The following is a 113,387-nucleotide window of genomic DNA, read 5'->3' as shown; positions in this document are numbered from 1 at the left end:
CTCTACGTCACCACCCGCTTCAACCGGGACCGCTGAGCCGCGACGATCCCCGCCGGGGCGGCCAGGGGAGCGTCCGGCGGGAGCGCCGGCCGCTCCCTCACGCGTCCTCCGGGCGGCCGCCACCCGGGCGTTCCCGCACCGTAACGGGCGTCGCGTAAGGTGTGGCGGCATGGGAGAGCAGGCCGGGAATCCCGGCGGACCGGTACCGGTGAAGAAGCGGCTCGGCGTGATGGGCGGCACCTTCGACCCGGTCCACCACGGGCACCTGGTCGCCGCCAGCGAGGTGGCGAGCGCGTTCCACCTCGATGAGGTGATCTTCGTTCCGACCGGGCAGCCGTGGCAGAAGACCGACCGCCAGGTGACCCCGGCCGAGGACCGCTACCTGATGACGGTCATCGCCACCGCGGAGAACCCGCAGTTCTCGGTCAGCCGGATCGACATCGACCGCGAGGGCCCGACGTACACCGTCGACACCCTGCGCGACCTGCGCGCGCTCCACCCGGACGCCGACCTCTTCTTCATCACCGGCGCCGACGCGCTCGCGCAGATCCTCTCCTGGCGGGATTCCGAGGAGCTTTTCTCGCTCGCCCACTTCATCGGCTGCACCCGGCCGGGGCACACTCTTTCGGACGCCGGGCTTCCGGTGGGCGGGGTCTCCCTGGTGGAGGTCCCGGCGCTGGCCATCTCCTCCACGGACTGCCGCAACCGGGTCGCCAAGGGCGAACCGGTCTGGTACCTCGTCCCGGACGGCGTGGTCCGCTACATCGACAAGCGGGCGCTCTACGCGCCGCACCGGACCTGATCCCCGGAGGGGCCGACGGATGACCGATCGCAGGGGACAGCAGGACGACTGGTCCACCGGGCAGTACCAGCAGCAGTACCCGCCCCAGCAGCAGGGCGGCTACGAGCAGCAGTACGACCAGTACGGGCAGCCGGTACCGCCGGCGCAGCCCTACGGCCAGGACCAGTACACCGCCTACCAGGGGCAGGGCCAGGACCAGTACCAGCAGGCGTACCAGCCGTACGAGCAGCCGCAGCAGGGCGGCGGCTACGACCAGCAGGGCGGCTACGGGCAGCAGCAGTACGACCAGTACGACCCGTACGGGCAGCCGGCGGCGCCCGGCGGGCAGGCGTACCAGCAGCCCGGCGGCTACCCCGACGCCTACCAGGGGCAGGGCCAGGACCAGTACCAGCAGGCGTACCAGCCGTACGAGCAGCCGCAGCAGGGCGGCTACGGGCAGCAGCAGTACGGGACCGCGCCGCAGCCGGTGGTCACCGAGCCGGAGCCCGAGCGGGCCGCCCCGGTGCCGCCGCGCCCCCGCACGCCCCGGCCGGCCCCCGCCGAGGCGGCGCCGGCCCGGCCCGCGGCGCCGTCCGAGCAGGTCGGCGGGAGCCGCGCGGCCAAGGCCGCCGGCGCCGGCAAGGCGTCCAGGGACGACTACCCCACCGGTGAGTTCACCTTCGTCGACGAGGAGGCGGAGGAGACCGAGGACGTCATCGACTGGCTGAAGTTCGCCGAGTCGCGCAGCGAGGTGCGCGCCGAGCGCCGCCGCAAGCTGCGCACCCGGCTGATCGGCGCCGCCGTGGTGCTGGCCCTCGCGGCGGCCGGCGCCGGCGGCTACCTCTGGCTCACCGGCGACAAGCAGACCGCGGCGACCGCCGCCGGCCCGCGCCAGGTCAACGTGGTGCACCTGCGCGACCTGCAGGGCAAGGTCTCCAGCGCGCTGCTGGTCAACGACGCCGCAGGGCACAAGGGCACCGTGCTGCTGCTGCCGGACACGCTGCGCCTGCCGGGCCCGGGCGACCCGCCGGTCACCTCCGTCGGCCAGGCGATGGACAGCATCGGCCCGTCCGCCACCCGCGACGCCCTGACCACCGTGCTGGGTGCCCCGGTGGCCGGCACCTGGCGGCTCGACACGCCCTACCTGGAGCTGCTGGTCGCCCAGCTCGGCGGCGTCCGGGTGGACACCAACGCGGAGACCCACGAGGGCGGCAAGCCGGACGGCAAGCTGCTCTCCGCGGCGGGCAAGAACACCCTGCTGAGCGGAAAGGCGGCCGTCGCCTACGCCACCCTGCAGGCGTCCGGCGAGGGCCGGGACGCCCAACTGGCCCGGTTCGGCCAGGTGATGGACGCGGTGATGCGGACCATGCCGACCGAGTTCAAGGACGCCAAGGACGACGTGCACCGGATGAACGCGGTGCTCGACCCCTCGCTGCCGGAGGACGCCCTGGCCGGAGTGCTGGTCCAGCTCGCCCAGCAGGCGAAGGACGGCCACCTCGGGACCACCGCGCTGACCGTGAAGCCGGACGGCACCCTGGACGAGGCCGGCGCCGGCCAGCAGGTCAAGGACGTGCTGGGCGGCACGCTGAAGTCCGCGACCTCGGCCGACGCGCCGTCCCGGGTCTCGATCCAGGACGCCACCGGCAACGACCAGGCGGCCGCCGCCGCACAGGTCCAGGTCGTGAACGCGGGCCTCACCTTCATCCCCGGCGGGGCGAAGGTGGCGCCGCAGGCGACCAGTGAGATCCGCTACACCGACGACGCCCGGCAGGCCGCGGCGAAGTCGCTGGCGATCAGCCTGAACCTGCCGGAGACGGCCGCGAAGAAGGTCGCCGACGCGCAGAACGCCGACCTGCTGGTCGTCCTCGGCAAGGACTACCAGCCGCCGAAGGCGCCGTAGACCCGCGCGGGACCGCCGGGGAACGGGCGGCGGAGCGTGCGGCGGAGCGGTCCGGATCGTGGCACGGCGGCGGGTGGGCGCGGGAAACGGTTCCTGGGCCACCGGGGCGGCGTGAGATCCTGGAAGGCGATGCCCGGCCGAGTGCCGGGCATCGCCCCCAAGCCGCCGAGCCGGAAGAACATCGTGACCGCCACCGAGCACAGCCAGGAAATCATCAACGTCGCCGCCCAGGCGGCGGCCGACAAGCTGGCGCACAACATCATCGCGTTCGACGTCAGCGACGTGCTGTCGATCACCGACGCGTTCCTGATCGCCTCCGCGAACAACGACCGCCAGGTCAAGTCGATCGCCGAGGAGATCGAGGACAAGCTGCGCGAGCAGCTGGACATCAAGCCGGTGCGCCGCGAGGGCGAGCGCGACGGTCGCTGGATCCTGCTCGACTACCTGGACATCGTGGTGCACGTCCAGCACTCCGAGGAGCGCTCCTTCTACTCCCTGGACCGGCTCTGGAAGGACTGCCCCGAGCTGCCGCTGCCGGCCGACGCGCTGGCCTCCCGCAACCGCCCCGACGCGCACACCGACGAGGCCGGCAACGCCCTCGCCCCGGCCGAGGTCGCCCCGGCCGACAACTTCGGCGCCGAGGACTACAGCTGAGCCGGGAGGCGCGGGGCCCGCGCATCGTCTTCTGGCGGCACGGCCAGACCTCCTGGAACCTCGAATCGCGGTTCCAGGGCACCACGGACATCGAGCTGACCGGCCAGGGCGTCCTGCAGGCCCAGCGGGCGGCCCGGCTGCTCTCCGGCCTGCGCCCCGACCTGCTGATCTCCTCGGACCTCCAGCGCGCCCGGCGCACCGCCGAGGAGCTGGCCAGGATCACCGGACTGGACGTGCAGCACCACGAGGGGCTGCGCGAGACCTACGCCGGCTCCTGGCAGGGGCTGACCAACGCCGAGATCCGGGCCCGCTTCCCGGAGGAGTACGCGGCCTGGGCGCAGGGCGAACCGGTCCGGCGCGGCGGCGGCGAGCTGTCCACCGAGGTCGCCGACCGTTCGGTGCCGGTGGTGCTGGACGCGGTCGGCAAGCTCCCGGAGGACGGCACCCTGGTGGTCGTCAGCCACGGCGGCACCATCCGCACCATGCTGGGGCAGCTGCTCGGCCTGGATCCGGCCCTCTGGGAGTGCTTCGGCGGCCTGTCCAACTGCTGCTGGTCCGTGCTGGGCCGGGGAGCGCGCGGCTGGCGTCTGCTGGAGCACAACGCGGGCACCCTGCCGCAGCCGGTGATCGGCGACGACACCTGATCGGGGCGACCTGATCGAGGGCGATGCCCGACCGGCGACGGCCGAGCGGTCTACGGGGGTGGATTTCGCAGTTCCGGGCCTGACCAGTTAGAGTCTTCCTCGTTCGCACGGAAGAAACGCGGCCCGGAAGGGAAGCGGGAAATCCGGTGAGTGCGGGGCTGTAGCTCAGTTGGTAGAGCGCTTGCATGGCATGCAAGAGGTCCGGGGTTCAATTCCCCGTAGCTCCACTCCGCACCTGCGGTCCGCGAGGGCCGTGCGTGTCGCGGGGCTGTAGCTCAGTTGGTAGAGCGCTTGCATGGCATGCAAGAGGTCCGGGGTTCAATTCCCCGTAGCTCCACAGACCGGCGAAAAGGCCGCCACCCATCGGGTGGCGGCCTTCGCGTTTCCCGGCCGCTCGGCTGGGCTTCCGGCCGCACGGTGCCGGAGCCGGGCCGGCCGCTCAGGAGTGGCAGCTGTTCAGCCAGCCGCCGGGCGGCAGGGCGGCGAGCTCCTCGATCCGCGTGCGGTCCGCCGGCCCCTCCGGGAGGTAGACCACCACATAGGTCTCCGGCACCCCGGGCAGCGTCAGGTACGAGGCGTTGAGCCGCAGCACCCCGACCTCCGGGTGCCGGAACACCCGCAGCGAGGTCTGCGGCGGCGCCACCTCCTGCCGGGCCCAGAGGTCCCGGAACAGCTCGCTCTTCGCCGACAGCCCCTGCACGTGCTCCTCCCAGGCCGGCTCGCCGACGTGCTTGCCGTACGCGGCCCGCAGCACCGCCACCATCCGCGGCAGCGCCTCCGAACGGTTCAGGAACGGATTGCAGCAGGGCGGCATCAGGAGCGTGCACCAGATGCTGTTGAACCGCCCGCTGGGCGTGGCGGTCCGGTTCGTCCCGAACAGCGACTCGTACGACCGGTTGAACATCAGCACGTCGAACCGGGTGTTGGAGACCGCGGCCGGCAGCGGCGCGAGCGCGTCCAGGATCGCCTGGGTGGACGGGTCGAGGACCGGCGGATCGGGCTGGGCGCTCGGGCTCGCGGCCACCCCGGCCAGCCGGAACAGGTGCTCGCGCTCGGTCTCGTCCAGCCGCAGCGTCCGGGCCACCGCCGCCAGCACCTGCGCGCTGGCGTTGATCGGCCGCCCCTGCTCCAGCCAGGTGTACCAGGTGACGCCGACCCCGGAGAGCTGCGCCACCTCCTCCCGGCGCAGCCCCGGCGTCCGGCGGCGCAGCCCCGGCGGCAGGCCGACCTCCTCCGGGGTGACCCGGGCCCGGCAGGCCTTGAGGTAGCCGGCCAGCTCGGTGCGGCGGCGGTCCTGCCGGCGCGGTCCGACGGCGAGGGCGGTGCGGTCGTCCAGGACGGTCATACCCGCCATCGTGCCGCACACCGGGCGGGCTATACAGGTGCTGCCAGTACCAGGATCGGCAGGCTCTAACCACCAGTACCGGCCGCGCAGCACGCTGGGAACATGACGGACCTTCAGATCCGGCCCGGCGTGGCCGGCGGCACCACCACCAGCCCGGCCACCAGGCCCCGGCTGCTCCTCGCCCTCCTGCTCTGCGGCCAGTTCATGGCCGTCCTGGACGTATCCATCGTCAACGTCGCGGTACCGACCATCCGCACCGACCTGCACGCCTCCGGCGCGGCCCTCCAGCTCGTCATCGCCGGCTACACCATCGCCTACGCGGTGCTGCTCATCACCGGCGCCCGGCTGGGCGCCCGCTACGGCTACAGCCGGCTGTTCCAGCTGGGCCTGGCCGCCTTCACCGCCGCCTCGCTGGCCTGCGGCCTCGCACCGGCCACCGGCTGGCTGATCGCCTTCCGGCTGCTCCAGGGCGCGGGCTCGGCCCTGATGGTGCCGCAGGTGATGAGCCTGCTGCAGCAGACCTTCACCGGCGCCGCCCGGACCAGGGCGCTCGGCCTCTACTCGGCGGTGCTGGCCGGGGGCCTGGCGATCGGCCAGGTGCTCGGCGGCGTCCTGGTCAGCGCCGACCTGTTCGGGACGGGCTGGCGCCCGGTCTTCCTGGTCAACGTGCCGATCGGGCTGGCGCTGCTGGCCGCCGGCGCCCGGCTGCTGCCGAGCCTGCCGGGCGACCGCGGGCGCGGCTTCGACCTCCCCGGCCTGGTGGTGCTCGGCGCGGCCCTCGGGCTGCTGGTGGTGCCGCTGGTGCTCGGCCACGAACTGGGCTGGCCCGCCTGGGGCTGGGCGATGCTCGCCGGCAGCGCGGCCCTGTTCGCCCTGTTCGCGGCGGTCGAGCGGCGGATCGCCCGGCGCGGCGGGCAGCCGCTGATCACCGGCCGGGTGCTGCGGGCGGCCGGACTGCGCCCGGCGGCCGGGGCGATCTTCATGATCATGGCGGCCTTCGCGGGCTTCCTGTTCGCCTTCGCCCTGCACCAGCAGTCCGGCCTCGGGCACAGCGCGCTGCGCGCCGGGCTCTGCTCGGCCCCGGTGGCGCTCGGCTTCGGGTTCTCCAGCCTGCACTGGCAGCGGCTGCCCGGCCGGCTGCACGGCATCCTGCCGCTGCTCGGCGCCGTCCTGCTGGCCCCCGGCTACCTGCTGCTCGGGGTGCTGCTCGGCGGCGGCGCGGAGATCGGCCCGACGGCGCTGCTGCTGATGACCGGTCTCGGTCTCGTCGCCGGCTGCTCGTACTCGCCGCTGTTCGCCCGGGCGCTGGGCGGCGTCGCCCCGGCGGACGCGGCGGACGCCAGCGGCGTGATGGTGACGGTCGTCCAACTGGGCCAGGTGGTCGGGGTCGCGGTGCTCGGCTCGGTCTTCCTCGGCGGGGTCGATCTGCCGGCGGCGGCCCCCGACTCCGGGCACGCCCTGCTGGTGACCACCGCCGCGATCGCGGGCATCGTCGGCGTCGGCGCGGCCTTCGCGGCCCGCACCCGTCCGACGGCCGGGTAGTACCTCCGGTAACGGATTCGTGGAGCACCCCTTCGACCGTGTAAAGTAGTCGATGTCGCCGAGGGAAACCGAAGGAAACCTTCGGTGACACCGCAGGTCAAGGGGCTGTAGCTCAGTTGGTAGAGCGCTTGCATGGCATGCAAGAGGTCCGGGGTTCAATTCCCCGTAGCTCCACAGTGGTCGAAGGCCGCCTCCCGGAACGGGAGGCGGCCTTCGGCGTTCTCCGGGGCCGCCGTGGCGACCCCGCGCCGGGCGGCCCCGGAGTTTCCGAACGGCTCGGCGGCCGGCCCCGCGGGACCGCTACCGTCGTGCCATGGCCGATCTGGAGCGCAGACGCAACGAGGAGCTGGCCCGGATACTGCACCAGCTCGGCTGGAACCCGGAGCGCCTGGCCCGCGAGGTGAACCTCACCCTGCCGCCCGGCCTGGCGATCAGCTCCACCGCCCCGTACAAGTGGCGCGACCGGGGCATGGTCCCGCGCAGCCCGCACGACCAGACGGTCTGCGAGGTGCTCAGCCGCACGCTCGGCATCGCCGTCACCTACGAGCAGCTCTGGGGCCGGATGGGCGGCAACCGGGGGGCCAAGATCCTCTCGCCGCACCTGCTCACCGACCCGTGGACGGCCGACACCGCGCAGACCGCGCTGCGCGAGGCGGCCACCGACGCCGGGCCGGTCCGGCTCACCGACCTGTTCCGCGGCGCCGACCTCGACCGGGCCGCCGCCCGGCTGGCCACCCCGCCGCCACCCGTCGGCGGCGGCGAGGGCGCGCTGCGGATCGACCCCGCGCTGGTCGGGGAACTGCGGCTCTCCTACCGGAGCAAGCTGCGGCTGGAGCGGGCCTGCGGCGGCGGTCTGGTGCTCGGACCGGCCCGGGCCGAACTGGCCATGGTCGCCAAACTGCTCGAACTCGGCGGCTACGACGAGGAACTCGGCCGCGCGCTGTACGGCACGGCGAGCCGGCTGGCCCGGCTGGCCGGCTGGGCCGCGTACGACCTCGGGCACGAGGCGGCGGCCCAGCGGGCCTTCGTGGCCGCACTGCGCGCCGCGCACCTCAGCGGGGACCCCAGGCTCGGCGTGGGGGTGGTCGGCTGCCTGGTGGTGCTGGCCACCCAGGGCGGGGGCGGGCGGGGGCTGGACGCGGTCACCGCGCTCGCCGGGGTGGTGGAGGCGGCGGGGGAGGCGCTCGGGCCGGCCGACCGGGCCCTGCAGCTCGGCCGGATGGCCCGCGGGTACGGGCGGCGCGGCGAGCCCGAGGAGCTCGCGGCGGCGGCCGGGCGGGCGTTCGCGGAGCTGGGCGGGGCGCCGGGGGCGGGTGCGGGGCCGGATCCGGACGCCGACGTGGGTGCGGGCGGGGGTGCGGGTACGGGTACGGGTGCGGGCGTGGGCGCGGACGCGGACGGGGACGCCGGGCGGGCGGCGGAGGTGGCGCAGGCCCGGGCGGACCTGGCCGGCATGGTGGGGGAGGGCTACCTGTTCCTCGGCGACCACCGGCGCGCCCAGGCCCTGCTCACCGAGGCGGTGGCCGGGCTCGGCCCCGGCCGGGCCCGGGCCAGGGCGCTGCTGATGGTCCGGCTGGCCGACTCCCAGCGCCGCACCGGCCGCCTCCGGGAGGCCGCCGACACGGCCGACCGGGCGCGCGCCCTGGCCGCCGGCATGCAGTCCGAGCGGGTCGCCCGCGCGCTGCGCGACTTCGACGCGGCCTCCCGGTCGGTATCTCCGGAGGAGGCCTGATCCCCTTGCGGTACCCTGAGCCCATGCGAACCGTGCGCCTGCTCCTTAGCCGGCCGCGCTGACCAGGACCGGCCGCGCCCCCGGGGCGGGTGCCGGAGTCGGCGTGGCATCCCCTCCTGCGAGGGGCTTTTTTGTTTTCCGCCGCCTTTCGTGTCGCGCCCGGCCCCGTGCCCGGTTCGCCCACTGACATCGATGGAGCCTGAAGGACCATGAGCGAGACGACCCCTGCTTCCGGCGCGGCCGAGGCCGCAACCGAGCCGTTCCGGTACGGCGCCGCCCTGGCGGCCGAGATCGAGTCCCGCTGGCAGGACATCTGGGAGAAGGAGGGGACGTTCAGCGCCCCCAACCCGGCCGGTGACCTGGCCGACCCGACCGCCGGCGACGTCGCCGCGAAGCCGCACAGCTTCATCATGGACATGTTCCCGTACCCGTCGGGCGCGGGCCTGCACGTCGGCCACCCGCTGGGCTACATCGCCACCGACGTCTTCGCCCGCTACCAGCGGATGACCGGCCACAACGTGCTGCACACGCTGGGCTACGACGCGTTCGGCCTGCCCGCCGAGCAGTACGCGGTGCAGACCGGTACCCACCCGCGGGTCTCCACCGAGGCCAACATCGCCAACATGCGCCAGCAGCTGCGCCGGCTGGGCCTGGGCCACGACCCGCGCCGCTCGATCTCCACGATCGACCCGGAGTACTACCGCTGGACCCAGTGGATCTTCCTGCAGATCTTCAACTCCTGGTACGACGAGGAGGCCGGCCGGGCCCGCCCGATCGCCGAGCTGATCGCCGGCTTCGCGGACGGCTCGCGCGAGGTGCCGGGCGGCAAGGCGTGGTCGGAGCTGTCCGCCGCCGAGCGCGACGAGCTGCTGGGCGAGTACCGGCTGGCCTACTCCAAGGAGGTGCCGGTCAACTGGTGCCCCGGTCTGGGCACCGTGCTGGCCAACGAGGAGGTCACCGCGGACGGCCGCTCCGAGCGCGGCAACTTCCCGGTGTTCAAGTCGAACCTGCGCCAGTGGATGATGCGGATCACCGCCTACTCGGACCGGCTGATCTCCGACCTGGACCTGCTGGACTGGCCCGAGGCCATCAAGCTGCAGCAGCGCAACTGGATCGGCCGCTCCGAGGGCGCCCGGGTCGACTTCGCGGCCCCCGGCGACCAGAAGATCACCGTCTTCACCACCCGCCCCGACACCCTGTTCGGCGCCACCTACATGGTGCTGGCCCCCGAGCACGGCCTGGTCGACTCGATCGTGCCGGCCGCCTGGCCCGCCGGTACCCGTGAGGAGTGGACCGGCGGCGCCGCCACCCCGGCCGAGGCCGTCGCCGCCTACCGCGCGAGCGCCGCCGCGAAGTCCGACGTGGAGCGCCAGGTCGAGGCCAAGGTCAAGACCGGCGTCTTCACCGGCGCCCACGCCGTCAACCCGGTCAGCGGCGAGCCCGTCCCGGTCTTCATCGCCGACTACGTGCTGATGGGCTACGGCACCGGCGCCATCATGGCCGTCCCGGCCCACGACCACCGCGACTTCGCGTTCGCCCGCGCCTTCGCGCTGCCGATGCGCTGCGTCGTCAAGCCGACCGACGGCCGCGGCGAGGACCCGCACGCCTGGGACGACGCCTTCGACACCTACGACTCGGTGATCGTCAACTCGGCGCACTCCGCCGACGACGTGGCCGCCGAGAACGGCATCTCCCTGGACGGCCTGAGCGTCGTCGACGCCAAGGCCGCCGTCACCGCCTGGCTGGCCGAGCGCGGCATCGGCGAGGGAACCGTCAACTACCGCCTGCGCGACTGGCTGTTCAGCCGCCAGCGGTACTGGGGCGAGCCCTTCCCGATCGTCTACGACGAGGACGGCGTGATGCACGCGCTGCCCGAGTCGATGCTGCCGGTCGAGGTCCCCGAGGTGGACGACTACTCGCCGCACACCTACGACCCGTTCGACTCGACCTCCTCGCCGAAGACCCCGCTGTCGCGCAACGAGGCCTGGGTCAACGTCGAGCTGGACCTGGGCGACGGCCCGAAGGCCTACCGCCGCGAGACCAACACCATGCCCAACTGGGCCGGTTCGTGCTGGTACGAGCTGCGCTACATCGACCCGTCGAACGGCGCGCGGGTCGTCGACCCGGCCAACGAGCAGTACTGGCTGGGCCCGACGGCCGAGAAGCCCGGCGGCGGCGCCGACCTGTACGTCGGCGGCGCCGAGCACGCCGTGCTGCACCTGCTGTACGCGCGCTTCTGGCACAAGGTGCTGCACGACCTGGGCCACGTCTCCTCGGTCGAGCCGTTCCACAAGCTGTTCAACCAGGGCATGATCACCGCGGACGTCTACCGCGACGAGCGCGGCTTCCCGGTGCCCGCCACCGAGGTCGAGGAGCGCGACGGCGGCTACTTCTGGGAGGGCGAGCCGGTCAAGCGCGAGGCCGGCAAGATGGGCAAGTCCCTGAAGAACGCCGTCGCCCCGGACGAGATCGCCGACGAGTACGGCGCCGACACGCTGCGCCTGTACGAGATGTCGATGGGCCCGCTGGACGTCTCCCGCCCGTGGGACACCCGTGCGGTGGTCGGCTCGTACCGCTTCCTGCAGCGGCTGTGGCGCAACATCGTCTCGGAGGCGACCGGCGAGCTGGTCGTCACGGACGAGGTGCCGGACGAGGCGACCCTGCGGGCACTGCACAAGGCCATCGACGGCATCCGCGGGGACATGGCCGCGCTGCGGTTCAACACGGCCGTGGCCAAGGCGATCGAGCTGAACAACTTCCTGGTGAAGCGCGGCTCCACGCCGCGACCGGTCGCCGAGCAGCTGGTCCTGCTGGTCGCCCCGCTGGCGCCGCACATCGCCGAGGAGCTGTGGCGCCGGCTGGGCCACGGCGACTCGCTGGCCCACACCGACTACCCCGTGGCCGACCCGGCGTACGTGGTGGACGAGGCGGTCACCTGCGTCGTGCAGATCAAGGGCAAGGTCAAGGCCCGGCTGGAGGTCGCGCCGTCGATCTCCGACGCCGAGCTGGAGGCGCTGGCGCTGGCTGATCCGGCCGTCGTCGCGGCGATCGGGGACGCGCCGGTGCGCAAGGTGATCGCGCGGGCGCCGAAGCTGGTGAACATCGTCACCGGCTGACGGCCGGGTGGTGTCGGTCGGCTGTTGTCAGCCGGGTGCTTTCGGCCGGGTGTTGTCGGCCGGGTGTTCGCCGGCTCGGGCGGGTGTCCTTCGGGGCGCCCGCCCTTCGGCGTTCCCGGGGCGGGTGTGGCCGGTGTGCCTGGGTGTGCCGGGTGCGTTGCGGGGGCCGGGTCCTTCTCGGGGGGATCCCCCATCTGTCCCTGATCTCCGCCGACCGGACTCGTTCGGCCTGCCCCCGGCGTCGGTCGGGGGGCTACCGTGGAACCCTCGGTGGGCCGGCCCGCGTTGGGCCCGGTGGGGGCCGGTTCGGCGGACGGAAGGTGGCTCGTGATGGAAGCGCTCGGCGTGATGGTCGGCCTGGCCCTGCTCTTCGGGCTCGCGGTGGTGGTACTGGCGGTGGTCGGGACGGTCAAGGCGGCGAAGGCGGTCGCCACGAAGGTCGAGCGGCACGAGGCCAACGCCCGGCGCGCCGTCGAGAACGTGACGCTCAAGGCGAAGACCTACACCAAGCCCGGCCCGCAGGGTCAGATCTCGGCCGTCCGGCTGGGGCTGCGGACCTCCCTGGACGGCACGCGCCAGGTCCTGGAGAGCGGTCTGGCCCAGGACGGCCAGCTCGGCGAGTCGCTCGCCCTGCTGCGGCGGCTGGACACCCACGCCGCGGAGCTGGACGGCGAGCTGCGGATCCTGGAGCGCGAGCCGGACCCGGGCCGGATCGCGGCCAAGCTGCCCGAGCTGCGGGAGCGGGCCGAGCGGATCACCCACTCCGCCGAGACCATGCGCTGGGCCGCCCAGGACCGGATGCACCGCTTCGCCGACGACGAGCTGAGCCGGCTCAGCCAGGAGTGCGAGAGCGAGGCGGGCGCGCTGCGGCACTGGGACACCTCCGGCGCCGCGGCCTCGGGGGTCTCCGGGGCCGGTGGAACCGGTGGGCTGTCGGGTGCGGGTGCGGGTGCGGGTGCGGGTGCGGCCGGCGGCGAGGCGACGCGGCGGGCCGGGCTGACGGACGGGAAGGGCGCGCGGCCGAGTGCCGAGGAAATGCTGGGGCTGACCGACCCGCTGGCGCGGCTGGCGGACCGGTTGCGCAAGCCGTCGGCCGGGCCGACGGCGGGCTGACCGGGGCAGTCGGCCCGTTCACCGTTTGCTCCGCCTGCTCCTCCCTCTCTCTTCTCTCTCCTCCGGCTCCTCCCGCTCCTGCTGCTCGGCTGCTCGCTGCCCTGCCGCGTGTCACGCTGCGCCGGGCGGCTTCTCGGCACGTGGCGTACGGCCCCGGTCCGGGTGTCGAACAGCCGGTGGCCGGGGCCGGGTCCGACCCGGTTCGGGCGCTGTCATCCTGGCCGGGCGCGGAGTAACCTCCGCCTCATGCCCGCCGACCTCGCACTTGTCACCGATTCCACCGCTTATCTGCCCCAGCAGGCCGTCGACCGCCACGAGATCGCCGTGGTGCCGTTGAGCGTCGCGGTCGGTGACACGGTCCTCGCCGAGGGCGTGGAGATCTCACCCAAGGACGTCGCCGAGGCGTTGCGCGGCAAGCAGCGGGTGACCACCTCCCGGCCGAGCCCCGAGGCCTTCGCCGCCGCCTACCGGGCCGCCGCCGAGGCCGGCGCGAAGGGGATCGTCTCGGTGCACATCTCCGGCGAGCTGTCCGGCACCGCGGAGGCGGCCCGGCTGGCGGCCGCCGAGGCGCCCGTCCCGGTGCGCGTGGTGGACAGCCGGCTGGTCGGCATGGCCCTCGGGTACGGCGTGCTGGCGGCGGCCGAGGCGATCGCGGCCGGGCGGGGGCTGGACGAGGTGGCCGCGGCCGTCACCGGGCGGACGGCCGTGACCAGCGGATTCTTCTACGTGGACACCCTTGAGTACCTCCGCCGGGGCGGCCGGATCGGGGCTGCCCGGGCGCTGCTCGGGTCGGCGCTGGCGGTGAAGCCGCTGCTGCACCTGGACGGCGGGCGCATCGAGCCGCTGGAGAAGGTCCGGACGGCGTCCCGGGCGATCGCGCGGCTGGAGGAGATCGCGGTCGAGCAGGCGGGGGAGCGGGAGGTCGACATCGCCGTTCACCACCTTGCGGCGGAGGAGCGGGCCGAGCCGCTCGCGGAGCGCCTGCGGGGGCGGATCCCCGGGCTGCGGGACCTGTACGTGGGCGAGGTGGGCGCGGTGATCGGTGCGCATGTCGGACCGGGGCTGCTCGCGGTGGTGGTCTCGCCGCGCTGAGGCGGGATGCTCCCCGGGGTGAGTCGGACGGGAGCGCCGAGAAGGCCCCCGCCGGACGGATAGTCAACTACGACGATCGCCACTCACTCGTGCGAGCGATCCGAGTTATCCACAACCCCGGGGTTTTCCACAGGGCTTCGCACATTTCCCCGCAGGGGCTCGACGGCTCCTAGCGTGCTCCGCATGACGAGCATGAACATCGGCGCGGTGAAGCGCCAGAGGGTCGGTGAGACCGCGCGATTGCGGTTGGCGGCGCTGTTGCCGGCGGCCGAGGGGGCGACCGGCGCAGCGGAGCCGTCGGCCACCGGGCCGCCGCCGCAGGGGGGTTCACCCTTCGGTGACGGGTCGCCCGACGGGGCGCCCGACGTGTCGCCTGACGGGTCGCCCGTCGTGCCGAGCGTCGTGGCGGGTGATGTCGTGGGTGACGTCCCGGGCGGTGTGGTCGGTGGCGTGGCACCCGAGGGCGTGCCGCCCGACGGTGCCGGGTCCGCCGGACCGGACCGATCGGGACGTCGTGCCGGCCCCTCGGTGATGCTCGACCGGCGGGCCGTGACGGGGCTCGCCGTCCTGCTGCTGCTCACCGTGGGCTACGGCGTGCAGCACTTCTGGCTGGCGCGGCCGCAATCGGTCGCGGTGCCGGCGGTAGCGGTCGCCTCGGCGGAGCCGGGGGAGGCGGTCACGGGCGCCCCGGAGACCGCCTCCGGCTCCGCCCCGCCCGCTCCCGCGGGCGCCGACGCGCACACCGTCGTGGTGGTCGACATCGGCGGTCGGGTGCACGCGCCCGGTGTCCACACCCTGCCCGGGGGCTCCCGGGTGGCGGACGCGCTGCGCGTGGCCGGCGGCCCGCTGCCCGAGACGGAGACCAAAGGCCTCAACCTGGCCCGGGTGCTGACGGACGGCGAGCAGATCCTCGTCGGCGAACCGGGCGCGGAGCCGGCTGCCGGGGCGGGGAGCGGTCCGGCCGGGGCCGCCGGGCCGAAGCAGCCGGTCAGCCTGAACCACGCGACCCTCGAACAGCTCGACACCCTTCCGGGCGTCGGTCCGACGCTGGCGCAGCGCATCATCGCCTTCCGCGCGTCGCACGGGTCGTTCCGCTCACTCGACCAGCTCCGGCAGGTCAGTGGTATCGGCGACCGCACCTACGCGGAGATCCGGCCGATGCTCACCCTCTGACCCGCTCGCCACCCGTGCCTGCCCGCCCGCCACCCGTGCCTGGCCCGGCCGGCCCACCTGCCGCCTGCTTACCCGCCCGCTGCCTCTCGTGCCTACCGCTTTCTCGTGCCCGTCCGGTGCACGTACCTGTCCGACCCGCCTGCCGCTCCCCGGAAGGGAGGTGCCGTCATCGCTGCCACCGCCGCCATCGCCGCGACGTCCGTCTCCACGGACGCCGTGCCGGACCGACCGCCGGGCGACCTTCGCCTCCTCCTTCCCGCCGTCGCGGCGTGGGTGGTCACGTGGTCCGTCCTCCGCCTGGGCCCCGGCCACGGACTCCTGCTGTCCTCGGCCGCGGGCGTGGCCGTCCTGGCCGCCCTCCTCCTGCCGGCCGGCCCGGGACTGCGGAGCCGTCGCGGTGCTGCCGTGACGCTCTCCGCCGTGTTGCTCACCGGCGCGGCGGCCACCGCCGCGACCCTCCTCCACACCGCCGACCTGCACCGGGGGCCGCTGCCCGGGTTGGCCCGGGCCACCGACCCCGCACCGGAGGTGGGCGTCGAGCTCACCGTCACCGGCGACCCGAGAACCCACACCTCCCGCACCAGGGGGACGGCAGCCGGGCAGGCCGTCCTCACCGTCGACGCGGTGGTGGACCAGGTCACCGTCCCAGCGGGTGCGGCGCCGGAGGGCGCCGGCCCGGGCGGCGACACCTCGGGCGAGGAGGCCGTCGGCACCGGGGTGACCAGGACGCGGACACCGGTGACGCTGATGGTGCGAGGGCCCGACATCGGCGGGTGGCAACGGCTGCTCCCGTCGGCCCGTGTCGCCGTCGAAGTCGAGGTCCGCCCGGCGGGGGAGGGGTACGCCGAGGAGTCGGCCGCGCTGCTGATCGCGCACGGGCCGCCGCGCGAGCTCGCGCCGCCCAGCCTGCCGCAGCGGGTCGCCGGCCGGTTGCGGTCGGGCCTGCGGGCGGCGGGCGACGATCTCCCGCCGGACGCGCGAGGACTGCTGCCGGCCCTGGTGGTCGGGGACACCTCACGCCTGCCCGGGGACCTCCTGGACGCCTTCCGGGCCACCGACATGGCGCACCTGGTCGCGGTCAGCGGCGCCAACCTCGCGATCGTCCTGGGCGTCCTGATCGGCGCCCCCGGCCGGGCCGGCACCCCCGAACGGCAAGGCCTGGCAGCCTGGTTCGGGATCCCGCTGCGCACCACCGCGCTGATCGGCACGTTCGTCACACTGGCCTTCGTCACCGTCTGCCGACCCGAGCCCAGCGTGTTGCGGGCCGCCGGTACGGGCCTGATCGGACTGCTCGCGCTTGCCACCGGCCGGCCTCGACAGGCGGTGCCCGCCCTGGCCGGCACCGTGTTGCTCCTGGTCCTCCTCGATCCCTACCTCGCAGGGTCGTTCGGGTTCCTCCTCTCGGTGCTCGCCACCACCGGCCTGCTGGTGCTCGGCCCGCGCTGGGCGCGGAGTCTGCGGGCCCGGGGCTGGCCGCACCACCTGGCGGGCGCCGTTGCGGCGACGGCCGCGGCCCAGGCGCTCTGCGCGCCCGTGACGGTGGTGCTGTCCGGGCACCTGAGCCTGGTCGCCGTTCCGTGCAATCTGCTGGCCGAGCTGGCGGTGGCCCCGGCGACGCTGCTCGGCTTCGCGGTGCTCGTCCTGGAGCCGCTCTCGCCGGCCCTGGCCCGGTTGCTCGCGGAGCCGGCCGGGCTCCCGGTGGGCTGGCTGGCGGCGGTGGCCCGGCACGGGGCGCAGCTGCCCGGTGCCCGGATCTCCTGGCCGGGAGGGCTGCTCGGCACGGTGACGCTCGCCGTGGCCACTGTGGCGATGTGCTGGACGGTCCCGCTGCTGCTGCCCCGGCGCTCCGGGGCGAACGGTCGCCGCGTCCCGGGCGGTTGGATCCGACCGGTGGTCGCGGGCCTCCTCTTCCTCGTCCTGCTGGCCGTGCTCCTGCGCCCGCCCGTGCTCACCCGGCTCGCGACCGGCTGGCCGCCGCCAGGGTGGCGGCTGGTCATGTGCGACGTGGGGCAGGGCGACATGCTGGTGCTGCCGGTGGCTCCGGACGGTGCTGCGGTCGCGGACAGTGCGGTGGTGGTCGATGCCGGGCCGGATCCGCAGGCGGCCGATCGCTGTCTGCGCGATCTCGGGATCACCCGGATCCCGCTCCTGCTGGTGACCCACTTCCATGCCGATCACGTGGAGGGGGTGCCGGGGGTGCTGCGAGGTCGTGCCGTCGGGGCCGTCGAGGGGACGAGTGTGAACGATCCTCCGGGCGAGGCGGCCCGGGTGTCCGGGTGGGCGGCGGCCGCCGGCGTCCCGTTGTTGCGGGCCAGGAGGGGTGAACGGCGCTCTGCCGGGCCCGGGTTGTCCTGGCAGGTGCTCTGGCCGGTGGCGGACCTGCCGGCGGAGGCGCCCGGTGCCAACAACGCCAGCGTCGCGCTGCTGGTGACGCTGGCGGGCGGGTTGCGGCTGGCCCTGCTGGGTGATCTCGAACCGCCGGCGCAGTCGGCATTGCTGGGGAGATGGGGAGGTGGAGTCACGGTGGACGTTCTGAAGGTGGCCCATCATGGTTCGGCGCACCAGGACTGGGACTTGGCCACGGCGCTGCGCCCTCGGCTGGCGTTGATCTCCTGTGGCGAGGGCAATCCGTACGGCCACCCGTCGGCGAGGACGGTCGATCGTCTGCGGTCGCTCGGTGCCACGGTGTTGCGTACGGACCGGTCCGGGGACATCGCGGTCATCGGCGACGCCCCGCCCCGGCTCGGCGCCGTCGTCCACCAGCAGCCAGGGGACGGTCCCCGGGCGGTCGGTGCCCTCCACGGTGCGGGCCCGGCCGGCGGGCCGCGCGGCCCGCCGGCCTGAGCGCGTCCCCCGCTGCCTTGCTCTCGCCCTCCCCACCCGGGGAGGAGGGGAAGGGTGGGGAGGGCGAGGGGGAGGGAGGGGGCGGGGGGCGGGGCGGGGCCCAAGAGGATGCGCCGGCCCGGGCACCGCCCGGGCCGGCGCCGCGAGACACCGGGGCTCCTCAAGAGTCCGGGCACTCCTTCACCCCGGGCGCCAGGCTCCCGGAGCCCGGTGCGGAAGGCTGACCGCCCGGAGTGGGAAGTCGGCCCGTCCGACTTCCCACTCAAGCGCCGCGGAAGCCGGCCTCGCCGGGAGGGCGACCCGAGCGGGGCCAGGACGGCCGGGGAAGGGCCGGAAGATCAGCCCTCCTCGCGCCAGCCCTCGTGCTCGGTGGCGACGGCGTCCAGTGCGCGCAGCAGGCCCGGCGTCCAGCCGTCCTCGGGAGGTTCCACGACCACCAGCCATTGGGCGTCCTCGGCGTCGTCCTCGCCGGCGAGGGCGTCCCGGACGATTTCGAGTTCGCCCAGGTCGGGGTGGTTGGCGCTGAGCTCCTCCGTGGCCTCTTCGGCAGCGTCACGGTCGGGGAGGACGAGGAGCTGCCGGGCGCTCGGGTTGAAGTCGTCCGGCTGGTCGATGGCGAGGTCTTCGGTCACCGGACCATTCTCGCGGGAGCGGCCCGGTGGTCGGCGCCTGCCCCCCTCCTGTCCCGGCCCGTCCCGTTCGGGCGGGAGTGTCCGCACCCCGTGGGATGCTGGTACGCGATGGCCAGGAAGAGTGCACCCGACGACCTGCTCGCCCCGCTGACCCTCGCGGTCGGCCAGGAGGAGCTGCTGCTCGACCGCGCGGTCGCCCAGGTGGTGGCGGCGGCGAAGGCGGCGGACCCGGACACCGATGTGCGGGATCTGCCTCCCGGGGCCCTGCAGCCGGGCAGCCTCGCCGAGCTGACCACGCCCTCGCTGTTCGCCGAGCGCAAGGTCATCGTGGTCAGGGCCGCCCAGGACCTCTCCGCCGACTCCGTCAAGGAGCTCAAGGCGTACATCGAGGCCCCGGCCGACGAAGTGATCGTGGTGTTGGCGCACGCGGGCGGTGCCAAGGGCAAGGGCCTGCTGGACGCCGGGCGGAAGGCCGGCGGCCGGGAGGTCGCGTGCGCCAAGCTGGCGAAGGCGTCGGAGCGGCTGGCGTTCGTGAAGGGCGAGTTCCGCACGCTCGGGCGCTCGGCCACCCCGGAGGCCTGCCAGGCCCTGCTGGACGCGCTCGGCAGCGACCTCCGCGAGCTGGCGGCCGCGTGCAGCCAGCTCACCTCGGACGTCGAGGGCACCATCGACGAGACGGTGGTGGCCCGCTACTACAGCGGCCGGGCCGAGGCCACCGGCTTCGAGGTGGCGGACCTCGCGGTCACCGGCCGGGCCGCCGAGGCGCTGGAGCGGCTGCGCTGGGCGCTGGCCGTGGGGCAGCCGCCGACCGGCATCACGTACGCGCTGGCGTCCGGGGTCCGCAGCATCGGCCGGCTGGCGACCACCGGGCGGAACATGCGCCCGGCCGACCTCGCGCGCGAGCTGGGCATGCCGCCGTGGAAGGTCGACAGGGTCCGCCAGCAGATGCGCGGTTGGACGGGCGACGGCGTGGCCACCGCCCTGACGGCGATCGCGCAGGCGGACGCCGCCGTCAAGGGCGGCTCCGACGACCCCGCCTTCGCCCTGGAGCGGGCCGTGGTGGCCGTCGCCCGGGCCTCCCGCGCCGGCTCCGGGTCGCGCTCCTACTGAAACGGCGGACCTCCACGGCCCGGCGTCACCCTCCAGCCTCCACCCTCCACCCGCCCACCCCCGACCGCGCGTCCCCGGCTGCGGCCTACGGCCCGCCGATCGCCTTGAGGATGTCCCGGGTGTCGTCGAGCATCGCCCGGCGGACGGTCTCGCGGTCCAGCGTGGTGTTCTTGCCGACCTGGTAGTTGTCGGTCCAGAAGAGGGAGTACGTCATGCCTCCGTCCCGGACCTGCAGGTAGTGGTTGATGTCGTGGAAGGTCTTGTCCGAGCTGGTCGGCTCGTCGCCGTAGGCGAAGTAGGCCTCCTGGCCGAGGTTCGGCACATCGGTGATCTCGTACTTTTGCTGCTCGAAGTAGCTCCGGGTGGCGGCGAATTCGGGCGCGGAGTCGACGGTCCTGTGCAGTTCGGCGCGGATGTCGAGGGTGGCGTAGTCCGCGACGTCGCTCCCGCTGACCGCCCGCTTGACCAGTGCGTAGCACCGCATGATGTCCATGGAGTCGGACCGACCGGTGTGCTGCAGCGGGTAGTTGTCGACCATGCGGTACTTCTGGTTGAACGCGGTGAGCTTGCCCGCCTCGCAGAGCTTGTCGACGGCGTGGTACCCGTGGAGGCTCTGCGCCGAGGAGCCGCCGTCGACGATGCGCGGCACGAGGGCCACGGCGCCGGACCAGGCGGCCGAGGCGAGGACGGCGCCGACGAACGCCCAGACGGCGTTGCGGCGCAGGTTTCCGCCCTTGCGACCCCTCCCGCTCGGCCGCTCCGGCTCCCCGCCCCCGGCGGGCGGCATCCCGGGCGCGCTGGGCAGCCCGGGCGGAGGTCCGAAGCCCGGTGACGCCCCGGGCGGTGGTTGCTGCTGCGGAAAGCCGCCGAACCCCGACCTGCCCTGGGCCGGTGGTGGTGGCGGTGGTGGTGGCGTCGCCATAGGTGCCCCCCCCTGAGCTTCGACGAACGTGCCTGCCACGAGCGAGCGGGCCGCCCCGGAGCCGCGGCCACAAAGCCCCACGAGGCCCCACGAGGCCCCACGAAGCCCTACGAAGGGGGACGTGGCCGCCGCGAGGCCGGTTGCCGTGCGCGTGCTCCCCGAACTGCCGTGACCGACCATAGCGGCCGGACCACAGAGCGCGACAGGAGTCGCAGCCGCCCGGGCAACCCTGCTGCGAGGGCAGCCCCGCCACCAGGGCGGCCCCGCCACGAGGGCGGGCGTCCCGGCCGGCACCCGGCACGAACGCCGACTGCCCGCCCGGTGGGGACCGGGCGGGCAGTGGGGGAAGCGCCTACGATCGGGCACTTCGGCAAATCTCTGTGCACCGCACCCGCGTGGCGAACGCAGGCCGCGTGCGGTGCGAGTCTTGTCACTCGCGCCTCAGGAGTCCGGGTAGAGGGCCGGTTCGCCCTGGGGCGCTCGGGGCCGTGGGCCCCGGCGGAGTCAGGCCTGGACGGCGTTGACGCGCTTGGTGATGGCCGACTTCTTGTTGGCGGCCTGGTTGGCGTGGATGACGCCCTTGCTCACGGCCTTGTCCAGCGCCTTGGAGGCGGCGCGGGCCAGCACGATGGCCTTCTCGGTCTCGCCGGCCGCAGCGGCCTCGCGGGCCTTGCGCACGGCGGTCTTCAGCGAGGACTTGACGGCCTTGTTGCGCAGGCGCGCCTTCTCGTTGGTCTTGTTGCGCTTGATCTGGGACTTGATGTTCGCCACGAAGGAGCCTCAGTCTTGTCAGTAAACGGTTCTGGGGTCCCCCCGGCCGAAGGCTCGGGGAGGTCTGCACCGCGCGGCCGCCGGTCTGCTGAGAGGGCATGCCGAGGCCAGGTGCAGCGCCCCACGCTACCAGGGGGCACCGCCCGACCCAAACCGACCGGGTCCGGCTCAGGCCCGGAGTACCGGCTCGCCGTAGTGCTCCACCTCGGGGAAGGGCTGGTAGAAGCGGTGCAGCAGCTCGCGCCACCGCTGGTACTCGGCGGAGCGGCGGAACCCCTCGGTGTGATCCTCCAGCGTCTCCCACTCCACCTGGAGCAGGAACCTGGCGCGGCGGCCCTCGTCGAGGCAGCGGCGCAGTGCGAGGGAGCGGAAGCCGGACTGGACCGCGATCAGCGGCTTCGCCTCCGCGAAGGCGGCGAGGAACGCGTCCTCTTGGCCGGGGAGGACGTCGAGGAGGGCGCTTTCCAGGATCATGGGAGATCATCCTGCCCGGCCGGGGCCCCGGCCGGAACCAGCCCCGGAACCAACCCCGGAACCAGCCCCGGAAGCAGCGACGGAGCATCCCCGGGGAGCAGCCCCGGGAGCGCCCCGGACCGACCCCCACGGAACCGAACGGCGGCGGACGTCGCGCTCGTGGGAGGATGGGAAGAACTATTTCGATCGGACGACTGTCCGGTCCCCGGGAAACCGGTCAGCGATGACCCGGACACCCCCGGCCCCCGGACCAACGGAGAATCGGACCAAGGTGCCCGCGACCCCCAGCAATGTGCCAGAGCCCAGCCGTACCGACCCGGCGCTGATTCGCAACTTCTGCATCATCGCCCACATCGACCACGGCAAGTCGACGCTCGCCGACCGGATGCTGCAGATCACCGGGGTCGTCGACCCCCGGCAGATGCGCGCCCAGTACCTCGACCGGATGGACATCGAGCGCGAGCGCGGCATCACGATCAAGTCGCAGGCGGTCCGCCTCCCGTGGGCGCCGAAGACCGGACCGGACGTCGGCACGACGCACATCCTCAACATGATCGACACCCCGGGCCACGTGGACTTCACCTACGAGGTGTCCCGTTCGCTCGCCGCCTGCGAGGGCACCATCCTCGTGGTGGACGCCGCCCAGGGCATCGAGGCGCAGACCCTCGCCAACCTGTACCTGGCGCTGGAGAACGACCTCACGATCATCCCGGTGCTCAACAAGATCGACCTGCCGGCCGCCCAGCCGGAGAAGTACGCCGCCGAGCTCGCGCACATCATCGGGTGCGACCCGGAGGACGTCCTCAAGGTCAGCGCCAAGAGCGGTCTCGGCGTGCCGGAGCTGCTCGACCACGTGGTCGAGAGGATCCCGGCGCCGGTCGGCGTCAAGGACGCCCCGGCCCGCGCGATGATCTTCGACTCGGTGTACGACTCCTACCGCGGCGTGGTCACCTACGTCCGTGTCGTCGACGGCCAGCTCACCAAGCGTGAGCGGATCGCGATGATGTCCACCGGCGCGACGCACGAGCTGCTGGAGATCGGCGTCATCTCGCCCGAGCCCAAGGTCGCCGACGGCCTGGGCGTCGGCGAGGTGGGCTACATCATCACCGGTGTGAAGGACGTCCGGCAGTCCAAGGTCGGTGACACGATCACCTCGATGCACAAGGGTGCGACCGAGCCGCTGGGCGGCTACAAGGACCCGCGCCCGATGGTGTTCTCCGGCCTCTACCCGCTGGACGGGTCGGACTATCCGCTGCTGCGCGACGCCCTCGACAAGCTGCGGCTGAACGACGCCGCGCTGGTCTACGAGCCGGAGACCTCGGTCGCGCTCGGCTTCGGCTACCGCTGCGGCTTCCTCGGCCTGCTGCACCTGGAGATCATCCGGGAGCGCCTGGAGCGCGAGTTCAACCTCGACCTGATCTCCACCGCCCCGAACGTGGTCTACCGCGTGGTGATGGAGGACGGCACCGAGCACACCGTCACCAACCCGAGCGAGTTCCCGACCGGCAAGATCGCCGAGGTGCACGAGCCGGTCGTACGCGGCACCATCCTGGCGCCGAACGAGTTCGTCGGCGCGATCATGGAGCTGTGCCAGGGCCGCCGCGGCAACCTCCAGGGCATGGACTACCTCTCCGAGGACCGCGTCGAGCTGCGCTACACGCTCCCGCTCGCGGAGATCGTCTTCGACTTCTTCGACCACCTGAAGTCCAAGACCCGCGGGTACGGCTCCTTCGACTACGAGCCGATCGGCGAGCAGACCGCCGACCTGGTGAAGGTCGACATCCTGCTGCACGGCGACGCGGTGGACGCGTTCTCCGCGATCGTGCACAAGGACAAGGCCTACAACTACGGCGTGATGATGGCCGGCAAGCTGCAGAAGCTGATCCCGCGCCAGCAGTTCGAGGTGCCGATCCAGGCCGCCATCGGCTCCCGGGTGATCGCCCGTGAGACGGTCCGCGCGATCCGCAAGGACGTTCTCGCCAAGTGCTACGGCGGTGACATCTCGCGTAAGCGCAAGCTGCTGGAGAAGCAGAAGGAAGGCAAGAAGCGGATGAAGATGGTCGGCCGCGTGGAGGTCCCGCAGGAGGCCTTCATCGCCGCGCTGTCCACCGACGCCGAGGCGCCGAAGGAAAAGAAGTAACCGCCGGCACCGGCGGAGCACGACCAGCAGGACCAGCAGGCCGACGGGCCCGGGGCGAGCCGCCCCGGGCCCGTCGGCTTCTCAACGCAGCGCCCAGATCACGCCGTTGACGATGGCGGCCTTGATCAGCCGCCCGGTCCGGCCGGTCAGCACCGAGGGCCGCATCGAGTCGTCGCCGTGGATCAGCTGGACGAGGGCCTCCCGGCGGCCGAGGCTCAGGCACTGCACGCCGTACCGGAACGCGAAGGGCTTGTCGGTGCGCCCGGCGAGCACCTTGCCGAGGTAGCGGCCCATCGGCTGGGCGGTGGCGCAGCCCATCCGCAGGGTGCCGGTGCCGGGGACGGTCGCCGCGGCGGCGTCGCCGATGACGTACACCTCCGGGTGCGACACCGAGCGCAGGTGGCCGTCGACGACCGCCCGGCCGGCCGGATCGACGGTCAGGCCGGCCTCGGCCGCCAGCGGGTGCGGCTCCATGGCGGCGGCCCAGACCACCAGGTCGGCCGGGATCCGGCCGCCGGTGGTGCTCAGGCCCTCGGCGTCGACCCCGGTGACGGTGTGCTGCTCGTGGACCTCGATCCCGAGCCGGGCCATCACGCTGCGGACGTGGCCCCGGCCCCGGGGCGAGAACCAGCCGCCGACCCGGCCGGCGGCGACGATCCGCACCCGCCACCCGGGGTGGGCCTCGGCGATCTCGGTGGCCAGCTCGATGCCGGTGGCGCCGCCGCCGACCACGGCGACGGTGCCGGGGCGCTCGGCGGTGCGCAGCCGCTCGCCCAGCTCGGCGGCCCGCTCGGCGGGGTAGGCGTGTTCCGCCGCGCCGGGGACGGCGTGCCAGGCGGTGCGGCTGCCGAGGGCGTAGACCAGGGTGTCGTAGGCGAGGGCCTCGCCGGTGTCCAGGAACACCTTGCGGGCGGCGAGGTCCAGGCCGGTGGCGCGGGCCCGGACGTGCCGCACGCCGCGGCCGCGGACCACCTCGGCCAGGGTGGGCCGGTGCTCGGGGTGGCCGGCGGCGGTCTCGTGCTGGCGGACGCGGTGCAGGAAGCGGGTCTCCGGGGCGATCAGGGTCACCCGGTGGTGCTTGCCCGCCAGGTTCGCCGCGGTCAGCCCCGCGTAACCGGCACCCAGTACGACGATCTGCTTCTCGGTCATGTCGTCCGCCTTCTCCGAAGCCTGAGCGCCCTCTGGAGGCGCTCTGCCGACACGCTCTCGGTGCGTGTTCGGGAAGGGGACGACGCGGCCGGTCAGGTTGTGACGGTGAGCCGCGTCACAGGCCCGGACGCGGCGGGGTGGCCCTGGTCACCCGGGTCAGCTTCTCGGGGTTGACCACCACGTAGGCCTCGGTGATCCGGCCCTCGGCGACGGCGAACGCCAGCACGCCGAGGACCGGGCCGTCGGCGTCGTGGATGACCAGGCCCGGCTCGTCGTTGACCAGGACGGGTTCGATGCCCATGCCCGGGGTGAACCACTTCGCGACCAGGCCGGCCACCAGGCGGGAGACCTTGTCCGCGCCGAACACCGGGCGGGCGCCGGCACTGACGACGCCGCCGCCGTCGGAGTGCCAGACGACGTCCGGGTCGAGTACGGCCAGCAGGCCCTCGATGTCGCCGCGCGCGGTCGCCGCGGCGAACGCCGCCACGGCCTGCCGGTGCTCGGTGGGGTCGGCGCTGGCGCGGCGCCCGCCGTCCTTCACCCGGCGCCGGGCCCGGGAGGCGAGCTGGCGTGCGGCGTCGGGGGAGCGGTCGAGCGAGGCGGCGATCTCGTCGAAGCCGACCGCGAACACGTCGTGCAGCACGAAGGCGGCGCGCTCGGCCGGGGTGAGCTGTTCCAGGACGGCGAGCAGCGCCATCGAGACGGACTCGCCGAGTTCGGCGAGTTCGGCCGGGGAGGCGGGGGAGTCCTGGTAGGAGACGGCCGGTTCGGGCAGCCACTCGCCGAAGTAGGCCTCCCGGCGGGCCCGGGCGGAGCCCAGCTGGTCGTAGCAGAGGCGGGTGACGACGGTGGTCAGGAAGGCGCGCGGGTCGGCGACGGTGGACCGGTCGGCGGAGCGCCAGCGCAGCCAGGCCTCCTGCAGCACGTCCTCGGCGTCGCTGAACGAGCCGAGCAGCCGGTAGGCGACCGAGCCCAGGTAGCGGCGGTTCGCCTCGAAGGCGTCGGGGTGTGCCGCGGCGGCGGCCGACAGATCGTCACTCACGGGCCCACCGTAGCGTCCGGGGCCGGTGGGCGGAGCGCCGGAGGGGAAGGCCGGGTGAACCGGCCTCCCCCTCCGGGCACGGCTGCGGGTCAGTCCACCTCGGCCACGGCCTCGGCGAACTGCGCCTGGTACAGCCGGGCGTACGCGCCGTCGGCGGCGATCAGCTCGTCGTGGGTGCCCTGCTCGACGATGGAGCCGCTCTCCATCACCAGGATCACGTCGGCGTCCCGGATGGTGGAGAGCCGGTGGGCGATCACGAAGCTGGTGCGGCCGGTGCGCAGCCGGGCCATGGCGCGCTGGATCAGCACCTCGGTCCGGGTGTCGACCGAGCTGGTGGCCTCGTCCAGGACCAGGATCGACGGCTGGGCCAGGAACGCCCGGGCGATGGTGATCAGCTGCTTCTCGCCCGCGCTGACGTTGGCGCCCTCGTCGTCGATGACGGTGTCGTAGCCGTTCGGCAGGGTCCGGACGAAGCGGTCCACGTGGGCGGCCCTGGCCGCTTCGACGACCTGTTCGTGGGTGGCCCCCTGGGCGCCGTACGCGATGTTGTCGGCGATGGTGCCGCCGAACAGCCAGGTGTCCTGGAGGACCATGCCGATGCCGGAGCGCAGCTCCTCGCGGGACATCGCCGCGATGTCGACCCCGTCCAGGGTGATCCGACCGCCGCTGACCTCGTAGAAGCGCATCAGCAGGTTGACCATGGTGGTCTTGCCGGCGCCGGTCGGGCCGACGATGGCGACGGTCTGGCCGGGCTCGACCTTCAGCGAGAGGTCCTCGATGAGCGGCTTGTCGGGGTCGTAGCGGAAGGAGACGTCCTGGAAGGCGACCCGGCCGCGCACCGCGTCGGGGCGCTCGGGCATGGCCGGCTCCGGGGTCTGCTCGGGCGCGTCCAGCAGCTCGAAGACGCGCTCGGCGGAGGCGACGCCGGACTGCACCAGGTTGGCCATGCTGGCGACCTGGGTGAGCGGCTGGCTGAACTGCCGCGAGTACTGGATGAACGCCTGCACGTCGCCGATCGACAGCGCGCCGCTGGCGACCCGCAGGCCGCCGACGACGGCGACCAGCACGTACTGCAGGTTGCCGATCAGCATCATCGCGGGCTGGATGATCCCGGAGATGAACTGGGCCCGGAAGCTGGCCTCGAACAGCGCCTCGTTGTGCTCCCGGAAGGTCTCGGCGGACTCCTTCTGCCGGCCGAAGACCTTCACCAGGGCGTGGCCGGTGTACATCTCCTCGATGTGCGCGTTCAGCTGCCCGGTGGACTTCCACTGCTGGACGAACTGCGGCTGCGCCCGCTTGCCGACCCTGGTCGCCACCATCACCGACAGCGGGACGGAGATCAGCGCGATCAGGGCGAGCAGCGGCGAGATCCAGAACATCATCGCCAGCACGCCGACCACGGTGAGCAGCGAGTTCACCACCTGGCCCATGGTCTGCTGCATGGACTGGCCGACGTTGTCGATGTCGTTGGTGACCCGGCTGAGCACCTCGCCGCGCGGCTGCTTGTCGAAGTAGCTGAGCGGCAGCCGGGCGAGCTTGGCCTCGACCTCCTGGCGCAGCCGGTAGCTGGCCCGCTGGATCGCCCTGGTGGCGAGCCGCCCCTGGGCGATGCCGAAGACGGCGGAGGCGAGGTAGATCACCAGCACCCAGAGCAGCACGGTGCCGATCGCGCCGAAGTCCATGTGCTGGCCGGGGGTGAAGTCGACCGAGGAGAGCAGGTCGGCGGCGCCGCCGTCACCGTGCGCCCGTACGCCCGCGACGGCGTCCGCCTTGGAGGTGCCGGCCGGGAACTGCTGGCCGACCACGCCCGCGAAGATCAGGTCGGTGGCCTGGCCGAGCACCTTGGGCCCGGTCACGGCGCAGCCGATGCTGAGCACGCCGAGTGCCAGGACGCCGCCGAGCAGGGCGCGTTCGGGGCGCAGCAGGGTGAGCAGCCGCTTGCCCGAGCCCTTGAAGTCCATCGACTTCTCGGAGCCCTGGCCGCCCATGAACCGGCCGGGGCCGGCCGGGCCGCGGCGGGCGGCGGCGGCCTGCGAGTCGCTGGGCAGCTCGCCGGCGCCGGGGCCCTTCCTGGCGGGCGCCTTGTTCTGCGGGGTGGTCACGCCGCCTCCTGCTCGGTGAGCTGGGAGAGCACGATCTCCCGGTACGTCGGATTGCCGGCCATCAGCTCGCCGTGGGTGCCGCTGCCGACGACGGCGCCCTCGTCGAGGACGACGATCCGGTCGGCGTCGCGGATGGTGGAGACGCGCTGGGCGACGATCAGCACGGTGGCGTCGGCGGTCTCCCGGGCGAGCGCCTTGCGGAGCCTGGCGTCGGTGGCGTAGTCGAGCGCGGAGAAGGAGTCGTCGAACAGGTAGACGCCGGGCTTGCGGACGAGGGCGCGGGCGATCGCCAGGCGCTGGCGCTGGCCGCCGGAGACGTTGCTGCCGCCCTGGGCGATCGGGGCGTCGAGCCCCTCGGGGAGGCGTTCGACGAACTCCTTGGCCTGGGCGACCTCCAGGGCGTGCCAGAGCTCCTCGTCGGTGGCGTCGGGCCGGCCGTAGCGCAGGTTGCTGGCGACGGTGCCGGTGAACAGGTAGGGCTTCTGCGGGACGAGGCCGACCGTCTCGGCGATCGTCTCGGGGGCGAGCTCGCGGACGTCCACGCCGTCCAGCAGGACCTGTCCGGAGGTGGCGTCGATGAGCCGGGGGACGAGGCCCAGCAGGGTGGACTTGCCGCTGCCGGTGGAGCCGATCACGGCGGTGGTCTCGCCGGGGCGGGCGGTGATGTCGATGCCGCGCAGGACGGAGGCCTCGGCGCCGGGGTAGCGGAACTCGACGGCGCGCAGCTCCAGGTTGCCCCGGGCCAGGAGCTCGGTGACGGGCGTGGCCGGCGGGACGACGCTGGAGCTGGTGTCCAGGACCTCCTGGATGCGCTCGGCGCAGACCTCGGCGCGCGGCACCATCATGAACATGAAGGTGGCCATCATGACGCTCATCAGGATCTGCATCAGGTAGGAGAGGAAGGCGGTCAGCGCGCCGATCTCCATGCCGCCGCTGTCGATCCGCTGTGCGCCGAACCAGAGCACGGCGACGCTGGAGACGTTCACCACCAGCATCACGGCCGGGAACATGAACGACATCAGCTGGCCGACCTGGAGGGCGACGCCGGTCAGGTCCTTGTTGGCGTCGGCGAACCGGGCCTGCTCGTGGTCGTCCTTGACGAAGGCGCGGATCACCCGGATGCCGGTGATCTGCTCGCGCAGGACCCGGTTCACCGTGTCGATCTTCTTCTGCATGCTGCGGAACTTCGGGCGCAGCGAGCGGACGAGCAGGACCACCACGACGCCCAGCAGGGGCACGACGGCCAGCAGCAGCGCGGAGAGCGGCACGTCCTGGTTGAGCGCCATGATGATGCCGCCGACGCACATGATCGGCGCGGCGACCATCAGGGTGAAGCTCATCAGGGCCAGCATCTGGACCTGCTGGACGTCGTTGGTGGTCCGGGTGATCAGGGAGGGGGCGCCGAAGGTGCCGACCTCGCGGGCGGAGAAGGTCTGGACGCGGTCGAAGACGGCGGCCCGGACGTCCCGGCCGAACGCCATGGCGGTGCGCGCGCCGTAGTGGACGGCGCCGATCGAGCAGATCGCCTGGACGACGGTGACGGCGATCATCACACCGCCGATGCGCAGGATGTAGCCGGTGTCGCCCTTGACCACGCCCTGGTCGATGATGTCGGCGTTCAGCGTCGGCAGGTAGAGCAGGGCGAGCGTGGACACCAGCTGGAGCAGCACCAGCAGGGTGATCGGTCGGGAGTAGGGGCGCAGGTACGCCCTGAGCAGTCTGATCAGCACTGGCACACTCTTGTCGTCGGCAGTGGGATTCGCATCCCAATTCTCATGCTTCGGTGGACTCGTACAGTTGATTCGGGCTCCGTCGCCCCGAGGTTTGTCCTGTCCTTTGCCGAAGGTACCGGCGGGCCCGGTTGCGCGCTGCACCGGCGGCCCGCGGGGGTGCCAGCTGTCCTCACCCTCTTACGGAATGACCGGTTTCCCCCTAGGCTGCTGATTGCCCCCTTGTTACTCGCCGGTACCCGTCCGGTTAACCGGGGGCCCGGCGACCGCCCCCACGGGCGCCGCGACATCCCTCAGACGGCCACCCGCCCCCGGAGGTCCTCGTTGAGTTCCGCGCAGTCCCTGATCGACTCCGGCCGCGCCGACATCGTCGCCGGGCGTCCCGCCTCCGTCGCCCACCTGTTCCTGGACCGGGTCGCCGCCACACCGGCGGCTGAGGCCTACCGCTTCCCCGTCCCGGTGGACGAGCACGCGGCGGACGGCGCCCCCGGCGCCGAGCAGTGGCGCTCGCTGACCTGGGCGCAGACCGCCACCCGGGTGTACGCGGTGGCCGCCGGCCTGCTCTCCCTGGGGATCCACCCGGAGGACCGGGTCGGGCTGATGTCCTCCACCCGGCTGGAATGGGTCATCGCCGACCTCGGCAACATGTGCGCGGGCGCGGCCACCACGGCCGTCTACCCCAGCACCAACGCCGACGAGACGGCCTACATCCTCTCCGACTCGGGCTCCAGGGCGCTCTTCGTCGAGAACGAGAAGCAGCTCGCCAAGGTCATCGCCGAGCTCGGGCAGCTGCCCGAGCTGCGCACCGCCGTGCTCTTCGACGGCACCGTGCCGGCCGAGGCGCCGGCCGGGCTGAACGTGCTCACCCTGGCGGAGCTGGAGCAGCTCGGCGCCGAGTACCTGGAGCAGCACCCGGACGCGGTGCGGGAGGTCGTCGCCGGGCTCGACAAGGAGCAGCTGGCCACCCTCATCTACACCTCCGGCACCACCGGCCGCCCCAAGGGCGTGCGCCTGGTGCACGACTGCTGGGCCTACCAGGGCCGCGCCCAGGAGCAGAGCGGGCTGCTGCGCTCGGATGATGTGCAGTTCATGTGGCTCCCGCTGTCGCACGTGTTCGGCAAGAGCCTGATCTGCGGCCAGATCGCCACCGGCCACGTGATGGCGCTGGACGGCCGGGTCGACCGGATCATCCACAACCTGCCGGTGATCCGCCCGACCATGATGGCCTCGGCGCCGCGCATCTTCGAGAAGGTCTACAACGGCATCGCCGGCAAGGCCCGGGCCGAGGGCGGCGCCAAGTACAAGATCTTCATGTGGGCGGCGAAGACCGCCCGCGACTACGCCCGGGTCACCCAGGCGAGCCGGATCGCCACCGGGCGCGACAGCGCCCCGCTGGGGCTGCGGCTGCAGCACGCGCTGGCCGACAAGCTGGTGTACACCAAGATCCGGGCCGCCTTCGGCGGGCGGATGCGCGGCTCGGTCTCCGGCAGCGCCGCGCTGGCGCCCGAGATCGGCTACTTCTTCGCCGGCGTCGGCGTGCCCGTCCTGGAGGGCTACGGCCTGACCGAGACCTCGGCCGGGGTCTGCGTCAACCCCGCCGAGGACGTCCGGGTCGGCACCATCGGCACCGTGCTGCCCGGCACCGAGGTCCGGATCGCCGAGGACGGCGAGATCCTGCTCCGCGGCCCCGGCATCATGCGCGGCTACCACAACCTGCCGGAGAAGACCGCGGAGGTGCTGGAGCCGGACGGCTGGTTCCACACCGAGGACATCGGCGAGATCGGCCGGGACGACTTCCTGCGGATCACCGACCGCAAGAAGGACATGTTCAAGACCTCCGGCGGCAAGTACGTCGCGCCGAGCGAGGTGGAGGGCAAGTTCAAGGCGGTCTGCCCGTTCGTCAGCAACATCCTGGTGATCGGCAACGGCCGCAACTTCTGCACCGCGCTGATCGGCCTGGACGAGTCGGTGATCATGCCGTGGGCCGCCGAGCACGGCATGGCCGGCAAGTCCTACGCCGAGGTGGTCGGGGACGCGAGGACGCACCAGCTGATCGACGGCTTCGTGCAGCGCCTCAACACCGACCTCCAGCGCTGGCAGACGATCAAGAAGTTCACCCTGCTCCCGCGCGACCTGGACATCGAGCACGGCGAGCTCACGCCGAGCCTGAAGATCAAGCGCCCGGTGGTCGAGCGGACGTACGCGGACGCCGTCACCGAGATGTACGCGGGCGCCAACGAGGCCTGATCCGGCCGGCCGTCCCGCACGGCCCGGGCCGCCCGTTTCGGGCGGGCCCGGGCGGTACGGGACAATGGGGCAATGCCCTCCGCACTCCCCGACGGCGAACCCGTGCCGTCCGACGGTTCCCTGCCCGCACACGCCCTCGCCGGGCTCGGGTCGCGGCCGTTCGGCTTCTACCTGCACGTGCCGTACTGCGCGAGCCGCTGCGGCTACTGCGACTTCAACACCTACACCGCCACCGAGCTGCGCTCCTCGGGCGCCGTCGCCTCCCAGGAGACGTACGCCGACAACGTGGTCGCCGAGATCAGGCTGGCGCGCGAGGTCCTCGGCTCCGCCGACCTGCCCGTGCGGACCGTCTTCCTCGGCGGCGGCACGCCCACCCTGCTGCCCGCCCGGGACCTGGTGAAGATGCTGGCGGCCGTCCGCGAGGAGTTCGGGCTCGCCGACGACGCCGAGGTCACCACCGAGGCCAACCCCGAGTCGGTCGACCCGGCCTACCTCGCCGAGCTGCGCGCGGGCGGCTACAACCGGATCTCCTTCGGCATGCAGAGCGCCCGGCCGCACGTGCTCCGGCTGCTCGACCGCCACCACACCCCGGGCCGCCCGGAGGCCTGCGTGGCCGAGGCCCGCGCGGCCGGCTTCGAGCACGTCAACCTCGACCTCATCTACGGCACCCCCGGCGAGTCCGACGACGACTGGCGGGCCTCCCTGGACGCCGCGATCGGCGCCGGACCGGACCACGTCTCGGCCTACTCGCTGATCGTCGAGGACGGCACCAAGCTGGCCGCCCGGGTCAAGCGCGGCGAGCTGCCGATGATCGACGACGACGTGCACGCCGACCGCTACCTGATCGCCGAGGAGGCGCTCGCCGCCGCCGGCTACTCCTGGTACGAGGTCTCCAACTGGGCCACCACCCCCGAGGGCCGCTGCCGCCACAACGAGCTCTACTGGACCGGCGGCGACTGGTGGGGCGCCGGCCCCGGCGCGCACAGCCACGTCGGCGGCGTCCGCTGGTGGAACGCCAAGCACCCGGCCGGCTACGCCCGCGCCCTCGCCGAGCGGCGCACCCCGGCCCAGGGCCGCGAGCTGCTCACCGACGAGGACCGCCGGGTCGAGCGCATCCTGCTCGAACTGCGCCTCGCCGAGGGCATCCCGCTCTCCCTCCTCGCCGGGGCCGGCCTGAAGGCCGCCGAGCGGGCCCTGGGCGAGGGCCTGCTCGACCCGGCCGGCTACGCCGGGGGCCGCGCCACCCTCACCCTCCAGGGCCGCCTGCTGGCCGACGCGGTCGTGCGCGACCTGGTGGACTGACGTTCGCGGCGCGGCCGTCGGCCGCCGTCGCCGGACCCGGGCGGGTCCGGCGCGCTCCGGGCGGGGTTCAGTCCTCCGAGGTGACGAAGTCGATCAGCTCCTCCACCTTGGCCAGCAGCGCGGGCTCCAGGTCCTTGTAGGAGTCGACCGAGGCCAGGATCCGCTTCCACGCGGCGGGGGTGTCCGCCGGCCAGCCGAGGCGGCGGCAGACGCCCTCCTTCCAGACCTCGCCGTACGGGACGTCCGGCCAGCCGGGGATGCCGACGGAGGAGGGCTTCACGGCCTGCCAGACGTCGATGTACGGGTGGCCGACGACCAGCACCGCGGTGCCGGTGACCCGGGCGGCGATCCGGTGCTCCTTGGTGCCGGGGAGCAGGTGGTCGACCAGGACGCCGAGCCGGCGGCCCGGGCCGGGCGCGAAGTCGGCGACGATCGCGGGCAGGTCGTCGATGCCCTCCAGGTACTCGACGACCACGCCCTCGATCCGCAGGTCGTCGCCCCAGACCCGCTCGACCAGCTCGGCGTCGTGCCGCCCCTCGACGTAGATCCGCGACTCCCGGGCCACCCGGGCCCGGGCGCCGGGCACGGCGACCGAGCCGGAGGCCGTGCGGCCGGGGGCGCGGGAGGGCGTCGGCGCGGCGGCGGCGGGCCGGACCAGGGTGACCGCCCTCCCGTCGAGCAGGAAGCCGCGCGGGACCAGCGGGAAGACCCGGTGCTTGCCGAAACGGTCCTCCAGGGTGACGGTGAACCCCTCGGCGGTCTTCTCGCACCGCACCACCGCCCCGCAGAAGCCGGTCGCGGCCTCCTCGACCACGAGGTCCCGCTCGGCGGGCACGTCGGGGGCGGGCGGTTGCTTCTTCCACGGCGGAGTGAGGTCCGGTCCGTACTGGCGGCTGCGCATGCAGCCGACTATAGGCAGTGCCACCGGCCGGGCCCGGGGGCCGTCACAGGCCCGGCGCGCCCCAGACCGGGAACCAGCGGGTGAGGTCCTTCTCCAGCCGCAGGTCGTTCCCCAGCATCGCGTTGACCTGAAGCTCCAGCGGGCTGTTGCGCTTCTCCCCGCCGCCCGGCACCGGCGCGAACGGGTAGAACGTCCCGCGCTTGTACAGGTAGACCAGCGCCAGCGGCTGCCCCTCGGCGCTGCGGAAGCCCACCAGCGAGCAGAGCAGCTGCGGGCCGAAGCCGTTCGCCTCCAGCTCGCTGTTGACCGCGTGCAGGTCGTTGACCAGCTCCGGCAGCTCCTCGGGCGTGTGCCGGGCGAGCAGCCAGGAGTACCCGTAGGCGTCCTTGGAGGCCTCCACCGGGACGCCGCCGCGCTCGGTGTCGGCGTCCAGCAGGGCCCGGACCTGCCGCTCGACCTCGACGAACGCCCCGCCCTCGACGGAGGCGAAGCAGACCGACCCGACCCCGGTCGGCCGGAAGCCGGCCGCCGCCTCCAGGGTCAGCGCGGCCGACGGCACGCCGAACAGCTGGTCGAGATCGGGCCTGACCGGCTTGGTGCGGCCGAACAGCGCGTCCAGGATTCCCACGGCGGTCCCCTCCGGGATTCGTACGGCGGCTCAGCGGCCGAGCTCGGTGGAGATCCTCGCCAGCTGCTCCAGCCGCTTCTCCAGCGACGGGTGGGTGGAGAACAGCTGCGAGGCGGTCTCCCGGGCGCTCAGCGCCGGGGCGAAGTAGAAGGCGTTGTACGCCTGCGCCTGGCGCAGGTCCTTGGTCGGGATCGCGGCGATCTGGCCGGTCACCTTGGTCAGTGCCGAGGCCAGCGCGCTGGGCCGGCCGGTGAGCTGGGCGGCCGCCCGGTCGGCGGCCAGCTCCCGGTAGCGGGAGAGCAGCCGGGTCAGCAGGAAGCTGATCGCGTACACCACGACCGACACCAGCGGGATGACCAGCGCGGCGATCGCGGCGTTGGAGTCGTTGCTGTTGCGGGCGCCGCCCATGAAGCCGCCGTACATCGCGATCCGGGTCATCGCCCCGGCCAGCACCCCGAGGAACCCGGCGATGGTCATCACCGCGACGTCCCGGTGGGCGACGTGCGACAGCTCGTGCGCCAGGACGCCCTCCAGTTCCTCGGGCTCCAGCCGCCGCAGCAGCCCGGTGGTGACGCAGACCACCGCGTTCTGCGGGTTGCGGCCGGTCGCGAAGGCGTTCGGCATGTCGTTGTCGGCGACCGCCACCCGCGGTTTGGGCATGTCGGCGAGCGCGCAGAGCCGGTCGACGGTGCCGTGCAGCTGGGGGTACTGCTCCGGGGTCACCCGGTGGGCGCCCATCGCCCGTTCGGTGATCTTGTCGCTGAACCAGAACTGGGCCACGAACAGCCCGCCGGAGATCAGCACGATCAGTGGCCAGGCGCCGCGCAGCAGCGCGATCAGCAGGCCGGTGAAACCGACGTACAGCAGTCCGATCACGAACACCGTCCCGACCATCCGGCCGGTCAGGCCGCGGTCCGGTGCGAAGCGGGTGTGCTGACCCGAGGTCGACATCGCTGGTCCTCCGTTCGCCGTTCGCTATCGATGCTGCCACCCGGCCGGGCCCTCGGCATCACCCGCGTGCCGCGGAGTGCGGGCAGGATCACCCCGGCGGGGCCGTTCCTGCCGTCGGACCCGGGCCTTACACTGGCAGGTACGGTTCTGGCACTCGTCTGTTCAGAGTGCCAAAGCCGCGGTCCGCCCAGAGCGGCCCGGAACATGCCAGAACGGACACATGTCACCACGGACAACGTGCGAAGAGGGAGGTGCGTGCCCCATGGCCGGTGAGGTCCGCCAGCTCGACGAACGCAAGCTCGCCGTGCTCCGCGCCATCGTCCAGGACTATGTGGGCACCGAGGAGCCGGTCGGCTCCAAGGCCCTCGTCGAACGACACAACCTCGGGGTCTCCCCGGCCACCGTGCGCAACGACATGGCCGCGCTGGAGGAGGACGGTTTCATCCACCAGCCGCACACCAGCGCCGGGCGGATCCCCACCGACAAGGGGTACCGCCTGTTCGTCGACCGGCTGGCCGAGGTCAAGCCGATGAGCGCGCCCGAGCGGCGGGCCATCCGGCACTTCCTGGACGGCGCGGTGGACCTGGACGACGTGGTCGCCCGCACGGTCCGGCTGCTCGCCCAGCTCACCCGGCAGGTCGCGGTGGTCCAGTACCCCTCGCTCTCCCGGTCCACGGTGCGCCACATCGAGCTGGTCGCGCTGGCTCCGGCCAAGGTGATGCTGGTCCTGATCACCAACACCGGCCGGGTCGAGCAGCGGATGGTCGACTGCCCGGGCACGGTCGGCGAGGTGGTCCTCGCGGACCTCCGGGCCAGGATCAACGCGCGGGCCGTCGGCGTGCGGCTGCCCGAGGTGCCGGGGCTGCTGGACGAGCTCCCGGCGATGTTCGAGGCGGCGGACCGACCGGCCGTCACCGTCGTCCTGGCGACGCTCTTCGAGGCGCTCGCCGAGCAGAACGAGGAGCGGATCATGCTGGCCGGCACGGCCAACCTGACCCGCTTCGGCCACGACTTCCCGCTCACCATCCAGCCGGTGCTGGAGGCCCTGGAGGAGCAGGTCATCCTGCTCCGCCTCCTGGGTGAGACCGCCGACGCCGGGATGACGGTCCGGATCGGCCGGGAGAACGCGTACGAAGGGCTCAATTCCACCTCGGTCGTCTCCGTCGGTTACGGTTCGGGCGACGAGAGCGTGGCCAAACTGGGTGTGATCGGTCCGACCCGGATGGACTATCCGGGCACAATGGGGGCGGTGCGAGCGGTGGCACGGTACGTGGGCCAGATCCTGGCCGAGTCGTAGGGAACGACCGGCGTCACACCTGTGACACCGGTACCAGTCGCAAGCACTTCTACAGGCGGAACAAGCGGAGCATTTGGTGGCCACGGACTACTACGCGGTACTCGGCGTCCGACGGGATGCGGGGCAGGACGAGATCAAGAAGGCGTTCCGGCGCCTGGCGCGCGAACTGCACCCGGACGTCAACCCGGACCCGAAGACGCAGGAGCGGTTCAAGGAGATCAACGCCGCCTACGAGGTCCTCTCCGACCCGCAGAAGCGGCAGGTCTACGACCTCGGCGGGGATCCCCTCTCGCCCAACGGCGGAGGCGCGGGCGGCTTCGGCGCCGGCGCGGCCGGATTCGGCTTCTCCGACATCATGGACGCGTTCTTCGGCGCGGCCTCCGGTCAGCGCGGCCCGCGCTCGCGCACCCGGCGCGGCCAGGACGCCATGATCCGGCTGGAGATCACCCTGGAGGAGGCCGCGTTCGGCACCACCAAGGAACTCCAGGTCGACACCGCCGTCACCTGCACCACGTGCAGCGGCGAGGGGGCGGCCCCCGGCACCTCCGCGCAGACCTGTGACATGTGTCGCGGCAAGGGCGAGGTCTCCCAGGTCACCCGGTCCTTCCTGGGCCAGGTCATGACCTCCCGGCCGTGCCCGCAGTGCCAGGGCTTCGGCACCGTCGTGCCGACCCCGTGCCCGGAGTGCGCCGGCGACGGCCGCGTGCGGGCCCGCCGCACCCTGACCGTCAAGATCCCGGCCGGTGTCGACAACGGCACCCGGATCCAGCTGGCCGGCGAGGGCGAGGTCGGCCCCGGCGGCGGCCCCGCCGGCGACCTCTACGTCGAGATCGCCGAGACCACCCACCCGACCTTCCAGCGCCGCGGCGACGACCTGCACTGCACGGTCACCATCCCGATGACGGCCGCCTCGCTCGGCACCCAGGTGCCGCTGCAGACCCTGGACGGGCTGGAGGAGGTCGACATCCGGCCCGGCACCCAGTCCGGCCAGTCGATCCCGCTGCACGGCCGCGGCATCACCCATCTGCGCGGCGGCGGCCGTGGCGACTTGATAGTGCATGTCGAGGTGCAGACGCCCACCAAGCTCGACCCCGAGCAGGAGGACCTGCTGCGCCGGCTCGCGGTGCTGCGCGGCGAGGAGCGGCCCTCCGGCCAGTTCGCGCCGGGCCAGCAGGGGCTGTTCTCCCGGCTGAAGGACGCCTTCAACGGCCGCTGACCGTACCGGCGCCCGGTGGTCCCGCTCCCCGCGGGTCACCGGGCGCCGTCGTTCCCCCGCCCGTACCCCCGACTCCCAGGAACCGCCATGACCGCGCCCGTGTTCGTCGTCGAGACCGCGCAGCTCGCCTCCGCCGCCCCCGGCGCGGTGGTCCGGCTGGACGGCCCGGAGGGGCGGCACGCCGCCGCCGTGAAGCGGCTGGAGCCGGGCGAGGCGGTGACCCTGGCCGACGGGCTCGGCCTCGGGGTGGACGGCACGGTCACGGCCGTCCACGGCAAGGACGCCGTCGAGGTGACGGTGGCCGCGGTCCGCCGGGAGGCCGACCCGGCGCCGCGGATCGTCGTCGTCCAGGCGCTGCCCAAGGGCGACCGCGGCGAACTGGCCGTGGAGACCATGACCGAGGTCGGCGTGGACGTGGTGATCCCCTGGGCCGCCTCCCGCTGCATCACCCAGTGGAAGGGCGAGCGCGGCGCCAAGGCGCTCGCCAAGTGGCGGGCCACCGCCCGCGAGGCGGGCAAGCAGTCCCGCCGGCTGCGCTTCCCCGAGGTCCGCGAGCTCGCGACCACCCGGCAGCTGGCGCCCGTCCTGGCCGGTGCCGCGCTCGCCGCGGTGCTGCACGAGGAGGGCGCCGAGCCGCTGGCCGGCGCCGTGCTGCCCGGCGGCGGGGACATCGTGCTGGTGGTGGGACCCGAGGGCGGGGTCTCCCCGGAGGAGCTGGCCGCCTTCGCCGAGGCCGGTGCCGGGCCGTACCGGCTCGGGCCCTCGGTGCTGCGCACCTCGACCGCCGGGGTGGCCGCCGGCGCCCTGCTGCTGGGCCGCACCGGCCGGTGGGGCTGAGCACCCGGGCCGGGTGACCGGGCGGTCGGGCGGTCGGGCGGTCGGGCCGGCTGCCCGTTCGTCCCTCGTAGGGGGCGGCCTGGGCGAAACCCGGGGCACGCCACCCGGGCCGGTGCATAGGGTGCGGCTGTGAGCGAATCCCCGAGCACCCCTGCCGGCGCGTACCTGCGCCATCCGCACCTGCACGGTGACCTGATCACCTTCGTTGCGGAGAACGACGTCTGGCTCGCCCCGTTGGACGGTGGCCGGCCCTGGCGGCTGACCGCCGATCACGTCCCGGTCCGCCGACCGCGCTTCTCGCCGGACGGGCGGCACATCGCCTTCGTCTCGACCCGGGACGGCGCACCCGAGGTGCACGTCGCGCCGGTGGACGGCGGGCCCTCCCGCCGGCTGACGTACTGGGGCAGCGACCAGACCCAGTTGCAGGGCTGGACGGCCGACGGCCGCCCGATCGCCACCACCTCCGCCGGGCAGGCCACCCTGCGCCGCACCTGGGCGCACGCCGTGCCGCTGGACGGCGGTGAGCCGCAGCGGCTGCCGTACGGGCCGATCGGCGGCCTGGCCCACGAGCCGGGCGGCGACCGCGTGCTGCTGCTCTCGGCGGCCGGCGCGGAGCCCGCCCGGTGGAAGCGCTACCGGGGCGGCCGGGTCGGCAAGCTCTGGATCGGCGCCGAGGAGTTCACCCGCGTCCACGAGGGGCTGGACGGCCACATCGAGTCGCCGCTGTGGGTCGACGCGCCCGGCGGCGCCCGGATCGCCTTCCTCGCCGACCACGAGGGCGTCGGCGAGCTCTACTCCAGCCTCCCCGACGGCAGCGGCCTGCGCCGCCACACCACCTCCGCGGAGGGCTTCTACGCCCGCGGCGCCACCAGCGACGGCACCCGGGTGATCTGGCACCGGGCCGGCGACCTCTGGCTGCTGGACGACCTCGACGGCGCCGAGCCGCGCCGGCTGGACGTCCGGCCCTCCGGTCCCCGCTCCGGCCGCCGGCCCCGCCCGGTGCCGGCCGCGCACTGGCTGGAGACCGCCGTCCCCGACCGCACCGGCCGGGCCGGCGCCGTCGTGGTGCGCGGCAGCGTGCACTGGCTGCCGCACCGGGAGGGCCCGGCCCGGGTGCTGGACGAGACGCCCGGCGTACGGGCCCGGCGGGCCCGGGTGGTGCCCGGCGAGGACGGCGCGCAGGGCGTGCTCTGGGTGACCGACGCCGAGGGCGAGGACGCCATCGAGTACGCCCCCGCCGTCCTGGGCGACGAGCGCCGCCGACTGGCCACCGGGCAACTGGGCCGGGTCCGCGCGCTGGCGGTCTCGCCGGACGGCAAGCAGGCGGCGGTCGGCTCGCACGACGGCCGGGTGCTGCTGGTCACGCTCGCCGACGGGACGGTGCACGAGCTGGACCGCAGCACCGACGGCGAGGTCAGCGGGCTGGCGTTCAGCCCGGACTCCGCCTGGCTGGCCTGGTCGCGGCCGTGCCCCGGCTTCGGGGCCTGGTCGCTGCGCCAGATCGTGCTGGCCAACCTGGCCACCCGCACGGTCGGCGAGGTCACCCCGGCGCGCTTCATCGACACCTCGCCGGCCTTCACCGCCGACGGCCGCCACCTGGCCTTCCTCTCGGTGCGCAACTTCGACCCGGTCTACGACTCGCACGTCTTCGACCTGTCGTTCCCCAACGGCTGCCGCCCCTACCTGGTCACCCTGGCCGCCGACACGCCCTCCCCGTTCGGGCCGCGGCGGGCCGGTCGGCCGGCCGGCGGGGAGGACGACGAGCCCAAGGGCAAGAAGGCGGACGGCGAGGAGGGCGCGGCCGACGCCCCGCCCGCCACCCGGGTCGACCTGGACGGGATCGCCGACCGGATCATCCCCTTCCCGGTCGAGGGCGGCCGGTTCGGCGAGCTGGCGGCCGCCAAGGACGGCGTGCTCTGGACCAGGATCCCGCTCACCGGTGAACTCGGTGACGACGCGGCCTCGTTGGAGGACGACGAGGCGCGCCCCGCGCTGGAGCGGTTCGACCTGCGCAAGCGCCGCGCCGAGCAACTGGTCGACGGCCTGGACGCGTTCGAGGTCAGCGGCGACGGCACCCGGGTCGCCGTGGTGGACGAGGGCGAGCTGCGGATCGTCCCGGCCGACCACAAGGCGGTCGGCGACGACGACGAGATCGACGTCGACCTCGACCGGCTGCGGGTGACCGTCGACCCGGCGGCCGAGTGGCGGCAGATGTACGACGAGAACGGCCGCCTGATGCGCGACAACTTCTGGCGCCCGGACCTCGGCGGCCTGCCCTGGGCCGCCGTCCTGGACCGCTACCGGCCGCTGGTCGAGCGGCTCGGCTCGCACGACGACCTGGTCGACCTGCTCTGGGAGGTGCACGGCGAGCTGGGCACCTCGCACGCCTACGTGGCGCCCTACGGCATCCACGTCGAGGCCGCCCGCCGGCAGGGCAAGCTCGGCGCCGACCTGGTGAAGGACGGCGACACCTGGCGGATCGCCCGGATCCTGCCCGGCGAGTCCTCCGACCCGCGGGCCCGCTCGCCGCTGGCCGCGCCGGGCGCCGCCGTCCGCCCGGGCGACGCGATCCTGGCCGTCAACGGCCGCCCGGTGGACGGGGTGACCGGCCCGGCCCCGCTGCTGGCCGGCACCGCCGGGCAGCCGGTCGAGCTGACGGTGGCCGGCAAGGACGGCACCGACCGGCGCCACCCGGTGGTCGTCCCGCTCGCGGACGACGAGCCGCTGCGCTACCACGACTGGGTGGCCGGCCGGCGGGCCGCCGTCCGGGAGCTGTCCGGCGGGCGGCTCGGCTATCTGCACATCCCCGACATGCAGAGCAGCGGCTGGGCCCAGATCCACCGCGACCTGCGCTCGGAGATGGCCCGGGAGGGCGTGATCGTCGACATCCGGGAGAACCGCGGCGGCCACACCTCGCAGCTGGTGATCGAGAAGCTGGCCCGGCGGATCGTCGGCTGGAACGTCGCCCGGGACCTCGCCAACCCGGTGCCCTACCCCGGTGACGCGCCGCGCGGGCCGATCGTCGCGCTGGCCGACGAGTTCTCCGGCTCGGACGGCGACATCGTCAACGCCGCCATCCAGGCGCTGAAGCTCGGCCCGGTGGTCGGCACCCGGACGTGGGGCGGCGTGATCGGCATCGACAGCAAGTACAGCCTGGTGGACGGCACCCTGGTGACCCAGCCCAAGTACGCGTTCTGGCTGGAGGGGTACGGCTGGGGCGTGGAGAACCACGGCGTCGACCCGGACGTCGAGGTGCCGGTCGCGCCGCACCAGTGGGCCGCGGGGGAGGACCCGCAGCTCGCCGAGGGCGTCCGGATCGCCCTGGCCACGCTGGCCGAGACCCCGGCCAGCACGCCGCCGCCGCTGCCCTGGGAGCAGGGCCCGGCCTCCTAGCGGCCGGCGGGGGTGCCCGGAGCGGGCGACCGGGCGCCCCGGCGGCCCGCTCCGGGACTGGGTAGGATGCGGGGCTGTTCTTGATCAAGACCGGTCGTCGGCCGGTCGGCAGCTCACGGGGGAGCACGCATGGCACAGGGCTATCCGCAGGCGCCGCACGGACAGCCGGCGTACGGGCAGCCGCCGTACGGGCAGCCGGCGCACGGGCAGGCGCCGTACGGTCAGGCGCCGTACGGTCAGCCGGCGCACGGACAGCCGGCGCACGGACAGCCGGCGCACGGACGGCCGCCGTACGGGCAGAGCCCCCACGGCGCGCAGCCGTACCCGCCCCAGCCGCCGTACGGCCAGTACCCGCCGCAGCAGCCGCACCCCCGGCCGTACCCGCCCCAGCCGTACGGCCGGTCCCCGCAGCAGCCGCACCCCCCGCAGGCGTACGCCCCCGGGGTGCGGCGGCCGGCGGAGGCCGGCAGCATCCGCCGGTTCCTCGCCGCCACCCTCGACGCCGCGCTGGCCCTCGCGGCCGGCTTCGCCGCCGCCAAGTCGGCGAGCGGCCCGGACGGCCCGGTCGGCGTCTACTTCGGCACGCTGTTCGGCGTCTTCCTCGGCGCCTCCTTCGCCAACCAGGTGCTGCTCGCCCGGCTGACCGGCTTCAGCCTGGGCAAGGGCGTCCTGGCCACCCGGGTGGTCCGCCACAAGGACGGCAGCCGCCCGCACACCTGGCGGCTCACCAAGAGGTGGCTGCTCGGCTACGTCATCGTGGTGGTCGGCCTGCTGACCGAGGATCCGGAGTCCGAGGGGACGGCCGTCGGGGTCCGCGTGGTCCGCCGCAAGCACCTGCGCGAGTACCAGCAGGCGACCGGGCGGCTCGGCTAGCATGCGGCCGTACGCCCCGACCGACACCGTGCGACACCGCGAGGAGACCCCGATGGCCGGCGAGCCGCAGTCCGACTGCCTGTTCTGCAAGATCGTGGCGGGCGAGATCCCGGCCACCGTGGTGCGCAAGACCGAGCACACCCTCGCCTTCCGGGACATCGCCCCGAAGGCCCCGACGCACGTCCTGGTCATCCCGCACGTGCACTACCCGAACGCCGCCGCGCTGGCCGCCGCCGAGCCGCGGATCGCCGGCGAGCTCCTCGCCGAGGCCGGCGAGGTGGCCAAGGACGAGGGCATCGAGGACTACCGGCTGATCTTCAACACCGGCGCCGGCGCGGGCCAGACGATCTTCCATGCCCACGTCCACGTCCTCGGCGGTATCCCGATGAACGAGCGCATGGTCTGAACGACGTGTCACAGCGCGAACTCGTCGTCCTCGGCACGGCCAGCCAGGTACCGACCCGGCACCGCAACCACAACGGCTACCTGCTGCGCTGGGACGGCGAGGGCCTGCTGTTCGACCCCGGCGAGGGCACCCAGCGCCAGATGCTGCACGCCGGGGTCTCCGCCACCCAGATCACCCGGATCGCGGTCACGCACTTCCACGGCGACCACAGCCTGGGCCTCGCCGGGGTGATCCAGCGGATCAACCTGGACCGCGTCCCGCACCCGGTGGACGTCTACTTCCCGGCCTCCGGGGAGGTCTACTTCGAGCGGCTGCGGCACGCCACCGCCTTCCACGAGACGGCCGTGCTGCGCCCCCGCCCGATCGAGGAGCCCGGCCCGCTGCCCGCGCCCGGCGCCCGCTTCGCGCTGGACGCCGTCCGGCTCTCGCACCCCGTCGAGTCCTTCGGCTACCGGCTCACCGAGCCCGACGGCCGCCGGCTGGTGCCCGAGCGGCTGGCCGCGCTCGGCATCGCCGGCCCGGACGTCGGCCGGCTCCAGCACCTGGGCGCCATCGAGTCGGACGGCCGGTCGGTGACCCTCGACCAGGTCAGCGAGTTCCGGCGCGGCCAGCGGTTCGCCTTCGTGATGGACACCCGGCTCTGCGAGGGCGTCCACGAACTCGCCGAGGGCGCCGACCTGCTGGTCATCGAGTCCACCTTCACCGACGCCGACACCCGGCTCGCCGAGGAGCACGGCCACCTCACCGCCGGCCAGGCCGGCAAGGTCGCCGCCGAGGCCGGCGCGGGCACCCTCGTGCTGACCCACTTCTCGCAGCGCTACCCGGACCTCGGGCAGCACCTCGCCGACGCCCGCAAGCACTTCGACGGCACCGTCGTGCTGGCCGAGGACCTGGCCCGGGTGCCCGTGCCGCCCCGACGGCGGCCGTGACCGCACGGCCCGGCCGGGGCCGCGCGGAAAACCGCTCGCGCCGCCCTGCGATCTGCTCCAGCATCGTCGGGTGCGGCCCCGCCGCCCGCCGCAGCGATCACGCTCGCGGCGTACCCTGGTGCCCCGGAAGGATCGAGCGGCACCACGAGACCACGGATGGGATGAGGCAGGCCCCAGCGCCGACCTATGAGTGACACATCGCAGACCCGTACGAACGGACAGTCGCGCCCCGAACCGGCCGACGAGGGCCGCACCAGCGCCCGGATCGTCATCCCCGAGAAGCACCCGATGGTCACCCTGCTCGGCACCGCGGACTCGCTGCTGCGGGTGATCGAGCGGGGCTTCCCCGCCGCGGACATCCACGTCCGCGGCAACGAGGTGACCGCCACCGGAGAGCGCGCCGAGGTCGCCCTGGTGCAGCAGCTCTTCAACGAGATGATGCTGGTGCTGCGCACCGGCCAACCCCTGACGGAGGACGCCGTGGAGCGCTCCATCGCCATGCTCCGGAGCGCCGTCGACGACCCGGACAGCCCGGCGCCGTCGCAGGTGTTCACCGCGAACATCCTGTCCAACCGCGGCCGCACCATCCGCCCCAAGACCCTCAACCAGCAGCGCTACGTCGACGCGATCGACAAGCACACCGTCGTCTTCGGCCTCGGCCCGGCCGGTACCGGCAAGACCTACCTCGCGATGGCCAAGGCCGTCCAGGCCCTCCAGGCCAAGGAGGTCAACCGGATCATCCTGACCCGTCCGGCCGTCGAGGCGGGGGAGCGGCTGGGCTTCCTGCCCGGCACGCTCTACGAGAAGATCGACCCGTACCTGCGCCCGCTCTACGACGCGCTGCACGACATGATGGACCCGGACTCCATCCCGCGCCTGATGGCGGCCGGCACCATCGAGGTCGCCCCGCTCGCCTACATGCGCGGCCGGACCCTCAACGACGCCTTCATCATCCTCGACGAGGCCCAGAACACCTCGCCCGAGCAGATGAAGATGTTCCTCACCCGTCTCGGGTTCAACTCCCGGATGGTCGTCACCGGCGACACCAGCCAGGTCGACCTCCCGGGCGGCACCCGCAGCGGCCTCAAGGTCGTCCAGGAGATCCTGGTCGACGTGCCCGACGTCCACTTCTCCGTCCTCACCAGCACCGACGTGGTCCGCCACAAGCTGGTCGGCCGGATCGTGGACGCGTACGAGCGCTGGGACGCCCGGCAGGAGGCCGAGGAGAACGCTCCGTCGGCCCGCAAGCCCGGCCAGCGGCGCCCCGGCAAGACCACCGCACCGCGCGCACCCCGACAGTCCCATCGCACCGAAAGCTGAGTAACCAGCCCGTCATGTCGATCGACATCGCCAATGAGTCCGGTTGGGACGCCGACGAGGAGTCCATCCTCGACGTCGCCCGCTACGCGCTGGACAAGATGCGGATCCACCCGCAGTCAGAACTGTCCGTGATCCTGGTGGACGGTGCGGCGATGGAGGAGCTGCACATCCAGTGGATGGACCTCCCCGGCCCGACCGACGTGATGTCCTTCCCGATGGACGAGCTGCGTCCCGGCAAGGAGGGCGAGGAGCTGCCGCAGGGCCTCCTCGGCGACATCGTGCTCTGCCCCGAGGTGGCCGAGCAGCAGGGCAAGGCGGCCCCGTCCAAGCACTCGATGGACGAGGAGCTGCAGCTGCTCACCGTCCACGGGGTGCTGCACGTGCTCGGCTACGACCACGAGGAGCCGGACGAGGAGGAGGAGATGTTCGGCCTCCAGAAGGCCATCCTGGACGGCTGGCGGGCCGGCCGCGGCCTGGGCGGCATCTCCCCGGCCCCCACCACCCACTGAGCGCGGAGCCCGAACCCCTGTGAGTGGTGAGAGTACGAGCTTCATCCTCGGTGCCGTGCTGCTGGTCGTCCTCGGCTGGCTGGCCGCATGCGCCGAGGCGGGCATCTCCCGGGTCTCCCGGTTCCGCGCGGAGGAGGCCGTCCGGGCAGGCCGGCGGGGCTCGGCCCGGCTGCTGGCGCTGGCCTCCGACCCGATCCGCTACCTCAACCTGGCCACCCTGATCCGGGTGGCCAGCGAGATGGCGGCGGCCGTCCTGGTCACCGTGGTCTGCGTGCGGAGCCTGGACGCCACCTGGCAGGCCGTGCTGCTGGCGTTCGGCGTGATGGTGCTGGTGTCCTTCGTGGCGGTCGGCGTCTCGCCGCGCACGATCGGGCGCCAGCACCCGCTGACCACCGCCACCGCGGCCTCCTTCGTGCTGCTGCCGCTGGCCGGCGTGCTCGGCCCGATCCCGCGGCTGCTGATCCTGCTCGGCAACGCGCTGACCCCGGGCAAGGGCTACCGCGAGGGGCCGTTCGCCTCCGAGGCGGAGCTGCGGGCCCTGGTGGACCTCGCCGAGAAGGACGACCTGATCGAGGACGAGGAGCGCCGGATGGTGCACTCCGTCTTCGAGCTGGGTGACACCATCGTCCGCGAGGTGATGGTGCCGCGCACCGACCTGGTGATGATCGAGCGGCACAAGACCGTCCGTCAGGCGCTCACCCTGGCGCTGCGTTCCGGCTTCTCGCGCATCCCGGTGGTCGGCGACAACGAGGACGACGTGGTCGGCATCGTCTACCTCAAGGACCTGGTGCGGCGCACCCACATCAACCGGGAGGCCGAGTCCGAGGAGGTCGGCGCGGTGATGCGGCCGGCCGTCTTCGTCCCGGACTCCAAGCCGGCCGGCGACCTGCTGCGCGAGATGCAGCAGCGCCGCTCGCACGTGGCGATCGTGATCGACGAGTACGGCGGCACGGCCGGGCTGGTCACCATCGAGGACATCCTGGAGGAGATCGTCGGCGAGATCACCGACGAGTACGACCGGGAGATCGCGCCGGTCGAGGACCTCGGCGACGGCTCGTACCGGATCACCGCCCGGCTGCTGGTCGAGGACCTGGGCGAGCTGTTCGGCATCGAGCTGGAGGACGAGGACGTCGAGACCGTCGGCGGCCTGCTCGCCAAGCTCCTCGGCCGGGTGCCGATCCCGGGCTCGTCCTGCGAGATCCCGCTGCCCGAGGACGCGGCCACCGACCTGACCTCGATCCGGCTGACCGCCGAGAGCTCGGCGGGCCGCCGCAACCGGATCGGCTCGATGGTCGCCACCCCCGTCAGGGCCTCGGCCGAGGCCGTCCAGGAGCCCGGCGAGTAGCGGTCGGACGGCCGCGGGGCGACGATGGCGTCATGACTCATCTACTGCGTGCGGAGTACGGCCCGCAGGGTCGGTCGGCCGGGGCGAAGTCCTGGCACGTCGTCCGGGCCGCGGATCCGACGACGGCCCTGTGCGGCCGGACGATGGACACCGATGCCGAGACCCGGCCGGACGAGGAGTGGGGCACCGGGCTGCGCTGCTGCCAGCAGTGCGGCTCGCTGTACATGCACGAGGTGCCGCACATGCAGGGGAGCCACCCCTACAGCTAGGTACCGGCAGGGGTGCGCCACCCCGACAGCCGGGCCGTGCGCCGCTCCGCGAGCGGAGTAGCGTGAATGAAGGCCGTTCGACGTCCCATGGTGGAGGTCACCATGAAGCTGCAAGACGAACTGCCCGTCGACCACCGCCTGCTCATGGTCTGGCGGATCGGGGCGGGGCTGGGCGGGGTGTTCCTGATCGTGTTCGGGATCCTCGGGCTGGCGGACCATCCGGGCTTCCTGTCCACCCGGGGCAGTGACATCGTCGGGCTGTCGACCAACGGGGCGCTCGCGATCCTCTCCATCGTGGTGGGCGTGATCCTCGTCGGCGGCGCCGTCATCGGCGGGAACTTCGCCGCCAACCTCAACATGGTGGTGGGCATCCTCTTCGTGCTCTCCGGCTTCTACGGCCTGACGGTGCTCGGCCGGCCGGACGCCAACATCCTCAACTTCCGGATGTCCAACGTGCTGTTCGCGTTCGTCTTCGGCGTGGTCGTGACGACCTTCGGGATGTACGGCCGGGTCAGCAGCCACCTGCCGCACGACAACCCGTACTGGCGCAAGCGGGCCGAGGACGAGCAGCCGCTGCCGAACGGTCCGAAGACCTTCGTCAAGGTCATGCGGCCGGGGCCGCCCAACCCGATCGGCCACTGAGTGCGGCCGCGACGACCGGTGACGGTGGTCGCGGCGGAGGGTGCGGGCGGCCGGTGAGCGGGGCGTCCTATGCTCGGCGCCATGAGTGACATCGTCGAGCTCGACCCCGAAGACAAGAAGATCATCACCCTGGCCCGCTCCGCGCGTGCCCGCAACGGCGTCGCGGAGGGGGCCGCGGTGCGCGACGAGACCGGGCGCACCTACGTGGCCGGCACGGTCGCGCTGGAGTCGCTGCGGCTCAGCGCGCTGCAGACGGCGGTGGCGATGGCGGTGGCCAGCGGTGCGAAGTCGCTGGAGGCGGCGGCCGTGGTGAGCGAGGCCGGGGAGCCCGCCGAGGCCGATCTGGCCGCCGTGCGGGACCTCGGCGGGGCCGGGACGCCGGTGCTGCTGGCCGGTCCGGACGGGACGCTGAAGGTGGCGGCGCAGGCCCGCTGAGGCCCGCTGGAGCTCCTTCCCGGGGTGGCGCGGGCCGCGCGCGGCCCGCGCGGGCGCCCGGCGGGAACCCGGGCGCCCGGTCCACCAGGATCCGCAGATAATCTCACCGGTACAGGGTGGCGGTGAGGGGGCTGGGGACATGGGGCCGTTCGCGTTCTTCGCGGGCCTGCTGCTGGGCGTCATGGGGATGGGCAAGTGGCAGGAGACCGGATCGCCGTTCTGGCTCTGGGGCTCGGTCGTCTTCCTCCTGGTCGTTCTGATCAGCGGGATCTCCGCCGTCCTGGGCGGCAAAAAGGGCTGACGGGGGCCGCCTGTCCGTCGAGCTCCCGGTGATCAGGGAGAATGGGGCCCATGAGTGCCCCTTCCTCCTCGTACCGCTCCGGCTTCGCGTGCTTCGTCGGCCGGCCCAACGCGGGCAAGTCGACCCTGACCAACGCCCTGGTGGGGACGAAGGTCGCGATCACCTCCGACCGTCCGCAGACCACCCGGCACACCGTGCGCGGCATCGTGCACCGCCCGGACGCCCAGCTCGTGCTGGTCGACACCCCCGGTCTGCACAAGCCGCGCACCCTGCTCGGCGAGCGTCTGAACGACCTGGTCCGCTCCACCTGGGCCGAGGTCGACGTGATCGGCTTCTGCCTGCCCGCCGACCAGAAGCTCGGCCCCGGCGACAAGTTCATCGCCAAGGAACTCGCCGACATCAAGAAGACCCCCAAGGTGGCCATCGTCACCAAGACCGACCTGGTCGACTCCAAGCGGCTGGCCGAGCAGCTGATCGCCGTCCACCAGCTCGGCGCCGAGCTGGGCATCGAGTGGGCCGAGATCATCCCGGTCTCGGCGGTCGGCGACAAGCAGGTCGAGCTGGTCGCCGAGCTGATCACCAAGCTGCTCCCGGAGGGCATGCCGCTCTACCCGGACGGCGACCTCACCGACGAGCCCGAGGTGATCATGGTCGCCGAGCTGATCCGGGAGGCCGCCCTGGAGGGCGTCCGGGACGAGCTGCCGCACTCGCTGGCCGTGGTGGTCGAGGAGATGATCCCGCGCGAGGACCGCCCGGCGGACCGCCCGCTGCTGGACATCCACGCGAACGTCTACATCGAGCGGCAGAGCCAGAAGGCCATCGTGATCGGGGCCAAGGGCGCGCGGCTGAAGCACGTCGGCACCACCGCCCGCAAGCACATCGAGGCGCTGCTGGGCACGCCGGTCTACCTGGACCTGCACGTCAAGGTGGCCAAGGACTGGCAGCGCGACCCGAAGCAGCTGCGCAAGCTGGGCTTCTGAGCCCGCCCGCACCGAGCGGGGCCCGTCCGGACGACCGCGTCCGGGCGGGCCCCGCGTCGTGTTCCGCGGCGGTGCGCGGGCGGGTGCCCTGGCCGTGCGCCCGGTCCGCGGTGTTCGCTGGGGCGGTACCCGGACGGCCGCGCGGCGCAGTGCCGCCGGCCGGGGGCCCGGACGGTCGAGCAGAGAGGTTTCCGCGATGCAGCTGAACACCCACGAGTGGGGCTCCGGCGACAGGACCGCCCTGTTGGTGCACGGGATCATGTCCGACCACCGCACCTGGCGCAGGGTCGGCCCGGCCCTCGCCGAGCGCGGCTACCGGGTGATCGCCGTCGATCTGCGCGGCCACGGCGCGAGCCCGCGCGGCGAGGGCGCCACCGTGACGGAGCGCTACGGCCCCGAGCAGTACGCCCAGGACCTGGTCGACACCCTGCCGGTCGGCGCCGACCTCGCCATCGGCCACTCGCTCGGCGGGCTGACGCTGCTGGGCGCGGTCGAACGGCTGAAGCCCGCCCGGGTGGTCTACTCGGACCCGGCCTGGCGGTTCGCCCAGCCGGACACCTTCGACCCGGCCGTCTTCACCCGCTTCAAGCGGGCCACCCGGGAGCAGATCACCGCGATCAGCCCGCGCTGGGAGGAGGCCGACGTGGAGATCGAGCTGGCCACCCTCGCGCTCTGGGACGCCGACAGCGCGCTCGCCCTCTCCGGGTACCGGACGACGGCCGGTCTGCCCGGCGCGCCGGCCGTCCCCTCGCTCGTCCAGCTCGCCGACCGGAGCACCCTGATCGGCCCGCAGGACGCCGAGCGGCTGCGCGCCACCGGCTACGAGGTGCGGACCGTGGCCGGCGCCGGCCACACCATCCACCGGGACGACCTCCCGGGCTTCCTGGCCTCGCTGGACGGCTGGATCTGAGCGGCCGGATCCGGACAGCGGGACCCGAACGGCTCGATCCGGGCGGCCTGATCCGGCCACCGGCGGCGCGCTGCCGGGTGGAAGCCGGGTGGAAGCCGCGTGGGGGCCGCGTGCGGGTCGCGTGCCGCTGCCGCGCGGGGGCTACGCGCCCTCGCGCAGCACCAGCGAGACCAGCTCCCGCTGCGACTCGGTGAGTTTCGGGTCGGCGCAGTGCACCGTCCGGCCGTCGACGGTGATCTCGTAGTGGAAGCCGTCCGGGACCCCGTACGAGGGCGCCCGCAGCCCGCCCGCGACGGCCTCGCGGGCGAGCGCGTGCACGTGCGGGGCGTCCGTCCGCGCGGTGGTGTCGAGCTCCGCGCGGCGGACGTTCCCCGCGAGGCCGCCGGTCCGGGTCACCTGGATACGCATGGTGTCCATGGTGCTACGCAGGGATGGCGTTTGCCGGGCTTTTCCAGGACCTTGACCTTATGGGTTCTTAAACCGTATGCGTGCTCAAGTCGGGCTCGGCCGCGGCCGGTCGGTTCAGGCCGTGCTGACACCCACCGTCGCCCAGGCCGCCGTCACGGTGTCGGCCACCGCGGGCTCCGGGTAGCGGGCCGCGGCGGCCGCGACGGTGGCCCGGGCGAAGGCGGTGAAGTCGGCGGTGGCGGGCAGCCGCCGGCCGGTCAGCGCGTCGTACCAGATCTGCCCGGCCCGCTCCCAGGCCGGGCCGCCCAGTGCGGTGGCGAGCAGGTAGAAGGCGTGGTTGGGGATGCCGGAGTTGATGTGCACGCCGCCGTTGTCCTGGGCGGTGCGCACGTAGTCGCGCAGGTGCGCCGGTTGCGGGTCCTTGCCGAGCTGCGGGTCGTCGTACGCGGTGCCGGGCGCCTTCATCGAGCGCAGCGCCACCCCCTGCACGCCCGGGGCGAGCAGACCGGCGCCGATCAGCCAGTCCGCGTCGCCGGCGTCCTGGCGCAGCGCGTACTGCTTGACGAGCGAGCCGAACACGTCGGAGACGGACTCGTTGAGCGCGCCCGACTGGTTGCGGTACTCCAGGCCGGCGGTGAACTGGGTGACGCCGTGGGTGAGTTCGTGACCGATCACGTCGATGCAGGCGGTGAAGTCGCCGAACACCTCGCCGTCGCCGTCTCCGAAGACCATCCGGTGGCCGTCCCAGAAGGCGTTGTCGTAGCTGCGGCCGTAGTGCACGGTGGCGTCCAGGCGCAGGCCCTGGTCGTCGATCGAGCGGCGGCCGTAGGCGTCGGCGAACAGCGCGAAGGTGGCGCCGAGGCCGTCGTAGGCGTGGTTGACGGACTGGTCGGGGACGGGCCCCTGGTCCTCCCGGCGCACGGTGCGGCCGGGCAGCCGCTCGGTGTGTCCGGCGTCGCAGACCACCCGCTCCAGGCGGGTGGCACCGGGCTGCGCCGGGACGGCGGTGAGGCGGGCCGTGCGGTGCACGGCGTCCAGGGCGAGGGAGCGGGCGGCGGGCTCGTGACCGTCCTCGGCGAGGCGGTCCAGGACGTACGGCGGAACGATCGCGCAGCGCGGCAGTTCGGCGGTCATGTGGCCAAGAGTGAGGCATTCGTGACGTGTTGTCACCGGCGCGGACGGAATCGGGCGCCGTCTCAAGGGGTGGAATGTCCGCCCGGCTCACTTCGGGGGCGCCCGACCCTGGGTTACGCTGGTGAACATCATGCGCAATTGGCTGCTCCTTCTTAGCTGCCGCGTCGAGGGCCTGTAGTCCACCAGGGCCGGCTCCCTCGCCGCGGGGACTGTGCTGTGCGCGTAGGAATTCGGGCGACCCGACGACGGGTCGCGAGCGGCAGCAGGCCGGCCAGTCGGGTGTCCTCCTCACCCCGACACGCCCCGCATACAGGAAGCCGAGAGTCACCTCCATGACCGAGCAGAGCTCCGCCGCGTCCATCCCCGCCGGTCGCGCGTTCGTCGACCGCCCCACCCCGATCACCGCCGCGAGCGTGCGCCAGCAGGGTGCGGGCATGCGCCACGGCCGCTACCTGCCCTTCGGCACCGTCGACCTGCCGGACCGCAGCTGGCCGTCGAAGGTGATCACCAAGGCGCCGCGCTGGCTGTCCACCGACCTGCGGGACGGCAACCAGGCACTGATCGACCCGATGTCCCCGGCTCGCAAGCGCAAGATGTTCGACCTGCTGGTCGGGATGGGCTACAAGGAGATCGAGGTCGGGTTCCCCTCCTCCGGCGCCACCGACCACGCCTTCGTGCGGTCGCTGATCGAGGAGGGGGCGATCCCGGAGGACGTCACCATCTCGGTGCTGACCCAGGCCCGCGAGGAGCTGATCGAGAAGACCGTCGAGTCGCTGGTCGGCGCACCGCGGGCGACCGTCCACCTGTACAACGCGACCGCGCCGCTGTTCCGCCGGGTGGTGTTCCGCAACGACCGGGCGGCCACCAAGGCGATCGCCACCGACGGCACCCGGCTGGTGATGGAGTACGCGGAGAAGCTGCTGGGCGACGACACCGTCTTCGGCTACCAGTACTCGCCGGAGATCTTCGTCGACACCGAGCTGGACTTCGCGCTGGAGGTCTGCGAGGCGGTGATGGACGTCTGGCAGCCGGGCGAGGGCCGCGAGATCATCCTGAACCTGCCGGCCACCATCGAGCGGGCCACCCCGAACGTCCAGGCCGACCAGTTCGAGTGGATGTCGCGCAACCTGTCCCGCCGCGAGTACGTCTGCCTGTCGGTGCACCCGCACAACGACCGCGGCACCGCCGTCGCCTCCGCCGAGCTGGCCTACATGGCCGGCGCCGACCGCATCGAGGGCTGCCTGTTCGGCCAGGGCGAGCGGACCGGCAACGTCGACCTGGTGACCCTGGGCATGAACCTGTTCTCGCAGGGGATCGACCCGCAGATCGACTTCTCCGACATCGACGAGGTGCGCCGCACCGCCGAGTACTGCAACCAGATGGAGGTGCACCCGCGCCACCCGTACGCCGGCGACCTGGTGTACACCTCCTTCTCGGGCTCGCACCAGGACGCGATCAAGAAGGGCTTCGACGCCCTGGAGGCCGACGCCAAGGCGGCCGGCGTACCGGTGGAGGAGCACACCTGGGGCGTGCCGTACCTGCCGATCGACCCGAAGGACGTCGGCCGCACCTACGAGGCGGTCATCCGGGTCAACAGCCAGTCCGGCAAGGGCGGCGTCGCGTACGTCCTGAAGAACGACCACAAGCTGGACCTGCCGCGCCGGATGCAGATCGAGTTCTCCCGGATCATCCAGGCCAAGACCGACGCCGAGGGCGGCGAGGTCACCCCGGCGGCGATCTGGGCGGTCTTCCAGGACGAGTACCTGCCGACCACCGACAACCCGTGGGGCCGGATCGCGCTGAGCGGCTCGCGCAGCCTGACCACCGAGGACGGCCGGGACGCGCTGACCGCCCACGCCCTGGTCGAGGGCGTGCCCGTCACCCTGGAGGGCACCGGCAACGGCCCGGTCTCGGCCTTCGCCGACGCGCTGGCCCGGATCGGGGTGGACGTCCGGGTGCTGGACTACGCCGAGCACGCGCTGAGCGAGGGCGGCGACGCCCAGGCCGCCGCGTACGTCGAGTGCGCCGTGGACGGCAAGGTGCTGTGGGGCGTGGGCATCGACGGCAACACCGTGCTGGCCTCGCTGAAGGCGATGATCAGCGCCGTCAACCGGGCGCAGCGCGGGTAGTTCGTACGAGTGATAGTCGACGGGCCGTCCTGCGGGGCGGCCCGTCGTCGTTCCGGGCGGCCCGGTGGGGCCGCTGTGTCCTGCGCCACATTCTTTCGGGTCGGAAGCCGTTCGAGGTACTGACACGTGCCGGTAACCATGGCAACATCGACCCACCGGAAAACCGGGTCGGTGGGACGGCCTCGGGCTCCGGTCGCGTGACCTGCCCATTGTTGTGCAGGCCGCCTGCCATGTCTGGGGAGTGGCGCCGTGACAGGGTTGTGGGGTGTTCGCCCGAAGTGGCGGACTGATGTTCTCGGTGACTTCTTCTGTCCGGGCTGTGGCGGGGACCGCAACTACCGCCGGCAACACGGCCGGCGGTGGCTGCGGCTGCTGGGAGCGGCGGTACTGCCGCTCGGCCCGGTCGTCCGGAGCGTGCAGTGCACCACCTGCCACGGCCGCTACGGGGTGGAGAGCCTGGACCAGCCCACCTGCGTGCGGCTGGGCGGGATGCTGCGGGACGCCCAGTACACCGTCGCCCTCGCGCTGTTGGCGGCCGGCGGCACGGCGCACCGGGCGGCTCGCGAGGCGGCCTGCGCGGCCGTCCGGGAGGCCGGCTTCGACGACTGCGGCGAGGCCCAGGTGCTCGCCGCGCTGGCCGCGCTCTCCGGGCTCGGCGGCGAACTCCACGACGCCCACGACCTGGAGGCACCCTCCGGTCAGGGGCTGGGGGAGGCCGGCTCGCTGGCGGTGGAGCTGCACGCGGTGCTCGAACCGCTCGCCCCGCACCTGGCCCACCACGGCCGGGAGCGGCTGCTGCTGCAGGGCGCGGCGATCGCGCTGGCCGACGGGCGCTACCTGCCCCAGGAGCGTGAGGCGCTGGCCGCCGTGGGGCGCTGTCTGGACCTGCCGCAGGCGAGGGTCGGCGCGCTGCTGGAGGCGGCCACCCGCGCTTCGTACTAGAGCTTCGTCACCGGATCCTCGTCACCGCTCCTCGTCACCGGTCCCCCTTGCTCGGCCCCTCGTCACCCGATTCCTCGCTCGACCCCTTCGTCACTCGGCCTTCGTACCGGAGCCTCGTACGCGGCCACCCCTCCCCGGGACCCCCACAAACCGGGCCCGACCTGCCCCCCCGCCCCCCGACGGGGAGGCGCCCCCACCCCGGGCCCGCCGTGACCCGCACCGATCGGGCCTCCCCCACGGCCCCGGTGCGGGCCACACGGCTGCCGGTCGGGGTCGGCGGTAGGGGACAATGGTAGGATGTCCACACTGTTCGACGCCGGCTGCGAGGCTTCCGCATGAGCGAGCGCAGCGAGGTGGGCGCATGAGCTTGTTCCGGGACGACGGCGTGGTGCTCCGGGCGCAGAAGCTCGGCGAGGCCGACCGGATCATCACCCTGCTCACCCGCCAGCACGGCAAGGTGCGCGCGGTGGCCCGCGGGGTGCGCAAGACCAAGTCCAAGTTCGGCGCCCGGCTGGAGCCGTTCTCGCACGTGGACGTGCAGTTCTTCAGCCGGGGGAGCGACCTGGTGGGGCGCGGGCTGCCGCTCTGCACCCAGGTGGAGACGATCGCCCCGTACGGCGGATCGATCGTCACCGACTACGGCCGCTACACCGCAGGGACGGCCATGCTGGAGACGGCGGAGCGGTTCGCCGAGAACGAGGGCGAGCCGGCCGTCCAGCAGTACCTGCTGCTGGTCGGCGGCCTGCGGACGCTGGCCGCCGGGCTGCACGAGTCCCACCTGGTGATGGACGCCTTCCTGCTCCGCTCGCTGGCCGTCAACGGCTACGGCGCGAGCTTCACCGACTGCGCCAAGTGCGGGCTGGAGGGCCCCAACCGGTTCTTCTCGCTCCAGGCGGGCGGTGTGCTCTGCGGAGACTGCCGAGTCCCCGGTTGTGCCGTACCCTCCCCTGAGACACTGGTACTGCTCGGGGCGCTGCTGTCAGGGGACTGGCGGACGGCCGACACCTGCGAGCCGAGGTACTGGCGGGAGGGCAGCGGCCTGGTCGCGGCCTATCTGCAGTGGCACCTGGAGCGGGGCATCCGCTCGATGAGATACGTGGAGAAGTGAGCACATGGCAGCGCGACGGCTCTTCGGCGGTGGCAAGCAAAGGGAGTACCTCCCCCCGACCCCGCACCCCAGCGGCGCACAGCCCCCGAAGATCCCCGGCGAGCTGGTCCCCAACCACGTCGCGATCGTGATGGACGGGAACGGGCGCTGGGCGAAGGAGCGCGGGCTGCCGCGCACCGAGGGGCACAAGGTCGGCGAGGCCGTGGTGCTGGACGTCCTCAAGGGCGCGATCGAGCTCGGTGTGAAGAACATCTCGCTGTACGCGTTCTCCACCGAGAACTGGAAGCGCTCGCCCGACGAGGTGAAGTTCCTGATGAACTTCAACCGGGACGTCATCCACCGCCGCCGCGACGAGATGGACGAGATGGGCGTGCGGGTCCGCTGGGCCGGCCGGATGCCCAAGCTGTGGAAGAGCGTCGTCCAGGAGCTCAAGGTCGCCGAGGAGCAGACCAGGGAGAACGACGCCGTGACGCTCTACATGTGCGTCAACTACGGCGGCCGGGCGGAGATCGCGGACGCCACGGCGGCCATCGCGGCCGATGTCGCGGCGGGCCGGCTCGACCCGAAGAAGGTCAACGAGAAGACCATCGCCAAGTACCTCTACCACCCGGACATGCCGGACGTGGACCTCTTCCTGCGCCCGAGCGGCGAGCAGCGGACGTCCAACTTCCTGCTCTGGCAGTCGGCGTACGCCGAGTTCGTGTTCCAGGACGTGCTCTGGCCGGACTTCGACCGCCGGGACCTCTGGCGGGCCTGCGAGCAGTACGCGCGGCGCGACCGCCGCTTCGGCGGGGCGATCCCCAACGAGGTCGCCGCCGGCGAGGCCGCCGCCGAGGTTCCCGCGCAGCGCTGAGGCGCCGCCGCAGCGGGCTTGTGCCGGGATCGTGCCGAAGGGCCCGTGGGAAACCTCCCACGGGCCCTTCGGCACGGCCGGATCAGACCTTCTTGGCACACTCCGCGCAGGTCCCGAAGATCTCCAGGGTGTGCGCGATGTCGCTGAACCCGTGCTCGGCGGCGACCGAGTTGGCCCAGCGCTCGACGGCCGGCCCCTCCACCTCGACGGTGGCACCGCAGTGCCGGCAGACCAGGTGGTGGTGGTGTCCGCTGCTGCAGCGGCGGTAGACGGCCTCGCCGTCGGCGGTGCGCAGCACGTCCACCTCGCCCGCGTCGGCGAGCGACTGCAGGGTGCGGTAGACCGTGGTCAGACCCACCGAGTCGCCGCGGTGCTTGAGCATGTCGTGGAGCTCCTGCGCGCTGCGGAAGTCCTCGATCTCGTCCAGGGCCGCCGAGACGGCGGCTCGCTGCCGGGTCGAGCGGGCGCGCGGCGACGGGCCTGCGGTGGTCACCGTGGGTCCTCCTGGGGGTGTGGGCATCTCGCACCTCATTGTGCCAGCCCCGCCCTCCGGTCCGGAGTGGTCGCGTCGGACGGGCTCTGCGCGGGCAGTTGGACGTCGCACACCGCGGGGCCCGGATCGGCCTTCGCCGTCCGGTGCCGGCGGCGGGCCAGCGGTGCGGCGATCGCGCTGAACACCGCGAACACCGCGATGGCGAGCAGCACGATGGCCGGCCCGGAAGGGACGTCGAGCTGGTAGGAGCCGGTGACGCCGGCCAGCGAGACCACCACGCCGAGGGCGATCGAGGCCGCCTGGGTGGCGGCGAAGGAGCGGGTGAGCTGCTGGGCGGCCACCACCGGGACCACCATCAGCGCGCTGACCAGCAGCAGTCCGACCACCCGCATGGCGACGGTGACGGTGATCGCGGCCATCACCGCGAGCAGCAGGTTGAGGAAGCGCACCGGCAGGCCGGTGACCCGGGCGAAGTCCTCGTCCTGGCAGATCGCGAAGAGCTGGCGGCGCAGGCCCACGGTGACGCCGATGACGACGGCCCCGAGGATGCCGATGGTGACGAGGTCGGCGGGGGCGACGGTCAGGATGGAGCCCCAGAGGTAGCTCTCCAGGCTGCCGGCGCCGGCCTGGGCGGACTTCGAGACCAGCAGCTTGCCGCAGGCCATGCCGCCGTAGAACAGCATCGCGAGGGCGATGTCGCCGCGCTGGTTGCCGCGCGAGCGGACCAGCTCCATGGTGACGGCGCCGAGCACGCAGACCAGGACGGCCATCCAGACCGGGCTGGTGTTGAAGATGAAGCCGAGGCCGACGCCGGTCATCGCGACGTGGCCCATGCCGTCGCCCAGCAGCGCCTGGCGCCGCTGCACCAGGTAGATCCCGACGGCGGGCGCGGTGAAGCCGACCAGGACGGCGGCGAGCAGGGCGCGCTGCATGAAGTCGTAGGAGAGCATCTCGGTCATGCGAGCAGCCTCGGCGGGGTGTGGTCGGCGTGCGGGTGGACGTGGTCGTGGCCGGGCAGGGCGTGCAGACCGGTGTTGGGGACGGGCGGGCCGTCGTGCGCGACGCAGCCGTCGCGCAGCACCACGGCGCGGTCGATCAGCGGCTCCAGCGGCCCGAGTTCGTGCAGCACCAGGAGCACGGCCGCGCCGCGCCCGACCTCGGCGCGCAGGGTGTCGGCGAGCACCTGCTGGCTGGCGGCGTCCACCCCGGCCATCGGCTCGTCCATGATCAGCAGGTCGGGGGTGCCGACCAGCGCGCGGGCGATCAGCACCCGCTGCTGCTGGCCGCCGGAGAGGTCGGCGACGCCGTCCCCGGCCCGGTCCAGCATGCCGACGGCGATCAGCGCGCGGTCCACCGCGTCCCGGTCCCGGCGGCGGAACGGCAGGAGCCGGTGCTGCGGCAGCCGCCCGGTGGAGACCACCTCGCGCACGGTGGCCGGGACGCCGGAGGCGGCGGTGGTGCGCTGCGGTACGTAGCCGATCCGGTGCCAGGCGCGGAACTTGGCGAACGGGATGCCGAACAGCTCCAGGCCGCCGTGCTCCAGCGCGACGGCGCCGGTCACGGCCTTGACGGTGGTGGACTTGCCGGAGCCGTTGGCGCCGAGCAGCGCGACCACCTCGCCGGGCTGCACCGTGAGGTCGACGCCGCGCAGCACCGGCCGGCCGCCGCGCGAGGCGACGGCGTCGTACAGGCGGACGGCCGGGGGTATCGGGTGGGTCATGGCGTGCTGTCGTCCCGTCAGCTGGTGGTGGCGGCGGAGGTCGTGCCGAGCGCGGCCCGCAGGTTGGCGAGGTTCTGCTTCATCACCGTCAGGTAGGTGTCCTTGGCCGGGTCCTTGACGCCCTCCAGCGGGTCCAGGACCGCGGTCTTGAGGCCGAGGTCCTTGGCGACGGTCTCGGCGAGCTTGGGGCTGACCAGGGTCTCGAAGAAGATCGTGGTGACGCCGTTGTCCTTGGCGGCCTTCTGGACGTCGGCCAGCCGGGCCGGGGTGGGCTCGGACTCCGGGTCGACGCCGTTGATGGCGACCTGGGTGAGGCCGTAGTGCTCGGCCAGGTAGCCGAAGGCGGCGTGGCTGGTGACGAAGGTCCTGCTCTTGGCGTCCTTCAGGCCGTCCCGGAACTCCTGGTCCAGGGCGGTGAGCGTGCCGACCAGCTCGTCGGTGTTCTTCTGGTAGTCGGCCGCGTGGGCCGGGTCGGCCTTGGCGAACTCGGCGCCGACGCTCTTGGCGACCGCGGCGTAGCGGGTCGGGTCGAGCCAGATGTGCGGGTCGCCGGGGGCCCCGTCGTGCTGGTGGCCGTCGCCCTCGGCGTGGCCCTCCTCGCCCTCGCCGAGGTGGTGGTCGACCAGCGGGCTGGCGGCGGTGGCGTCGACGACGTGCTTCGCGCCGGAGTCGGCGACCGCCTTGTCCACGGTGGGCTGGAGGCCCTTGAGGTAGAGCAGGGCGTCGGCCTTCTTGACGCTCGCGACCTGCTTGGCGGTGAGGTCCAGGTCGTGCGGCTCGGTGCCGGCCGGGGTCAGGGTGGTGACCTTGACGTGCTCGCCGCCGATCTGCGTGGCGAGGAACTCCATCGGATAGAACGAGGCGACGACGCCCAGCTTGCCGTCCGTGCCCTTGGCGCTGCTGTCCCCGCCGCAGGCGGTGAGGAGGAGCGTGCCGGAGAGGGCGGTCGCGGTCAAGGCAAGGACGGTGCGGGTAGGTCGTCGGATCATCATGACAACCATTCTCAGGTTAGATGGAAATGATTGTCAAATCACTCGGACGGGTGAGCGGTGCATGGTGATGGGTGGGTGGGGGAGGGCGATACCGATTTGAACCTCGTACCCGTATGGCCGGTAACCTGAGGTATTCGGGTACGCGCAACCAGCCGTGCCCTGACCGTGCCGTCGTACTGAAGAGAGCACTGTGGCCGCCGACAAGATCGACACGATCGTCAGCCTGAGCAAGCGCCGTGGCTTCGTCTACCCCTGCAGCGAGATCTACGGCGGCACTCGTGCCGCCTGGGACTACGGGCCGCTGGGTGTCGAGCTGAAGGAGAACATCAAGCGCCAGTGGTGGCGCGCGATGGTCCAGGCCCGTGAGGACGTCGTCGGGCTCGATTCGTCGGTGATCCTGGCCCGCGAGGTCTGGGAGGCCTCCGGTCACGTCGCCACCTTCAACGACCCGCTGACCGAGTGCCTCTCCTGCCACAAGCGCCACCGGGCCGACCACCTGGAGGAGAAGTACGAGGCCAAGCACGGCTTCCCGCCGCCGAACGGCCTCAAGGACATCAACTGCCCCGACTGCGGTACCAAGGGCTCCTTCACCGAGCCCCGGGAGTTCTCGGGCATGCTGAAGACCCACCTCGGCGTCACCGAGGAGGCCGGTGGCCTGGCGTACCTGCGCCCGGAGACGGCGCAGGGCATCTTCACCAACTTCAAGGCCGTCCAGACGACCTCGCGCAAGAAGCCGCCGTTCGGCATCGCCCAGACCGGCAAGAGCTTCCGCAACGAGATCACCCCCGGCAACTTCATCTTCCGCACCCGCGAGTTCGAGCAGATGGAGATGGAGTTCTTCGTCAAGCCGGGCGAGGACGAGCAGTGGCACGACTACTGGCTCCAGCAGCGCTGGGACTGGTACGTCGACCTCGGCCTGCGGACCGAGAACATGCGCTTCTTCGAGCACCCGAAGGAGAAGCTCTCCCACTACGCCAAGCGCACGGTGGACATCGAGTACCGCTTCAACTTCGGTGGCCAGGAGTTCTCCGAGCTGGAGGGCGTCGCCAACCGCACCGACTACGACCTGACGGTGCACAGCGAGGCCTCCGGCCAGGACCTCAAGTACTTCGACCAGGAGTCCGGCGAGCGGTACTTCCCGTACGTCATCGAGCCGGCGGCGGGCCTCAACCGCGCGATGCTGGCCTTCCTGATCGACGCCTACTTCGAGGACGAGGCGCCCAACGCCAAGGGCGTCCTGGAGAAGCGCGTCGGCATGCGGCTCGACCCGCGCCTGGCCCCGGTCAAGGTCGCGGTGCTGCCGCTGTCGCGCAACGCCGACCTGTCGCCGAAGGCCCGCGGCCTGGCCGCCGACCTGCGCACCGCGTGGAACGTCGAGTTCGACGACGCGGGCGCGATCGGCAAGCGCTACCGCCGCCAGGACGAGATCGGCACGCCGTTCTGCGTCACCGTCGACTTCGACACCCTCGAGGACAACGCGGTGACCGTGCGCGAGCGCGACACCATGTCGCAGGAGCGCGTCTCGCTCGACCAGGTGAAGTCGTACCTGGCGGCGCGGCTGATCGGCTGCTGACGTCCGGCAGTTGTTCCCGGGGAGCCCCCGTCCGCCTTCCGGCGGGCGGGGGCTCCCTGCGTCTCGGGTGGTGCCCGGTCCCGCGCCTACCGGCGGCCCCAGCGGGAGCGGGGTGCGGCGGCCGGGGTGGTGGGCAGGCCGGCGCTGCGCAGCGCGGCGAGGGTGGTGCGGTGGCGGCCCTCGTCCTCCACGAGGGCGGCCAGCAGCCCGTCGTACAGGGCGCGCTGCTCCCGGCTCGTCCGGTCCGCGGCGAGCGCGGTGGCGAGCCGGACCAGTTCGGCCGGCGGACGCAGCGCCGCGAGCTCGCGCAGCAGGACGGCGGACAGCGGCGCGGGCAGGGTGGTGGCCAGTTCCGTGAGGTCGGCGGTGGGCCGGCCGGCGGCCTGGCGCAGCAGCGTCCGGGCGTCGTCGGAGCGGCCGGCCTGCTCCAGCCCGGCGGCGAGGGCGGCCAGCTCGGCGGTGGGCGCGGAGCCCCACTCCCAGAGCAGGGTGGCGCTGTCCGCGTGCTGGCCGGTGCGCTCCAGGGCCGCCAGCAGGGCCGGCAGCGCGTCCGCCGGGTAGGCCCAGAGGGCGTGGAACAGCTCGGCGGCCTCCTGCGCCAGGCCGGCCTGGCGCAGCTCGGCGAGGGTGCTGGCGGCCTGCGCCGGGGTGCCGGCCGCGGCGCCGCGGGCCAGCTGGACGGAGGCGTCGGGCGGACCGCTGCGGGCGAGCAGACCGGCGAGCCGGGCGGTGTCGAGCGGGAGCAGCAGGGCGGCGGCCTGGCCCAGCAGGGCGGTGATCTCCTGGGCGGCGCCCTGGCGGTGCAGGGTGGTGATCCGCCCGGCGAGGGCGGTGAGTTCGGCGGGGGAGCGGCGCCGGGGCGGCTCCGGTGCGGGCTGGGGCGGCGGGGGCGCGGAGGCCGCCGGGGGCCGCGCGGCTTCGGCGGCCTCCTCGGGGCGGGTGCGCGGGGCTCCGAACCGCGCTCCGGTGGCGGGTGGTGGTGGGGGAGCTTGATGCACCGAAGGGGCGTGCGTCTCCTCGTACGCGCCCCCGAAGCGGGCGCCGGTGGGCTGCCGGGGTATCGGACTGCGCTGCGCCGGCTGCCGCAGGCGGTCCTCCAGCGCCGTCAGCTGCTCGCTCAGCTCCAGGCAGCGCGTGCCGAGCCCCTCGCGCAGCGTCCGCGCCTGGGCCAGCTGCCGCAGCAGCTCCGCGTCCGGCCGCTGCCGCTCCGGCACCGCCCGCACCGCCTCGGCGAGCCGCCGTTCGCGCTGGTTGGCGTACTGCCGGGCTCGCAGTAATTCGTCCAGCTCGGCACGGAGATCGAGCGCGTCCTGTTCGCTCTCGCCGGTGTGCTGAGCCGTGGGTTGTTCCGTGTGCCGTATCCGCATGATCGCCGCACCCTGTCCATCTCGACCCTGACTGCGGGCCATCCTGGTGTCGGTATACGGCGAGAGCGTTACGGCAGTGCGTCGAAATGTTTGCGAGTGCGGTCCAGGAGCACATGGACGGCGACCGATCCCGGCCCGGGCGCTCTGCCGCGCCCGGGTCGGACCTCGCGCCGCAGCACCCTCGGCGCGAGGGCGAGGGCGGCGCCCGTGGACGCCACCACCGTGGCGTCCAGGGCGGGGGCGATCGTGCTCACTGCGCCAGCCGGGTGCGGGCCTCCATCAGGGCGAACCCGAGGAGGTTCTCCCCGCGCCAGTCGGCCGGTCGTGCCGCCCGCTCGTCGTCGGCGGCGAGGCCGATGCCCCAGAGCCGGTCCACCGGGCTGGCCTCGACCAGGACGCGCCGCCGGGTGCCGAGGAGGTAGTCGCGCAGGGCCTCGTGCTGTCCGAACTTGGCGACGTTGCCCGTCACCACCAGCTCGAAGCGCCCCGCCGCCCAGGTGGGTTCGTCGAAGCCCTTGACCTGGCGCCCCAGCTTCTTGGCCTCGGCCGGGGTCCGGGCGGCGAGGATGCGCGGCACGATCGCCTCGTCCCCGAAGATCCGGGCCTTGCCGGCCATCATCCAGTGCTCGGCGGTCGTGTAGGTGACGCCGTCCACGGTGAACGCGGACGGCCACCACTGGCTCAGCGCACCCGGTCCGACCGACCCGTCCTGCTGCGGCTGGTGACCCCAGAACATCAGCCACTTCGGCTCGGCGCCGGAGGCGACGGCGGCCACCAGCTCGGCCCGGTTGCGAGTGTCGAGGGGGTTCCCCGTGTACGTGCTGCTCATATCGTCATTCTGACGCAAAGGGGCCGGTGGTGACCAGCGATTTGATCGAAGGGGGTGGGCCGGGGGCCACTTCTGCTCGATGGCGGGCAGGAGTTGACCGGTTCAGGTGCACCTGGTGGTCTCGTCGCCCGCCGGACGGTGCGTGTACTACGTTCCGGAATCACAACATCGCACAGAGGCATGGTCGACCCCGGCGGTGCTACCAACACCCCGGGGCCCGGCAACGGGAGCCGGACTCCCGATGCGCATTCGTCGTAGCGCCCAGGCGGGCAACTTCACCGTGCTGCCCGACGGCACGCTCCAGGGCCGTCGGCTCAGCTACACCGCCCGAGGCCTGCTCGCCGACCTGCTCTCCCGCCCCGAACCGCGCCTGCGCCTCGGCGAGGCCGAGGCGTCGGGGCTCGCGCCGCTGGTCGCCCGGTGGTTGGAGCGCGGTACTACGGTCGACGACCTCGCCCATGCGCTGCTGCCCGGCCTGCCGACACCCCTGCACTCCCCGCTGGGCGTGCTGCGCAGCTGCCTGGAACGCGAGATGCCGCCCGAGCGCGCACCGGGGGCCGTGGCGGCGGCCGGCTGCGCCGAGTGTGCCAAGTGCCATGACCCGGTGCCCGAACCGGGCGTCTGCCGCGCCTGTGCCGGCCTCGGGCACCGACCGGTCGCGGTCGGCGCCGGCGCGGCCGACATCCGCGCCGGTGTCACGCGCGCCCGCGCGGCCCTGCGCGGCGGCAGGGCGGGGCTGCACCTGGGTGGTGCGGTGGTGGCGGGGTGGTCGACCCGGGCCGGCCACCGCACGCAGAGGTGCCCCGGCCGGAGGGCCGGGGCACCTGGGCGAGCGGGCTGCGATCAGCTGTCGGCGGCGTGGCGGCGGCGCGAGACCGCCACCAGCGCGGCACCGGCGGCGACGGCTGCGGCGGCGCCGCCGGCCTCCCAACCGAGGCCCTCGTCCGCGCCGGTGGCGGCGAGCTGGCCGGAGGTCGGGGCCGCGATGCCGGTGGTGGTGGTGACCCGCGCGGGAGCCACGGCCGGGGCCGGGTTGGCGTTGCTGCTCACGGCGCCGGCGGTCTGGGCGACCTGGGCGATCTGGACGACCTGGGTGCCCTGCCCGGTCGACTGGCCCTGTCCGGCACCGGTGTTCTGGGCCTGGTTCGGCTGCTCGACCGGCTGGGTCGGCGTGGCGGCGGCCGCCGCGTTGGCCTCGTCCTCGGCGCGGGCCGTGTACTGGCCCTCCTTGAGGAACGCCAGGACGTCCGCGTAGCTGCCGTCGAGCGCCGCGCCGGCGGCCTTCTTGACGGCGGGTCCGCCGGTCTCCAGGAGCTGCGAGACCTTCACCCGGTTGTCGCTCTCGCGCAGCTTGGGCAGGGCGACCTCGAGGAAGTGCCGCAGGTCGGCGGGCGTGCCGTCGAGGGCCTTCTGGGCCGCCGCGAAGACGCGCGGGCTGACCTCCTTGTCGGCGATGACGATCAGGATCGCGACCCGGTCGTCCTCGGCGCGGGCCGTGTACTGGCCCTCCTTGAGGAACTTGACGATGTCCGCGTAGGTGCCGTCGAGCGCCGCGCTCGCGGCCTCGCGGACGGCGCGGCCGCCGGTGGAGAGGAGCTTGCTGACCTCGACGCGGTCGTCGTCCTGGCGCTGCTTGGCCAGTTCGACGGTGAGGAAGTGCCGCAGGTCGGCGGCGGTGCCGGCGAGGGCCTTCTCGGCGGCCTCGCGGACGCCGCGGCCGGTCGACTTGTCGGCCAGGATGCGCTCGATCTCGGCGCGGTCGTCGTCCTCGGCGCGGGCCGTGTACTGGCCCTCCTTGAGGAACTTGACGATGTCCGCGTAGGTGCCGTCGAGCGCGGCGCTCGCGGCCTCGCGGACGGCGCGGCCGCCGGTGGAGAGGAGCTTGCTGACCTCGACGCGGTCGTCGTCCTGGCGCTGCTTGGCCAGTTCGACGGTGAGGAAGTGCCGCAGGTCGGCGGCGGTGCCGGCGAGGGCCTTCTCGGCGGCCTCGCGGACGCCGCGGCCGGTCGACTTGTCGGCCAGGATGCGCTCGATCTCGGCGCGGTCCAGCGCTTCCTGGGAGTCGTGGTCCCCCGCGGCGTCGGACGCCGTGTCCGGACCGGACACCCCGGCGGGCGCGGGCTGGTCGGCAGCGGAGGCCATCGACGGGAACAGGACGGTGGGCGCGAGCGCGGCCGCGACGATGACGGCGGACACCTTGGGCAACTTCATCAAGCAGACCTGCTTCTTGAGCGGAGAACCCGGGGAGAGATCGTGAACGCCCTCAGCATAGATCGTCTTGTGTGTTCGTCGTATCAGCATTATTCAGTTGGGTCGCCAGAGGAGAAGAGACGCCGGCACCTCGCAAACGGCGATTCCGGACGTATGAGGACAGTCCTCCCGGGGAGGGCCCTCAAGGGTGCCGGGTCGAGGGTATGACGGTCCGTCGGACGATCCATTTGGTCCGGACGACCGCCACCGGATCCCCCGAGCCGCCGCGCGTCGGCGACCGCTTCGGCCGCTTCGCCGCAACCCCGGCCGGGAAGTCCCAGGCCGAGAAGTCCCGGGCCGGAAAGTCCCGGCCGGAAATACCCGGTCCGGAATACCGCCCCCTACGGCGAGGAGCCGCGAGGCCCTCGGGCCGAGCCGCCCGTCAGGCCGTGGCCTTCCGGAGGGCCACATCGCGCGTGCGCTGCTGGAGTTGGCGGACGACGGGCGTGTCGGGGCGGGTCGGCAGGGTGCTGGAGAGCGCCCGGAAGTGTTCGTCGCCACGGACGGAGCTCAGCGTGACGTAGTCGTCCAGGAAGGTGTCCCACGTCGTGCAGGCGGCCTCCACGTGGCCCAGCTCCATCTGGCGCCGCGCGAGCAGGCCGTTGGCGTGCACCCGGCCCTGCTTCTCGTTGACGGGGCGGGCCCGGTTCGACAGCTGGAGTTCCTTGATCGCCCCGGGGAGGTCGCCGAGTTCGTACAGCACGTGGGAGACGTGGAAGTGGTAGGCGGCCTGGTCGTAGCCCCCGACCGCGTCGTTGCGCCCGTCGGCCAGGGCGAGTGCCGTCTCCGTCTCGTTCAGCCGGGCGAAGGCCTGCCGCCGGTCCTTCACCATGGCCGCGCCGTGGGCCTGCTGGCCGGCGAGGAACGCACGCAGCCGGGGGCCCGACGCGGGCGCGGCCTCGGCGGCCGAGTCCGCCAGTTCCAGCGCCTTCGGCCCGTGGCCGAGGCTGGAGGCCTGGAGGGCCATGCCGCGCAGGGTGCGGCAGTAGGTCACGTGGTCCTGGGCGTCGCGGGCGAGCTTGAGGGCCTCGACGTAGTACTTCTGGCCGAGCCCGTGGGCGGTCTCGTACATGGCCATCCACCCGGTCAGGTAGGTGAGGTCGGCCGCCGCCGAGAGGAGGTCGGCCTTCACCTCGGCGGTGCCGGACGCCTGGAGCCACGGCCCCACGGAGTTGACCAGGAAGGCGGCGGCCATCGGGCGGGCGTGCGCCGCGCCGAGCTCGTCGAGGATGCCGGCGATGCGGTCGGTCATGTTCCGGACGGTCTCGACCTCGCCCTGCCCGACCCGTACGGTCGGGCCCGCCGTCGCCCGGCCGATCCGCTCGGCGCTGTCGTCGAACACCGGCAGGCTCAGCGCGGCGGAGTACAGCCCGGCCGCGAGCACGCTCCGCCGGGACGGATCCATGTCGGCCCGGCCGATCGACATCAGGTCGGCCGGGGCGCGCCGGTCGCCGGCCGGCTCGGGGGAGGCCTCGAAGCCCGTCTCCTCGGGGGTGACCGGCCGCCCGAGGCGGCGCGCGAAGGTCTCCCGCACCACCTCGCGGACTTCGGCTCGCGGCTGGACGCCGGAGAGCCAGTGCGAGACCGACGACTTGTCGTAGGTCAGTCGCAGACCCGCTTCGCTCCCGGTCCGGTTGACCGCACGGGCGAGCCGGTCATTGCCCCAGGAGGTCTCCCGCATGAGCGCGGCCAACGCGGTGTTCGGCGTACGCGGTCGTTGCGCCATCACGATCCCCGTCTCCTTCGTTCAACCGATTCAACCCCCCGACCAGCATGGCTTGTTCTCCTGTCCTGTGTACCCCCGTTGACTGGTTGTCAGCCCAACGGGTGGTCCGGTCCTCGTCCGTACGACCAACCGGGCGGGCGTACCCGACGTGACCCCTGTGGTGGGACGGAGCAGACCGGTGACCAGCAGTCCTCTCGGCAGTGCGAGATTCCCGGTGCCCCTTGCGTGGGACGTGCCGCCCGAGGCGGCCGCGGTGTCCCGGGCGCGGCGGGCGGTCGTGGCGATCCTCCGGGAGTGGGGCGTGCCGCTGTCGGAGGAGGCCCTGGGAGAGGTGGAGTTGTGCGCCGGCGAGGTGATCGCCAACGCGGTGGAGCACACGGGCGGCCGGTGTTCGGTCGGTGTGCGGTGGCGTGACGGGCGGCTGCGGGTCGAGGTCGCGGATGCGTGTGCCCTGCTGGCCCGCTCGGCGCCGGAGGAGGAGTCGACCCGCGGGCGCGGCCTGCTGCTGGTCGAGGCCTTGGCGGGCAGCTGGGGCTGGCACCGGCGGGGCGCGGGCAAGGTGGTCTGGTTCGAGTACGCGGCCGGGGTGGCGGCGGACGGGTCGCCGTCCCCGACGCACGGATGGGGGGCGGCGAGGGACCTGCGGCAGTCCGGGCGGGTGGCCTCGTGAGGCTGCTCCGCCGCCGACCGGAAGGGGCCGTGGGGGCGGCCCGGTGGCCTTCGCGGAAGGCGGTGCCGGACGGGCCGCCGCGGGGTGGTCGACATCTGTATCCTGTGCAGCTGTTCGATCGCGGCCGGCGCGAGATCATCCAGCAAACGCGGCTGTGCGGGTCGAATTGACCGTCAATCAGGGGGAGAGCATGACAACGCAGGTCGCGGCACCAAGATTCTCCGTCGGGTCGGTGCACTCGGCGGACGGCACGGTCATCGGCTACCGCAGCGTGGGGTCGGGCGGCCCCGCGCTGCTCGTCGTGCCCGGGGCGCTGTCGGTGGCCGAGGAGTTCGACGGGGTCGCCGCCGAGCTCGCCCGGCACTTCACCGTGCACACCGTCGAGCGGCGCGGCCGGGGGGCCAGCGGCCCGCAGGGCGCCGGCTACGGCGTCGACGCCGAGTGCGCCGACATCGAGGCGGTGCGGGCCGCGACCGGGGCGCGCCTGGTCTTCGCGCACAGCTTCGGCGCCTTCCTCACCCTGGAATCGGCCCTGCGCGGATCCGCCTTCGACCGGCTCGCCCTCTACGAGCCCGGGGTGTCCATCGACGGCTCCGTCCCGATGGGCTGGGCCCCCGAGGCCGAGCGGCTGCTGGCGGCGGGCAAGGACGCCGAGGCGTTCCTGACCTTCGTCCGCGGGATCAACCCGGAGACCTCCGGCAAGGCGCCGCGCTGGTTGCTGCGGATCATCCTCCGGTTCGTCATGAAGGAGCCGGAGCGCCTGCGCAAGCACGCCCTGCTCGGGGGCACGATCCGCGAGCACGCCGAGGCTGCGCGGCGGGACAACGAGTACCCGGAGTACGCCCGACTCGACGCTCCCGTCCTGCTGATGGCCGGCAAGGACGGGACCACGACGGGGGCGGGCCGCGCGGCCGTCCGTCTCGCCGAGGTCTTCACCACCTCCGAGCTGGTCCGGTTCCCGAAGCTCGACCACTTCGGCTACGAGAAGGACCCGGCGGGCGTCGCCGCCGCCGTGAGCACCTTCCTCCTCGGTACCCGGGGCGCGGCGCAGTAGCGCGTCGGGGCCCGCCGGACCCCAGGGGGCTCCGGCGGGCCCCGGACGGTACGGGCTCAGCGGAGCTGGAGCAGGTCCCAGCGGTTGCCGTACAGATCCTCGAACACCGCCACCGTGCCGTACGGTTCGTGCCTCGGCTCCTCCAGGAAACGGACCCCGGCGGCGGTCATCCGGCGGTGGTCGCCGTCGAAGTCCTCGGTGTTGAGGAACAGTCCGACCCGTCCGCCGGTCTGGTCCCCGATCCGCGCCACCTGCTCCGGCTTCGACGGGCGTGCCAGCAGCAACCCCGTCTCCGTCGACCCGCGCGGCGCCACCACCACCCAGCGGCCGCCGCCCTCGCGCGGTGCGTCCTCGCGCAGCTCGAAGCCGACGGCGTCCACGTAGAAGGAGATCGCCTCGTCGTAGTCCCGTACGAGCACGGTGGTCAGTCCGATATGTGCCATCCCACGATCGTGCCACCTCGCCCCACGGCCGGCTCGCATGACCCGACCCGCAGGCCGGGCCCGGGAGTCCCCATGAGCCCGCCGAGCCCGCCGAGCCCGCCGTACGGCGGAGGAACCGAACGTTCCGGCGGCGGGGCCGAATCCTTCGACCGGGGGAGGGCCTCCTATGAATGAGTCCGACGAACACGTCGGACCGGACTGGGAGGTAGTCGTGATCATCGGTATCGCCGTCGCCGTCGCCGTGGTGCTCCTGTGCACCTGCACCGTGGTCGTGCTGAGGAAGCGGGGCCGGGGCCGTGGCTGAGTCGGCCGCCTGGCCGGGGGAGCAGCTGGTGTTCGCGGCGCAGCGCGGGGACGTCGACTCGCTCGCCGCACTGGTGTCGGGCGCGCACCCGCATGTGCGGCGGTTCGCCCGGTCGTTGTGCGCGACGCCGGAGGATGCCGAGGACGCGGCGCAGGAGGCGCTGATCATCCTGTACCGCAAGATCGGGATGCTGCGGGCGTCCGGTGCGCTGGCGTCGTGGATGTTCCGCATCGTCCGCAACGAGTGCCTGCGCCGGGCGCGGATGCTGCGGCGCGAGCACCCGCCGGTGGGGGACGACACCGCGCTCTCGGCCGAGGACGAGGTGCTGCAACGACTGGAGGCCGGGCGGGTGGCGGCGGCGATCGCCGCGCTCCCGGCCGACCAGCGCCGGGTGCTGGTCATGCGGGACATCCAGGGCCTCAGCGGGCGGACGGTCGCCGACGCGCTGGGTCTGAGCAGCGCCGCGATGAAGTCGCGGCTGCACCGCGCCCGTACGGCGGTCCGCTGCTCGCTGCGTGCCGCGCCGGCTCCGGGAGGCACCGGTGACTGACCGTCCCGACTTCGCGAGCGCCTCCCTGCCCCGGCACCTGGCGCGCGGCGCGCTGGGGTTCGGCGCCCTGATCGGCTCGTTCGCGCTCCTCCCGGCCGCGGGTCCGGCCGCCCTGCTGCTGCTCCCGGTCGGTGTGCTCGCCCTGCGCGGGTGCCCGATGTGCTGGACGATCGGGCTGATCCAGACCGTCTCGCGCGGCCGCCTGAAGCGCTCCTGCACGGCGGACGGCCAGTGCCGGCTGACCGCCGCCGGGCCCGACTGAAGGGCCCGACTGAAGGGGCCGATTGAAGGGGCCCAGCTGAAGGGGCACGCCGGCCGGGCGCCCGGCACCGGCTAGGCGTTCCCCGCAGTCGAGCCGATGACCGGGCGGAGCAGGTCGAGGACGTGGGTCCAGCTGAACGTGTCGTCGTCGCCCCCGCCGGACTTGGGCCGGTGGGGCGTGTGGTCGCTGATCATCACGCCCATCGCACGGAGGCGGGCGAGGCTCTCCGCGTACGCGGGGTGGGCGGCCTGGGCGGCGTTGAGGTACGGCTGGACCGCCACGGGGAGGCCGAGCCCGTACGCCTCGCAGAGGATGCCGAGCGCGAGCGTGTCGGAGATGCCGGCGGCCCACTTGTTGATGGTGTTGAACGTCGCGGGGGCGACCGCGATGGCGTCGGCCGGGGGCAGGGGCTTCGGGGTGCCGGGCGTGCGCCAGGCGGAGCGGATCGGGTAGCCGGTCCGGCGCTCGACGGCTTCGCGATCGATGAAGCCGAGCGCGGTGGGGGTGGCGATCACCCCGACCCGCCAGCCTTCGGCGTGGGCGGCGGTGATCAGCTCGCCCACGCCGTCGGCGATTCCCGAAGCGCAGACGACGATGTAGAGGAACGGCTCGCGGTGCTCGGTCACACCAGCACTCCCAACTTCCGCAGGAACGGCGGAGGCCCGGGGCGACCCTCCGGCGGTCAGTCAACCGTGCGGCGGTCGCGGGGGTCGTGCGTTCCCGTCGTGCGAACGAGCCACAGGTCGCCCCCACCGTCTCACCGCGCCGGACGTCACCCCTGTCCGGCCCCCGCCCGCCGGCCGAGCACCAGGCAGAGGGCGGCCAGCGGCAGTTCGACACAGCCGGCCATCACCAGGGCGGCGAGCAGCGGCAGGCCCGGCCCGGCGGTACCGATGTCGGCCAGGGCGTCGCCCGCGAGCAGCAGCGCCACCACGCAGGCGGCCCGGAGCGCGGCCGGGCTGCGGCGGCGCAGCAGCGCGTCCAGCCCGAGCAGGGCGGTCAGTTCGGCCAGGTCGAGGACGACCCAGGCGGTCTCGTGGCAGGCGGCCAGCACGGCCAGCCAGGGCAGCAGGCCCAGCGCCGCGAGGGCGGGCACCCGGGGGGCCCAGGTGGGCAGTGCCGGGGCCGCCGGCCGTGCGAGCGGGACCGGCCGGGCTCCCAGGAGGGCGGTGCTCATCGTGCGCTCCGACCGAGGCCGCGGACCCGCGCCAGCGGCTGCCGCTCGCGGCCGGCCGGGTGCTCCACCAGGACGCCGTCGAACGGGCCCTGCGCCCAGGCGAGCCAGAACTCCCCGGCCACCGTGACGACGTCGGGCCTCTCGACGACCAGGGCCGGCCGTCCGGCCCGGCGCAGCCGCCCGGCGGTGAACCCCACGACGGGCGCCGGGCCGCCCTGCGGCAGCCGGCCCCAGGCCAGCCCGAACGACCTCCGCGTCCCGGGGTTCGGGCACCGCCGGGCGCCGCGCAGCACCTGCGGCGCGAGCCGGGCCGCGACCACGACGTCCAGCAACTCGTCGTGCTCGTAGACCTCCAGGGCCGCCCGTCCCCGGGAGGCCGGAACGCTCCGCACGGACCACGGCCCGAGCAGCCCGAGCGACCCGGGCAGCCGGGGCTCCGCCACCGCACCGACCGCCGGCGCCCCCGCGCCGGAGGCCTTCCCGTTGCCGGAGGCGGGCCGCCCGAGCGGCGGGGCGGCGTCGTGCGATGGAGTCTTCGTCATGCCCTCAAGACTTCCGCCGGACGGCCCCCGGTGTCGGTAGTGCACCGATCCGAACCGGGGGTGTACCCAGCTGCACCCCCGCTCTCCACTCCCCTTCATGGCGGAAGTCGATCTTCGCGCCCTAGGCTGTCCGTCATGCCCTCCACCCCGTTGCGCCGCGCGCTCGCCAGGAGCGTCGGGCGACCCCCGTGGTCGGCCGCCGTCCTGCACGACACCCGCTTCATAGCCGCCGGCATCCCGCTGGCCGCGCCGATCTGGCTGGCGCTCAGCTACTCCAAGCTCTTCCTGCCGGTCGTCGGCCTCTGTCTGCTCAGCCTGCGCCTGCTGACGGCGGCCCAGCGCGGCCGGCTGCGCACCCTGCGCGGGGTCGAGGTGCCGCCGCTGCTCCGGCCGGCCGGCACCCCGGCCGGCCTGCTGACCTGGCTGCGCACCGGGGTGAGCTGGCGCCAGGTCGGCTACCACCTGCTGGCGGCCCCGCTGCTCGCGCTCGGCGCGCTCGGGGTGCTGTACACCTGGGGCGCGGGCCTGGTGATGGCCACCGTGTTCGGCTGGGCGTGGCTGATGCCGCCGTCGAACCCGGCGCGCGAGTCGCTGGTGACGCTGGACGTCCCCGTCACCGTGGGCGGCGCGGTCCTGCTCTTCGGACTGCCCTGGGCGACCGCCCTGCTGGCCCGGCTGGAGGAGTGGGTGGCCGTGCGGCTGCTCGGTCCGGGCCGGGCGGAGGCCCTGGAACGCCGGGTCGAGGAGATCGCCGAGAGCCGGGCCGGTCTGGTCGACGCCGTCGACGCCGAGCGCCGCCGGATCGAGCGCGACCTGCACGACGGCGCCCAGCAGCGGCTCACCTCGCTGGCGATGAACCTGGGCCTGGCCCGGCGCACCTTCAAGGACGCCCCGCCCGCGATCATGCAGGTGATCGTGGACGCGCACGAGGAGGCCCAGGCCGCCATCGACGAGCTGCGGGACCTCGTCCGCGGCCTGCACCCGGCCGTGCTGGAGGACCGGGGCCTGGACGCGGCGCTGTCCGGCATCGCCGCCCGCTCGCCGCTGCCGGTGCGCCTGGACGTCGACCTGACCGAGCCGGTCGCCCCGACCGTCGAGGCGGTCGCCTACTTCACCGTCTCCGAGGCGCTGACCAATGTCGCGAAGCACGCCCGGGCCTCCCGGGTCGACCTCTCGGTGCGGACGGCCGGCGGCCGGCTGCGCCTGGTCGTCAGCGACGACGGTGTCGGCGGCGCGGACGCCGCGCTCGGCACCGGCCTGACCGGGCTGCGCAAGCGCGCCGCCTCGGTCGACGGCACGCTGTCCGTTCTCAGCCCCTTCGGGGGCCCCACCACCATCACCGTGGAGTTGCCGTGCGCGCTGTGATCGCCGAGGACTCGGTCCTGCTCAGGGTCGGTCTGGTCAAGGTCCTGGAGGCGGTGGGCTTCGAGGTGGCCGCCGCGGTCGGGGACGCCGAGGCGCTGCTCGCCGCGGTGGAGGAGCACCGCCCGACGGTGGTGGTGGCGGACGTCCGGATGCCGCCCGACTACACCGACGAGGGCGTCCGGGCCGCGCTGATGATCCGCCGGCAGTGGCCGGAGGTCGCGGTGCTGCTGCTCTCCCAGTACGTGGAGGAGCGGTACGCGGCCGACCTGCTGGCCACCAACACCAGCGGGGTGGGCTACCTGCTCAAGCAGCGGGTGGCCAATGTGGACGACTTCGTGGACGCCCTCCAGCGGGTGGCCGAGGGCGGCACCGCGCTCGACCCCGAGGTGGTCGCCCAGCTGCTGGTCCGCCGCCACCGGGATCCGCTGGAGAAGCTGACCCCGCGCGAGCGGGACGTGCTCGGCCTGATGGCGGAGGGCCGCTCCAACGCGGCGATCGCCGCCGCCCTGGTGGTCAGTGACAGCGCGGTGGCGAAGCACATCAACTCGATCTTCACCAAGCTCGATCTGCCGCCGGCCGACGACAGTCACCGCCGGGTGCTGGCCGTGCTGCGGTTCCTGGAGGTCGGGTAGCCGTGCGGGGAGGTCGTGGCTGGCGGGTCACCGGGACGCTCGCGCTGGCCTTCGTCGTGGTGTTCGGCGCCGTGCAGACCTGGGCGATGGTGGTCCAGCAGAAGACGGTGTCCGAGCGCACCTACCGGGTGCCGGTGACCAGGGTGGAGCTGGACACCGGGACGGCGGCGGTCCGGATCCGGCCGGGGGCGCCGGGACGGGTGCTGGTGAAGCAGTACCTGGACTGGACGGTCCGCAAGCCCTCGGTCTCGGCCGTCTTCGACGGTGACGTGCTCACCGTCCGGATGCGCTGCAACCAGCTGCTGCCGGTCGTGGACGTCGGCTGCGACGCCCTGATCGACCTGGAGGTGCCGGCCGAGACGTCGGTGTCCGGCGGCGGGACGTCCGGCAGCATGGAGGTCCGGGACCTGACCGGGGACGTCCGGCTCTCCGCGACCTCGGGGGCGATCCAGCTGTCCGGGCTCTCCGGCCAGGTGTACGCGCGCACCACCTCCGGTCAGCTGACGGGCACCGGCCTCACCTCCCCGCGGGTGGAGGCGAGGGCCTACTCCGGGGAGGTCGACCTGGCCTTCGTACGACCGCCGCACCTGGTGGACATCGGCGCGACCTCCGGCTCGGTGTCGCTCGGCCTGCCGAAGGGCTCCCGCTACGCCTTCGACGCCGGTGGGGGCTCCGGCTCGGGGAACCGGCACATCGACCCCGAGCTGGCCGACGCGGCCGGCTCCGACACCGTCCGGGTGGTGACCACCTCGGGCGAGGTGCGGGTCGTCTCCTCGACGGGCTGACCGGGCGGGGCCGCCCGAGGCCCGCCGGAGCCCGGCCGGAACCCGGCGGCGGGTGGCCGGGAGCCCCGGCCGGAGCCCCGTCCGACAGCGCCGACCGGCCCCGACGCGCGGTGGGGGACAATGAAGAGTCCCGAACCCCCGTCCACGAGGTCAGCCGCGCATGACAGTCACGCCCGACACCACCGCGTCCGCGACCGCGCCGGCGCCCGCGTCCGCCGCGGCACCCGCCGGCGCGCCCGCCGCCGCGTCCGCGACCAGCACCGGGTTCGCTCCGCTGACGATCGGCCCGATGCGGGTGTGGCCGCCCGTCGTGCTGGCGCCCATGGCCGGCATCACCAACGCGCCCTTCCGCACCCTCTGCCGCGAGCAGAGCGGCGGCAAGGGCCTGTACGTGAGCGAGATGATCACCACCCGGGCCCTGGTCGAGCGCAACGCCAAGACCATGCAGCTGATCAAGTTCGACGCGAGCGAGAAGCCGCGCTCGATCCAGCTGTACGGGGTGGACCCGGTGACCGTCGGCAAGGCCGCCCGGATGATCGCGGACGAGGGCCTGGCCGACCACATCGACCTCAACTTCGGCTGCCCCGTCCCCAAGGTGACCCGCAAGGGCGGCGGCTCGGCGCTGCCGTACAAGCGCAACCTGCTGCGGGAGCTGCTGCGCGAGGCCGTGGCCAACGCGGGGGACCTCCCGGTCACCATGAAGATGCGCAAGGGCATCGACGACGACCACCTCACCTATCTGGACGCGGGCCGGATCGGCGCCGAGGAGGGCGTGGCCGCGATCGCCCTGCACGGGCGCACCGCCGCCCAGCACTACGGGGGCACGGCGGACTGGTCGGCGATCGCCCGGCTGCGCGAGTCCGTCCCCCCGCACATCCCGGTGCTCGGCAACGGGGACATCTGGTCGGCGGACGACGCGGTGCGGATGATGCGCGAGACCGGCTGCGACGGGGTGGTGGTCGGGCGCGGCTGCCTCGGCCGGCCGTGGCTGTTCAAGGACCTGGTCTCGATCTTCGAGGGCGAGGTCGACTACGCCCGTCCGAGCTTCGCCGACGTGGCGCGCGCGATGGTGCGCCACGCGCAGCTGCTCGGCGAGTGGATCGGGGACGAGGCCCGCGGCGTGATCGACTTCCGCAAGCACGTCGCCTGGTACACCAAGGGCTTCTCGGTCGGCTCCGAGCTGCGGGTGAAGCTGGCGAACTCCTCCTCCTTGGCCGAGTTGGCCGAAACCCTGTCCATGGTGGAGCAGTCCCAGCTCTGGCCGGCCGGTGCGGACGGCCCGCGGGGGCGCACCAGCGGCAACAACCGGGTGGTTCTGCCGGAAGGCTGGTTGGACGATCCGTATGACTGCGCTCTCCCCAGTGCAGACGCCGAATCGGACACCTCCGGCGGATGATCTGTCCGTGATGGCGAAAATGGCCCTCGACGGCCTCTCGCCACCACGTCCCAGCCCTCTTGTCCTCTCTGGACAAGAGGGCTCCTTTTTGGCGCGCCGATGTCACGGAACGAGCACGAATCTGGACGCAGTGCGACGATCGGCGGAGGAGGCCTACGTTCGACGGGCGAGATGCGTCCGTGACGCTTGCCACATACAGTGGCGACTGACGGCCCTTCAGAGGACGAAATGGACAGGTCGGAGGGGAATCGCTTCCCGAAGGGGGGTGGCGCGGGATCGGGTGCTGGGGGTGCAGGAAATCAAGCCGGGGCAACACGCTGGACCGCCGACCGCTACCCTCCGTCCCCTTCGTGTGATCTTCCGGTTTCCTTGTGTTCAAGAGTTGAATGAATGCTCGCGTCATCCGGACGATTTCACCAACAGAGGTGAACACCTTTACGTGCATTAGATCTGTTGGGTTACCACCGGGTACCGGCCTCGTACGGCCTATTGGCGGCGCGGAAGCGCCTTCGAAATGGGTATGTTCTCCGGCGTCAGGGCAACCGTGTGCGAGGAGACCGACCCGTGCCGTCCCAGCAGAAGTTTGTTTACTCCTTCACCGAAGGAAACAAGGACCTCAAGGATCTTCTTGGCGGCAAGGGCGCGAACCTGGCCGAGATGACCAACCTGGGCCTCCCCGTCCCTCCGGGGTTCACCATCACCACCGAGGCCTGCAAGGTCTTCCTGGAAACCGGCAGCGAGCCCGCCTCGCTGCACAAGGAGATCAGCGCCCACCTGGACGCCCTCGAGCAGGAGATGGGCAAGCAGCTCGGCCAGGCCGACAACCCGCTGCTGGTCTCGGTCCGCTCCGGGGCCAAGTTCTCCATGCCCGGCATGATGGACACCGTCCTGAACATCGGCCTCTCCGACGCCTCGGTGGTCGGTCTGGTCGCGCAGTCCGGCAACGAGCGCTTCGCGTGGGACTCCTACCGCCGCCTGGTCCAGATGTTCGGCAAGACCGTGCTGGGCGTCGACGGCGAGCTGTTCGAGGAGGCCCTGGACGAGGCCAAGCACGCCAAGGGCACCACCAACGACCTGGACCTGGACGCTTCCGACCTCCGGGAACTGGTCGAGGTGTTCAAGGGCATCGTCGAGCGCGAGACCGGGCGGGCCTTCCCGCAGGACCCGCGCGAGCAGATGGACCTCGCCATCCACGCCGTCTTCCACTCCTGGAACGGCGACCGGGCGCGGCTCTACCGCCGCCAGGAGCGCATCCCGAACGACCTGGGCACCGCCGTCAACGTGTGCTCCATGGTCTTCGGCAACCTCGGCGAGGACTCCGGCACCGGTGTCGCCTTCACCCGTGACCCCTCCACGGGCGCCGTCGGCGTCTACGGCGACTACCTCTCCAACGCCCAGGGCGAGGACGTCGTCGCCGGCATCCGCAACACCCTGCCGCTCGCCGACCTGGAGCAGCTCGACAAGAAGTCGTACGACGAGCTGATGGCGATCATGCAGAAGCTCGAGAACCACTACCGCGACCTCTGCGACATCGAGTTCACCATCGAGCGCGGCAAGCTCTGGATGCTCCAGACCCGGGTCGGCAAGCGCACCGCCGCCGCGGCCTTCCGGATCGCCGTCCAGCTGGTCGACCAGGGCCTGATCGACCTGGACGAGGCCCTGATGCGGGTCACCGGCGGTCAGCTCTCGCAGCTGATGTTCCCGCGCTTCGCGCCGAACGCCGAGTCCAAGCAGATCGCCTGGGGCCTGGCGGCCTCGCCCGGCGCCGCGATCGGCAAGGTGGTCTTCGACTCCTACACCGCCGTCAAGTGGTCCCGCTCCGGCGAGAAGGTCATCCTGGTCCGCCGCGAGACCAACCCGGACGACCTGGACGGCATGATCGCCGCCGAGGGCATCCTCACCTCGCGCGGCGGCAAGACCTCGCACGCCGCCGTGGTCGCCCGCGGCATGGGCAAGACCTGCGTCTGCGGTGCCGAGGATCTGGAGGTCGACACCAAGCGCCGCCGGATGACCACCTCCGACGGCCTGGTGCTGGAGGAGGGCGACGTCGTCTCCATCGACGGCGCGACCGGCAAGGTCTACCTGGGCGAGGTACCCGTCCTCCCGTCCCCGGTGGTCGAGTACTTCGAGGGCACCCTGCACGCCGGCGCCGACGTCCAGGGCGGTCTGGTCCAGGCCGTGCACCGGCTGATGTCGCACGCCGACGTCCGCCGCCGGCTGGCCGTGCGGGCCAACGCCGACAACGCCGAGGACGGCGGCCGCGCCCGCCGCTACGGCGCCCAGGGCATCGGCCTGTGCCGCACCGAGCACATGTTCCTCGGTGAGGAGCGCCGCAAGGAGGTCGAGCACCTGATCCTGGCGGACAACGACAAGGACCGCGAGACCGCGCTCTCGACCCTGCTGCCGCTGCAGAAGGGCGACTTCCTGGAGCTCTTCCAGGCGATGGACGGGCTGCCCGTCACCGTCCGCCTGCTCGACCCGCCGCTGCACGAGTTCCTGCCGGACATCACCGAGCTGTCGGTGCGCGTCGCCCTCGCCGAGGCCCGCAAGGACCCGAACGAGAACGACCTGCGCCTGCTCCAGGCGGTGCACAAGCTGCACGAGCAGAACCCGATGCTCGGCCTGCGCGGCGTCCGCCTCGGCCTGGTCATCCCCGGCCTGTTCGGCATGCAGGTCCGCGCCATCGCCGAGGCCGCCGCCGAGCGCAAGCTGGCCGGCGGGGACCCCCGCCCCGAGGTGATGATCCCGCTGGTCGGCACCGTCCAGGAGCTGGAGCTGGTCCGCGACGAGTGCGAGCGCGTGCTGGCCGAGGTCGCCCAGTCCACCGGCGTCCAGCTGGACATCAAGCTCGGCACCATGATCGAGCTGCCGCGTGCCGCCGTGACGGCGGGCCAGATCGCCGAGGCCGCCGAGTTCTTCTCCTTCGGCACCAACGACCTCACCCAGACGGTCTGGGGCTTCTCCCGGGACGACGTGGAGGCCTCCTTCTTCACGGCCTACCTGGAGAAGGGCATCTTCGGGGTCTCCCCGTTCGAGACCATCGACCGCGACGGCGTCGGCGCGCTGGTCAAGCACGCCGTCGAGGCCGGCCGGGCCACCCGCCCCGACCTCAAGCTCGGCGTCTGCGGCGAGCACGGCGGCGACCCGGAGTCGGTGCACTTCTTCCACGAGGTGGGGCTGGACTACGTCTCCTGCTCCCCCTTCCGGATCCCGGTGGCGCGCCTGGAGGCAGGCCGCGCCGCCATCGAGACGGCGGGCAGCGACTCGCGCTGAGTGCGGCGCCCCGGCCAGGCATCGGCCGGGGCACCGCCGGCGCGGCTCTGTCGCTGACCGCACCCCCTCCCACCGGGAGGGCGTACACCGGAGCTCGGCGCAGGAGAACCGGCGTACGTAACGCGAGCGGGGCGGGAACGGACAACGGCGTCCGTCCCCGCCCCGCTGGCATGTCTGCCCGCAGGTCTGCCCGCCCGGCCGCCGCCCGGCCCCGCGGTCTGCCCGCAGGTCTGCCCGCCCGGCTGCCCGGAGGGGCGTCGCGGCCGTGGCCGGGACCACGCGTGTGGCTGGCCGGCCGTGCCCCGGCCGGCTGCCAAGCTGGAGCGCATGACCAGCAAGAACCGCCTGTCCGCCCTGGTGGCCGTCCTGATCTGCGTGATCGCCGCGGTCGCCGGGTACCTCCTCTCGGACGACGGGCCGGACCACCCGAGGGCCGCCGCCTCCGCCGCCGCCTCCGCGGGCGCGACCGCCACGGGCCCGAAGCCCTCCGCGCCCAGGCCGTCCCCGCCGGCCGGCACCACCGCCCCGGCCCCGGCCGGCGGCTGGGTGCCCACCGATCCCGCGCTGGCCGACGTCTGCCGCACCAAGCTGCCCGGTCAGGCCCTGGACACCCTCGGTCTGATCGCCAGGGGCGGCCCGTACCCGTACCGCTCCGACGGCATCGTCTTCGAGAACCGCGAGAACCGCCTGCCGCGCAAGGCCTCCGGCTACTACCACGAGTTCACCGTCGTGACCCCCGGCTCCGGCGACCGCGGCGCCCGACGCGTCGTCACCGGCAGTACCGGGGAGCAGTACTGGACGGCCGACCACTACGGCTCCTTCCAGGAGATCGACGCGCGCTGCTGAGCCCCTACGAGTCGGGAAGTACTTTCCATCATGGAAAGTAGATGCCATAGTGGAAGCACCGACAACGCGGGGTGCCGTGCGCACCCCGGCCATCCAGGGGGATTCCATGAACGCCGTCGAGACGAACGCCGCCGAACCCGTCGACCTGTCCGCGGCGGAGGCGTTGCGGCTGGCCGAGAAGGCCCGGGCCGCCGCCCGGACCCCGGGCCGCCTGCCCGGCTGGTACGGCCCGGCCTTCGCGGTGGCCTTCACCGTCTACGGCATCGGCGTCGGGCAGGCCATCGGCGCCGACGCGGGTTGGCTGAGCGGGGTGTTCGGGGGGCTCTTCGCCGCGATGACGGGCGTCCTGGCCCGGCTCGCCGTCAACCAGGGGGGCATCATCCACCGGCTGACGCCCGGCCTCGGGCGCCCGGTCCTGCTGGCCGTCCTCGGGGTGATCGCGGCAGGTCTGGCCGGGATGCTGCTCACCTGGCTGGCGGGCGGCGGCGCGCGCTGGATGGGCGCGGTGGCCGGAGCGGTGGCGGGCGCGGCGTTCTGGGCGGCCACCGTCCGGCTCAACGCGCGGACCCGCCGGATGCCGGCGGCCGGCTGATGCCCGCCGCGCTCGACCCGCTGCTCCAGCACCCGACCAGGCTCACCGTCCTCGCCTTCCTGAGCGCCTGCACCGAGGCCGAGTTCGCCGTCGTCCGCGACCACTGCGAGGTCTCCGACTCGGCGCTCAGCAAGGCGGCGGCCGCCCTGGAGGAGGCCGGCCACGTGGCGGTGAAGAAGGGGTACGTCGGCAAGCGCCCGCGGACCTGGCTGGCCGCCACCAAGGCCGGCCGCAAGGCGCTGGCCGCCCACCTCGCCGAACTCCAGCGGCTGGTGGCCGCGGCCGAGGCCGCCGGCGCCGCGCAGGGCCGGGACTGAGTCCGGGCCCCGCCTCGCGCCCTACCGGGCCCGGCGCCAGCCGATCCGCGCGTGCGGGCCGTGCGGACCGGTGGCGAGCAGGGTGCGCAGCTCCCGCAGCACCGGCTCCGGCTCCCGCCGCAGCTGGACCGGGGTGGCGCGGACGACCGGGAGGCCCGCCGCGGTGAGGCGGTTGGCCCGGGCCAGGCTCCGCTCGTGGTCGGCCGGGCGCAGGTGCCAGGCCCGGGAGTCGATCTCCAGCGCCACGCAGGCCCGCGGCCAGTAGGCGTCGGGGACGGCGAGGAAGCGTCCGTCCAGGAACAGCACCGGATTCCAGAGCGGCTCCGGCAGGCCGGCCCCGCGCAGCAGCTCCCGGGCCTCGCCCTCGACGACCGAGCGCACCCCGGCGGCGAGGTCCTCCACCACCTGCGCGACGCGCGGCACGGCCAGTGCCCCAGGCCGGGCGAGCAGCTGGTCCAGCAGCTCGCCGAGATCGCAGTGCCGCCGCTGGACCGCCTCCGCGCAGAGCGCCCGGAACCGTCGCTGCCCGCTCTCCCGGGGCGCGAGGTCGGCCAGCGCCCGGGCGACCGTCGCGCTCCAGAGCCCGTCGTCCCGCTCGAACCCGCCCGGCATCGGCCCGCGGGCCCGGTGGATCCGGACGAAGTCCCGGTCCGCGACCCGGCGCGGGCCCGGGATCAGCACGTCGACGCCCGCCAGGTCCGCCGGGTGGCCGGCGGACGGCAGCCCGGCCGAGGCCAGCACGGCGTCCCCGGTCAGCAGCACCTCGCCGGGCCGCGCCGGCCGCCCCTTCGGAGCCGCGTACGCCAGCGCCGCGCGCAGCCGCTGATGGGCGGTCAGCCGACCGTTCTGCAGGCAGATCACCCGCGGCAGCACCTGTTGCCAGGGTCCGGCCGGCCGAAGCCGGTGGGCGATGGTGCCGGGCGGCACCCCGAGCCGGCGCAGCTGCGCCCGGGTGACGATGTGCTGCTGGTCGGCGCCGAGCAGCAGCAGGGGGTCGAGGAGGTCCGTGCGGGTCATGCCGGGGTGCTTCCCGCCGGGGTCGGCGGTATGCGGAACATCGCCCGTCGGGGGAGCCGCCCGCAAACGGTGTTGACGCGGTGTCGGCCGACCGGGTGAGCTTGGCGGCGATGACGACCCTTCACACCGGCCCGGCGCTCGACGCGCTCAACGGCCTCTCCGTGGGCGACGCCCTCGGCGCCCAGTTCTTCGTCCCCGAGACCGCCGCGGCCCACTTCGCCGCCCGTACCGCCCCGCCCGGCCCCTGGCCGTGGACCGACGACACCGAGATGGCCTGTTCGGTGTACGCGGCCCACACCGAGCGCGGCTCCCTCGACCTCTTCGACCTCACCCACGCGTTCGCCCGCCGCCACGACTTCGACCGGGGCTACGGCCCGGCCGCCAACCGCCTGCTCCGGCTGGTCCGCGAGGGCGGTGACGCCCGGGCCCTGGCCGCCGAACTCTTCGACGGGCAGGGCTCGTACGGCAACGGCGCCGCGATGCGGATCGCCCCGCTGGGCGCGCTGTACGCCGCCGATCCGGAGGGGGTGATCCGGCCGGCCGCCGAGTCGGCGCTGATCACCCACACCCACCCGCAGGCCGTCGACGGCACGGTCGCCGTCGCGGTGGCCACCGCCCTCGCGGTACGGGCCCGGACCGAGGCCGTGACGCCGAAGGGCTTCCTGGAGGACGTCCGCCACCGCACGCCGGCCGGCGCCGTCCACGACGGTCTGACCGAGGCGATCGCGCTGCTGGCCGAGCCGGACCTCCGGGTCGCCGCGCGGGTGCTCGGCAACGGCAGCCGGACCAGCGCCGCCGACACCGTCCCCTACGCCCTCTGGTGCGCGGCCCGCGGGCTCACCGACTACCGCGCGGCCGTGCTGGAGGCGATCGGGGCCGGCGGGGACATGGACACCGTCGCCGCCGTCACCGGCGGCGTGGTCGCCGCGCACACCGGTACCGCCGGCATTCCCGCCGCCTGGCTGGCCGCCCGCGAGCCGCTGCCGGCCTGGGCGTTCCCGGAGCCCGGCGGCGTCCCCGACGGCCGGGGCACCCCGCGGATGCGGATCCCGCGCCCGCACCCCGTGCCGGACGTGGTGTGGACGGAGGAGCAGTGGCAGCGGATCCGGACGGGGGCGGCGCCGGCCGCCCTGGACGGGCGGTGGCGCGTCCACACCCGGGAGGGCGCCCTGTGGTTCTGCCGCCCGACGGGACACGCCGTCTTCGAGGTGGCGGTCCGCCGGGTGCGGGCCGGCTGGCGTCCGGTCTCCGCGGTCGTCGAGGCGAGCCACGACCGCTGGCCGGCCTCGCCCGGGGCCGACCGCGACCTCGACGTCCTCACCCGGCTGCTGGGGGTCGCCGCCACCGGCGAGTGGTGAGCCCCGGGCGGTGACCCTCAGGCGGTGACCCTCAGGGGGTGACCCTCAGGCGGTGATCAGCTGCCCGCTGCCGCCGTGTCTAAGGCACTCCTGGTTGATCGCGCGGTCCGGGGCGCTCGGCGAGGTGGCGGCGGCGATCCGCAGCTCGATGATGTCCCGCACGGCGGGCCACTCGGAGTCGAGGATCGAGTAGAACGCGGTCGAGCGCACCACCCCGTCCAGCCCGCGCGAGTGTGCCCGGCGCACGCCCTCCGACGTCGCGCCGAGGCGCTCGATCGCGGACCGGGAGCGCAGGTTGCGGGCGTCCGCGCGCATCGAGATCCGCTGCACCCGCCACTCCTCGAAGGCGTACCGCAGCATCAGCAGCTTCGCCTCGGTGTTGACGCCGGTGCCCTGGGCACGCGGGGAGAGCCAGGTGTTGCCGATCTCGGCGGCGTCCGGGACGGCCGTGGCCGGGTCGCCGAACGGCACGCCGGGCACCGGCGGCCAGACGACCGGGCCCTGCCAGTAGTCGAGTTCGAGGAACCGGGTGGAGCCGACCACCCGGCCGTCCGCGAGGCTCACCGTCGCGAACGGCAGCGCCCGGCCCGCGGCCTGGTCGGCGAGGGCGCGCGCGATGTAGTCGCGGGCGGCTTCCAGGCCGTGCGGGACGGGGGTGAAGGCGTAGGTCGTACGGTCCTCGGCGCCGGCCTCGGCGATGGCCTCGGCGTGGTGCGCGGCAAGGGGCTCCAGCCGCACGGTGCGGCCGGTGAGGATGACAGGTACGGGCACGGAACCTTCGGTCCTTCATCGGTCGGAGGGCGCGTCCCGCGCCGGGGTGCGGCTCGGGCTGCGTGGACGTTCGCCCCGGCCCCGGTGGTCCGTCCGCCCGTGCCCGTGCGTGCCGGAGGCCGGCGAGCGGGGTGGGGGCGGCGGCCCGGAGACGGGCAGCGCGGTGCCGGAGCGGACACGGGTCGACGGACCGGTCCGGCGGGATGAGCGAGGGGACAGTGTGCGTCCGCGAGATGGCCGAAGAGGAAACGAGAGCGCGAAGGGAAGCAGGCGGCCAGATGAAGGCAAGATGCGTCGTGGGTGGCTGGCCGAGCACCGGGCCGGGACGTGATCGACGGCGTTACGGACGACGTGACGACGACGCGACGATGCGAGGCAGCGAGAGGACGATACCCGCCAGAAGGCGGTGCGTCACCTCGCGGCACACGAATGGGCGCGCGGGCCTCCCGGACGCGCGCCCGGGAGGGCCTTCGGGCGCCCGTGACCAGCGGGTTTGCCGCCGGGTGCGATCATGGTCCGGACGGCACTTCGGCGCGGCGCCGGGGGCACCGCGGCCGGTCGCCGGGCGTTCACCGCGGAAGCGGCCGCGCGACGGCCGGGCGCGGCGGGAATTCCGGCGGCGCCCGGCACGCTGCAGACGACGAGAAGCCGGTACGAGTCGACGAGTAAAGAACGGGGTTGGGTGCGCGGTGCGTGATCCCCAGGCGCTGTACGAGCTGGATCAGCAGGGCGTGGCCGCCGTGGCCGCGGCGAAGGCCGCGTTGGCCGACACCGGCGCGGGCCTGGTGCTGCTCCACCACTTCGAGGGCTTCATGGACGCCGGCGAGGCCGGCGGCCAGGTGGTGGCCCACCTGCTGGAGGAGGGCGCGCCGCAGGTGGTGGCCCGCTTCGACCACGACCGCCTGGTGGACTACCGGGCCCGCCGCCCCGCGATGGTCTTCGACCGCGAGCACTGGGCCTCCTACGACCCGCCGGAGATCCTCCTCCAGCTGGTCCACGACGCGGCCGGCTCGCCGTTCCTGCTGCTCACCGGGCCCGAGCCGGACGTCGAGTGGGAGCGCTTCGCGGCCGCCGTGCGCCAGCTGGTCGAGCGCTTCGAGGTCCGGCTGACGCTGGACTTCCACGGCATCCCGATGGGCGTGCCGCACACCCGCCCGGTCGGCCTGACGCCGCACGGCACCCGGCTGGACCTCGCGGCCGGCTACCCGCAGTGGTTCGAGCAGGCCCAGGTGCCGGGCAGTGCCCAGGCGCTGCTGGAGTACCGGCTCGCCGAGGCCGGCCACGACGTGCTGGGCTTCGCCGTGCACGTGCCGCACTACGTGGCGCGCTCGGCCTACCCGGCCGCCGCGGTGCTGATCCTGGAGGCCGTGCAGTCGGCCACCGGCCTGGTGCTGCCGGGCACCCGGCTGCGCGAGCGGGTGGGCGAGGTGTACGCCGACATCGAGGAGCAGCTGGCCCACGGGGACGGCGAGTTGCGCTCGGCGATCCGCGGCATGGAGGGCCAGTACGACGCCGTGGCGGGGGCGGAGGGCCGGGAGAGCCTGCTGGCCGAGCCGGTCGACCTGCCGTCGGCGGACGAGCTGGGCCGGCGCTTCGAGCAGTTCCTGGCCGAGCACGAGCGCGGTCCCGAGTAGTCCGCGCGCCCCCCGGGTGGCTCTCCGCCCGGGGCGGGAGCGAACGGGCGCCGCCGTTCGTTGGCGGTGAGGTGCCCGGGGGACGGGCCGCCGTGGAGAGGTACGTCGCCGGTTCCGGCCCCCGGGGGGTTTCCATGTCTGTGTCCGCACGCCCGACCGCCGTTCTGGCCGCCGGGCTGGCCGCGCTGCTGCTGGCCGCTTGCAGCGGCGGTGGCGGTTCCGCCGAGGCCCCGGCCGGGGAGGGCCCCCACCCGGTGCGGGCCACCCCGACGCCGACGCCCACCCCGACCCCGCCGCCCACCGGCCCGTACGTCGCCCTCGGCGACTCCTACACCTCGGGCCTGAAGATCTCCCCGCAGGTCGGCGAACCGAAGGGCTGCGCCCGCTCGGCCGTCAACTACCCGTCCCTGCTGGCGAAGGCGCTCGGGCTGGCGGACGGCCAGTTCAAGGACGTCAGCTGCAGCGGTGCCCGCACCGGGGACCTCACCGGCTCCCAGCAGACCGACGGCGGCGGGGCCAATCCGCCCCAGCTGGACGCGCTCTCCCCGGCCACCCGGCTGGTCACGGTCGGGATCGGCGGCAACGACGCCGGATTCATGGAGGTCGTCGGCGAGTGCGCCAAGGAGAACCTGGCGGACGTGGTGAAGAGCCTGATCGGCTCGGAGCGGGCGCCGGCGCCGTGCAAGGACCACTACGCCTCCGCCGGCGGCGCCGCCGACCAGGTGCAGCGCAAGGTGGACGCGGCCGGCGAGCGGCTGGGCCAGGTGCTGCAGGAGGTCAAACGCCGCTCCCCGCAGGCCCGGGTCTACGTGGTCGGCTACCCGACGCTGCTGCCGGCCGACCCGGCGAGCTGCGTACCGGTGCTCGGCCGGGCGGTGGCCGAGGCCGACCTCGGCTTCCTGGCCGAGAAGGAGCAGCAGCTGAACGCGATGCTCAAGCGTCGCGCGGAGACGGCGGGCGCGGTCTTCGTGGACGCGGCCGCGCCCTCGGCCGGCCACGACATGTGCGCCGGTGAGGCGGCCCGCTGGGTGGAGCCGCCCTTCCCGGCCCCCGGGCTGGCGGCGATCCACCCCAACGCCAGGGGCCAGGAGGGCGTGGCCGCCGCCCTGTTGAAGGCGGTCCGGGGCTGATCCGGGGCCGGACCCGCCCCGCCCGGTGCCGGGCCCGGCCCGGCCCGCCCCGGCCGGGCGGCCAAGGTTCACGCCCCGGCCCGCGCCCCTTCGCGCGCGGCACACCCCGGCTGTCGGAGCCGCGGCGTACGGTGATTGGCATATGGACGACACCGCGCACCGCCTCACCGCCGCCCCGCTCCCGTACGACCACGCCGCCGAGGCCCGCTGGGTGCCCGAGCCGGACAAGCGCCCCGGCCGGACGGCGTTCCAGCGCGACCGCGCCCGTGTGCTCCACTCCGCCGCCCTGCGCCGGCTGGCCGGCACCACCCAGGTGGTCGCCCCGATGCGCAGCGACTTCCCCCGCACCAGGCTGACCCACTCGCTCGAATGCGCCCAGGTCGGGCGGGAATTGGGCGCCGCCCTCGGCTGTGACCCGGACCTCGTCGAGACCGCCTGCCTGGCCCACGACATCGGCCACCCGCCGTTCGGCCACACCGGCGAGGAGGCCCTCGACCAGGCCGCCGAGGCCTGCGGCGGCTTCGAGGGCAACGCGCAGTCGCTGCGCATCCTCACCCGCCTGGAGCCCAAGCGCTTCGCCCCGCAGGACGAGCAGCCCGCCCGGCTCGCCCCCCGGCCCGGCCACAGCGTCGGCCTCAACCTGACCCGTGCCGCCCTGGACGCCGCCACCAAGTACCCCTGGACGCACGGCGCGCACCCGGTCGACCCGGCCTCGTCCAAGTACGGCGTCTACGCCGACGACCTGCCGGTGTTCCGCTGGCTGCGGGCCGGAACCCCGCCCGGGCGCAAGTGCTTCGAGGCCACCGTGATGGACTGGTCCGACGATGTCGCCTACTCCACCCACGACGTCGAGGACGGCCTCCAGGCCGGCCACATCGAGCCGGCCGTGCTGCGCGCCCCGAGCGAGCGCGCCGAACTGTTCAAGGTGGCCGAGCGCTACGCCCCGGACGCCGAGCCCGAGGAGCTGGCCGCCGCGCTGGACCGGCTGCTCGGCCAGGAGTGGTGGCCCAGCTCCTACGACGGCTCGGCCCGCGCCCGGGCCGGCCTGAAGGACCTCACCAGCCAGCTGATCGGCCGGTTCTGCCTGGCCGCCGAGCAGGCCACCCGGGCCCGCTACGGCCCCGGCCGGCTCACCCGGTACGCGGCCGAGCTGGTGGTGCCGCGGGACGTCCGGCTGGAGTGCGCCGTGCTCAAGGCCGTCGCCGTCCGCTTCGTGATGCAGCGCGACGAGCAGGCCCAGCTCCGGGCCCGCCAGCGGATCGTGATCGCCGAGCTGGCGTACGTCCTCGCCCAGCGCGCCCCGGACGGCCTGGACCCGGTCTTCGCCACCCTCTACCGCGAGGCGGAGGACGACCGCGGCGCGCTGCGCGCGGTGATCGACCAGATCGCCACCCTCACCGACGCCTCCGCCCTGGCCCTGCACGCCAAGCTGGTGGGAGCGGCCTGGTCGTGAGGAGGCCGCCCCGGCGCGGTCGGTAACCGGCGCCGCCCCAGTAGACTTCCGGGGTGGCCGGGCGGATCAGGGACGAAGACGTACAGGCGGTGCGCAGCGCACTGCCGATCGACGTGGTCGTCGGCGACTACGTACAGCTCACCAACGGTGGCGGGGGTGAGTACAAGGGCGTCTGCCCGTTCCACGACGAGAAGTCCGCCTCCTTCTACGTGAACCCCGCCAAGGGCGTCTTCCACTGCTTCGGCTGCCAGGAGAACGGCGACACCATCGCCTTCCTGATGAAGATCGAGCACTTCACCTTCGCCGAGGCCGTCGAGCGGATGGCCGCCCAGGCCAACATCACGCTGCGCTACGAGGAGGGCGGCTACAGCCCCCGCCACCAGCAGGGCGAGCGCACCCGCCTGGTCGAGGCGCACAAGGTGGCCGCCGCCTGGTTCCGGGAGCAGCTCGGCTCGCCGGAGGCCGAGATCGGCCGGCGCTTCCTCGCCGAGCGCGGCTTCGACGAGGAGGCGGCGGCGACCTTCGGCGTCGGCTACGCCCCGGCCGGGTGGGAGAACCTGGTCCGCTACCTGCGCGGCAAGGGCTTCAGCGACAAGGAGATCCTGCTCGGCGGCCTGGCCTCGCAGGGCCAGCGCGGCGGGCTGATCGACCGCTTCCGGGGCCGGCTGGTCTGGCCGATCCGCGACATCGCGGGCGAGACGGTCGGCTTCGGCGCCCGCCGCCTGCGCGAGGACGACAACGGCCCGAAGTACCTGAACACCCCCGAGACGCCGATCTACAAGAAGTCCCACGTGCTGTACGGCATCGACCTGGCGAAGAAGGAGATCGCCAAGTCGGGCCGGGCGGTGGTGGTCGAGGGCTACACCGATGTCATGGCCTGCCACCTGGCGGGCGTCACCACGGCCGTGGCCACCTGTGGCACCGCGTTCGCCGAGGACCACATCAAGATCATCCGACGGCTGCTGATGGACACCTCCCAGTACCGCGGCGAGACGGTCTTCACCTTCGACGGCGACGCGGCCGGCCAGAAGGCCGCCCTGCGGGCCTTCGAGGACGACCAGAAGTTCGCCGCCAAGACCTCCATCGCGGTCAGCCCCGGCGGTATGGACCCGTGCGACCTCCGGCTGGCCAAGGGCGACGAGGCGGTCCGGGAGCTGATCGACAACCCCGTCCCGCTGTTCGAGTTCGCGCTGCGCTCGGCCGTCGCCCGGCACCGGGTGGAGAACCCGGAGGGCCGCTCGGCGGCGCTGGAGGAGGCCGCGCCGATCGTGGCCAAGATCAAGGACCGCTCGATCCAGCACGAGTACGCCGTCCGGCTGGCCGGCATGCTCGGCATCCTGGACGAGCAGTTCGTGGTCCGCCGGATCTCCCAGCTGGCCCGCTGGGACCGCGAGCGCCAGCAGAACCCGCGCACCAACGGCCAGCAGCGCCGCCCCGAGCAGGCCCAGCCGGTCCGCTCCGCCCAGCCGGCCTTCCGGCTCAACCCGCGGGACCCGGCCCAGTTCGTCGAGCGCGAGCTGCTCAAGCTGGCCCTGCAGCACCCGGACCTGGTCAGCCCGGCCTTCGACCACTACGGCGAGGACGAGTTCCCCACCCCGCCGTACACCGCCGTGCGCCGCGCCATCGGCCAGGCCGGCGGCGCCGCGTACGGGGCCACCCTGGCCGACTTCACCGGCACCGTCCGCGACGTGGCCCCGGACGACCAGGTCCGCTCGCTGGTGACCGAGCTGATCGTCGAGCCGGTGCGCTCGCGCCGCAAGGTGGACGCGATCTACGCCGGGGAGTTCCTGGTCAAGCTGCGGCTGCTGGCGGTCGACCGGCGGGTCGACGAGGTCCGTGCCCACCTCCAGCGGCTCGGCACCCGGGCCTCCGCCGAGGAACTGCACGCGGTGCAGACCGAGCTGTGGCAGCTCCAGCAGTACGGCCAGGGTCTGCGCAGCCGGGGCGCCGCCGCCCTCTGACGGCGCCCCCGGCCCGGTCCGGGGCCCGGCTGCCGCGGGCCGCTCCGTACGGGGCCGGCCGGAGAAAGTCCGCGCACGAGTCTCGGCCACGGAGCGTGGCGTGCCGCACACTGGAGGGCGTCCCACCTCCGTCCTGCGCGGGTCCGCCAGAGTCGCGCCCGCCCCGAGGGATGCCCGTGGACCAAGGCCTTGCCGCGACCGCCCGCCCGACCACCGACCCGCTCGCCCCCCACGACGACGACCACGGCCGGGCCGGAGCCCCGCCCGCCGACGGTGCCAGGGTGCCCGCGCAGGGCCTCCCGGAGGGCCACCCCGGGGCCGCCGACCCCGAGGCCGCCCCGGACGCCGGCGCCGACCGGGAGACGGAACCCGGGGCGGGGACCGAGCCCGGGACCGAGCCGGATCTCGACGCCGACCGTGACCCCGGCCCCGCGGGCGTCACCGGCCCGGCGGCGGACCTCTTCCGCCAGTACCTGCGCGAGATCGGCCGGATCCGGCTGTTGAACGCCGCCGAGGAGGTGGAGCTGGCCCGCCGGATCGAGGCCGGTCTGTTCGCCGAGGAGCGGCTGAACCGCGAGCCCCCGCCGCCCGACCCGCTGGCCGGTGAACTGGACGCCCTGGTGGTGATCGGGCGGATCGCCAAACGGCGGCTGATCGAGGCCAATCTGCGCCTGGTGGTCTCGGTCGCCAAGCGCTACATCGGTCGCGGCCTCACCATGCTGGACCTGGTCCAGGAGGGCAACCTCGGCCTGATCCGGGCGGTGGAGAAGTTCGACTACGCCCGCGGCTACAAGTTCTCGACCTACGCGACCTGGTGGATCCGCCAGGCGATGAGCCGGGCGCTGGCCGACCAGGCGCGGACGATCCGGGTGCCGGTGCACGTGGTGGAGCTGATCAACCGGGTGATCCGGGTGCAGCGCGCGCTGCTCCAGGAGAGCGGGACCGAACCGGGCGCGGCCGACATCGCCGTCGCGCTGGAGCTGACCGAGGCGCGGGTGCGCGAGCTGCTCCGGCTCGCCCAGGAGCCGATCTCGCTGCACACCCCGGTCGGCGAGGAGGACGACGTCGCGCTCGGCGACCTGATCGAGGACGCGGACGCGGCCTCACCGGCCGAGTCCGCCACCTTCCTGCTGCTGCGCCAGCACCTGGAGGCGGTCCTGGCCACGCTCGGCGACCGCGAGCGCCAGGTGGTCCAGCTCCGCTACGGCCTGGACGACGGCCGCCCGCGCACCCTGGAGGAGATCGGCGCCCTGTTCGGTGTGACCAGGGAGCGGATCCGCCAGATCGAGTCCAAGACCCTGGTCAAGCTCCGGGACCACGCCTTCGCCGCCCAGCTGCGCGGCTACCTGGACTAGGACCCGGCGGCGGTGGCCGTGGGCGTGGGGGTTGCGGCGGGCGTGGCAGGGGTGGCCGGCGGCGAGGCCGGGCCGATCGGGATCGGGGTCGAGGCGACGAGGCGGGCCAGTCCGGAGACGCTCCCCGTGCAGTCGTTGCCGGCCGGCGTGTGGCCGCAGACCTGGAAGGTGGCGGCCGGGTCCGCCGCGTTCACCATCGCCGAGTAGTTGTCGTACCCCCAGTGGATCAGCGCCGTCTCCGTCTCGCCGCCGCTGCTGGTGATGGTCGAGTAGTCGTTCGGCGCGCCCTCGGTGATCGCGGCCCAGGCCGCCTGGCAGCGGTCGCTGTAGCGGAGGTAGACCACCACCTTGCCGATGTTGCCGGTGAGCAGGGTCCGGGCGTCGGCGCCGCAGCCGGTCGCCTTGGGGTCCTTGTGGGCGCAGCCCATCGCCTGGCAGGAGGGCGTGGCCGGGGCGGTGCGGGCGGGCGAGGCCGTCGTGCTGGACACGGCGGGCTGCGCGACGGCGGCCGGCTCGGTCCCGCCGTCGCGGCTGTAGTGGACCCCGGCCAGCACCACCAGGACGGCCGCCGCGGCCGCGCAGCAGAGCAGCGCCACCGGCCGCCGCCACCAGCGGACCGCCCTCAGGCCGGCCGGCTCGGTGTCGTCGGGCTCGGTGTCGTCGGGCTCCGTGCCGTCGGGCTCGGCACCGTCCGGCTCCACGCCCCCCGCCGCGTCCGCGTCCGCAACCGGGCCCGCAACCGGGCCCGCCGCGTCCGAAACCGCGTCCGTGTCCGGTCCGGTCGCGTCCGCGTCCGGACCCACGGCCTCCGGGCCGGCCCCCGCCGCGTCCTGCGCATCCGCCGCGGTCTGCTCCCAGAGCGCCCGCAGCGTCGGGCCGTCGCACTCGACCGCCCCGGTGAGGGCGTCGAGCGCCTGCTCGGTGATGATCCGCTTGCCGTTCAGCCAGCGCTCCCAGGAGGCCCGGCTGTAGTGGGTCCGGGAGGCGAGCTCGGACAACGAGAGCCCGGTCGCGTCCTTGACGGCCCGGAGCTCCTCCGTGAGGCGCTTGGCGGGCACGGAGAGGTCGTCCGGCAGTTGCTTCCAGGCGGAGCCCATACGGTCAATCCCAACATCGGAGGCGGCGGTGGAGCGGGAGGGCCTGAGCGGGCTCCGGCCGGGGCCGTGGGGGCGTGTCCGCGTCTCCAACCTCATCGGCCTGTCGTCTCAAACACCAGGTCCTGGCCCTGAGACGGACGGAAGTGTCTCACAACCGGGCTGACGGTCGAACATGTGCCTGCCCGTCGTGCAGAGTTCTCACACCGGTGCGTTCAGCGGTCCGGATGCTTCGTCCGGACACCGTTCGCACGACCGGTCCTGACGTCCCGATCCCCCACCGGACGGGACAGCCTCGCGGGGGGAGGCTGCCCCGTCCGCAGGGACGCGCGGCGGGGGGAGGGCGCTTCGATGCGCCCTCCCCCCGCCGTGATCACGGCGCCCGCGGGTGCCCCGCGCCGGCCTCAGTGGTGGAAGGCCGTCAGGGGCGGCACCCCGTACTCCTTGAGCGGGCGGGGCTGGCTCCGCAGCTCCGGCAGCAGCCGGGTGAGGTCGGACAGCAGCAGGTCGGCCAGGTCCCGGGAGAAGCCGTTGCGGCAGACCACCCGCAGCACCGAGAGGTCCTCCCGATCGGCGGGGAAGGTGTACGCCGGCACCTGCCAGCCGCGCTCGCGCAGTCTGCGCGAGACGTCGAACACGTCGAAGGTCACGTCGTCGGTGGTGGTGAAGGCGAAGACCGGCAGCTCGTCGCCCCGGGTCAGCAGCCGGAAGCAGCCGAGCGCCTCGATCTGCCCGGCCAGGTAGACCGCTACCTCACGGCAGGCCCCCTGGACGGCCCGGAAGCCGCTCCGGCCCAGCCGCAGGAAGGTGTAGTACTGCGCGATCACCTCCGCGCCCGGGCGGGAGAAGTTCAGCGCGAAGGTCGGCATCTCCCCGCCGAGGTAGTTCACCCGGAACACCAGCTCCTCGGGCAGCGCCGAACGCTCCCGCCAGAGCGCCCAGCCGACGCCCGGGTAGACCAGGCCGAACTTGTGGCCGGAGGTGTTGATGGAGGCGACCCTGGGCAGCCGGAAGTCCCAGACCAGCTCGGGGTCGAGGAAGGGCGCGATCATGGCGCCGGAGGCCCCGTCCACGTGGACCGGGATGTCCAGGCCGGTGCGCTGCTGCAGGCCGTCCAGGGCGGCGCTGACCTCCGCCACCGGCTCGTAGGAGCCGTCGAAGGTCGAGCCGAGCACGGCCACCACGCCGATGGTGTTCTCGTCGCAGAGCGCCACCGCCTCCTCGGCGCCGAGGTGGTAGCGCTCGCCCGCCATCGGCACGGTGCGCGCCTCGACCTCCCAGAAGGTGCAGAACTTCTCCCAGCAGACCTGCACGTTGACGCCCATCACCAGATTGGGACGGGCGCCGGCCGCGTACCGGTCGGCGTTGCGCTGCATCCAGCGGCGCTTGAGGGCGAGCCCCGCCAGCATGCAGGCCTCGCTGGAGCCGGTGGTGGAGCAGCCGACCGTGCCCTCCGGGTCGGGGGCGTGCCAGAGGTCGGCGAGGATCGACACGCAGCGCCGCTCCAGCTCGGCGGTCTGCGGGTACTCGTCCTTGTCGATCATGTTCTTGTCGAGGCACTCGGTCATCAGCCGGGTGGCCTGGATCTCCATCGACGTGGTGACGAAGGTCGCCAGGTTGAGCTTGGCGTTCCCGTCCAGCATCAGCTCGTCGTGGACCAGCTGGTACGCCGTGTCGGCCGCCACCGGCTTGTCGGAGAGCCGGTGCACCGGTGGCGCCAGCTCCATCGCACTGAGCGGGTCGGCCGCGCCGACGAACGGGTTGATGGCCAGCCGGCGGTCGTCGCCGGTCCCCTTGTGCAGCGCCATGAGGTCCTGCCGCCCTTCGCTCCGGTGACCGCGTCCTCTCTCACGCTGCCACCGGCCACCGGCGGGCGCATCTCCGCCGTGGTCGCTCCGGCGGCCCGCGACGGGCCGCCCGGCCGGTCAGGCGGCCGTCTCCGGGTGGATCTGCCCGCGGGCGGACCGGAACTGCTGACGCACCGCCGAGCCGACCGGCAGGTCCTGCTCGGCGTCCGGCGTCACGGTGACGGCCTCCGGCAGCTCCCAGCGCGGCGGTTCGGGGGTGCCGGCCAGGGCCCAGGCGGCCTGCCGGGCCGCGCCGCGGGCCGCGTGGGCGCCGGGCGGCGGCACCACGACGGGGATGCCGAACAGCAGCGGGGCGATCTGCCGCACGGCCGGCAGCCGCCCGGCGGCGCCCAGCAGGAAGACCCGCTTCACCTCGACGCCCTGGGCGCGCAGCACGTCCAGCGCGTCCGCGAGGTTGCAGAGCATGCCCTCGACGGCGGCCCGGGCCAGGTGCTCGGGGGCCATCGACTCGGCCCGCAGCCCGGTCAGGGTGCCGGCCGCGTGCGGCAGCGCGGGCGTCCGCTCGCCGTCCAGGTAGGGCAGCAGCACCAGGCCGTACGCGCCGGGGGAGGAGCGCAGCGCCAGGTCGCTCAGGCCGTCCAGGTCGCAGCCGAGCAGCGCCGCGGTCGAGCGGAGCACCTGGGCGGCGTTCAGGGTGGCGACCATCGGCAGGTGGCGGCCGGTGGCGTCGGCGAAGGAGGAGACCAGCCCGCTGGCGTCCACCACGGCCCGGTCGTGCACGGCGAAGATCGTCCCGGAGCTGCCCAGCGAGACCACCGCGTCGCCGGGCCGCAGGCCCAGCCCGAGCGCGGCGGCCATGTTGTCGCCGGTGCCGGCCGAGATCAGCAGGCCCTCGGGGGTGTGCCCGGCCGGTTCGGCGGGGCCGAGGACGTCGGGCAGCTTCAGCTCGTGACCGAGTGCCAGCTCCACCAGGTCCTGCCGGTACTCGCCGGTGATCGGCGACCAGTAGCCGGTGCCGGAGGCGTCGCCGCGGTCGGTGGTGCGCCGCTTGGGGTGACCGAGCAGCTGCCAGACCAGCCAGTCGTGCGGCAGCAGCACCTCGGCCACCCGGCGGGCGTTGGCCGGTTCGAACTCGGCCAGCCAGCGCAGCTTGGCGATGGTGTACATGGGGCCGGGGACGGCGCCGATCGCGGCCGTCCAGGCCGCCGGCCCGCCGAGCGCGTCCAGCAGCGCGGCGGCGGCGCCGCTGGAGCGCGGGTCGTTCCAGAGGATCGCGGGCCGCACCAGGACGCCGCCGGCGTCCAGGCCGATCATGCCGTGCTGCTGCGCGCTGACGCCGATCGCCCGGACGCCCTCCAGCAGACCGCCGGCGGCGGCGTCGCCCAGCGAGTGCAGCCAGACCTGCGGGTCGGCCTCGCCGGCCCGCTGGTCCGGCGTCTCCGGCACGGGGTGCGGCGCCTTGCCGGACCGCAGCACCGCGCCGGTCTCGCTGTCGCACGCGACGATCCGGGTGCGACCGGTCGAGCTGTCTATCCCCGCGACGATGGCCATGTCGAGATCATGCCTCAGCACGCGTCCGGACGCGGCGAGGCCCGGTAAGTGTTGCTCGTTCGGTACCGCCCCGGAGTCACCTCGGCCAACCCGTCGTCACCGCCCGGTCACGGGCGGAAGGTACCCCAGCTGTCGTCCTCGACCCGGGTGCGGTTGAAGTACGACACCCGGTCGGTGACGGCGTTCGGCAGCTTGTCGCCGACCTTGTCGGCGACGGCGCCGGCCGCCTTCCCGGCCACCGCCCCGGCCTGCTGCTTGGCCTTGTCGGCGGCGCCCTGCACCTTGGGGTTCTGGGCGACCTGCCGGGTGACCTTGGCGATCTGTTCGTACCGCTGGCGACCGGCTCGCGAGCCCAGGACGTAGCCCGCCGCGAGTCCGACGATCAACGACAACTTCCACATGATCGGATTCCACCCTCTCCTGGCGGCCTTTGCCGCAATGCCCTACCCGTCCATCGGGACGGCGAACCGTCCGTGCCTCCCAGCATCCCCGGGCGCCGTGCCGGGCGCGCGCGGGGCACGCCGGGCGGGGGGTGCCGGGGCGGCCGGGCGAAAGCGATTGGCGGACCACCCCCCCGAGTGCGCTAATGTATGTCCCGCAGCGAGCGCCGAGGAGCCCGGGGAACCGGGGGCCGAAGCGGAAGCTCGATCCCCCATAGCTCAATTGGCAGAGCAGCCGACTGTTAATCGGCAGGTTATTGGTTCGAGTCCAATTGGGGGAGCTCAGGTGGCGGGCCTTCGGGTCGGCCGTCCTGGCCGTGGTGCGACTGAGGTCCACCGCGATCCCGCATAGCTCAATTGGCAGAGCAGCCGGCTGTTAACCGGCAGGTTTTTGGTTCGAGTCCAAATGCGGGAGCTGCACCGGGTCCGCCCGGTGACTGCTCAGAGCGAAGGCCCCCCGGTCGACCGGGGGGCCTTCGTGTTGTCCCGCCTCCGTGTGGTCCCGGTCGGCCCGCCGCCGTCCCCGGCTCAGGCGGTGGCCTGCCGGTACAGCTCGGTGACCCGGTCGTCGAAGGTGATGCTGTACGAGGTGCCGGGCGTCTCGCCGCCCTCCTGGTAGCCGCCGATCACGCCGATCACCGTCCCGGTCGCGGTGACCCACGGGCTTCCGCTGGTGCCGTCGGTGTAGCCGCCGCAGTCGAAGCGCTCCTGGGTCGGGCTCTGTGAGCGGGTGTGCGCCGAACAGGTGATCGGTTCATCACTTTCATTGGGATAGCCGGTCACCGAGACGGCGAGACCGAAGCCCTGGCCGGTGCCGAGCGGATTGCCGCCGACCGCGTCCTCGACCTCCCGGCCGCCCGCCGGCCGCACCGTGACGAACGCCACGTCGTACTCGGGGTCGTCGTCGGACACCCAGCGCGGATCCACGGTGATCGACTGGACCGGCCAACTCCCGTACGGCGAGTAGCCGTTGCGGTAGCCGGGGGTGAACACCAAGCCGTCCAGCAGGCCGATCCGGCGGCTCTGCACGCAGTGCGCGGCGGTCACCAGCAGATTGCGCCCCGGGCTGTGCACCACGCTCGCCGTACAGGCCCGCGGGCCCTGCGGGGTGCGGACCGAGAGGGTGCCGATCCGGTCGCCCACCGGGCTCTGCGGCGCCACCTCGGCGGTCGGCGCCCGCTCGCTCCCGCCGCAGGCGGCGCCGGCGAGCAGCAGGGCCGCCAGCGCGGCCGCCTGGGCCGCGCGCGCGGGCCGTACCGGGCGGGAGGGCATCGGGGCTCCGTCTCGTCCTCGGGGCGGGCCCTGCGGGTCGTGCGGTCCGCCGTTCGTGAGGAAGATCTACCAGGCCGGGCCCGGCGACGCCAGCCCGGCCCGGTTCAGCCCGTGGCCCGGTCGTAGAGGGCCTGCACGCGGTCGCCGAAGTAGCAGCTGTACGAGGTGTCGGGGGAGTCGCCGCCCTCCTGGTAGCCGCCGATCACGCCGACCACGGTGCCGGTCAGGGTGTCCGGGTCGAAGTCGGTCACCCAGGGGCTGCCGCTGGTGCCGCCGGTCCAGTCGGGGCAGTCGATCCGCAGCTGGGTGGGGCTCTGCTCGGAGGTGGTGTTGCTGCAGGTGATCGGGACGTCGCTGGTGCCGGGGTAGCCGGTGACCTTCACCGGCAGCCGGTAGCCGCGGTCGACACCCAGCCGGTTGGCGCCGAGCACCTGCTGCACCTGCCGGCCGCCCTGCGGCTGGACCACGGCGAAGGCGACGTCCACGTCCGGATCGGCGCCGTCCTTCCAGGCCTGGTCGACGCTGACGGCCAGCAGCGGCCAGACGCCGCTCGGGGTCTCGCCGTCCCGGTAGCCGGGGACGAAGACCAGGTCGCTGCGTTGGCCGAGGTTCGGGTCCCAGACGCAGTGCGCGGCGGTGACGATCAGATTGAGTCCGGCGCTGTCGACCACGCTGGCGGTGCAGAAGTGGTCGCCGTCGGCGTTGCGCGTGAAGACGGCGCCGACCAGACCGTTCAGCACGGTGGGCTTGGCGGTGCGGGTGACGCCGGTGTGCCGGGCGAGCGCGCCGCGCAGCCGCTGGGGGGTCCAGCCGTGGGTGTCGGCCGGGTCCGAGGCCGGGTGGGAGCTCACCGTCGGGGTGGCGCCGCCGGGGCCCGCCGCGGTGGTGCAGCCCGCCGCCGCCAGCACCGCCAGCGCGGCGCCGACCGCCGCCAGCTCACGTACCGTCATCCGCCCAGGCTCCCGGGGCCGCCGCGGGCCCGCCAGCGGGGCTGCTCCGGCCGGGGCGGCGCGGGTCCGTGCGCACCCGTGTGCGCCCCCGGCGCGCACCACGGGTGATCGACCGGCTATGCTGCCCGGGACGGCCTTCCGGGGCCGTCTGCTGCTGCCGCGACCGGGTCACCGGCACGCGCGGCGAACCGGGGCGGTAGCTCAGCCGGTTAGAGCAGGGGACTCATAATCCCTTGGTCGTGGGTTCGAGTCCCACCCGCCCCACCCTTCGCCCGGACGACCGGGCTTGACCAGGTGTGGTCATCTGCACGAACTCTAGTGACCGGCGACTGCGCCGACCGTACCGACAGGCCGGGAATCACCCGAATAGGGCCGGGTCGAGGGTGCGTTGACGCCCCGCTCACGTCCGTCCGGGCGGACCGTACTCCCGGCCCCGGCCCCGGCCCCGGTCCGCGACCGCCCCTCCCCGCTTCTGCCTGCCGCCTTCGGCGCCCCGGGGCCACCCCGCCGACCGGTCCCGCGCCGCTGCCCGGGCGGGCGGCAGCGGCGCGGGGCCGTCACCGGGTCCGGTGACGGCCCCACGGCCCGGGTGCGGCGTCCGCGGCTCAGCCGGACTTGAGCGGCTGGACGGTCAGGTCGCCGTCGCCGTCGGGGGTGAGGACGGAGACCGCCAGCTCCGGGTACCTGCCGCCGGCCGTCAGGGTCTTGAGGTCCGCGAGCAGCTGCGAGGCGTCGTCGACGTAGAACCGCAGCGGGGTCCGCGAGGAGGCGGCGAACTCCACCACCTCCACGGCGCTGTGGCGGCTGAGCGCCCAGACCCACGCCTCCCAGGCACTGCCCTGGTTCCGGTTCAGCACGCTGAGCCAGATGTTGTCCTCGGCCGAGCCCCAGTCCTCCTTGTCCTCCCTCCAGACGCGGGTGCCGGCGAGCGAGACCGGAACCCGGCCGTCCCGGGGGTGCTGGGCGTCGATCGCGGCGATCCGCCGGGCGATCTCCGGCTGGGAGTCGTCACCGCGCAGCAGCGTCCGCCCGGGGCTGCCCGGCCAGCCCGGCGGGCCGCCCTCGGGGTTGGCGTTGCCGAGGACGGCGAAGCCCAGGCAGCCCGTGGCCGTCAGCAGGGCCACCCCGGTGCGCAGCCGGGCGGCCGGGGTCCGGTGCGCACCCGGCGCCGTCCGGTCGCTCCGGCCGGCGATCACCCGGCGGCCGAGCATCGGCAGCAGGGCAGCCCCGAAGGAGATCACCCCGATCACCAGCAGCTGGTGGATCATCTTCTCGTAGAAGTAGGAGGTCTTGCCGACCACGGTCAGCTGGTACTCCATCACGCCGAAGCAGAGCGCCGAGATCGCGGCGAGGGTGATCAGGGCGACCCGGCGGGGCTTGTCGGCGAGCGAACGCCTGGTCAGCAGGGCCGCGAAGGCGGCGACCACGAGGGGCATGAGCAGGTTCCGGCCGACCGGGCCGATGCCGCCGGGCAGGGTCAGCACGTCCGCCGACCCGGCCGACTGGGCGTTGACGAGCGGCGGGAACAGCGCGAGGACGCCGGCCGTCGCCGAGACGGCCAGTGCGGTCGGCCAGTGCCGGCGCCAGCCGCGCCGGTGCACGACCGCCCAGGCGAACACGGTGGCGGCGGCGGCCGGCAGCAGCAGGTAGTGGCCGAAGGAGACACCGACCGTCAGGGCCGCGAGCGCCACGAGCTGTTCCCGGACGCGGCTGAGCGGCCGGATCGCCAGGCCGACCAGCAGGGCGAGCAGCCCGAGCGCGAAGATCTCGCTCAGGAAGCCCCGGGCGTGCATCCGGGGCAGCTCGGCGACGACCAGGTAGACGGCCGTCGGTACGGCGAGGGCAAGGCCCCGCCAGCCGCGCAGGGCCGGACCGGCGGCCCGCTGCACCGCCCACAGGACGGCCGCCGTGAGGCCTGCGGTGACCAGGGTGAACAGCGCCACGAAGAGCGAGATCTGGGTGATCGCCGGGCCCCGGTCGGTGCCGCCGTGCAGGAAGCTGGTGATCACGGCCATCGTCAGGTGGCTGCCCTGCGGGTAGGTCCCGAGGCCCAGCGTGACGGTCTCGGCCGCCTCGCCCTGGTGCAGGGAGGTGAGGCCGCCCAGGCGCAGGATGGTGTCGTAGAGCGCGGCGTGCCGGGCGAGGTCCTCGGCGCTGATGACGGTGGCCAGGCGACCGAGGGCGTCCCGGCGGACGACCGGGTACAGCAGGAACGCGCAGGACGCGGCGACGGAGAACAGCAGCGGGAGGTCCCGGGTGGGGACCAGCAGGCGGAGCCGGTCGCGGAGCGGGACGCGCCGGCCGGCCGGCCGGGGGCCCTGGACGAGCAGGACGGCGGCCAGCAGGACGGCGGTGGCCTCGGCCAGCGCCACCGGGTGGAGGCCCCAGGGCCAGTAGCTGGTCAGCAGGCTGAGTGCGCAGGCCCAGCCGATCAGCAGGCCGCCGGAGATCATCATCCGGTCGAAGGCGGTGGCCCGGGAGCGGATCAGCGACGCGGCGGCGAACCAGACGAGCGCGAAGGTCACCAGGTCGGCCGAGGCCAGGTGGAGCAGCGGGGGGAGCAGGAAGAGTGCCGCGATGAGCCGGAGCTGCGGGGCGTCCGGACGTCGGAGCCAGGAGGCGGGGCGCCGGTTCCGCTCGCCGGCGCCCCGTCCTGTCACTTCGGGTTTGTCCGCGGTTCTCACCGGTGTCGCGACCGACATGGTTCCCCCATAATCATGCTGAAAATTTGAGACTATTGAGCAGTCGGTATGAATATTCCGACCGGTACCAGTGTGAATCATGGGTGGGTGTGCGCAGCACGCCGGGGGCATCCGGGTGGACCGGGATTTCCCGCCCTTGACCTTCTCTTGGTATGAGCGCGTCATATCCGGCCGCGCGGCCCCTCCGTATCCTGGCCCGATGCTCGAACCCGCACTGCTGCCCACCCCGCTGACGGACTGCACCGACGAGGCGCTGGCGCGCGTCGGCGTGGAGCTGCGGCTCAAGCGCGACGACCTGCTGCACCCCGCGGTGCCGGGCAACAAGTGGCGCAAGCTCGCGCCCAACCTGGCGGCGGCCCGCGCGCAGGGGCACACCCGGCTGCTGACTTTCGGCGGGGCCTACTCCACCCATCTGCGGGCGGTCGCGGTGGCCGCCGGCGCGCTCGGGCTGGAGAGCGTCGGGCTGGTCCGGGGCGAGGAGCTGGCCGCTGCTCCGCGCAACTGGTCGCTGCGGGCGGCCGAGGCGGCGGGGATGCGGCTGGCCTTCCTGTCCCGCTCGGCGTACCGGGGGACGGCCGGTGCCTGGGCCGCCGACGCCGAGGTCGAGGCCGCTCTGCAACGGCGCTGGGGCCCCTGCCTGGTGCTGCCGGAGGGCGGCTCCAACGCCCTGGCGGCGATCGGCGTGGCGGCCGTCCCGGCGGAGCTGCCCGACCTCGGCGAGCGGGACGTGGTCTGCTGCCCGGTCGGCACCGGCGGCACCCTCGCCGGCATCGCGGCCGGACTGCCGCCGGGCGCGCGGGCGCTCGGCGTGGCGGTGCTCCGCGGCGGCGCCGGGTACCTGGAGGGCGAGGTCGGCCGGCTGCACCGGGCCGCGTACGGCCGGGAGTTCGACAACTGGCGGATCGACCACGACCACCACGGCGGCGGCTACGGCAAGGTGCCGGCCGCGCTCGCCGCCTTCGCCGAGCGCTTCGAGCAGCGCCACGGGATCGCGTTGGAGCACCGCTACGTCGCCAAGCTGCTCGCCGCCCTGACGGAGCTGGCCGCCGCCGGCGCCTTCCCGGCGGGCACCCGGCTGACCGCCGTGGTCACCGGGCTGCCCGACCCGCCGCGGAGCGGCCGGGACGGGGGGTAGGCCCTGTCCGGCCGGTCGTGCCGGGTGCCCGGTCTGCCGGGACACGGTCGGGGGTCCTAGCCGAAGGTCAGGTTGGCGCAGGGGTCGGTGTCGGCGCCGCGGGCGTTCTCGGCGATGCCGGTCGGGACGCCGCTCGGTACGGTCGTCGGGCCGGCGTTCGGGCCGGCGTTCGGGGTGGCGGTCCGGCCGGTGGTCGGCCGGGCCGGGGCGCCGGCGGCGTCGATCCCGGTGGCGGCCGTCGGGTGGTAGTCGCGGCCCAGCGTGACGGTGATCCCCTCGGCGCCCGGCTCCTCGACCGTGCGGGCCTGCGGGAAGACCAGCGCCAGCTGGTCGGCGACGGCCTTGAGGTCCGGGGCGTAGGCGATCTCGGTGCGCAGCCGGCTGCCGCTGGTGGCGTCCAGGGCGACGTTCTGGAAGCCCTTGGCGCGGACCGCCTCCGCGCCCTTCCCGGCCAGCCCCGGGGTGCCGACGCCGTTGACCACGGTGATCGGCACCGCCGCCTGCTCGGGGGAGAGCGCGGTGGGCGAGGCGGCGGGGGCGGTGGAGCCGGCCGGGGAGGGGGACGCGCCGCCCGGGTCGGCCAGCTGTCCGGTGCTCTGGCCGTCCAGCGTGCGGTCCTCCCGCAGCAGCTTCCAGAGGGTGTCGACGTCCGGGTGGACCAGGGCGACCCGGTCGCCGGCGAAGCGCCACGGGGTGGTGACGAAGGTGATGTCGGAGAGCTTGATGCTCTGCAGCGACTGGGCGAAGTCCACCAGCTTCATCGCGGTGCCCAGGCCCTCGTCCACGGTGAGCGAGCGGGTGGCGGCGTCGGCCAGCGGGAGCAGGGTCGGCAGCGAGAAGCCGAGGCCCTGGATCTTGCTGATCATCGCGGAGAGGAAGGCCTGCTGGCGCTTCATCCGCCCGATGTCGGAGTTGTCGCCGAAGCCGTACCGCGCCCGCAGGTAGTCCACCGCGGGCTGCCCGGAGAGCTTCTGCATGCCCTTCCTGAGCTTGATGTTGTGCGAGTTCACGTCGTTCGGGACGCAGACGTCCACGCCGTTGATCGCCTCGGTCATCGCGGCGACGCCCTTGAAGTCGACCACGATGGTGTGGTCGATCCGCAGGCCGGTGAGCGCCTCGACGGTGTTCTGCGTGCAGGCCGGGTTCCCCTGGGGGAACTGGCCTATGGTGAACGCCGAGTTGAACATCTGGTTCGTCCGGGGCTCCGTCCACTTGCCGCTCGGCAGCTTGCAGGACGGGATGGTGACCAGCGCGTCACGGGGGATCGAGACGCCGACGGCGTGCTTGTGGTCGGCGTAGACGTGCAGCAGGATCGCGGTGTCCGAGTGGCCGACGCCCTCCTCGCCGCCGCCGAGGTCGGCGTTGCCGTCGTCCCGGGTGTCCGAGCCGAGCAGCAGGACGTTGACCGGAACGGAGGCGCCCGGGGTGACCGGGACGGGGGCCGGGGGCCGCTCGGTGGCGACGCCGCCCGCGTCGAAGGTGGTGATGTTGCTGTCCAGCCGGTGGTAGAACCACGCGCCGGCCCCTGCGACGGACAGCACCAGAACGGCGGCGAGCCCCACGGCGGTCCGTACGATGCGCCGTCGGCGCGTGCTGCTGCTCATCCTCCCCGGCCCCCCGTCTTCTGGTGTCGTTCCTGCGCGCACCGGCCGTGGGAGGGCCGGTGCCAAGTCTCGAACCTTAGACGACTCGGGAGAGTGTTCGGTTACAGCCGACGGCCGGCCAATTCGGCCGCCGGGGCTGTGATGCTGCTCACGCGCCGGGCCCGGAGGCGCCCGCCAGCATCCGGCGGAGCAGGTCGCGCAGGGCCGTCCGCTCGTCCGGGCCGAGCGCGGCCAGCGGTTCGCGGGCGAAGTTCAGCGACTCGCGCAGCTCCTCCGAGGCGGCCGAGCCGGTCTCGGTGGCGGCGACCAGCTTGACCCGGCGGTCCTGCCGGTCGGCCTCCCTGGTCACGAAGCCGCGCGACTCCAGGCGGTCGACGATGCCGGTGATGTTGGAGGGCTCGCAGCTGAGCGTCTGGGCGATGTGGCGCATCGGCATCGGCCCGCGCCGCAGCAGGGCGAGGACCTTGGCCTGGGCGCCGGTGAGCGAGCGGGCGGCGGCGGCCTCCTCGTACTCGCGGTGGAAGAGCGCGACCAGATTGGCCATCAGGTCGACGACCTCACGGGTGATCTCGTCGGGCTGCGGCGTGGCGGCCCCGGTCGGCTGGGTGTCCATGGGTGACAGTCTACCTGAACAGTTGACAACATGAACCTTTCATGTCCATCGTTACTTCAGTCGCTCAACCTTTCAGGTCGAGCGGTATCACCGGGGGACCACCCAGAAACCTCAAGGAGCACCACCGATGGCAGAGCAGGCAGCGCCCGCCACCGCCCGCGAATGGCACCTCGTCGCCCGTCCGCAGGGCTGGCCGGTCCCGACGGACTTCGCCCTGGTCGAGGCGCCGGTCCGGACCCCGGGCCCCGGCGAGATCCTGGTGCGCAACACCTACCTCTCGGTCGACCCCTACATGCGCGGCCGGATGAACGACGTGAAGTCCTACGCCCCGCCGTTCCAGCTCGGCGAGCCGATGGACGGCGGCGCGGTCGGCTACGTGGTCGCCTCCGCGGCCGAGGGCTTCGCCCCGGGCGACGCCGTGCTGCACGGCCTGGGCTGGCGCGAGTACGCCACGCTGCCCGCCGAGCGCGCCGTGAAGGTCGACCCCGCGGCCGCGCCGCTGCCCGCCTACCTGGGCGTGCTCGGCATGACCGGCCTGACCGCCTACGCGGGTCTGCTGGCGGTCGGCGCCCTCAAGGAGGGCGACCGGGTCTTCGTCTCCGGCGCGGCCGGCGCCGTGGGCTCGATCGTCGGCCAGATCGCCCGGCTCAAGGGCGCCTCGCTGGTGGTCGGTTCGGCCGGCTCGGCCGAGAAGGTCGCCAAGCTGGTCGACGAGTACGGCTTCGACGCCGCGTTCAACTACAAGGACGCCCCGGTCCACGAGCAGCTCGCCAAGGCGGCCCCGGACGGCATCGACGTCTACTTCGACAACGTCGGCGGTGACCACCTGGAGGCCGCGATCGGCGCGCTCGACGTGCACGGCCGCGCGGTGCTCTGCGGCGCGATCGCGCAGTACAACGACACCACCGCCCCGGCGGGCCCGCGCAACCTGGCGCAGGCGATCGGCAAGCGGCTGCGCCTGGAGGGCATGCTGGTGCGCGACCACGCCGCCCTGCAGCCGCAGTTCGTCGCCGAGGTCGGCGGCTGGCTGCGGGAGGGCAAGCTGCGCCACGAGGAGACCGTGGTGGACGGCTTCGAGAACACCGCGGAGGCCTTCCTGGACCTGCTGCGCGGTGCCAACACCGGCAAGATGGTGGTCCGCCTGGACGGCTGACGCCGGGTCAGTGGATCAACCGCCCCGCCGCCCTCCCGGGCGCGGGGCGGTTTGCGTACCGGGCGCAGGGGACCGGGCCGCACTACCGCATTCCGGTCGGATCCGAAAGTGCGTCATCCATCGTGCGGGGCGGCGCGGTACGGTGGTCCCGCCTCACGATGGGGCCGTTCGGGGGAGAGATCCCACCGAGGGGTGGACCTCGTTGGGGATTCGATTAGCATTGAGCGAAAGCCTGTCCGTTTTGCTCAATTTAGTGGCTTAATGTCGGCTAACGTGGGTAACTGTGGATCAACTACAGGCGCGAACGCGAGGCAGCTGGGGAAGGCGACCCTCGTCCACAGCCTGGAGGTCCCGGTGACGACACGTGGAGTCCTGTACGTCCACTCCGCGCCCCGCGCGCTGTGCCCGCACGTCGAGTGGGCCGTCGCGGGGGTGCTCGGTGTGCGGGTGAGTCTGGACTGGATCCGCCAGCCGGCCGCGCCCGGGCACTGGCGGGCCGAGCTCTCCTGGCAGGGGGAGCCCGGTACGGCCTCGAAGCTCGCCTCCGCGCTGCGCGGCTGGCAGTTGATGCGGTACGAAGTCACCAGTGAGCCCTGCGCCACCGCGGAGGGCGAGCGGTACAGCAGCACGCCCGCGCTCGGCATCTTCCATGCCGTCACGGGCATCCACGGCGACATCCTGATCCCCGAGGACCGGCTCCGCGCCGTCCTGCTGCGGGCCCGCAGCGAGGGGGCCGACCTGGAGGCGGAGATCTCCCGGCTGCTCGGCAAGCCCTGGGACGACGAACTGGAGCCCTTCCGCTACGCCGGCGAGGGCGCCCCGGTGCGCTGGCTGCACCAGGTGGTCTGAGCCCGGACCGCCCGGGCCCGGGCGGTCCGGTGCACGACGAAGGGGTCGCCGCTCGTCACGAGCGGCGACCCCTTCGTCATGGGCTCCGGAGCGGACCTCAGACGGTGCGGAAGGCCAGCACCACGTTGTGGCCGCCGAAGCCGAACGAGTTGTTCAGCGCCGCGATCCGGCCCTCGGGCAGCTTGCGCGGCTCGTCCCGGACGATGTCCGCGTCCACGTCGTCGTCCAGCTCGTCGACGTTGATGGTCGGCGGGGCGATCCGGTTGTACAGGGCCAGCACGGTGGCGACGGTCTCGATGCCGCCGGCGCCGCCCAGCAGGTGGCCGGTCATCGACTTGGTGGCCGAGACGGCGATGTGGTCGAGGTGCTCGCCGAGCTCCTTGCGCAGCGCCTTCAGCTCGGCCGTGTCGCCCTGCGGGGTCGAGGTGGCGTGCGCGTTGACGTGCACGATCTCGGCCTTGTCCAGCGGGTTGCGGTCGAACAGGTCGGCCAGCGCGCGGGCCACACCGGCACCGGTCGGCTCGGGCTGGGCGATGTGGTGGGCGTCCGAGGACAGGCCCTGGCCCACCGCCTCGCAGTAGATCCGGGCACCGCGCGCCTCGGCGTGCTCGACCGACTCCAGCACGACCACGCCCGCGCCCTCGCCGAGCACGAAGCCGTCGCGGCCCTTGTCGTACGGGCGCGAGGCGCGCTCGGGGTCGTCGTTGTTCTTGGACATCGCCATCATGTTGGCGAAGGCGGCGATCGGCAGCGGGTGGATCGCCGCCTCGGTGCCGCCGGCCACCACGACGTCGGCGCGGCCGGAGCGGATCATCTCGATCGCGTAGCCGATCGCCTCGGCGCCGGAGGCGCAGGCGGAGACGGGGGTGTGCACACCCGCGCGGGCGCCGACCTCCAGGCCGACGTTGGCCGCCGGGGAGTTGGGCATCAGCATCGGGACGGTGTGCGGGGAGACCTTGCGGGCGCCCTTGTCCTTCAGGACGTCGTACTGGTCGAGCAGGGTGGTGACACCGCCGATGCCCGAGGCGATCACGGCGCCCAGGCGTTCCGGCGCGAGCTTGGAGGAGTCGTCGGTGGCCGGGGTCTCGTAGCCGGCGTCGGCCCAGGCCTCGCGGGCCGCGATCAGCGCGAACTGCGCCGAGCGGTCCAGCCGGCGGGCCAGCGGACGGGGGAGGATCTCGCCCGGCTCGACCGCGGTGCGCGCGGCGATCCGGACGGGCAGCTCGGCGGCCCACTCCTCGGTCAGGGCAGCCACTCCGGAGCGCCCGGCGACCAGGTTCTCCCAGGTGGTGGCGGCGTCGCCGCCCAGCGGCGTGAAGGCGCCGATACCCGTGACGACCACGGTACGGTTTTCAGCGGTCACTGGATCTTCTTCTCTCACGTTTGTGCGGGGTTCGGCGGCGAGCCGTGGATGGCCCGGCCGGGCGCCCGGTGGGGCGGCCCGGCCGGCGTGTCGGCCGGCTGCGGGAGCCGGCCGACGTCAGGCGTCGAACGAGTCGAACGCTCAGGCGTTGGCGAGGATGTAGTCCACCGCGTCGCCGACGGTCTTCAGGTTCTTGACCTCGTCGTCCGGGATCTTCACGTCGAAGCGCTCCTCGGCGGCCACGACGACCTCGACCATGGACAGCGAGTCGACGTCCAGGTCGTCGGTGAAGGACTTGTCGACCTCGACGTCCTCGGTCGGGATGCCGGCGATCTCGTTGACGATCTCAGCGAGACCTTCCAGGACCTCGTCCTTGGTAGCCATACTGGCTGCTCCTCTTCGGTGTTGAATGCGGCCGCCCGGCGGACGGACGCAGGCTTGTGGATGGGTGAGGCGAAAGTTGCCTAGGGGAGCGTAACGACTGCTGCCGCGTAGACCAGACCCGCCCCGAACCCGATGATCAGCGCGAGGTCGCCGCTGCGGGCCTCGCCGCTCTCCAGCATGCGTTCCATCGCCAGTGGGATGGAGGCCGCGGAGGTGTTGCCGGTCTCGGTGATGTCGCGGGCGACGGGCACCGATTCGGGCAGCTTCAGCGCCTTGATCATGGCATCGGTGATGCGCATGTTGGCCTGGTGGGGGATGAACGCGCCGAGCTGGTCGGCGGTGATCCCGGCGGCGTCGAGCGCCTGCTGGGCCACCTTGGCCATCTCCCAGACCGCCCAGCGGAAGACCGACTGGCCCTCCATGCGCAGGGCCGGCCACTTGCCGCGACCGTCCTCGTGGGCCTCGCCGACGCCGTTGACGGCGTCCGCCTTGCCGAAGGCGGTGTCCCAGGCCTGGGTCTGCGAGATGACGTCCTTCTGGGAGCCGTCCGAGCCCCAGATGACCTTGCCGATGCCGGGCGTGTCGGACGGGCCGACGATCGCGGCGCCGGCGCCGTCACCGAAGATGAAGGCGGTCGAGCGGTCCGACTGGTCGGTCAGGTCGCTGAGCCGCTCCACGCCGATCACCAGCACGTACTCGGCGCTGCCGCCGCGGATCATGCCGTCGGCCAGGCCCAGACCGTAGCCGAAGCCGGCGCAGGCGGCCGAGATGTCGAAGGCCGGGGCGGTGCCGCAGCCCAGCCGCTCGGCGATCTCGGTGGCGATCGCGGGGGTCTGCTTGAGGTGCGAGACGGTCGCGACGATCACGCCGCCGATCTGGTCGGGGCTGATCCCGGCGTGCGCGATGGCCTTGCCGGCGGCTTGCACCGACATCTCGGCGACGGACTCCTCCGGGCCGGCCCAGCGGCGCTCGGCGATCCCGCTGCGGGTGCGGATCCACTCGTCCGAGGAGTCGATCCAGTTGAGGACCTCGGAGTTCGGGATCACCCGGACCGGGCGGTAGCCGCCGACACCGTGGATGCGCGAGTACAGGGCGCCGGTGACGGGCTTGATCTGGGGCTGGCTCATGCCTTGTTCTCCTGATCCTGACCGCCGTGCTCCGCGACGAGCTCACGGGCCTTGTCCAGATCGGCGGGGGTCTTGAGGGCAAGCGTCGCCACACCCTTGAGGTTGCGCTTGACCAGTCCGGTGAGGGTACCCGCGGGGGCGAGCTCGATGACGGCGGTCGCGCCCAGCTGCTGCAGGGTCTCCATGCAGAGGTCCCAGCGGACCGGGTTGGAGACCTGCGAGACCAGGCGGTTCAGCACCTCGGTGCCGTCGGTCACGACCTCGCCGTCCCGGTTGGACACGTAGGTGACCTTCGGGTCCGCGACGGCCAGCGTCGGGGCCAGCTTGGCCAGCCGCTCGACACCGGGCGCCATGTGCTCGGTGTGGAAGGCGCCGGCCACCTTGAGGCCGATCAGACGGGAGACGGGCGGCGGGTCGGCCTTCAGGGCCTCCAGCTGGGCCAGCGTGCCGGCCGCGACGATCTGACCGCCGCCGTTGTTGTTGGCCGGGGTCAGGCCGTGCTCCGCCAGCTTGGCGGCCACCACCTCCGGGTCGCCGCCGAGGACGGCGAGCATGCCGGTCTCGGTGGCGGCGGCGGCCTCGGCCATCGCCAGGCTGCGCTCACGGACGAAGGTCAGCGCGTCATGGGCGGACAGCACCCCGGCGCCGGCGGCGGCGGTGATCTCACCGACGCTGTGGCCGGCCACGGCGCCGACCAGCGCACGGGCGCGGTCCTCGTCCGGGAACAGCGCACGGGCGGTCACCAGGCCGGCCGCGACCAGCAGCGGCTGGGCGACGGCGGTGTCCTTGATCTCCTCGGCGGACGCCTCCGTACCGGCGTGCACCAGGTCGAGCCCGGCGACCTCCGACCAGCCGCGAAGGCGGTCGGTGACACCGTCGAGCTCCAGCCAGGGGCTGAGGAAACCGGGGGACTGGGCACCCTGTCCAGGGGCGACGATTACGAGCACGGTTCAACCCTCTCTCGCCAGGCGCCCGGGGGCGGGTAGGCGACGGTAACGAAGAAAAGCATCCGGGATTGTCAGTTCCCTACATCGGGGTCAACTCTGCTCCCCGGCCGCGGTGAGTCGGCCCAGCGCCAGTGCGATACGCAGCGTGAACGCCGAACGTACGTCGGAGGGAGCGTAGCCCGTGACGTCTGTCACACGTCGGAGCCGGTAGCGCACCGTGTTGGGGTGAACGAAGAGCATCCGGGCGGCTCCCTCCAGGGAGGAGGCCTGCTCCAGGTAGACACT

At 73.5% G+C, this 113,387-nt stretch carries 101 protein-coding genes and 6 tRNA genes (2 of these 107 only partly in view); 65 read left to right on the top strand and 42 right to left on the bottom strand.

Features of this window, described 5'->3' with window-relative positions; translation table 11 throughout:
• From ACWDRR_RS07170 to ACWDRR_RS07140, 7 genes are all read left to right on the top strand, one after another.
• On the top strand, positions 1–36 hold the end of the coding sequence (locus tag ACWDRR_RS07170; protein WP_360637147.1) for a hypothetical protein. The gene continues 123 nt to the left of window position 1, outside the view; the window shows 36 of its 159 coding nt (coding positions 124–159); its start codon lies beyond the left edge, outside the window; its stop codon occupies positions 34–36.
• A 133-nt stretch (positions 37–169) separates the two neighbouring features.
• Positions 170–802 (top strand): nicotinate-nucleotide adenylyltransferase, encoded by a 633-nt coding sequence (gene nadD, locus ACWDRR_RS07165; protein ID WP_449771168.1) that lies wholly within the window; start codon positions 170–172, stop codon positions 800–802.
• A 19-nt stretch (positions 803–821) separates the two neighbouring features.
• Positions 822–2,681: an LCP family protein gene (locus ACWDRR_RS07160; RefSeq protein ID WP_449771167.1), complete on the top strand. Its 1,860-nt coding sequence runs from the start codon at positions 822–824 to the stop codon at positions 2,679–2,681.
• 183 nt (positions 2,682–2,864) lie between these two features.
• The gene (gene rsfS, locus ACWDRR_RS07155; protein ID WP_449771244.1) at positions 2,865–3,335 is read left to right on the top strand and encodes a ribosome silencing factor; all 471 of its coding nucleotides are present in this window, start codon (positions 2,865–2,867) and stop codon (positions 3,333–3,335) included.
• Entirely contained in the window at positions 3,332–3,979 is a 648-nt protein-coding gene (locus tag ACWDRR_RS07150; RefSeq protein ID WP_449771243.1) for a histidine phosphatase family protein, read from the top strand. Before rsfS ends, ACWDRR_RS07150 begins: the two co-directional genes overlap by 4 nt.
• A 154-nt stretch (positions 3,980–4,133) precedes the next feature.
• Positions 4,134–4,206 (top strand) — tRNA-Ala (locus tag ACWDRR_RS07145).
• 37 nt (positions 4,207–4,243) lie between these two features.
• Positions 4,244–4,316, top strand: a tRNA-Ala gene (locus tag ACWDRR_RS07140).
• A gap of 102 nt (positions 4,317–4,418) precedes the next feature.
• Here ACWDRR_RS07140 and ACWDRR_RS07135 read toward each other — a convergent pair.
• Positions 4,419–5,324 carry a helix-turn-helix transcriptional regulator gene (locus ACWDRR_RS07135; RefSeq protein ID WP_449771166.1) on the bottom strand — a complete coding sequence of 302 codons (906 nt, stop codon included), beginning with the start codon at positions 5,322–5,324 and terminating at the stop codon, positions 4,419–4,421.
• Positions 5,325–5,426: 102 nt separating this feature from the next.
• On the opposite strand from ACWDRR_RS07135, the gene ACWDRR_RS07130 reads away from it, so the two are divergent.
• The 8 genes from ACWDRR_RS07130 to ACWDRR_RS07095 all read left to right on the top strand — a co-directional run bounded on the left by ACWDRR_RS07130 (position 5,427) and on the right by ACWDRR_RS07095 (position 17,936).
• Positions 5,427–6,866, top strand: a complete 1,440-nt coding sequence (locus tag ACWDRR_RS07130; RefSeq protein WP_449771165.1) for an MFS transporter — start codon at positions 5,427–5,429, stop codon at positions 6,864–6,866.
• Positions 6,867–6,967: 101 nt separating this feature from the next.
• Positions 6,968–7,040, top strand: a tRNA-Ala gene (locus ACWDRR_RS07125).
• 139 nt (positions 7,041–7,179) lie between these two features.
• Positions 7,180–8,598 carry a hypothetical protein gene (locus ACWDRR_RS07120; RefSeq protein ID WP_449771164.1) on the top strand — a complete coding sequence of 473 codons (1,419 nt, stop codon included), beginning with the start codon at positions 7,180–7,182 and terminating at the stop codon, positions 8,596–8,598.
• Positions 8,599–8,807: 209 nt separating this feature from the next.
• Complete coding sequence (leuS, locus tag ACWDRR_RS07115; protein WP_449771163.1) at positions 8,808–11,714, top strand: leucine--tRNA ligase; 2,907 nt, start codon at positions 8,808–8,810, stop codon at positions 11,712–11,714.
• 330 nt (positions 11,715–12,044) lie between these two features.
• A complete protein-coding gene (locus ACWDRR_RS07110) occupies positions 12,045–12,827 on the top strand; it encodes a hypothetical protein (RefSeq protein ID WP_449771162.1) in 783 nt (260 codons plus the stop codon).
• A gap of 246 nt (positions 12,828–13,073) precedes the next feature.
• Entirely contained in the window at positions 13,074–13,919 is an 846-nt protein-coding gene (locus ACWDRR_RS07105) for a DegV family protein (RefSeq protein ID WP_449771161.1), read from the top strand.
• A gap of 417 nt (positions 13,920–14,336) precedes the next feature.
• Complete coding sequence (locus ACWDRR_RS07100; protein ID WP_449771160.1) at positions 14,337–15,092, top strand: helix-hairpin-helix domain-containing protein; 756 nt, start codon at positions 14,337–14,339, stop codon at positions 15,090–15,092.
• 105 nt (positions 15,093–15,197) lie between these two features.
• The gene (locus ACWDRR_RS07095; protein ID WP_449771159.1) at positions 15,198–17,936 is read left to right on the top strand and encodes a ComEC/Rec2 family competence protein; all 2,739 of its coding nucleotides are present in this window, start codon (positions 15,198–15,200) and stop codon (positions 17,934–17,936) included.
• Positions 17,937–18,274: 338 nt separating this feature from the next.
• Here the strand turns inward: ACWDRR_RS07095 and ACWDRR_RS07090 are convergent, their stop codons facing one another.
• Positions 18,275–18,568, bottom strand: coding sequence for a hypothetical protein (locus ACWDRR_RS07090; RefSeq protein ID WP_387894941.1), 294 nt, complete (start codon positions 18,566–18,568; stop codon positions 18,275–18,277).
• 108 nt (positions 18,569–18,676) lie between these two features.
• Between ACWDRR_RS07090 and holA the strand changes: the two genes are divergently transcribed.
• Entirely contained in the window at positions 18,677–19,678 is a 1,002-nt protein-coding gene (gene holA / locus ACWDRR_RS07085; protein ID WP_449771158.1) for a DNA polymerase III subunit delta, read from the top strand.
• A gap of 85 nt (positions 19,679–19,763) precedes the next feature.
• Here the strand turns inward: holA and ACWDRR_RS07080 are convergent, their stop codons facing one another.
• The 3 genes from ACWDRR_RS07080 to ACWDRR_RS07070 form a co-directional block, all read right to left on the bottom strand.
• Positions 19,764–20,465 carry a hypothetical protein gene (locus ACWDRR_RS07080; protein WP_449771157.1) on the bottom strand — a complete coding sequence of 234 codons (702 nt, stop codon included), beginning with the start codon at positions 20,463–20,465 and terminating at the stop codon, positions 19,764–19,766.
• Positions 20,466–21,104: 639 nt separating this feature from the next.
• Positions 21,105–21,371, bottom strand: coding sequence for a 30S ribosomal protein S20 (gene rpsT / locus ACWDRR_RS07075; protein WP_380571163.1), 267 nt, complete (start codon positions 21,369–21,371; stop codon positions 21,105–21,107).
• Between the two features lie 168 nt (positions 21,372–21,539).
• On the bottom strand, positions 21,540–21,845 hold the full coding sequence (locus ACWDRR_RS07070) for an antibiotic biosynthesis monooxygenase family protein (protein WP_449771156.1): 306 nt from the start codon (positions 21,843–21,845) through the stop codon (positions 21,540–21,542).
• A 271-nt stretch (positions 21,846–22,116) separates the two neighbouring features.
• Between ACWDRR_RS07070 and lepA the strand changes: the two genes are divergently transcribed.
• On the top strand, positions 22,117–23,985 hold the full coding sequence (lepA, locus tag ACWDRR_RS07065) for a translation elongation factor 4 (RefSeq protein WP_449771155.1): 1,869 nt from the start codon (positions 22,117–22,119) through the stop codon (positions 23,983–23,985).
• Between the two features lie 81 nt (positions 23,986–24,066).
• Here lepA and ACWDRR_RS07060 read toward each other — a convergent pair whose 3' ends face one another.
• The 4 genes from ACWDRR_RS07060 to ACWDRR_RS07045 form a co-directional block, all read right to left on the bottom strand.
• Positions 24,067–25,134: an NAD(P)/FAD-dependent oxidoreductase gene (locus ACWDRR_RS07060; RefSeq protein WP_449771154.1), complete on the bottom strand. Its 1,068-nt coding sequence runs from the start codon at positions 25,132–25,134 to the stop codon at positions 24,067–24,069.
• 115 nt (positions 25,135–25,249) lie between these two features.
• Positions 25,250–26,176: an RNA polymerase sigma factor SigJ gene (gene sigJ / locus ACWDRR_RS07055; protein ID WP_449771153.1), complete on the bottom strand. Its 927-nt coding sequence runs from the start codon at positions 26,174–26,176 to the stop codon at positions 25,250–25,252.
• 89 nt (positions 26,177–26,265) lie between these two features.
• The gene (locus ACWDRR_RS07050) at positions 26,266–28,278 is read right to left on the bottom strand and encodes an ABC transporter ATP-binding protein (protein ID WP_449771152.1); all 2,013 of its coding nucleotides are present in this window, start codon (positions 28,276–28,278) and stop codon (positions 26,266–26,268) included.
• Positions 28,275–30,008: an ABC transporter ATP-binding protein gene (locus ACWDRR_RS07045; RefSeq protein ID WP_449771151.1), complete on the bottom strand. Its 1,734-nt coding sequence runs from the start codon at positions 30,006–30,008 to the stop codon at positions 28,275–28,277. Before ACWDRR_RS07045 ends, ACWDRR_RS07050 begins: the two co-directional genes overlap by 4 nt.
• 324 nt (positions 30,009–30,332) lie before the next feature.
• Between ACWDRR_RS07045 and ACWDRR_RS07040 the strand changes: the two genes are divergently transcribed.
• Both ACWDRR_RS07040 and hemW read left to right on the top strand, forming a co-directional pair.
• Positions 30,333–32,255 carry an AMP-dependent synthetase/ligase gene (locus ACWDRR_RS07040; RefSeq protein ID WP_449771150.1) on the top strand — a complete coding sequence of 641 codons (1,923 nt, stop codon included), beginning with the start codon at positions 30,333–30,335 and terminating at the stop codon, positions 32,253–32,255.
• A gap of 72 nt (positions 32,256–32,327) precedes the next feature.
• Positions 32,328–33,557 carry a radical SAM family heme chaperone HemW gene (hemW, locus tag ACWDRR_RS07035; RefSeq protein ID WP_449771149.1) on the top strand — a complete coding sequence of 410 codons (1,230 nt, stop codon included), beginning with the start codon at positions 32,328–32,330 and terminating at the stop codon, positions 33,555–33,557.
• Between the two features lie 67 nt (positions 33,558–33,624).
• Here the strand turns inward: hemW and ACWDRR_RS07030 are convergent, their stop codons facing one another.
• Genes ACWDRR_RS07030 through htpX form a run of 3 tightly spaced genes read right to left on the bottom strand, consistent with a single transcriptional unit; the run spans position 33,625 to position 36,037 of the window.
• Complete coding sequence (locus tag ACWDRR_RS07030; RefSeq protein WP_449771148.1) at positions 33,625–34,458, bottom strand: DUF3097 domain-containing protein; 834 nt, start codon at positions 34,456–34,458, stop codon at positions 33,625–33,627.
• 43 nt (positions 34,459–34,501) lie between these two features.
• Positions 34,502–35,086, bottom strand: a complete 585-nt coding sequence (gene pspAB / locus ACWDRR_RS07025) for a PspA-associated protein PspAB (RefSeq protein ID WP_449771147.1) — start codon at positions 35,084–35,086, stop codon at positions 34,502–34,504.
• A gap of 30 nt (positions 35,087–35,116) precedes the next feature.
• The gene (gene htpX / locus ACWDRR_RS07020) at positions 35,117–36,037 is read right to left on the bottom strand and encodes a zinc metalloprotease HtpX (RefSeq protein ID WP_449771146.1); all 921 of its coding nucleotides are present in this window, start codon (positions 36,035–36,037) and stop codon (positions 35,117–35,119) included.
• A 262-nt stretch (positions 36,038–36,299) separates the two neighbouring features.
• Between htpX and hrcA the strand changes: the two genes are divergently transcribed.
• The 16 genes from hrcA to ACWDRR_RS06940 all read left to right on the top strand — a co-directional run bounded on the left by hrcA (position 36,300) and on the right by ACWDRR_RS06940 (position 51,699).
• On the top strand, positions 36,300–37,334 hold the full coding sequence (hrcA, locus tag ACWDRR_RS07015; RefSeq protein WP_360637215.1) for a heat-inducible transcriptional repressor HrcA: 1,035 nt from the start codon (positions 36,300–36,302) through the stop codon (positions 37,332–37,334).
• Between the two features lie 76 nt (positions 37,335–37,410).
• Positions 37,411–38,550, top strand: coding sequence for a molecular chaperone DnaJ (gene dnaJ / locus ACWDRR_RS07010; protein WP_449771145.1), 1,140 nt, complete (start codon positions 37,411–37,413; stop codon positions 38,548–38,550).
• Between the two features lie 87 nt (positions 38,551–38,637).
• Positions 38,638–39,387 (top strand): 16S rRNA (uracil(1498)-N(3))-methyltransferase, encoded by a 750-nt coding sequence (locus ACWDRR_RS07005; protein WP_449771144.1) that lies wholly within the window; start codon positions 38,638–38,640, stop codon positions 39,385–39,387.
• Between the two features lie 129 nt (positions 39,388–39,516).
• Positions 39,517–42,780 (top strand): S41 family peptidase, encoded by a 3,264-nt coding sequence (locus ACWDRR_RS07000; RefSeq protein ID WP_449771143.1) that lies wholly within the window; start codon positions 39,517–39,519, stop codon positions 42,778–42,780.
• Between the two features lie 129 nt (positions 42,781–42,909).
• A complete protein-coding gene (locus ACWDRR_RS06995) occupies positions 42,910–43,653 on the top strand; it encodes an RDD family protein (RefSeq protein WP_449771142.1) in 744 nt (247 codons plus the stop codon).
• A gap of 52 nt (positions 43,654–43,705) precedes the next feature.
• On the top strand, positions 43,706–44,059 hold the full coding sequence (locus ACWDRR_RS06990) for a histidine triad nucleotide-binding protein (RefSeq protein WP_449771141.1): 354 nt from the start codon (positions 43,706–43,708) through the stop codon (positions 44,057–44,059).
• Positions 44,060–44,064: 5 nt separating this feature from the next.
• The gene (locus tag ACWDRR_RS06985; RefSeq protein ID WP_449771140.1) at positions 44,065–44,988 is read left to right on the top strand and encodes a ribonuclease Z; all 924 of its coding nucleotides are present in this window, start codon (positions 44,065–44,067) and stop codon (positions 44,986–44,988) included.
• 186 nt (positions 44,989–45,174) lie between these two features.
• On the top strand, positions 45,175–46,308 hold the full coding sequence (locus ACWDRR_RS06980; RefSeq protein ID WP_449771139.1) for a PhoH family protein: 1,134 nt from the start codon (positions 45,175–45,177) through the stop codon (positions 46,306–46,308).
• A gap of 14 nt (positions 46,309–46,322) precedes the next feature.
• Positions 46,323–46,817 carry an rRNA maturation RNase YbeY gene (gene ybeY, locus ACWDRR_RS06975; protein ID WP_329487582.1) on the top strand — a complete coding sequence of 165 codons (495 nt, stop codon included), beginning with the start codon at positions 46,323–46,325 and terminating at the stop codon, positions 46,815–46,817.
• 19 nt (positions 46,818–46,836) lie between these two features.
• On the top strand, positions 46,837–48,162 hold the full coding sequence (locus ACWDRR_RS06970) for a hemolysin family protein (protein ID WP_449771138.1): 1,326 nt from the start codon (positions 46,837–46,839) through the stop codon (positions 48,160–48,162).
• Positions 48,163–48,194: 32 nt separating this feature from the next.
• Complete coding sequence (locus ACWDRR_RS06965) at positions 48,195–48,431, top strand: hypothetical protein (RefSeq protein ID WP_449771137.1); 237 nt, start codon at positions 48,195–48,197, stop codon at positions 48,429–48,431.
• A gap of 102 nt (positions 48,432–48,533) precedes the next feature.
• Positions 48,534–49,073, top strand: a complete 540-nt coding sequence (locus tag ACWDRR_RS06960) for a DUF4383 domain-containing protein (protein ID WP_449771136.1) — start codon at positions 48,534–48,536, stop codon at positions 49,071–49,073.
• An 81-nt stretch (positions 49,074–49,154) separates the two neighbouring features.
• Entirely contained in the window at positions 49,155–49,508 is a 354-nt protein-coding gene (locus tag ACWDRR_RS06955; RefSeq protein WP_449771135.1) for a cytidine deaminase, read from the top strand.
• 139 nt (positions 49,509–49,647) lie between these two features.
• Positions 49,648–49,809, top strand: a complete 162-nt coding sequence (locus ACWDRR_RS06950) for a hypothetical protein (protein ID WP_449771134.1) — start codon at positions 49,648–49,650, stop codon at positions 49,807–49,809.
• A gap of 50 nt (positions 49,810–49,859) precedes the next feature.
• Positions 49,860–50,789, top strand: a complete 930-nt coding sequence (era, locus tag ACWDRR_RS06945; protein WP_329487573.1) for a GTPase Era — start codon at positions 49,860–49,862, stop codon at positions 50,787–50,789.
• Between the two features lie 196 nt (positions 50,790–50,985).
• On the top strand, positions 50,986–51,699 hold the full coding sequence (locus ACWDRR_RS06940; RefSeq protein ID WP_449771133.1) for an alpha/beta fold hydrolase: 714 nt from the start codon (positions 50,986–50,988) through the stop codon (positions 51,697–51,699).
• 141 nt (positions 51,700–51,840) lie between these two features.
• Here ACWDRR_RS06940 and ACWDRR_RS06935 read toward each other — a convergent pair whose 3' ends face one another.
• Both ACWDRR_RS06935 and ACWDRR_RS06930 read right to left on the bottom strand, forming a co-directional pair.
• Positions 51,841–52,107, bottom strand: a complete 267-nt coding sequence (locus ACWDRR_RS06935) for a protealysin inhibitor emfourin (RefSeq protein ID WP_329487572.1) — start codon at positions 52,105–52,107, stop codon at positions 51,841–51,843.
• A 114-nt stretch (positions 52,108–52,221) separates the two neighbouring features.
• Positions 52,222–53,241 (bottom strand): M4 family metallopeptidase, encoded by a 1,020-nt coding sequence (locus ACWDRR_RS06930; RefSeq protein ID WP_449771132.1) that lies wholly within the window; start codon positions 53,239–53,241, stop codon positions 52,222–52,224.
• A 332-nt stretch (positions 53,242–53,573) separates the two neighbouring features.
• Between ACWDRR_RS06930 and leuA the strand changes: the two genes are divergently transcribed.
• From leuA to ACWDRR_RS06910, 4 genes are all read left to right on the top strand, one after another.
• Positions 53,574–55,370 (top strand): 2-isopropylmalate synthase, encoded by a 1,797-nt coding sequence (leuA, locus tag ACWDRR_RS06925; RefSeq protein WP_449771131.1) that lies wholly within the window; start codon positions 53,574–53,576, stop codon positions 55,368–55,370.
• Positions 55,371–55,619: 249 nt separating this feature from the next.
• Positions 55,620–56,312 (top strand): TerB family tellurite resistance protein, encoded by a 693-nt coding sequence (locus tag ACWDRR_RS06920; protein WP_449771130.1) that lies wholly within the window; start codon positions 55,620–55,622, stop codon positions 56,310–56,312.
• A 361-nt stretch (positions 56,313–56,673) separates the two neighbouring features.
• Positions 56,674–57,420 (top strand): DNA repair protein RecO, encoded by a 747-nt coding sequence (gene recO / locus ACWDRR_RS06915; protein WP_449771129.1) that lies wholly within the window; start codon positions 56,674–56,676, stop codon positions 57,418–57,420.
• A 4-nt stretch (positions 57,421–57,424) separates the two neighbouring features.
• Entirely contained in the window at positions 57,425–58,273 is an 849-nt protein-coding gene (locus ACWDRR_RS06910) for an isoprenyl transferase (RefSeq protein ID WP_449771128.1), read from the top strand.
• 82 nt (positions 58,274–58,355) lie between these two features.
• Here ACWDRR_RS06910 and ACWDRR_RS06905 read toward each other — a convergent pair whose 3' ends face one another.
• Genes ACWDRR_RS06905 through ACWDRR_RS06890 form a run of 4 tightly spaced genes read right to left on the bottom strand, consistent with a single transcriptional unit; the run spans position 58,356 to position 61,478 of the window.
• Positions 58,356–58,766, bottom strand: coding sequence for a Fur family transcriptional regulator (locus ACWDRR_RS06905; RefSeq protein WP_360210140.1), 411 nt, complete (start codon positions 58,764–58,766; stop codon positions 58,356–58,358).
• 35 nt (positions 58,767–58,801) lie between these two features.
• Complete coding sequence (locus ACWDRR_RS06900) at positions 58,802–59,725, bottom strand: metal ABC transporter permease (protein WP_449771127.1); 924 nt, start codon at positions 59,723–59,725, stop codon at positions 58,802–58,804.
• Positions 59,722–60,486 (bottom strand): metal ABC transporter ATP-binding protein, encoded by a 765-nt coding sequence (locus ACWDRR_RS06895; RefSeq protein WP_449771126.1) that lies wholly within the window; start codon positions 60,484–60,486, stop codon positions 59,722–59,724. Before ACWDRR_RS06895 ends, ACWDRR_RS06900 begins: the two co-directional genes overlap by 4 nt.
• A 17-nt stretch (positions 60,487–60,503) precedes the next feature.
• Positions 60,504–61,478 carry a metal ABC transporter substrate-binding protein gene (locus tag ACWDRR_RS06890; protein ID WP_449771125.1) on the bottom strand — a complete coding sequence of 325 codons (975 nt, stop codon included), beginning with the start codon at positions 61,476–61,478 and terminating at the stop codon, positions 60,504–60,506.
• 190 nt (positions 61,479–61,668) lie between these two features.
• Here ACWDRR_RS06890 and ACWDRR_RS06885 point away from each other — a divergent pair, with 190 nt between their 5' ends.
• Complete coding sequence (locus ACWDRR_RS06885) at positions 61,669–63,051, top strand: glycine--tRNA ligase (protein ID WP_387888070.1); 1,383 nt, start codon at positions 61,669–61,671, stop codon at positions 63,049–63,051.
• Positions 63,052–63,137: 86 nt separating this feature from the next.
• Here ACWDRR_RS06885 and ACWDRR_RS06880 read toward each other — a convergent pair whose 3' ends face one another.
• The 4 genes from ACWDRR_RS06880 to ACWDRR_RS06865 all read right to left on the bottom strand — a co-directional run bounded on the left by ACWDRR_RS06880 (position 63,138) and on the right by ACWDRR_RS06865 (position 69,223).
• Entirely contained in the window at positions 63,138–64,418 is a 1,281-nt protein-coding gene (locus ACWDRR_RS06880) for a hypothetical protein (protein ID WP_449771124.1), read from the bottom strand.
• Positions 64,419–64,668: 250 nt separating this feature from the next.
• Positions 64,669–65,247: an NADAR family protein gene (locus tag ACWDRR_RS06875; RefSeq protein ID WP_449771123.1), complete on the bottom strand. Its 579-nt coding sequence runs from the start codon at positions 65,245–65,247 to the stop codon at positions 64,669–64,671.
• 843 nt (positions 65,248–66,090) lie between these two features.
• The gene (locus tag ACWDRR_RS06870; RefSeq protein WP_449771122.1) at positions 66,091–67,458 is read right to left on the bottom strand and encodes an ALF repeat-containing protein; all 1,368 of its coding nucleotides are present in this window, start codon (positions 67,456–67,458) and stop codon (positions 66,091–66,093) included.
• A 421-nt stretch (positions 67,459–67,879) separates the two neighbouring features.
• Entirely contained in the window at positions 67,880–69,223 is a 1,344-nt protein-coding gene (locus tag ACWDRR_RS06865) for a hypothetical protein (RefSeq protein WP_449771121.1), read from the bottom strand.
• 178 nt (positions 69,224–69,401) lie between these two features.
• Between ACWDRR_RS06865 and ACWDRR_RS06860 the strand changes: the two genes are divergently transcribed.
• On the top strand, positions 69,402–69,893 hold the full coding sequence (locus tag ACWDRR_RS06860) for an ATP-binding protein (RefSeq protein WP_449771120.1): 492 nt from the start codon (positions 69,402–69,404) through the stop codon (positions 69,891–69,893).
• Between the two features lie 190 nt (positions 69,894–70,083).
• Positions 70,084–70,947: an alpha/beta fold hydrolase gene (locus ACWDRR_RS06855; protein WP_449771119.1), complete on the top strand. Its 864-nt coding sequence runs from the start codon at positions 70,084–70,086 to the stop codon at positions 70,945–70,947.
• 56 nt (positions 70,948–71,003) lie between these two features.
• Here the strand turns inward: ACWDRR_RS06855 and ACWDRR_RS06850 are convergent, their stop codons facing one another.
• Complete coding sequence (locus ACWDRR_RS06850) at positions 71,004–71,390, bottom strand: VOC family protein (RefSeq protein WP_449771118.1); 387 nt, start codon at positions 71,388–71,390, stop codon at positions 71,004–71,006.
• A 166-nt stretch (positions 71,391–71,556) separates the two neighbouring features.
• Here ACWDRR_RS06850 and ACWDRR_RS06845 point away from each other — a divergent pair, with 166 nt between their 5' ends.
• Genes ACWDRR_RS06845 through ACWDRR_RS06835 form a run of 3 tightly spaced genes read left to right on the top strand, consistent with a single transcriptional unit; the run spans position 71,557 to position 72,506 of the window.
• Positions 71,557–71,694 (top strand): hypothetical protein, encoded by a 138-nt coding sequence (locus ACWDRR_RS06845; RefSeq protein WP_449771117.1) that lies wholly within the window; start codon positions 71,557–71,559, stop codon positions 71,692–71,694.
• Positions 71,687–72,244: an RNA polymerase sigma factor gene (locus tag ACWDRR_RS06840; protein WP_449771116.1), complete on the top strand. Its 558-nt coding sequence runs from the start codon at positions 71,687–71,689 to the stop codon at positions 72,242–72,244. The genes ACWDRR_RS06845 and ACWDRR_RS06840 overlap by 8 nt, the downstream gene beginning before the upstream one ends.
• The gene (locus tag ACWDRR_RS06835) at positions 72,237–72,506 is read left to right on the top strand and encodes a hypothetical protein (RefSeq protein WP_449771115.1); all 270 of its coding nucleotides are present in this window, start codon (positions 72,237–72,239) and stop codon (positions 72,504–72,506) included. Before ACWDRR_RS06840 ends, ACWDRR_RS06835 begins: the two co-directional genes overlap by 8 nt.
• Positions 72,507–72,577: 71 nt before the next feature.
• Here the strand turns inward: ACWDRR_RS06835 and ACWDRR_RS06830 are convergent, their stop codons facing one another.
• The 3 genes from ACWDRR_RS06830 to ACWDRR_RS06820 all read right to left on the bottom strand — a co-directional run bounded on the left by ACWDRR_RS06830 (position 72,578) and on the right by ACWDRR_RS06820 (position 74,225).
• Positions 72,578–73,132 (bottom strand): flavoprotein, encoded by a 555-nt coding sequence (locus ACWDRR_RS06830; RefSeq protein ID WP_449771114.1) that lies wholly within the window; start codon positions 73,130–73,132, stop codon positions 72,578–72,580.
• A gap of 146 nt (positions 73,133–73,278) precedes the next feature.
• On the bottom strand, positions 73,279–73,683 hold the full coding sequence (locus ACWDRR_RS06825) for a hypothetical protein (protein ID WP_449771113.1): 405 nt from the start codon (positions 73,681–73,683) through the stop codon (positions 73,279–73,281).
• Positions 73,680–74,225, bottom strand: a complete 546-nt coding sequence (locus tag ACWDRR_RS06820) for a hypothetical protein (RefSeq protein ID WP_449771112.1) — start codon at positions 74,223–74,225, stop codon at positions 73,680–73,682. The genes ACWDRR_RS06825 and ACWDRR_RS06820 overlap by 4 nt, the downstream gene beginning before the upstream one ends.
• A 135-nt stretch (positions 74,226–74,360) precedes the next feature.
• Between ACWDRR_RS06820 and ACWDRR_RS06815 the strand changes: the two genes are divergently transcribed.
• From ACWDRR_RS06815 to ACWDRR_RS06780, 8 genes are all read left to right on the top strand, one after another.
• The gene (locus tag ACWDRR_RS06815) at positions 74,361–75,590 is read left to right on the top strand and encodes a histidine kinase (RefSeq protein ID WP_449771111.1); all 1,230 of its coding nucleotides are present in this window, start codon (positions 74,361–74,363) and stop codon (positions 75,588–75,590) included.
• Complete coding sequence (locus ACWDRR_RS06810; RefSeq protein WP_449771110.1) at positions 75,578–76,222, top strand: response regulator; 645 nt, start codon at positions 75,578–75,580, stop codon at positions 76,220–76,222. Before ACWDRR_RS06815 ends, ACWDRR_RS06810 begins: the two co-directional genes overlap by 13 nt.
• A 2-nt stretch (positions 76,223–76,224) precedes the next feature.
• On the top strand, positions 76,225–77,007 hold the full coding sequence (locus ACWDRR_RS06805; RefSeq protein ID WP_449771109.1) for a DUF4097 family beta strand repeat-containing protein: 783 nt from the start codon (positions 76,225–76,227) through the stop codon (positions 77,005–77,007).
• Between the two features lie 289 nt (positions 77,008–77,296).
• Positions 77,297–78,403 carry a tRNA dihydrouridine synthase DusB gene (gene dusB, locus ACWDRR_RS06800; RefSeq protein ID WP_449771242.1) on the top strand — a complete coding sequence of 369 codons (1,107 nt, stop codon included), beginning with the start codon at positions 77,297–77,299 and terminating at the stop codon, positions 78,401–78,403.
• Between the two features lie 564 nt (positions 78,404–78,967).
• Positions 78,968–81,676, top strand: a complete 2,709-nt coding sequence (gene ppdK / locus ACWDRR_RS06795; protein WP_449771108.1) for a pyruvate, phosphate dikinase — start codon at positions 78,968–78,970, stop codon at positions 81,674–81,676.
• 327 nt (positions 81,677–82,003) lie between these two features.
• Positions 82,004–82,522 carry a ribonuclease domain-containing protein gene (locus ACWDRR_RS06790; protein ID WP_449771107.1) on the top strand — a complete coding sequence of 173 codons (519 nt, stop codon included), beginning with the start codon at positions 82,004–82,006 and terminating at the stop codon, positions 82,520–82,522.
• Between the two features lie 106 nt (positions 82,523–82,628).
• Entirely contained in the window at positions 82,629–83,114 is a 486-nt protein-coding gene (locus ACWDRR_RS06785; RefSeq protein WP_449771106.1) for a hypothetical protein, read from the top strand.
• Positions 83,114–83,431, top strand: a complete 318-nt coding sequence (locus ACWDRR_RS06780) for a transcriptional regulator (RefSeq protein ID WP_449771105.1) — start codon at positions 83,114–83,116, stop codon at positions 83,429–83,431. Before ACWDRR_RS06785 ends, ACWDRR_RS06780 begins: the two co-directional genes overlap by 1 nt.
• A gap of 21 nt (positions 83,432–83,452) precedes the next feature.
• Here ACWDRR_RS06780 and ACWDRR_RS06775 read toward each other — a convergent pair whose 3' ends face one another.
• Complete coding sequence (locus ACWDRR_RS06775) at positions 83,453–84,448, bottom strand: hypothetical protein (protein ID WP_449771104.1); 996 nt, start codon at positions 84,446–84,448, stop codon at positions 83,453–83,455.
• A 110-nt stretch (positions 84,449–84,558) separates the two neighbouring features.
• On the opposite strand from ACWDRR_RS06775, the gene ACWDRR_RS06770 reads away from it, so the two are divergent.
• Entirely contained in the window at positions 84,559–85,806 is a 1,248-nt protein-coding gene (locus tag ACWDRR_RS06770; RefSeq protein WP_449771103.1) for an ADP-ribosylglycohydrolase family protein, read from the top strand.
• Between the two features lie 45 nt (positions 85,807–85,851).
• Here the strand turns inward: ACWDRR_RS06770 and ACWDRR_RS06765 are convergent, their stop codons facing one another.
• Positions 85,852–86,577: a GNAT family N-acetyltransferase gene (locus ACWDRR_RS06765; RefSeq protein WP_449771102.1), complete on the bottom strand. Its 726-nt coding sequence runs from the start codon at positions 86,575–86,577 to the stop codon at positions 85,852–85,854.
• Positions 86,578–87,266: 689 nt separating this feature from the next.
• On the opposite strand from ACWDRR_RS06765, the gene ACWDRR_RS06760 reads away from it, so the two are divergent.
• The 5 genes from ACWDRR_RS06760 to ACWDRR_RS06740 all read left to right on the top strand — a co-directional run bounded on the left by ACWDRR_RS06760 (position 87,267) and on the right by ACWDRR_RS06740 (position 94,110).
• Positions 87,267–88,211: a PAC2 family protein gene (locus ACWDRR_RS06760; protein ID WP_449771101.1), complete on the top strand. Its 945-nt coding sequence runs from the start codon at positions 87,267–87,269 to the stop codon at positions 88,209–88,211.
• 134 nt (positions 88,212–88,345) lie between these two features.
• Positions 88,346–89,341 carry an SGNH/GDSL hydrolase family protein gene (locus tag ACWDRR_RS06755; RefSeq protein ID WP_449771100.1) on the top strand — a complete coding sequence of 332 codons (996 nt, stop codon included), beginning with the start codon at positions 88,346–88,348 and terminating at the stop codon, positions 89,339–89,341.
• A 142-nt stretch (positions 89,342–89,483) separates the two neighbouring features.
• Positions 89,484–90,794 carry a deoxyguanosinetriphosphate triphosphohydrolase gene (locus tag ACWDRR_RS06750; RefSeq protein WP_449771099.1) on the top strand — a complete coding sequence of 437 codons (1,311 nt, stop codon included), beginning with the start codon at positions 89,484–89,486 and terminating at the stop codon, positions 90,792–90,794.
• 53 nt (positions 90,795–90,847) lie between these two features.
• Positions 90,848–92,755: a DNA primase gene (gene dnaG / locus ACWDRR_RS06745; RefSeq protein WP_449771098.1), complete on the top strand. Its 1,908-nt coding sequence runs from the start codon at positions 90,848–90,850 to the stop codon at positions 92,753–92,755.
• 170 nt (positions 92,756–92,925) lie between these two features.
• Entirely contained in the window at positions 92,926–94,110 is a 1,185-nt protein-coding gene (locus tag ACWDRR_RS06740) for an RNA polymerase sigma factor (protein WP_449771097.1), read from the top strand.
• Here ACWDRR_RS06740 and ACWDRR_RS06735 read toward each other — a convergent pair.
• From ACWDRR_RS06735 to ACWDRR_RS06720, 4 genes are all read right to left on the bottom strand, one after another.
• Complete coding sequence (locus ACWDRR_RS06735; protein ID WP_449771096.1) at positions 94,107–95,207, bottom strand: DUF2690 domain-containing protein; 1,101 nt, start codon at positions 95,205–95,207, stop codon at positions 94,107–94,109. The genes ACWDRR_RS06740 and ACWDRR_RS06735 overlap by 4 nt on opposite strands.
• A 401-nt stretch (positions 95,208–95,608) precedes the next feature.
• Positions 95,609–97,012: a glutamate decarboxylase gene (locus ACWDRR_RS06730; protein ID WP_449771095.1), complete on the bottom strand. Its 1,404-nt coding sequence runs from the start codon at positions 97,010–97,012 to the stop codon at positions 95,609–95,611.
• A gap of 117 nt (positions 97,013–97,129) precedes the next feature.
• A complete protein-coding gene (locus tag ACWDRR_RS06725) occupies positions 97,130–98,563 on the bottom strand; it encodes an FGGY family carbohydrate kinase (RefSeq protein WP_449771094.1) in 1,434 nt (477 codons plus the stop codon).
• A 107-nt stretch (positions 98,564–98,670) separates the two neighbouring features.
• Complete coding sequence (locus ACWDRR_RS06720) at positions 98,671–98,964, bottom strand: hypothetical protein (RefSeq protein WP_449771093.1); 294 nt, start codon at positions 98,962–98,964, stop codon at positions 98,671–98,673.
• A 247-nt stretch (positions 98,965–99,211) separates the two neighbouring features.
• Between ACWDRR_RS06720 and ACWDRR_RS06715 the strand changes: the two genes are divergently transcribed.
• Both ACWDRR_RS06715 and ACWDRR_RS06710 read left to right on the top strand, forming a co-directional pair.
• A tRNA-Asn gene (locus ACWDRR_RS06715) sits at positions 99,212–99,284 on the top strand.
• 61 nt (positions 99,285–99,345) lie between these two features.
• Positions 99,346–99,418: transfer RNA gene (locus tag ACWDRR_RS06710), tRNA-Asn, on the top strand.
• Between the two features lie 113 nt (positions 99,419–99,531).
• Here the strand turns inward: ACWDRR_RS06710 and ACWDRR_RS06705 are convergent.
• Both ACWDRR_RS06705 and ACWDRR_RS06700 read right to left on the bottom strand, forming a co-directional pair.
• A complete protein-coding gene (locus ACWDRR_RS06705) occupies positions 99,532–100,275 on the bottom strand; it encodes a trypsin-like serine peptidase (protein ID WP_449771092.1) in 744 nt (247 codons plus the stop codon).
• Between the two features lie 104 nt (positions 100,276–100,379).
• The gene (locus tag ACWDRR_RS06700; RefSeq protein WP_449771091.1) at positions 100,380–101,225 is read right to left on the bottom strand and encodes a trypsin-like serine peptidase; all 846 of its coding nucleotides are present in this window, start codon (positions 101,223–101,225) and stop codon (positions 100,380–100,382) included.
• A 190-nt stretch (positions 101,226–101,415) separates the two neighbouring features.
• Between ACWDRR_RS06700 and ACWDRR_RS06695 the strand changes: the two genes are divergently transcribed.
• Positions 101,416–101,489: transfer RNA gene (locus ACWDRR_RS06695), tRNA-Ile, on the top strand.
• A 341-nt stretch (positions 101,490–101,830) separates the two neighbouring features.
• Here ACWDRR_RS06695 and ACWDRR_RS06690 read toward each other — a convergent pair.
• The gene (locus ACWDRR_RS06690) at positions 101,831–103,885 is read right to left on the bottom strand and encodes a hypothetical protein (protein ID WP_449771090.1); all 2,055 of its coding nucleotides are present in this window, start codon (positions 103,883–103,885) and stop codon (positions 101,831–101,833) included.
• A 241-nt stretch (positions 103,886–104,126) separates the two neighbouring features.
• On the opposite strand from ACWDRR_RS06690, the gene ACWDRR_RS06685 reads away from it, so the two are divergent.
• The gene (locus ACWDRR_RS06685) at positions 104,127–105,062 is read left to right on the top strand and encodes a 1-aminocyclopropane-1-carboxylate deaminase/D-cysteine desulfhydrase (RefSeq protein WP_449771089.1); all 936 of its coding nucleotides are present in this window, start codon (positions 104,127–104,129) and stop codon (positions 105,060–105,062) included.
• A 56-nt stretch (positions 105,063–105,118) separates the two neighbouring features.
• On the opposite strand, the gene ACWDRR_RS06680 is transcribed toward ACWDRR_RS06685, so the two are convergent.
• Complete coding sequence (locus ACWDRR_RS06680; RefSeq protein WP_449771088.1) at positions 105,119–106,666, bottom strand: LCP family protein; 1,548 nt, start codon at positions 106,664–106,666, stop codon at positions 105,119–105,121.
• Between the two features lie 148 nt (positions 106,667–106,814).
• Positions 106,815–107,279 carry a MarR family winged helix-turn-helix transcriptional regulator gene (locus ACWDRR_RS06675; RefSeq protein WP_329487507.1) on the bottom strand — a complete coding sequence of 155 codons (465 nt, stop codon included), beginning with the start codon at positions 107,277–107,279 and terminating at the stop codon, positions 106,815–106,817.
• 127 nt (positions 107,280–107,406) lie between these two features.
• Here ACWDRR_RS06675 and ACWDRR_RS06670 point away from each other — a divergent pair, with 127 nt between their 5' ends.
• Positions 107,407–108,432 (top strand): NADP-dependent oxidoreductase, encoded by a 1,026-nt coding sequence (locus tag ACWDRR_RS06670; RefSeq protein WP_449771087.1) that lies wholly within the window; start codon positions 107,407–107,409, stop codon positions 108,430–108,432.
• A gap of 354 nt (positions 108,433–108,786) precedes the next feature.
• Positions 108,787–109,281, top strand: a complete 495-nt coding sequence (locus ACWDRR_RS06665) for a DUF3145 domain-containing protein (RefSeq protein WP_380571081.1) — start codon at positions 108,787–108,789, stop codon at positions 109,279–109,281.
• 97 nt (positions 109,282–109,378) lie between these two features.
• Here ACWDRR_RS06665 and fabF read toward each other — a convergent pair whose 3' ends face one another.
• The 5 genes from fabF to ACWDRR_RS06640 all read right to left on the bottom strand — a co-directional run.
• Positions 109,379–110,644: a beta-ketoacyl-ACP synthase II gene (gene fabF, locus ACWDRR_RS06660; protein WP_449771086.1), complete on the bottom strand. Its 1,266-nt coding sequence runs from the start codon at positions 110,642–110,644 to the stop codon at positions 109,379–109,381.
• A 141-nt stretch (positions 110,645–110,785) separates the two neighbouring features.
• Positions 110,786–111,028 carry an acyl carrier protein gene (locus ACWDRR_RS06655; RefSeq protein WP_329487501.1) on the bottom strand — a complete coding sequence of 81 codons (243 nt, stop codon included), beginning with the start codon at positions 111,026–111,028 and terminating at the stop codon, positions 110,786–110,788.
• Positions 111,029–111,108: 80 nt separating this feature from the next.
• Positions 111,109–112,155 (bottom strand): beta-ketoacyl-ACP synthase III, encoded by a 1,047-nt coding sequence (locus tag ACWDRR_RS06650; protein WP_449771085.1) that lies wholly within the window; start codon positions 112,153–112,155, stop codon positions 111,109–111,111.
• Positions 112,152–113,102: an ACP S-malonyltransferase gene (locus ACWDRR_RS06645; RefSeq protein ID WP_449771084.1), complete on the bottom strand. Its 951-nt coding sequence runs from the start codon at positions 113,100–113,102 to the stop codon at positions 112,152–112,154. The genes ACWDRR_RS06650 and ACWDRR_RS06645 overlap by 4 nt, the downstream gene beginning before the upstream one ends.
• A gap of 90 nt (positions 113,103–113,192) precedes the next feature.
• On the bottom strand, positions 113,193–113,387 hold the 3' portion of the coding sequence (locus tag ACWDRR_RS06640) for a PucR family transcriptional regulator (RefSeq protein ID WP_449771241.1). 1,002 nt of this gene lie beyond the right edge of the window; the window shows 195 of its 1,197 coding nt (coding positions 1,003–1,197); its start codon lies beyond the right edge, outside the window — the gene reads right to left on this strand; the stop codon is at positions 113,193–113,195.

The organism is Kitasatospora sp. NPDC003701 (assembly GCF_053587085.1).
This window is presented reverse-complemented; position numbering and strand designations above follow the sequence as displayed.

Bases quoted from the DNA above. Each gene is read 5' to 3' on its own strand.
- nadD (WP_449771168.1), top strand. From the start codon at position 170: ATGGGAGAGCAGGCCGGGAATCCCGGCGGACCGGTACCGGTGAAGAAG.
- ACWDRR_RS07160 (WP_449771167.1), top strand. From the start codon at position 822: ATGACCGATCGCAGGGGACAGCAGGACGACTGGTCCACCGGGCAGTAC.
- ACWDRR_RS07135 (WP_449771166.1), bottom strand. From the start codon at position 5,324: ATGACCGTCCTGGACGACCGCACCGCCCTCGCCGTCGGACCGCGCCGG.
- ACWDRR_RS07130 (WP_449771165.1), top strand. From the start codon at position 5,427: ATGACGGACCTTCAGATCCGGCCCGGCGTGGCCGGCGGCACCACCACC.
- ACWDRR_RS07120 (WP_449771164.1), top strand. From the start codon at position 7,180: ATGGCCGATCTGGAGCGCAGACGCAACGAGGAGCTGGCCCGGATACTG.
- leuS (WP_449771163.1), top strand. From the start codon at position 8,808: ATGAGCGAGACGACCCCTGCTTCCGGCGCGGCCGAGGCCGCAACCGAG.
- ACWDRR_RS07110 (WP_449771162.1), top strand. From the start codon at position 12,045: ATGGAAGCGCTCGGCGTGATGGTCGGCCTGGCCCTGCTCTTCGGGCTC.
- ACWDRR_RS07105 (WP_449771161.1), top strand. From the start codon at position 13,074: ATGCCCGCCGACCTCGCACTTGTCACCGATTCCACCGCTTATCTGCCC.
- holA (WP_449771158.1), top strand. From the start codon at position 18,677: ATGGCCAGGAAGAGTGCACCCGACGACCTGCTCGCCCCGCTGACCCTC.
- ACWDRR_RS07080 (WP_449771157.1), bottom strand. From the start codon at position 20,465: ATGCCGCCCGCCGGGGGCGGGGAGCCGGAGCGGCCGAGCGGGAGGGGT.
- ACWDRR_RS07070 (WP_449771156.1), bottom strand. From the start codon at position 21,845: ATGATCCTGGAAAGCGCCCTCCTCGACGTCCTCCCCGGCCAAGAGGAC.
- ACWDRR_RS07060 (WP_449771154.1), bottom strand. From the start codon at position 25,134: ATGACCGAGAAGCAGATCGTCGTACTGGGTGCCGGTTACGCGGGGCTG.
- hemW (WP_449771149.1), top strand. From the start codon at position 32,328: ATGCCCTCCGCACTCCCCGACGGCGAACCCGTGCCGTCCGACGGTTCC.
- ACWDRR_RS07030 (WP_449771148.1), bottom strand. From the start codon at position 34,458: ATGCGCAGCCGCCAGTACGGACCGGACCTCACTCCGCCGTGGAAGAAG.
- htpX (WP_449771146.1), bottom strand. From the start codon at position 36,037: ATGTCGACCTCGGGTCAGCACACCCGCTTCGCACCGGACCGCGGCCTG.
- hrcA (WP_360637215.1), top strand. From the start codon at position 36,300: ATGGCCGGTGAGGTCCGCCAGCTCGACGAACGCAAGCTCGCCGTGCTC.
- ACWDRR_RS07005 (WP_449771144.1), top strand. From the start codon at position 38,638: ATGACCGCGCCCGTGTTCGTCGTCGAGACCGCGCAGCTCGCCTCCGCC.
- ACWDRR_RS06995 (WP_449771142.1), top strand. From the start codon at position 42,910: ATGGCACAGGGCTATCCGCAGGCGCCGCACGGACAGCCGGCGTACGGG.
- ACWDRR_RS06990 (WP_449771141.1), top strand. From the start codon at position 43,706: ATGGCCGGCGAGCCGCAGTCCGACTGCCTGTTCTGCAAGATCGTGGCG.
- ACWDRR_RS06980 (WP_449771139.1), top strand. From the start codon at position 45,175: ATGAGTGACACATCGCAGACCCGTACGAACGGACAGTCGCGCCCCGAA.
- ybeY (WP_329487582.1), top strand. From the start codon at position 46,323: ATGTCGATCGACATCGCCAATGAGTCCGGTTGGGACGCCGACGAGGAG.
- ACWDRR_RS06965 (WP_449771137.1), top strand. From the start codon at position 48,195: ATGACTCATCTACTGCGTGCGGAGTACGGCCCGCAGGGTCGGTCGGCC.
- ACWDRR_RS06960 (WP_449771136.1), top strand. From the start codon at position 48,534: ATGAAGCTGCAAGACGAACTGCCCGTCGACCACCGCCTGCTCATGGTC.
- ACWDRR_RS06955 (WP_449771135.1), top strand. From the start codon at position 49,155: ATGAGTGACATCGTCGAGCTCGACCCCGAAGACAAGAAGATCATCACC.
- ACWDRR_RS06950 (WP_449771134.1), top strand. From the start codon at position 49,648: ATGGGGCCGTTCGCGTTCTTCGCGGGCCTGCTGCTGGGCGTCATGGGG.
- era (WP_329487573.1), top strand. From the start codon at position 49,860: ATGAGTGCCCCTTCCTCCTCGTACCGCTCCGGCTTCGCGTGCTTCGTC.
- ACWDRR_RS06940 (WP_449771133.1), top strand. From the start codon at position 50,986: ATGCAGCTGAACACCCACGAGTGGGGCTCCGGCGACAGGACCGCCCTG.
- ACWDRR_RS06935 (WP_329487572.1), bottom strand. From the start codon at position 52,107: ATGCGTATCCAGGTGACCCGGACCGGCGGCCTCGCGGGGAACGTCCGC.
- ACWDRR_RS06930 (WP_449771132.1), bottom strand. From the start codon at position 53,241: ATGACCGCCGAACTGCCGCGCTGCGCGATCGTTCCGCCGTACGTCCTG.
- leuA (WP_449771131.1), top strand. From the start codon at position 53,574: ATGACCGAGCAGAGCTCCGCCGCGTCCATCCCCGCCGGTCGCGCGTTC.
- recO (WP_449771129.1), top strand. From the start codon at position 56,674: ATGAGCTTGTTCCGGGACGACGGCGTGGTGCTCCGGGCGCAGAAGCTC.
- ACWDRR_RS06910 (WP_449771128.1), top strand. From the start codon at position 57,425: ATGGCAGCGCGACGGCTCTTCGGCGGTGGCAAGCAAAGGGAGTACCTC.
- ACWDRR_RS06900 (WP_449771127.1), bottom strand. From the start codon at position 59,725: ATGACCGAGATGCTCTCCTACGACTTCATGCAGCGCGCCCTGCTCGCC.
- ACWDRR_RS06895 (WP_449771126.1), bottom strand. From the start codon at position 60,486: ATGACCCACCCGATACCCCCGGCCGTCCGCCTGTACGACGCCGTCGCC.
- ACWDRR_RS06890 (WP_449771125.1), bottom strand. From the start codon at position 61,478: ATGATGATCCGACGACCTACCCGCACCGTCCTTGCCTTGACCGCGACC.
- ACWDRR_RS06880 (WP_449771124.1), bottom strand. From the start codon at position 64,418: ATGCGGATACGGCACACGGAACAACCCACGGCTCAGCACACCGGCGAG.
- ACWDRR_RS06875 (WP_449771123.1), bottom strand. From the start codon at position 65,247: ATGAGCAGCACGTACACGGGGAACCCCCTCGACACTCGCAACCGGGCC.
- ACWDRR_RS06870 (WP_449771122.1), bottom strand. From the start codon at position 67,458: ATGAAGTTGCCCAAGGTGTCCGCCGTCATCGTCGCGGCCGCGCTCGCG.
- ACWDRR_RS06865 (WP_449771121.1), bottom strand. From the start codon at position 69,223: ATGGCGCAACGACCGCGTACGCCGAACACCGCGTTGGCCGCGCTCATG.
- ACWDRR_RS06855 (WP_449771119.1), top strand. From the start codon at position 70,084: ATGACAACGCAGGTCGCGGCACCAAGATTCTCCGTCGGGTCGGTGCAC.
- ACWDRR_RS06850 (WP_449771118.1), bottom strand. From the start codon at position 71,390: ATGGCACATATCGGACTGACCACCGTGCTCGTACGGGACTACGACGAG.
- ACWDRR_RS06845 (WP_449771117.1), top strand. From the start codon at position 71,557: ATGAATGAGTCCGACGAACACGTCGGACCGGACTGGGAGGTAGTCGTG.
- ACWDRR_RS06825 (WP_449771113.1), bottom strand. From the start codon at position 73,683: ATGAGCACCGCCCTCCTGGGAGCCCGGCCGGTCCCGCTCGCACGGCCG.
- ACWDRR_RS06820 (WP_449771112.1), bottom strand. From the start codon at position 74,225: ATGACGAAGACTCCATCGCACGACGCCGCCCCGCCGCTCGGGCGGCCC.
- ACWDRR_RS06815 (WP_449771111.1), top strand. From the start codon at position 74,361: ATGCCCTCCACCCCGTTGCGCCGCGCGCTCGCCAGGAGCGTCGGGCGA.
- dusB (WP_449771242.1), top strand. From the start codon at position 77,297: ATGCGGGTGTGGCCGCCCGTCGTGCTGGCGCCCATGGCCGGCATCACC.
- ACWDRR_RS06790 (WP_449771107.1), top strand. From the start codon at position 82,004: ATGACCAGCAAGAACCGCCTGTCCGCCCTGGTGGCCGTCCTGATCTGC.
- ACWDRR_RS06785 (WP_449771106.1), top strand. From the start codon at position 82,629: ATGAACGCCGTCGAGACGAACGCCGCCGAACCCGTCGACCTGTCCGCG.
- ACWDRR_RS06780 (WP_449771105.1), top strand. From the start codon at position 83,114: ATGCCCGCCGCGCTCGACCCGCTGCTCCAGCACCCGACCAGGCTCACC.
- ACWDRR_RS06775 (WP_449771104.1), bottom strand. From the start codon at position 84,448: ATGACCCGCACGGACCTCCTCGACCCCCTGCTGCTGCTCGGCGCCGAC.
- ACWDRR_RS06770 (WP_449771103.1), top strand. From the start codon at position 84,559: ATGACGACCCTTCACACCGGCCCGGCGCTCGACGCGCTCAACGGCCTC.
- ACWDRR_RS06755 (WP_449771100.1), top strand. From the start codon at position 88,346: ATGTCTGTGTCCGCACGCCCGACCGCCGTTCTGGCCGCCGGGCTGGCC.
- ACWDRR_RS06750 (WP_449771099.1), top strand. From the start codon at position 89,484: ATGGACGACACCGCGCACCGCCTCACCGCCGCCCCGCTCCCGTACGAC.
- ACWDRR_RS06740 (WP_449771097.1), top strand. From the start codon at position 92,926: ATGCCCGTGGACCAAGGCCTTGCCGCGACCGCCCGCCCGACCACCGAC.
- ACWDRR_RS06735 (WP_449771096.1), bottom strand. From the start codon at position 95,207: ATGGGCTCCGCCTGGAAGCAACTGCCGGACGACCTCTCCGTGCCCGCC.
- ACWDRR_RS06730 (WP_449771095.1), bottom strand. From the start codon at position 97,012: ATGGCGCTGCACAAGGGGACCGGCGACGACCGCCGGCTGGCCATCAAC.
- ACWDRR_RS06725 (WP_449771094.1), bottom strand. From the start codon at position 98,563: ATGGCCATCGTCGCGGGGATAGACAGCTCGACCGGTCGCACCCGGATC.
- ACWDRR_RS06720 (WP_449771093.1), bottom strand. From the start codon at position 98,964: ATGTGGAAGTTGTCGTTGATCGTCGGACTCGCGGCGGGCTACGTCCTG.
- ACWDRR_RS06705 (WP_449771092.1), bottom strand. From the start codon at position 100,275: ATGCCCTCCCGCCCGGTACGGCCCGCGCGCGCGGCCCAGGCGGCCGCG.
- ACWDRR_RS06700 (WP_449771091.1), bottom strand. From the start codon at position 101,225: ATGACGGTACGTGAGCTGGCGGCGGTCGGCGCCGCGCTGGCGGTGCTG.
- ACWDRR_RS06685 (WP_449771089.1), top strand. From the start codon at position 104,127: ATGCTCGAACCCGCACTGCTGCCCACCCCGCTGACGGACTGCACCGAC.
- ACWDRR_RS06680 (WP_449771088.1), bottom strand. From the start codon at position 106,666: ATGAGCAGCAGCACGCGCCGACGGCGCATCGTACGGACCGCCGTGGGG.
- ACWDRR_RS06675 (WP_329487507.1), bottom strand. From the start codon at position 107,279: ATGGACACCCAGCCGACCGGGGCCGCCACGCCGCAGCCCGACGAGATC.
- ACWDRR_RS06670 (WP_449771087.1), top strand. From the start codon at position 107,407: ATGGCAGAGCAGGCAGCGCCCGCCACCGCCCGCGAATGGCACCTCGTC.
- ACWDRR_RS06655 (WP_329487501.1), bottom strand. From the start codon at position 111,028: ATGGCTACCAAGGACGAGGTCCTGGAAGGTCTCGCTGAGATCGTCAAC.
- ACWDRR_RS06650 (WP_449771085.1), bottom strand. From the start codon at position 112,155: ATGAGCCAGCCCCAGATCAAGCCCGTCACCGGCGCCCTGTACTCGCGC.